This window comes from Falsiruegeria mediterranea M17 (assembly GCF_900302455.1).
GTDB lineage: Bacteria > Pseudomonadota > Alphaproteobacteria > Rhodobacterales > Rhodobacteraceae > Falsiruegeria > Falsiruegeria mediterranea.
Genome location: NZ_ONZG01000003.1, coordinates 55,724 through 166,444, shown reverse-complemented (window position 1 = coordinate 166,444; position 110,721 = coordinate 55,724). Strand labels below are relative to the sequence as shown.

Below are 110,721 nucleotides of genomic sequence, written 5' to 3'. Positions count from 1 at the left end.
CATCACCTGATCCATCGGCCAACGCCCGGTGTCCCACATCCAGGCAAAAATCTCGCCGGAAAACGCATAGGTTTGGATCGCGTTCAATCGCCATCCGACCGCTTCGGGTCCGCCGACGATCCCGCGCGACCCCAAGGAGAACGCCAGCTCGATCCCCATGATGAACAGGCACAGCGCCACCACGACGGGCGGCAGCGGGTTGACCGCCGGGGGGTTGGGATTGCTGCTCATGATCGGGTCTCCGTTACGAGGGACTGTTGACGTCCTTTGGCCCCATGGGTAAGCGACATGGGCCTATTATTCCAGACGGGAGTTGTCTGACATGTCCGAGACCCAATTCACGCCGCGTGTGTTTTCCGGCATCCAGCCTTCGGGCGGTTTGACGCTGGGGAACTACCTGGGTGCGATCAAACGCTTTGTGGACATGCAGGGTGAAGAGTTCGAAACCGTCTATTGCATGGTCGACCTGCATGCGATCACTGCCAAGTTTCTGGAGCCCGAAACGCTGCGCAAGAACACCCGCGAGCTGTGTGCAGGGTTCATCGCCTCCGGTATCGACCCGGAAAAATCGATCCTGATCAACCAGAGCCAGGTGCCCGAGCACGCGCAGCTGGGGTGGATCTTCAACTGCGTCGCCCGCATGGGCTGGATGCAGCGGATGACACAGTTCAAGGACAAGGCCGGCAAAAACGCGCAGAATCAATCGCTGGGGCTCTTTGCCTATCCGGCGCTGATGGCCGCCGACATCCTGATCTATCACGCCACCCATGTTCCGGTGGGCGAAGACCAGAAACAGCACGTTGAATTGACCCGCGACATCGCGGCCAAGTTCAACCACGACTATGGCGTCGACTTCTTCCCCATGGCCGAGCCGGTGATCGAAGGCGCAGCAACGCGCGTGATGTCCCTGCGCGATGGGTCCAAGAAGATGTCCAAATCCGATCCGTCGGACGCCAGCCGCATCAATATGACCGACGACGCAGACGCCATCGCCAAAAAGATTCGCAAGGCCAAGACCGACCCTGACGCCTTGCCGTCCGAAGCCAAGGGCCTGGAAGAGCGCCCAGAGGCGCGCAACCTGGTCAACATCTATGCCGCCCTGAGCGAGCAGTCGGTCGATCAGGTGCTGGCTGAGGTGGGTGGCAAGCAGTTTGGCGAATTCAAGCCGATGCTGGCGGAATTGGCGGTCGACAAGCTGGCCCCGATTTCCAGCGAGATGGCGCGTCTGATGAACGAACAAGACGAGATTGACCGCATTCTGACCCGTGGCGCCGAGCGCGCGCGTGAGATCACGGCCCCGATCCTGCGCCAGACCTATGACATCGTTGGCATGGTTCCACCCGTTCAGGTCTGATCCCATCGCCCGAAAACGTGCACCGGTCGACTTGCAAAAAGTCGGCCGGTTTTCTTTTGCCTGATCGTGATCACGTTTCCATTGCAAGCGCACACAGGTCTGGACTTCTGACCCATTCTCACCCAGATTTCCAATTGAGAGAGGGAGAGTACCATGGCAACCGGCACCAACATCCGCACCTATTTCGAAGGCACCTGGCATGATGGCAACGTCCCGATCATGCGCGCGGCCGATCACGGCGCCTGGCTGGGGTCGGGTGTGTTTGACGGAGCCCGGTTCTTTGACGGACTGACCCCGGATCTGGATGCACATTGCGCCCGCACCAATCGTTCAGCCCAAGCGCTGATGCTGACCCCCACTGTCACGACCGAGGAGATGGTCGAGATTGCCCACGAGGGTTTGAAGGCCTATGGCAAAGACAAGGCCGTCTACATCCGCCCGATGTATTGGGGCATCGACGGTGATCCGACAGCCATCGTTCCGCAAGAGGATTCGACCGGCTTCGCCCTGTGCCTGGAAGAGATCCCCATGGCCGCGCCAGAGGCCTCGGTTACCCTGACCACGACCCGCTTTCGTCGCCCCGTGCTGGAGGACGCCGTCGTCAACGCCAAGGCGGGCTGCCTTTATCCCAACAACGCGCGGATGCTGAAAGAGGCGCGCGCCAAAGGGTTCAACAACGCGCTTGTGGCTGACGCCATGGGCAATGTGGCTGAAACCGCCACCGCCAACATCTTTATGGTCCGCGATGGCGAGGTGTTCACGCCAATTGCCAATGGCACCTTCCTGGCCGGTATCACGCGTGCGCGTCACATCAAGAATCTGCAGGCCGATGGCGTAAAGGTTCGCGAGGCCGTTCTGTCGTTCCAGGATTTCCATGACGCGGACGAGATTTTCATGTCCGGCAACATGAACAAAGTGACCCCGGTGACGGCTCTGGACGATACGCAATTCCAGATTGGCCCTATCGCCCGCAAAGCACGTGCGCTTTATTGGGATTGGGCCGCGTCAGCCGGGTAAACCTCTGGACCGAATAAGAAACCCTGTTATTGCAAGCCCTCGTCCCGTAATGCATGATCCGGTGAAAGAGGATATTGCCCATGCGTAAGTTTCTTGTCGTCCTGGATGACAGCCGTGAATGTCTGAATGCCATGCGTTTTGCCGCCATGCGCGCCTCGCACACTGGTGGCGGCGTGGCCGTTCTGTCGATCATTCCGCCAGACGAGTTCAACCACTGGATTGGCGTCGGCGAAGTGATGCGCGAAGAGGCCCGCGAACGCATTCACGCGCATTTCGAGGTGTTCGCCAAATGGATGCGCGACAAACAGCATGTTGAGCCTGAGTTGATCATTCGCGAAGGTGAAGCGGTGAACGAGATCATCGCGCAGGTTCAGGAAGACTCAGAAATCGGCGTTCTGGTTCTGGGCGCGGGCACCGACAAAAAAGGCCCTGGCCCGCTGGTGTCGCAGCTCAGCCGGTCGTCCGGGTCACTGCCGATCCCGATCACCATCGTTCCCGGCGATCTGAGCAAGGAAAAGCTTGAAGCGATCACCTGAGGACGGGCTATGACGGCGAGCATTCAATTTTGGTTCGAATTCGCGTCGACCTATTCCTATCTCAGCGCCATGCGGATCGAAGACGCCGCCGCGCGTCATGGGGTTGCCGTCGACTGGCAGCCCTTTTTGCTTGGTCCGATCTTTGCGGCGCAGGGCTGGGACAACTCTCCCTTCAACATTTACCCCGCCAAGGGTCGCTACATGTGGCGTGATATGGAGCGCCTGTGCGACGCGCGCGATTTGCCGTTCCTGCGACCCGATCCATTTCCGCAAAACGGTCTGATGGCAGCGCGTTTGGCGTTGGTGGCAAAGCAGCAGGGTCGGATCGCTCCCTTTGTTCGTGCTGTTTACGCAGCACAGTTCGGGCGCGGCTTGGCCATTTCGGATGCCGGTGTTCTGTCTAAGTGCTGGCTTGAGGCAGGTTTGGATGCCACTCTGATGCAAGGCGCAAGCACCCCCGAAACAAAGGCTGCTTTACACGGGCAATCTGAAAACGCGCAAAAGCTGGACCTGTTTGGTGCCCCAAGTTTCATCGCGGGGGACGAGCTTTTTTGGGGCGATGACCGTTTAGAGCAGGCGATAATGCACGCCGCCTCAATTTAGAACGGTTCCAATTATTGACTTCCACCCTTTGTGCCCGCATATCAGATGCACGCATCATGGAGGCTGCTCATGTTCATTCAGACAGAATCGACACCGAACCCGGCGACGTTGAAATTCCTGCCCGGTCAGACCGTGCTCGAAGTGGGCACTGCAGACTTCCCCTCGGCCGAGGCAGCCACCAAATCCCCCCTCGCTGCGCGCATTTTTGCTGTCAGCGGTGTAACCGGCGTTTTCTTTGGCAATGATTTTGTCACCGTCACCAAGGACGACGCAGTCGAATGGGACCACATCAAACCCGCCATCCTGGGCGCGGTGATGGAGCACTATCAGTCCGGCCAGCCCGTGATGGCGGATGATGCCCAAGCGGCCTCGGGTCACGCGGAACACACCGGCGAAGACGGTGAGGTTGTCGACCAGATCAAGGAACTGTTGGACAGCCGCGTGCGTCCTGCGGTTGCGCAAGACGGTGGCGACATCACATTCCACGGATTTGACCGCGGCGTCGTTTACCTGCACATGCAAGGCGCATGCGCCGGTTGCCCCTCATCGACCCTGACGCTGAAGATGGGCATCGAGAACCTACTGCGTCACTACATCCCCGAAGTGACCGAGGTGCGCCCCGTCGCCGTCTAACCCATGTCTGACCCGGCGCAAACAACAACAAAACTGTCAGGGCGTTGCTATTGCGGCGCCCTTCGCATTCAGACCTCCGCCCCCGCACAAGTCGTCGCGTATTGCCATTGCAGCGATTGCCGCCGTGTAACCGGCGGGCCAGTTGCAGCTTTTGCTGCTTTTGCCCCAGAAGTCATCAATATCCTGCCGACCTGGCCAGATCCGGTCGAATTCACTCCGGGGGTTAAACGCTGGTTTTGTCAGACCTGTGGCTCGGCCATGGCGGCGTGGTTCGACTACCTGCCAGACCAGATGTACGTGCCCCTAGGCGTAATTGATCAGATCGACGATCTGGCGCCGGACTTGCACTGCCATGCGAACAATGCGCCAGATTGGTTGCATCTGGACGATGGTTTGCCGCGTGACAATGGCTCGGGTCGGGATTATCTGCACGCGCAATCCGCACCGGATACTGGACCGACAGAACAATGAGCACTCTCATTCTTGCATTTGATACATCAGGGCCATTTTGCGCTGCAGCCTTGCTGCGAGATGGCGATGTGCTTGTGGCTCGAAGCGAAGAAATGAAGCGCGGCCAAGCGGAACGCCTGATGCCCCTGCTGGAAGAGGTTCTGGCAAAATGCGGTGTAACCTGGCGCGATCTGGATGCCGTTGGCGTTGGCATTGGGCCGGGGAACTTCACCGGTATCCGCATCTCGGTTTCCGCCGCGCGCGGGCTGGCTTTGGGTCTGGGAATTCCCGCCGTGGGTGTCACCGGCTTCGAATCGCTTGAGCTGAGCGCACCTGACGGCACCCTGCCCGCCATCCCTGCGCCCCGCGATCATGTCTACATCCGCCGGTCTGCGAAGCCTCCCGAGCTTCTTCCGGTGAGTGACGCAACAGAAATTGCTCCGCTCTATCTGGCCGAAGATGGGACAGAAACAGTCATCGCCATCGCTAGAATTGCGGCTGAACGCTATTTGAACACGGTGACCCCACCGGCCCCATTCTATATTCGACCGGCCGACGCCGCCCCGTCGCGGGATGTGCCGCCGGTTCTGTTGGACGAATGACTCCGGCGGATATGGCGGCCACCCACAAGGCGGCGTTCACCCAGTCACGCCCCTGGAGTCAAACGGAATTTTCCGATCTTCTGTCCAACCGCTTCACCTTTGCCGTCGGGAACACACGCTGTTTTGCCCTGATCCAAGTGATCGCGGGAGAGGCCGAGTTGCTGACCATCGCAACCCATCCCGATCACCAACGGCGGGGGTTGGCCACACAGGTCATGACCACCTGGCACGATATGGCTGTCACCAAAGGCGCCGAGCGGGCCTTTCTTGACGTCGCGGCCGATAATGGCCCAGCTATTGCGCTTTACCAGAAGCGCGGATATGCGCCCCACGGCCGCAGACCCGGCTATTACAAGCGTTCCGGCCAGGAGAGTATCGACGCCATCGTGATGCAACGGCCCTTGCCCTGACGGCAATCCCCGCGATTCTTGGACCATTCGGTCAAAAAGCGGTTGATTCTTTGGGCTGGCTCCGTCCTTAATTGCCGTTATTATTGCAGTTCTGCTCGCATGCACGGGTGTCGGCATAAGCCGGATGCTCGAAACAAAAAACCAACGGGAGTACACAAATGACCCTCATGAAATCGCTGATGGGCGCCGCAGCCTCGCTGGCGCTGACCGCAGGGGCCGCATTGGCCGAGCCCGCGCTGATCTTTGATCTGGGCGGCAAGTTTGACAAATCCTTTAACGAAGCAGCCCACAATGGTGCGTCTCGTTGGGCCGAAGAAACCGGCGGCAAGTACCGCGAGATCGAGTTGCAGTCCGAAGCCCAGCGCGAGCAGGCCCTGCGCCGTTTTGCCGAAGCCGGCTCCAACCCGGTGATCACCATGGGCTTTGCCATGGCCGACCCGCTCAGCGCAGTTGCGGCTGATTACCCCGACACCAAATTCGTTGCGGTAGACGTCACTTGGCTGGATGCTCCGAACGTGCGTCAGATCGGTTTTGCCGAGCACGAGGGTTCGTACCTGGTTGGTATGATGGCCGCGATGGCGTCTAAATCCGGCACGGTCGGCTTTATCGGTGGCATGGACATCCCGCTGATCCGTCACTTCGGCTGCGGCTATGCCCAAGGCGCCAAGGCGGTGAACCCAGACGTCAACATCGTTGCCAACATGACCGGCACCACCCCGTCGGCGTGGAACGACCCGGTTAAGGGCTCGGAGCTGACAAAAGCACAAATCGCACAAGGTGCTGACGTGATCTATGCTGCTGCTGGCGGCACCGGCGTTGGTGTTCTGCAGACTGCAGCGGACGAAGGCATCCTGTCGATCGGCGTGGACAGCAACCAGAACCACCTGCACCCGGGCAAGGTCCTGACCTCGATGCTCAAGCGCGTGGACGTGGCCGTTTATGACGCGATGAAGGCAGGCGCGGACGTTGAAACCGGTGTCTTCACCATGGGCCTGGCCGAAGAAGGCGTAGGCGTTGCCATGGACGACAACAACGCGTCGCTGGTCAGCGATGACATGAAAGGCGCGGTTGAAACAGCGCGTCAGGACATCATCGACGGCAAGACCACCGTTGTCAGCTATTACGAAAACGACAGCTGCCCTGCTGTAAGCTTCTAATCGCTTATCCGCGTGGGCCGGTGTGACCGCACCGGCCCACCTTTCACCTCCCCCCGCGCAACTTTGGCGGCACATCGCCAAACCATGCGCCCCTCTTCGGCCATCGAGGTTAAATCATGACCGTCCCAGCCATCGAGCTTAAAGGGATTTCCAAATCCTTTGGCCCCGTCCAGGCAAACAAGGACATCTCTATCAGCGTCGCCCCCGGTACGATCCATGGGATCATCGGTGAAAACGGTGCGGGCAAATCCACGTTGATGAGCATCCTCTACGGATTCTACAAAGCCGACAAAGGCGAGATCTGGATCAACGGTGCAAAGACCGAGATCCCGGACAGCCAAGCCGCCATCGCAGCAGGCATCGGCATGGTGTTCCAGCACTTTAAACTGGTCGAGAACTTTACCGTTCTGGAAAACATCATCCTGGGCGCCGAAGACGGCGGACTGCTCAAGCCGTCGCTGGCCAAGGCACGGAAAACGCTCAAGGAACTGGCGACCGAATATGAGCTGAACGTTGACCCCGACGCCGTCATCGAAGAAATCGGCGTGGGCATGCAGCAGCGGGTCGAGATCCTGAAAGCGCTCTACCGCCAAGCGGATATCCTGATCTTGGATGAACCCACGGGCGTGCTGACCCCGGCCGAGGCCGATCAGCTGTTCCGCATTCTGCATCGCCTTAAGGATGAGGGCAAAACCATCATCCTGATCACGCACAAACTGCGCGAGATCATGGAAGCAACCGATACCGTCAGCGTCATGCGGCGTGGGCAAATGACGGCAACAGTCAAGACAAGTGAAACCAACCCGCAGCATCTGGCCGAGCTGATGGTAGGCCGAAAGGTTCTGCTGCAGGTGGACAAGGTGCCTGCGAAGGTTGGCGCTCCGGTTCTTGAAATCGAGAACCTGCATGTCACCGATGAAAAAGGTGTCGAACGCGTCAAGGGCATCAACCTTGAGGTCCGCGCAGGTGAGATTCTGGGCATCGCCGGTGTGGCCGGGAACGGACAGTCGGAACTGCTCGAAGTTCTGGGCGGCATGCGCCCCGGCACCGGCAGCATTCGTCTGAACGGATCGCCGCTGGCGTTGAGCGGTGCTGGATCGGACGCGCGTGCGCGTCGGGATCAGCACATCGCACACGTGCCCGAGGACCGTCAGCGCGAAGGCCTGATCATGGATTTCCACGCTTGGGAAAATGTGGCCTTTGGCTATCACCACGATCCCGCCTACCAAAGCGGCATCTTCATGAACAACGCCGCCTTGCGCGCGGATACCGAGCGCAAGATCGAAAAGTTCGACGTGCGCCCAGCCGACGGCTGGTTGGCGGCCAAGAACTTCTCGGGTGGCAACCAGCAAAAGATTGTCGTCGCGCGCGAAATCGAACGTAACCCTGACCTGCTGCTGGTTGGGCAACCAACCCGGGGCGTCGATATCGGCGCCATCGAATTCATTCACCAACAGATCGTCGCCCTGCGCGATCAAGGCAAGGCGGTGCTGCTGGTGTCGGTGGAGCTGGAAGAGATCTTCTCTCTCTCCGACCGGATCGCCGTCATGTTTGATGGCCACATCATGGGCGAGCGCCTGCCCCATGAAACGGACGAAAAAGAATTGGGCCTGCTGATGGCAGGCGTCGATGGAAAGGCCGCTTAAGATGGACAAGATGCCCAAATGGGCCGACGTGGTCCTTATCCCCGTCATCAGCCTGATCCTGGCCGCAATCCTGTCGGCCCTCGTCATCGTTGCGATCGGCGAAGACCCTGTTGAGGCGGTAAACCTGATGGTCACCGGCGCACTCGGGTCGACCTATGGCTGGGGCTATACGCTCTATTATGCCACCAACTTCATGTTCACAGGCTTGGCCGTGGCCGTGGCATTTCATGCCCGTATGTTCAACATCGGGGGCGAGGGTCAGGCAATGCTGGGCGGTCTTGGCGTGGCCATGGTCTGTCTTTACGTGCCGTGGCCACATTGGTCGCTGGCGTTGCTTGCCGCTTGTGCGGGCGCGATGATCTTTGGCGCTGCCTGGGCCGCGGTCCCGGCTTATCTGCAAGCCAAACGCGGCAGTCACATCGTAATCACCACCATCATGTTCAACTTCATCGCGGCTGCGGTGCTGAACTATATGCTGGTCAATGTGATGCGCCCACAGGGGTCGATGGACCCGGCGTCAGCGCGATTCCCCGAAGCGGTTCACCTGCCGACGCTGCACGAATTGCTCGCCCCGATTGGGATCAGCTTTTCCAAAGCTGCCCCTGCGAACGTAACGCTTTTGGTGGCGATCCTGGCCTGCTTCGTGGTGTGGGCACTGATTTGGCGCACTAGGCTGGGCTATGAAATCCGCGCTTATGGTCATTCGGAAACCGGCGCGCTTTACGCAGGCATCTCGCCGGTCAAAATCACCATGATCGCCATGCTGATTTCGGGTGCGTTGGCGGGTTTGATGGCCACCAACAACGTCATGGGCGAAGCGGAACGGCTGGTTCTGAACTCGACTGAGGGCGCCGGGTTTATCGGCATCGCCGTAGCCCTGATGGGGCGCAGCCATCCATTTGGCGTGTTCCTTGCCGCGATCCTGTTTGGCTTCCTCTATCAAGGGGGTGCAGAGTTGGCCTTGTGGACCTCGATCCCGCGCGAGCTGATCGTGGTGATTCAAGCTCTTGTGATCCTGTTTACCGGTGCGCTCGACAATATGGTGCGCATGCCGCTTGAGAAGATGTTCCTGGCCATGCGGAAAGGCAAAGCGTGATGGATTTCCTGACGATCATCCAAGTCCTCGATTCGACGGTTCGCCTGGCCACGCCCCTGTTGCTGGCCTGTCTGGCAGGACTTTACTCCGAACGCGCCGGAATTTTTGACATCGGACTAGAAGGAAAGATGCTGATGGCCGCGTTTTTCTCGGCCGCGGTCGCCGCTGTCAGCGGCTCTGTCTGGCTGGGTCTGCTGGCGGGGATCGCCTCGTCGCTGGTGCTCAGCGGGCTGCATGGTCTGGCCTCGATCACATTCCGCGGCAATCAGCTGATTTCCGGTGTGGCGATCAACTTCCTTGCGGCAGGCATGACCGTGCTGATCGCACAGGATTGGTTCAAACAGGGCGGGCGCACGCCGTCGCTTTTTGCCGGTGGCCGGTTCGAACCTATCAACTTTCCCTTTGCCGAAGCGCTCAGCGGTGTGCCGATTCTCGGTCCCATCTACTCCGAATTGCTGTCGGGGCATTCGATCCTGGTCTATCTGGCGTTCCTGGCTGTGCCTGGCACGTGGTGGGTTCTGTATCGCACCCGCTTTGGTCTGCGCCTGCGCGCTGTGGGTGAAAACCCGGCGGCCGTAGACACAGCAGGTGTTTCCGTTGTTGGCTTGCGCTATGCAGCGGTGGCGATTTGCGGCGTGCTCTGTGGCATTGCCGGGGCCTATCTGGCGACCGCGCTACAGGCTGGCTTCGTCAAGGACATGACCGCAGGTCGTGGCTTTATCGCATTGGCGGCGCTGATTTTTGCCAAGTGGCGCCCATGGCAGGCGATGTGGGCATGTCTGCTATTTGGTCTGCTCCAAGCCATCGCTCTGAGGTTCCAGAATATCGACCTGGGCGGCGTGGTGATTCCCGTGCAGGTGATGGACGCCCTGCCCTATATCCTGACCGTGGTGATCCTGGCCGGCTTTGTCGGCAAGGCCATTCCACCGCGCGCGGGCGGGGAACCCTATGTAAAGGAACGCTGATAGGTCCAGTTGGCTGCGGCAAATCAGTCCTGATTTCTGCAAAGCAGCATGGGTGGTTGATTTCGCCCTATGTCGCAGTCTAACAGTACGCATGCAGATATACCTTCCCATAGCCGAAGTGTCCGTCAACGCGTTCCTCTTGTTGGGACTTGGCGGCATGGTCGGAATCCTGTCGGGCATGTTTGGTGTCGGCGGCGGGTTCCTGATGACGCCACTGTTGTTCTTTATCGGTATTCCGCCCGCTGTTGCGGTTGCCACCGAAGCCAACCAAATCGTTGCCTCGTCTTTCTCGGGCGTACTTGCGCATTTCCGACGAAAGACCGTGGACTTGAAAATGGGAACGGTGCTTTTGGTCGGGGGCCTTACCGGGGCCGCGCTTGGTGTGGTGGTCTTCAACTACCTCAAGAGCCTCGGCCAGGTCGATCTGCTGGTCAAACTTTGCTACGTCGTCTTCCTTGGCATCATCGGCAGCCTGATGTTTGTCGAGAGCGTCAACGCAATCCGCAAGGCGCGCGGTGCTGCTGGAGGTGCTCCTGCAAAACGCCGTCAGCGCACATGGGTTCACGCGCTTCCAATGAAAATGCGCTTCCGCACTTCGGGCCTCTATATCTCGGTGATACCACCGCTGATCGTCGGTGTCTTGGTAGGTATCCTGTCAGCCATCATGGGTGTTGGCGGTGGTTTTATCATGGTGCCAGCGATGATCTATCTGCTGGGGATGCCGACCAAGGTGGTTGTTGGAACTTCGCTGTTTCAGATCATCTTTGTGACCGGGTTTACCACCATGCTGCACGCCACCACGAACTATACCGTGGACGTGGTGCTGGCGGTTCTGCTGCTGGTTGGCGGTGTGATCGGCGCACAGATCGGCACACGGATTGGGGTCAAGATGAAGGCCGAACAGCTGCGCGTACTGCTGGCCATGATGGTTCTTGTGGTTTGCGGCAAGCTGGCTCTGGATCTGCTCCTGCAACCGTCCGAGCTTTACTCGCTCGGCGCAGCCGGAGGTCACTAAGCCATGTTCCGCATCTTTCTGACTCTGCTGTTCCTGCTGCCCACCTTTGCAACCGCCGAAGAGGTCGTGCTGGGTCTGAGCAAGGACAACGTCGCCATCACCACCAGCTTTGACGGCTCGGAAATCCTGATCTTTGGCGCTGTCAAACGCGAAGCGCCCATCGATCAATCTTCGCCGCTTGAGGTGGTCATTACTGTTGCTGGCCCGTCTGAACCCGTTGTTGTCCGCCGCAAGGAAAACGTATTCGGGATCTGGGTAAACACCGATGCGGTCGAGGTTGACGCCGCCCCCAGTTTCTATGCCGTGGCAACGACCGGACCGATTGATCAGGTGCTGTCCAATACAGAAGACCTGCGCCAGAAGATCACGATCGACAACGCCATTCGCTCGGTCGGAGCGCCTGCGAACATTACCGACGCCGAAAGCTTCACTGACGCGGTCATTCGCATCAAGCAGAGCCAAGGTCTGTATCAGACACTCGAAGGTCAGGTCGCTCTGGATCAGCAGACGTTGTTCCGCACATCGATCGACATGCCTGCGGACCTCACCGAAGGCGACTATTCCACGCGCATCTTCCTGACCCGCGACGGCCAGATTGTTGGCGACTATGAGACCTCGATAGCGGTTCAGAAAGTTGGTCTGGAACGTTTCCTGTTCAACATGTCACGTGAACAACCCGTCTGGTATGGCCTGATGTCGCTGGCCATTGCCATCGCCGCGGGTTGGGGCGCATCGGCTGTGTTCCGCATCTTCCGCGCCGGGTAAATCATCACGCGGCTGATGCTCTCAGCCGCGTCCGATGTATGGCATGGTGGTCGCCATCACCGTCATGAACTGCACATTCGCTTCGAGCGGCAATTCGGCCATGTGCAGGACCGATTTTGCAGCATCCTCGACCGCCATTGATGGGTCCGGCTCATGACCAGCCGCAACGGCCGCGTCGTTCAAGCCCTGCACCATCGGTGTCCGCGCATTGCCGATGTCGATTTGACCGCAAGCAATGCCCAGATCACGCCCATCCAGCGACAGGCTGCGGGTTAAGCCGGTGATCGCGTGTTTCGTTGCAGTGTAATGCACCGAGTTTGGTCGCGGCACATGTGCCGCAATCGAGCCGTTGTTGATGATCCGGCCACCCTGCAGGGTCTGGTTTCGCATCGCCGCAAATGCCGCTCGCGCAGCCAAGAACATCCCGTTCAGATTCACGTTGACGGTCTGGTACCAATCATCCAAAGCAATCTCGTCAATCGTTCCGCCGGGCGCAAAGATACCTGCGTTGTTGAACAGCACATCCAACCGCCCCGCCTGCTGCACAAAACGGTCAAACGCCTGTTGCACGGCCTTTGGGTCGGTGACGTCGGCGATCAATGTGATCGCCTGCGGATTGCGTCCGGCAACTTCGGCCAGCGCGTCGCCCCGACGGGCCAATAATCCTACGGTCCACCCCTTGGCCAGGAATAACTCGGCCGTCGCCCGGCCAATGCCCGAGCTTGCTCCTGTGATGATGATCGAACTCATGTGGTCTCAGCCTCCAATGTCAGCGCCGCGGCCGGTTTTGCACGCAAATCATCGACCCGCAGCGGATAGGTGGGTTTGGATAGGCGATTGCGCACCACCCATATTAGCCGCTCTTGCGCCCGTGTGATCGCCACATAGGCCAACCGCTTCCACAGGGGCTGCCCGGCCTCCACACGTCCCATACGGGCCGCAACGTAGATGTCAGGGGCAAAGACCTGAACCGTATCCCATTGCGAACCCTGCGCCTTGTGAATGGTTACCGCAGCCCCGTGCAGAAATGTGGCGCCCATCCGCGCGGCAAAGGGGATGCAGGGCTCCTCTTCATCTGGTTTTTCGATCTTCACGATCGAGGCCGCGCTGACCTGCGGGTCTTCGGCGCCCATCACGTGCAGACGCGAGAACCCCGCCTTACGGCCCGGCCCCAGATAGATCACCTGCGCGCCCTTGATCAGGCCGCGCGCCTCAAGGTCCAGACGTTTCTTGCGGTGCTTCAGTGGCAACTCCAGCCCGTCACAGATAAGCGGCTCCCCCTCGATCAGCTCCTCTTCCGGTGCGCCATGCACCGCGCGGAACGCGTTGATCAGCCGAATGCGGGTGGCGTTGCGCCAGACCAGGACGGGGCTGCGCGCCATCAGGTCAACCTCGACCCGCTGACCCCAAACCACCCGTTCATCGCGCTTGGCGGTGTCTTCGATCATCCGTTCGAAGTCGTGGAATTCCAACTGCGGATCGGCCAGTGCATGGGCCAGATCAAGGATCGGATTGTCTGCCTCTTGCCGGTGAATGCGCTGCAGTTCGAGCTTGCGTGGCTGGGGCAGACCATCAAAGACCATGGCCCCCGATTGATTGACCGGCGCCAATTGCGCCGGATCGCCGAACAGCAACAAGGTCGGAAAGATCTCTTTCAGATCCTCGAACTGCCGGTCGTCCAGCATCGAGGCCTCATCCACAAAGCCGATGTCGAGCGGTTCGTCCCGCCGTTTCCAACCGGTAATGAAATCCGACCCGCGCAGGCCAGCGGCGGCCAGCGCACCGGGGATCGATTTGTTCCTTTCGTAAAAGGCAGCGGCGCGGGCCAGCGCCTCTTCTGTCAGCCCCTCGACCTCAGGCTTTTCACCGTTTCCGGCCAACCATTCCGCGATGCGCTCGTACTCGGGGTCGTAGACCGGCGTGTAAAGAATGCGGTGGATGGTTGTCGCAGGGACTCCCCGCAGGCGCAGAACACTGGCCGCCTTGTTCGTGGGGGCCAGGATCGCCAGCGTGCGCTTGTCGCGGTTCTTACGCCCTTCGTAGTCACCCGACACCACCTGAACACCGGCGCCCTCAAGTGCCTTATACAGCTCGGACAAAAGCAGCGTCTTGCCTGATCCCGCCTTGCCAATGACGGCCATGACGCCTGCCTCGCCCCCGGCCGGCGGCTTCAAAAGCGCCTCGTCTTCCAAATCAACGCCCGAACTACGCAGCAGCTCGGTCACAGTATCAAAGGCGGCAGCCTGATCTTCGGAAAATACAACGGGGGCTTGGGTCATATCGCGACCCTATAGGGACGCCTCGGACACCACCAGATGCCCGAGGTGCAGTTTGTCGAAATTTATCCGACCATCGCAAAGCGAGAGGTCTTGGCACCGCCAAATGCAGTTGTGAACCACAGCCGCGACAGTTCAGGCGAGATACCGGCCCGTTTGGCAACACGTTCGCGCGCTTCCGGCGTGAACTCCCACAAGCCAACCGAAATCTTGTCTCGGCCCTGCCCCTCTGAGCCCAGGACCTCAGGCGACGACCCGATGGCCTTGTAGATCCGCACCATACGGGCGTCAAAAACACCGGCAAAGTGGCGCACACCGAATCCCGTCATGATTTCACCACCACCCAGCATCAAGGCCGCGGCCACATTCGGGCTGGCGTAACGCGCCAGACAGAACCGGGTACACTCCCAGATCAGCGGGCTGCAAATTGGAGCTCCGCCGGTCAGGTGGCCAAACACCTCATTCACCATCACAGGCCCTGTAGTGGGTAGGAAGCGCATGGATCCGCCATGGCGGCCGTCGGCTTCTTCCCAAATGACATAGAGAGGGTTGAGATCATCGTATTGATCACGCTCTTCGCCGTTTTCGTCGACTGATACATCCCAACCAAGACGGGTTTTAAATTGGTCCGCCCGATCCCGGAACATGGATTTGGCAAGTTCGGGAAAACGATTCAATTCGTCTGCATAAATGTAACGCAACATCTGTGGTCCCCTTTTGTCCTTCGCTGGAACAAAGGGAGTACAGAGAAAGGGTTAATATCTGGTCAGGAAGCCGAACGAGGGCTTAAACCACGATTAACCCCCTGCTCATCGCCGTCGCTATCGCATGAGTTGTATTGAGCGCGCCCAACTTGAAGCGCGCACTTTCAATGTAGACGCGTAAAGTATGCTCGGAAATCGACAGGCTATGCGCCACCTGGGCCCGGTTGTATCCCATCGCAAGCAGCGTCATGGCGTCCACTTCACGCGGCGACAGGGCACGGGCTTGTTCGGGTTGCCGGTCGGATTCAAAATCCAATGCCTTGCGATTGAAGTAGTGGGCAATCAGCAGCAGGTCCCGCCCATAGGTTTCGGTGAACTCCGCCCATTCCTCGTCTCCGCAACTGTGGTTTGCCGTAAACAGCGCAAACTGACCTTTGGGCCCACGGATGGGAATGGAATACCCCTGGTTTCCCACGCCATGTTCCAGAGCGTCGGTCAACAAGGCTTTGGCTGCCTTTCCAGACCAATCTGCGCGCTTCCAGTCCACGGGGTGGAAGCGCTGGAAACATCCTAAAATAACGGGGTCAATTCGGTGATAGTTCTGCTCTAAGTACCGTTGAACCCAAGCGTCGGAATATGTGCCACAGCCATATTGATCTCCGGCGCTGTCCACCCAGTGATAGACAATGTGCCGAACACCCAAGGCATCTCTCAACGCTTCAGATATCGCCTGTAATTCTTCAAGCCCGCTGGTAGCGTCCAACGCCTCCAGCACTTGATCCAAATTGGCTGTGTTCCCCATTCGAGCGCGTGCGTGCCTCTTCCTTCTGGGACGCAATCTCAGCGGCGGCAACCAGCGTGGTATCATCCAGCTGCTCAGCCAGTTTCCCCAACCCGTTCGCGGAAGCGAAAGTCTTGAGATCCGCCAGAACGTCCAAAATCCAGTCATTGTGCGCCATCAGAGTCTCTCCGAAACAGTTAACGAAAGGTTAACACAACTATAGCATGTGCGGTTTGTGTTAGGAAATTCACTGCTTTCTACTCCCCATAAACAGCGAGGTCAGAATTCTTAACCTACTGAAACCACGAAAAGCACCTGCCAACACAACGAAACCCGCGAACCACAGTGGTGATTCGCGGGTCAGTTTGTCAGCTAGAATCTGCAGGTAGGGTTAACTTCCCGCTTCCAGAACCTCTTCCAGAGTGCGCAGACCAGTCTTGGGCGACTGAACCAAGACGGACATGTTGCCTGGCAGGTGTTCGTTGCGACGCATCTTCATGTGTGCTTCGGGCAGTTGGTCCCAGGTAAAGACTTCGGACATGCACGGGTCCAGACGACGCTCGACCATCAGCTGGTTCGCGGCAGAGGCCTGCTTGAGGTGCGCAAAGTGCGAGCCCTGAAGACGCTTCTGGTGCATCCACATGTAACGCACGTCCAAGGTCAGGTTGTAGCCGGTGGTGCCGGCGCAGATCACAACCATACCGCCCTTTTTCACGACAAAGGTCGAAACCGGGAAGGTGCTTTCGCCGGGGTGTTCGAAGACCATGTCAACGTTCACGCCCTTGCCGGTGATGTCCCAGATGGCTTTGCCGAACTTGCGGGCCTCTTTGAACCACTCGGCATATTCCGGGGTGTTCACTGTGGGCAACTGCCCCCAGCAGTTGAAGTCCTTGCGGTTCAGAACGCCCTTGGCACCCAAGCCCATGACAAAGTCACGCTTGCTTTCGTCCGAGATCACGCCGATCGCGTTGGCACCTGCGGTGTTGATCAGCTGGATCGCATAGGAGCCCAGACCGCCCGACGCGCCCCAAACCAGAACGTTCTGGCCTGGCTTCAGATCGTGCGGCTCGTGGCCGAACAGCATACGGTATGCAGTGGCCAGGGTCAGGGTGTAGCAAGCGGCCTCTTCCCAGGTCAGGTGCTTGGGACGCGGCATCAGCTGCTGAGCCTGAACGTTGGTGAACTGCGCAAATGACCCATCGGGGGTCTCATAGCCCCAGATCCGCTGGCTGTCCGAGAACATCGGGTCGCCACCGTTACAATGCTCGTCGTCGCCGTCATCCTGATTGCAGTGGATTACAACTTCGTCGCCAACTTTCCAGCGGGTCACCTTCGAACCAACGGCCCAGACGATGCCTGCAGCGTCGGAACCAGCAATGTGGTAGGGCTGCTTGTGGACGTTGAACATGCTGATCGGAATACCAAGCGACGCCCAGACACCGTTGTAGTTCACGCCAGCTGCCATCACCAGGACCAACACTTCGTGGCTGTCGAGCACAGGCACATCGACGACTTCAACCTGCATCGCCTTGTTCGGCTCGCCTTCACGTTCCTGACGGATCGCCCACGCGTACATTTTCTTGGGCACATAGCCCATGGGGGGAATTTCACCCACTTCGTAGAGGTCTTTTTCAGGCGCCTCGTACGACGCGATACCGCCGTTAGTGTCCAAAGCCATATCGGCCTCCTTTTTCCTAAATCTCGCCGCAACGCAGAATCGCGGGCTTGAAGATGGAATACAAACGGCTACGCAACATTGCAACACCATTTAGGAGTTTTTTGTAATTTTATGACCCTGCAGACGCAGCATCAGTTTCTGCGGTTGCAGCATCTCCTGCACCATCAGGCTGCAACAAGTGATCAACAGAGGCCGCATAATAGCGCAGCAGATCTGGCCTCTCTGGACCAACCGCAAAGGCATCCCCCTGCTCGACCAATATCCGGCGATCCGTAAGCTGTGTCAGCCCCTCGTCAATCAACGCCACGACGTCGGACGGATCCCACTTCGGGTTTCGCTCGACCAAAGCCTGCTCAAGGTTGGCACGTGACATCGGGCCATTTCTGTTGATCTGCCAAGACACAAAGGGAATGGGCAGAACCGGCACAGCCCGTCCGATGCGGGACATCAGTTCACGCGCAAGCGGGATTGTCAGCTCTTCGTCGGTGCTGCGTTGAAAGCCACGCAGCGACAGAGGCTCGCCATAACGCACAGCTGCATAGCCAAATCGCTTGTATCGTCCGGTGATCCGACGCCAGATCTGTTTCAACACCCAGCCCATGATGACACCAATCCGGGCGCGAAATCGCCGCTCGGCCCGGTTTGCCGCGGCTGTCAGGATCGTATCTTCGAGCACGCGGTCATAGTTCAGCGCCACCGGGACAAAAACAACATCCCGTTTCTCGGGGTCGCTGCCATCTATGATGTATTTCAACAATCCCAGTTTCGGGCGCCCAAGCGTGCCGTTCAGGCTGAGCCCGCCTTCGGGGAACATGGCCTGGGTCACGCCAGCCTCGGTCGAGTGACGCACATAGCAAGCCAAGACCTGACGATATAGATCGCTGCCCGATTTGCGACGAATGAAATAAGCTCCCATGGCCCTGATCAGCCGACTAAGCGGCCAGACCCGTGCCCATTCTCCAACCGCATAGGACAATGCAGACCGCTGCGCCGCCAGATAGGTGATCAGCACATAGTCCATGTTGCTGCGATGGTTCATCACAAAGACCACCGTCGCATTCGGGTCGATCGCCTTCACGGCTGCTTCGTTCTGATAGTCCAGTCTTACATTATAGAACGCATTGCTAAGGAACCGCGCCAGGCGAATTGCAAAGCTGAAATAGGTAAAAGCCGAAAACGAGGGGACGATCTCGCGTGCGTAGCCACGTGCCTTTTCGAAAGCCACCGCCTCGGGGATCCCCTCGGCTTCCGCATGGTCGCGCACCGCGCGCCCAACTTGCGGGTCATAGATCAAGCTCTGGATCATATCGTGACGCCGGGCAAGCTTGAACGGCTGAATCGGGCGCTCCAACCTTCTATTCAAACGCGCCACTGCGCGTTCCAACCGCCTGCGAAAGAACCACCGCACGGAAGGAAACAGAAAATGCGACGCAAAAGTAACCGCAGCGAACAGCACGATCAGGACAAAAAGCCAAAGCGGGAGTTCTACGGTCTGCGTCATGTGGGCAACCTGCCATTAATTGCGGCACGTCACAATCCATTCGCTTTGCAACGCCTCGCCGCAACGCAGCGAATTGACATGTGCTGAAAATTACGATTTAGAACTCATCAACGTAATATTATTGCCCACCCGACTCGCGAGGCCCACCATGACGCAGACGCAGAAAGATCGCCCCTGGCTCATCCGCACCTATGCCGGTCACTCCACCGCCAAAGCTTCGAATGCGCTGTATCGCAGCAATCTGGCCAAAGGTCAGACCGGTTTGTCCGTGGCCTTTGATCTGCCAACCCAGACCGGGTATGACAGCGACCACGTTTTGGCCCGTGGCGAGGTTGGCAAGGTCGGTGTGCCAGTGTCGCACCTGGGCGACATGCGCACGCTGTTTGACCAGATCCCGCTGGAACAGATGAACACCTCGATGACGATCAACGCGACCGCGCCTTGGTTGTTGTCTCTCTATATTGCCGTGGCCGAGGAACAGGGCGCGGATGTGTCCAAGCTCCAGGGCACCGTTCAAAACGACCTGATCAAAGAGTATCTGTCGCGCGGCACGTATGTCTGCCCGCCGAAACCCTCGCTCAAGATGATCGCGGATGTGGCAGAGTACTGCTACACCAACGTACCCAAATGGAACCCGATGAACGTGTGTTCCTATCACCTACAAGAAGCCGGAGCGACGCCCGAACAAGAGCTGGCCTTTGCGCTGGCCACGGCGATTGCAGTTCTGGACGAGCTGCGCCCGCGTGTTCCGGCCGAAGATTTCCCGGCCCTCTGCGGCCGTATCTCGTTCTTTGTAAACGCGGGCATCCGGTTCGTGACCGAGATGTGCAAGATGCGCGCCTTTGTGGATCTGTGGGATGAGATTCTGGTCAACCGCTATGGCGTGACCGACCCGAAATCACGTCGTTTCCGCTACGGGGTACAGGTAAACTCGCTTGGCCTGACCGAGCAGCAGCCGGAAAACAACGTCTACCGCATCCTGATCGAGATGCTGGCCGTCACCCTGTCGAAAAAGGCGCGGGCCCGTGCAGTTCAGCTGCCCGCCTGGAACGAGGCGCTTGGCTTGCCTCGTCCATGGGATCAACAGTGGTCGATGCGCATGCAGCAGATCCTGGCCTATGAAACCGACTTGCTGGAGTTTGATGACCTGTTCGACGGCAACCCAGCGGTCGACGCCAAGGTCGAAGAGTTGAAAGAGGGCGCACGGGCCGAACTGGCCAACCTCGATTCGATGGGTGGCGCTGTGGCCTCGATCGAATACATGAAATCGCGTCTGGTGGATTCCAACGCCGAGCGTCTGAACCGGATCGAGCGCAACGAGACAGTAGTCGTGGGCGTCAACAAATGGACCCAAGGCGAGCCATCGCCCCTGCAGACCGAAGACGGCGGCATCATGGTTGTCGACCCGGCTGTCGAACAAGAGCAGATCGGGCGTCTGGAAGAATGGCGCAGCGGGCGGGATGATGCTGCCGTAGCTAGTGCTCTGGCCGCCTTGCGCGAGGCCGCGAAATCCGGCGCCAACGTCATGGAGCCATCGATTGCTGCCGCCAAAGCCGGTGTCACCACCGGCGAATGGGCCGAAGAGATGCGCAAGGCCTATGGAACCTACCGTGGCCCGACCGGCGTGTCCGGGTCTGTGTCGAACAAGACCGAGGGCCTTGAAGACATTCGCTCGCGCGTGGATGCCGTCAGCGATCAACTGGGGCGTCGCCTGAAATTCCTGGTCGGCAAGCCGGGCCTCGACGGTCATTCGAACGGGGCCGAACAAATCGCCTTCCGCGCGCGTGATTGTGGCATGGACATTTCGTACGAAGGCATCCGCCTGACACCCGAAGAGATTGTCACCTCCGCAATTGATGACGAAGCGCACGTGATTGGCTTGTCGATCCTGTCCGGCAGCCATTTGCCGCTTGTCGAGGATGTTCTGGTTCGGATGAAGGCCGCAGGCTTGCAGAATGTCCCGCTGATCGTCGGCGGCATTATTCCAGATGAAGATGCGGAAAGATTGAAATCAATGGGGGTATCGAAAGTCTATACACCCAAGGATTTTGAACTCAACACAATCATGTCCGATATCGTAACCTTGGCCGACCCTACAGAAATTGCTGCGGAATAAAAAGCAGCGTTTTACGATATTGGCGCTGAAATGCGTCTCGATACTCTTTAAGGTAGCGCTTTGAGCGCTACCTTTTTGGCGTTCGTAGAAACCAGGAGTTAGGATTAATGGGAATCGACCTAAATTCAATGTCGCGAAAAGATCTGCTCGCGTTGCAGACAAATGTGGCAACTGCGCTCAAAGACGCGGAAGAAAGAGAGCGCCGTGAGGCACTTGCCGCAGCTGAAAAAGCCGTTGCCGAATTCGGATTCTCCTTGTCTGAATTGTCGCCAGACGCGAAAAAAGGCGGAAAAACCGGCAAAGCCGCCGCAAAGTACCGCAATCCGGCCAATCCAGAGCAAACATGGTCTGGCCGTGGCCGCAAGCCGCACTGGATCCACGAGGCATTGACTTCGGGTGCCGATATTTCGGACTTGGAAATCTGAAAATAGGCTTTCAATAATGACAATTCATATTGGTGCCAAATCCGGTGAAATTGCTGAAACGGTCCTTTTGCCGGGTGATCCTTATCGGGCGAAATGGGCGGCGGAAACATTTTTGTCGGATGTGAAACTGGTCAACGAAGTTCGCGGGATGTTGGGGTATACCGGAACTTGGAACGGCCAGCGGGTCACTATTCAGGGCAGCGGCATGGGCATGCCGTCCCTGTCGATCTATGTCAACGAGTTGATCAGGGATTATGGCGCCAAGACCCTGATCCGCATCGGATCCTGCGGTGGAATGCAGGAGAAGGTTGCGGTCAGGGATGTCATTCTGGCGATGACGGCCACAACGCTCAGCACGCCCTCACGCGGGATCTTCAAAGAGATGAACTTTGCACCTTGTGCGGATTGGTCCCTGCTGCGGGCTGCGGCCGATGCGGCACAGGCCAAGGGAACTGCAACGCATGTCGGGGGGATCTATTCCTCGGATGTCTTCTATGACGAACGTCCTGATCTCAATGAACAGATGGTGCGTCACGGCATCTTGGGCGTGGAGATGGAAGCGGCGGAACTTTACAATCTCGCGGCGCGCCACGGCTGTCGGGCACTGGCGGTTCTGACTGTATCGGATCATCTGCTGACAGGTGAAGCCTTGCCCAGTGATCAACGCGAACGCAGCTTTGGCGAAATGGTCGAAATTGCGCTTGAAGCGGCCTTTGCCGAAGTGCGTTAACCGTTCGCGATTTGACAAATCCCACGGTGCGACATGTGTGCAAAGACTACTGTGCGCACCACATGCAAAAGCCGATGCATTCGCCACTCAATAGGAAACGGGCGAGGGGTTAACCCCTCGCCCTTTTTTTGATTTCCTTGGCAGCTGGAGGCTACCTACTAAGGCATCTCAAACATCTACGTCCGCTTAGACCACCTGTCGCGCCAAGATCGAGACAAGACACCGACTGCGCCACGGCAAGACACAAGCGGTCCCGCAGAAAGCTGGCATTTGGTAAACTTGACACCGCAGCTCCGCGAGACTCGATCACCTGCGCCCGTGAGTACGATCGTATTGGTTGATTTTTGGGCTGCTCCATCCCGCCAACGTTCCTTGGGCTGGAGAAAAGACCTCGACCAGCAGCGGGTGGCAGGACGCCGCATCCGAAGAATGCTCGGACGAGCAATCACCACCGGGGCAGGCACTGAGATTGCCCAGCAGATCGATCTCGGCAAAGAACTCCAGGAAATCGCCGGGCCGCACGGGCGAGGCCTTCATGAAGTATTGCCCAGTGTCGCGGGTGAAGCCCGTGCACATAAAGACGTTGAGCACATCGTGCACCAACGGCTCCGCCTCGTCCAAGTTAACGCCCACGTGATCCGCAAGCGAGCGTGTCAGATTCGAGTGGCAGCAGTGGTGATACTGTGTGTCGGCCAGCAGGTTGCCCGTGTATGGATCGCAGCGGGTGCCGATCACGTCGTGAACCGAGCCACCGAAGTCATCAATCCCGTACCAGCCGAGCGTATCCGCGATGATCGTGGCCATCGGGCGCATGTGGGGAAAGTTGCTCCACATCCGCTCCCCAGTGGTGATGTGGGTGCCGTGCAGGGCGCGGGTCTTACCGGAATAGAACCGCTCGGTCACATCGTTGAGATTGTGCAGGTTCAGATCCCCTACCTGCGCCCCCTCGACCGAGGAGATACGAAAAAAATGTCCGGCCGGTACGGTGAAGCACCGCGCATCGCGAGCAGGCACCAGGACCTCATCCGTCTTGACCGCCGTGGCCCGCGCCGCGCGGTAAAGGTCCAGCGGTGGTTCAGGCAATGTCTCGTTCGGGTAACAGATGACAGGGGGTATGGCGCGGCGGGCGTCGGCGTCAGCTGGGGCGTTTGTCATGATGGCGTCTCCTCTTGCGCACAGATGGGCACGAGAGGCCAGGCAGATGCAAGATGTCAACGCGGCTGTTTTGCACCGCAATGTCGAGGTTGATCGTTGCCATCTGACACTGAAGCGCAGGCCGCACAGCGCCAGAGGCCCTCGGACCGGCTCTGCCTCCAACGGCAATTGCGGGTCAGCTTTGTGGTCTTGGCGCGCCACAGGAAGTAGGCGAGCACAAAGATGGCAAACAGGAGCAAGAGCACGGGCATAGCTCTTGCCTAGCCCATTCCGCACGGGGCTTGAACAGCCATACTGCTTGCTAAACGACATTTCCGTAGTCGTCGCTGATGGCGTTCTGCAGTGCCGCGCCGAGCCGAAGGCGAGGCGCCCGGCCCAACGGGAGGAGGTGTCCCGCAAGGGGCATCGACGACGGGCGGGAGTGCCTCCGTCGCCGATACCTTAGTCATCAGGCCGCATTGGCGTATTCGAACAATTCCGGTTCCCTTTGTTCCGGCAGCCGCTTGGGCTCGGGCACATAGTAAGTCCAAGCCTGATCAAGCAGCTTCAGTGCCTCTTGCGCTGGAATTTTGCCAGTTGTGGTTAGGGTTAACGTGTTCATGGGCATTGTCCGATCATGTTGGAGCTGCCCCTCCCTGCCGCTGAACATAGCACTGCGTCTCGCGATCTCATCAGCCAAAGTCGCAATCTGGCCATGCAGAAAACGCAAGCGCTCAGCCGATGATCATATCTCCGGCCAGTCCGAGGGCAAATCCGCAGACAGCTCCCAGGGCTGGCGACCAATCACCGGACACATGCGCTTCGGGCGCGATGTCCTGAAACAGCAGGTACAGAATGCCACCCGCGGCAAAGATCATGATGGCGCCCAGTGTCTCGGGGTCGGTCGACAGAAACTGGAATCCAAAGCCAGCGCACAATGGACCAAGGGCGGCGAGGCCAATGAAGCTCAACAGGATTTGCCACCCAGGTGCCTGCCCGCGGGACCAGATCTCGCGAAAGGCGGAAAACCCTTCGGGCAGGTTCTGCAGAAAGATCATCGCAGCCAGCAATTTCGCTGTGGCCGCCTCTGTCGTCAGAAGCGCGCCAAGGGCCATCGCCTCGGGCAGAAAATCCAGCAACATCGCCAAGAGCAGCGCACCACTGCCACCGGCACGGGCCAATATCTTGTCGACGACGTAGAAACTGACCCCGCCTGCCACTAACAATGGGATCGCTAGAGTGACTGGCAGCGCTTCGGCACCCCGAGGGACCAGCACCAATGCCACTGCCGACAAGAGCGCACCGCCGCCAAAGGCCGTCACTGTATGCACGATCCGCGACTGGATGCGCGTGTCGCGCACATGCTCATACCGGGCCAACAGCCCGCCCAGGGGCATGGCCAGACCGGCAAATGCGGCCAGAAGCAAGGCGTACGTGAGATCGCTCATCTGAAATCAGCCCTCGAAATGAAGCAGCAGGCCTTCAAGGTACACGAAGTATCTGCCGGAACGGAACTTTTTCGCGATGTCAGGCCGAGAGAGAGGTGTGCTCATCGGTCAGCACCCCGGCGCAGGCGCTCTGAGTGATCTAAAGATAAAGTAGGTCATCCGAGAACTGGATCACTTCGATGTTAACCAGCGTATCAGTTCCCCCTCTGCCCGATGACAGGTTCTCAACTAAGACTTGGCTCCCCTTCCGGCTAACATGATAGTCATCGCGCGCACCGTCAAAGATCGCATAGTCCCACCCCAAGCCACCGTCTAGATAATCGTCAGAAGCCCCGCCGATCAGTCGATCAACACCTGCACCTCCGTACAAGGTGTCTTCTCCATAAAGCCCACGCAAAAGGTTGTTGCCACCATCCCCGACGAGATCGTCATCATAGCTGCTGCCAGTTACCCGCTCGATGCTCACGTAGCTGTCTCGCGCTGCATCCCCGCGCTTACCGCGACCCTGTGAAAGGTCGACAGACACAGCCGATGAAGGGTCCGAATAGCTGATCATGTCCAGACCGGAACCACCATCATAGCGGTCACGCCCAGCGGTGCCCAAGAACCAATCGTAATCACCCAACCCGCGAAGATCGTTGTCGCCCGCATCCCCTTTCAACACGTCCGAATAGGACGATCCCGTGACGCGCTCCACGTTCTGATACCGATCACCACTCGCCAGACCCGCGCTACCGCGCCCTGTGGTCAAATCAACATTCACGCCCCTGGTCGAGGACACGTAGCTGACCATGTCGCGTCCAGATCCGCCATCATAGAAATCAAGGCCACCTGAACCGATAAACCAGTCATAGTCACCAGCACCACGCAGGCGATTATCGCCATCATCTCCCGCAATGTAATCTGCGAAAGAAGATCCCGTTACACCCTCGACGTTCAGAATTTGGTTGGTGTCCGCCCCCGAAGTCGCACGACCCTGGGCCAAATCCACTCGGACGGCCTGCTGTTGATCAATGAAGCTGACCATGTCAAAGCCCGCTCCGCCGTCAATTGTATCTGACCCGGCCCCCGGGGTAATCCAATCATTCCCGTCGAGAGCCAGGATACGGCTCAACGCGGAGCCGTCTGTTATCACATCATCGCCATCCGTAGCATTCAAGTCGGGCAACGAGACCCTGACATGCAACGCTGAATTCGACAGCGGATTGTCGCGATCAACCGATTGCCAAATGACGCTTATTCCACCATCTGGAAGCGCAACAAGAGACGGTTTGACGTCATAATCAGCTGTGCTCTCAGACAGCTGAACTTCCCCGGATACGGCCTCGATGTTCGAATTGTACTCTCTGGCGACCACGGTCGGATTGTCACTGACATTCACCCAAGCAACCACAAATCCCCCATCATTCAGTGCGATGACCTGGGGTTGGGTTTGATCTCCTTGCGTTGTCTGGTTGACGATGAACTCATTCCCAATGGGCACCCCTTGAGCAGATACATGGCGGGCAACAATTGTTTCACCGCTGCCGTCCTGTTCATCTGATTTCCAGACCACAATCAAACTGCCATCAGACAGCTGAGCTACAACAGGATCGATCTGGCTCCGGTATGAATATTGATTAAGTCGAATTTCACCGGAGAGAGGGGTCCCATCGTCATCGAGAATGCGCAGCATTACGGCATAAAAGCTTCCGTCTACTGAATGAGACCGCCAGACTGCTGCGAAACCTCCGTCTTCCAGAGGGGCAATTTCTGGAAATGACTGAAACCTATGTTCTGTCTGATTGAGTTGGAGCAATTCGCCCCGAGGCGTGCCGTCGTGGTCAAAACTGCGCGAATGAGCTGAAAATAAACTGCCATCGTATCCCAATCCGGTGGCCGCCACAGCAAAGCCACCATCAACGAGTGCGATAACCTCAGGTGCAACGATCGTCGTTTCCGAACTTGAAGGGATCAGAACCTGTCCGTCGTCGACAAGACGTCCGAACTGATCATACTTTACGCCCCGAACATCAGCACCGCCGGCGCTTTTCACATGTGTATAAACGACAAGGAAGTTCCCATCGGACAAAACCGCGACGTCAGGGCGATTGGGTGTGCTGGAACTGGATGCAACCTGAACGACCTCGCCCGCGGGGCTTCCGTCTTCATTCAAAAGGCGGAAAAATATTTCCGGAGATGAATCTTGCCATACCAGAACCTGACGACCATCGTTGAAAGCTGCAACTCTTGCATCTTCCCGTACAACATTATCAGATTTTGCAATGGAAACGGAACTCAATCTACTTAGGGTCGGCATCTATATAACTTATACTACTCAAGGGTGTGCCGACCCTAATAAATTCAAACAGCGCGGTCGACCATCATTTTCTTGATTTCCGCAATTGCCTTTGCCGGGTTCAAACCCTTGGGGCAAGTTTTTGCGCAGTTCATGATGGTATGGCAGCGATAGAGCTTGAAGGGATCTTCAAGCTCGTCCAGACGCTCTCCCGTTGCTTCGTCACGGCTGTCGATGATCCAGCGATAAGCGTGCAGCAGGGCCGCCGGGCCCAAGTAGCGATCGCCGTTCCACCAATAGGAGGGGCAAGATGTCGAGCAGCTGGCGCACATGACGCATTCATAGAGACCGTCGAGCTTTTTGCGGTCGTCGATCGACTGCTTCCACTCTTTCGCCGGGCGGTTGGTCTTGGTTTCCAACCACGGCATGATCGAGGCATGCTGCGCATAGAAATGTGTCAGATCGGGGATCAGGTCCTTGACCACTGGCATGTGCGGCAGCGGATAGATTTTCACGTCGCCCTTGATCTCGTCCATGCCATAGATACAGGCCAGCGTGTTGATGCCGTCGATGTTCATCGCACAGGACCCGCAGATGCCTTCGCGGCACGAGCGCCGGAAGGTCAGCGTCGGGTCAATCTCGTTCTTGATCTTGATCAGCGCGTCCAGAACCATGGGGCCGCATTGATCCATGTCCAAGAAGTAGGTGTCCACGCGCGGGTTCTGACCATCATCGGGGTTCCAGCGGTAGATCTGAAACTTGCGGATGTTGGTGGCGCCTTCGGGCTTGGGCCAAGTCTTGCCCGTGGTGATGCGCGAATTCTTGGGGAGGGTCAGTTGTACCATTTCTCTCTCCTTAGAATGTCCGCGCCTTGGGCGCGATTTTCTTGAGGCTGATGCCGCCTTCGGCTTCGGTCGACAGCGGATCGGTGATCACCGGGCGATAGCTGAGATCACATTTAGTGCCGGTCTCGTCGATGCGGCTGACGGTGTGCACGCGCCAGTTTTCATCGTCACGCTCGGTGTGATCCTCGTGCGCGTGGGCGCCACGGCTTTCCTTGCGGGCCTCGGCGCTGACGATGGTGGCAAGTGCTGATGGCATCAGGTTGGTCAACTCCAACGTTTCCATCAGGTCCGAATTCCAGACCAGCGACTGGTCGGTCACCTGAACGTCGCCCATCTTGCCGGCGATTTCGGTCATCGCCTCAACGCCCTCGGCCATGGTCTTGGCGGTGCGGAACACGGCCGCGTCGCGTTGCATTGTTTTCTGCATCTCCAGACGCAGGTCTGCCGTCGGGATCGCGCCTTTGGTGTAGCGCAGGCTGTCGAAGCGTTCGAAGACCTTTTCGACCTTGTCAGCCGAAGCCTGAGGCACAGCGGTGTTGGGGTTGACCACTTCGCCGGCTTTGATGGCCGAGGCGCGGCCAAAAACCACAAGGTCAATGAGCGAGTTCGAACCCAGGCGGTTGGCACCATGAACCGAGGCACAGCCCGCTTCACCCACGGCCATAAGACCGGGCACAATCGCGGTCGGATCCTCTGCTGTGGGGTTCAGAACCTCCCCCCAATAGTTGGTCGGGATGCCACCCATGTTGTAGTGAACCGTCGGCAGAACCGGGATCGGCTCCTTGGTCACGTCGACACCTGCAAAGATCTTGGCGCTTTCCGAAATACCCGGCAGGCGTTCGGCCAGAGCTTCGGCCGGCAGGTGGCTGAGGTTCAGGTGGATGTGATCCCCTTCGCCGCCCACACCGCGACCTTCGCGGATTTCCATGGTCATCGAACGGCTGACATAGTCACGCGGTGCGAGGTCTTTGTATTGGGGCGCATAACGCTCCATGAACCGCTCACCTTCGGAGTTTGTCAGGTAACCGCCCTCGCCGCGTGCGCCTTCGGTGATCAGGCAGCCCGAGCCGTAGATTCCGGTGGGGTGAAACTGAACGAACTCCAGATCCTGCATCGGCAGGCCCGCGCGCATCACCATGCCGCCGCCGTCGCCGGTGCAAGTGTGGGCCGAGGTGGCCGAGAAATAGGCTCGGCCATAGCCGCCGGTGGCCAGAACGACCATCTTGGCGTTGAAGACATGCATCGTGCCGTCATCCAGCTTCCAGCAGACGACGCCCTGACATTGGCCGTCATCGCTCATCAGCAGGTCGATGGCGAAATATTCGATGTAGAACTCGGCGTTGTTTTTCAGCGATTGACCGTAAAGCGTGTGCAGAATCGCGTGGCCGGTGCGATCGGCGGCAGCACAAGTTCGCTGTACGGCAGGGCCTTCGCCAAACTCGGTGGTGTGGCCCCCGAAAGGACGCTGATAGATCTTGCCCTCTTCGGTGCGCGAAAACGGCACGCCGTAGTGTTCCAGCTCATAGACCGCCTTGGGGGCTTCGCGCGCAAGGTATTCCATCGCGTCGGTGTCGCCCAGCCAATCCGAGCCCTTGACGGTGTCGTACATGTGCCACTGCCAGTGGTCGGGCCCCATGTTCGAAAGCGAGGCGGCGATACCGCCCTGTGCCGCAACCGTGTGCGAGCGGGTCGGGAACACCTTGGTTACGCATGCGGTGCGCAGGCCCTGTTCGGCCATGCCCAAAGTTGCACGCAGACCTGCACCACCTGCGCCTACGACCACAACGTCGTAATCGTGGGTTTCATATTCATATGCTGCTGTCATTGTTCTTGTTCCTTACCGCGCGTCTCAGAGGGCCAGCTTTACGAGAGCAAAGAGCCCCGCAACGATGAGCGTGTAGGCAAACGCCTTGGTCGCAACCAGGGTCAACTTTTCTTTGACGCCGTGGATGTAATCCTCGATCGCCTCGTTGGCCTCGCACATCAGCTGGATCAAGCCGACGATCAGCGAAAGGGCGATGATAATGGCCGGGATCGGCTGGCTGTAGTAGGCAAGCGCCTCTTCATAGGTGCCGCCCAGGCCTAGGCCGAAAGTGATCAGGAAGAGCGGCGTGATCACGACCATGATCATCGAACGCACCATCATCTGCCAATGTCCTTGGGTGCCCGAGCCACCGGCCCCCAAACCAACTGCACGTTTGCGGTCTGTCAGGTAACGCATGCCATGTCCTCCTTATACGACCAGGATGGTGATCACGGTCAGAACCGTGGCACCAATGAACATGGCGCGGCCCATGTTTTCGGATGTGTTGACGTCCAGACAGTAACCGAAGTCCCAGATCACGTGACGCAGGCGGCCCAGGGTGTGGTACCATAGCGCCCAGATCGCGCCGGTCAGGACCAACTTGCCGAACCAGCTGCGCAGCAGCCCGTCGATGACCGCAAAAGCGCTTTCGGATGTGGCAAGAGCCAGCAGCCACCACACCACCAAGGGGGCGAGCACCAGAAGAGCAAGGCCGGACATCCGCACCATGATTGATGATATGGAAGTCATCTGTGGGCGGTAGATCATAATATGTGGCGAGAGCGGGCGGTTGCCCCGATTGACATCGGCCATGGTGGCTCCTTTCCGGTTGGCTGCGCTTGGTTTTACCGTTTTTTGCCGGTCTGTCACGTAGAAGGGTCGTAAAAAGGCGCGGTTTTTTGGCGCGGCAGGGCAGAAACTCGAAAATGTGATCACAGCAAACTAGAGCGTGATCACAAAAGTGCGGAAGTTACGTGAATGTTAACGATATCGTTGGCATAGTGTTGTGATCACGAATCCCAAAATGCGACCCGAAACTGTGGAATGGCCTAATATTCTGGCCTGTGGTGACCAGCGCGGTCCCGCTTGGCACACCAGTCTTGCAACAGACGCCACTTGCCGAGCGAAGCGAGGCCCGGCCCAACGGGAGGAGATGTCCCGTCAGGGACGTCAACGAAGGGCGGGAGCGCCCCCTGCCCCATCCTGACATTAATCCAACACAGCTGTTTGTTGTGTCACCTCGCGCAACAGCTTCTTTCGGATCCGCTCGGGGTAGTCCAGAAATCCTGCGGCCGAAACAACAAAGGCGCCCTCGCCCACGATCACGTTCTCGAAAAAATACGCCGTCAGATCCGGTTCGCTTTCCTCGATTGCGATTGCGTTCACCGTGATTCCGGCCGCGCGCAGCTCGGGGTGAACGGTGGAAGGTTCCAGACCCTCGTTGGAAAACCCATCCCCCGAGAGGTCGATCAGGTGGCGTTTGCAGTCGGACACCTGGTCAAAAGTGTTCATGGTCGCCTGCAAAGCCTCGCCAATCGCAGTCGAGAAGTTACGCCAGACACGAATGTCCTGTTCGACCGACACGGCAAACGCATCAATGGCGTCGAAACTGTCGATGCGGCTCCAGGGGATGGTCACCTGCTGACGCGAGGCGCCGGTCCATTGCACCAACATCAAGCGGCTGTCGCCGCGCACCAATGCCTCGGAAATGATCGGATCGCGCAGGGCGTGGGCTAAACCCTGCATCTGAATGGCGTATTCGCGACTATCAACCGAACCGGACACATCCACGGCCAGCGCCAAGGCCAAATCGCAGGCCTGAGCCGGCAAGGTCATGGCCGAAAAGGCCAAAGCAGAGATCCCTGTTCGCCACATGAGACCACCTTACGAGAGGCAGCCGCAAAGTCACGTCACGAACACATCATTTTTTGTCAGGACGGTAGGTCAGTATTTCGTTGCGATAGGCGTCGTCCTGAATGCGAAAGAAGGTATGGCCAATTTCGTCGAACCCCTGGTGGGAATAGAAGGCGCGCGCTTGCACGTTCTCGGCATTCACCATCAGCCAGGGATTGGGCGCGCCCAAGCTGGCACAGATCCCGAGCCCGCGTCGCAAAAGGGTCCGACCAATCCCTTGCCCGTGATGGCGAGGTTGAAGATAGAGCGTGGTGATTTCCACGTCCGAGCAACCCGACACCTCGGCGGGTTTGTCCTCGCTTATGCGAATGAACCCGTTGATGCCCTGCCCACGTTCCGAAACCACGATGTGTTCTTTTGGGTCCGCGATGAGCGCGCCAAAGGTGTCGGGCGTAAGATGTTCGAATACGTAGTCGGCAAAGAACCCCGACACCCCATCGCGCAGATATGTGCCGACCCAGACCTCAACAGCAATGGCCGCGAGGCTGGACGCGTCCTCGGCCCGCGCCGGTCGCAAGGTCATTCCGGCGCCCAAGCGGTCAGGTTGTCGGCAAACTCAGTGCACATGGTGATCTCTCGGGCCTGGGGGTCGTAGTAGGCATTGGGTTCGCCACAGGGCAGGATCGAGACCGTCAGATTACCGGGCAGTTTGAAATCCTGGTTGAGCGCCTCGACCTCGGCCTCGATCACCTGTGCGGTGAAATCGCCGCCGTCCGTTTCAATTTCGATCTGGCCGAGGCGAATGGTCCGTGCAGGATGATCTGTTAGGATCTCGTCCAAAGCCGCGCCCCAGCTGTGGTTCGCCTGATCGTATTCGTCGGGGCAATACTCGGCGCGATCGACGGGTAGTCCCAGCTCGTCAGCCACGTCTGAACGCTCATCAGGGTTGGCGCCGTAGAAGATGCAAACAAGGTTGTAATACCGTTGCAGGTCGGGGCCGTGTACGTCCCAATAGGCGGGCAATTCGTTCTCAGCCTCGCGCTGTTCCACCTCTCCCAAAAAACCAAAGGCAGTGCCATAGGCAAGATCGACGGCGCTGTCCTCTTCATAAAGCGCATCGATGAGAAAGACCGAAAGCACATCAGCGGCGTCCTCTTCCTGGCCGAAGATGGGCAGCTCGAGCATGTCGATCAGGGCATGTCCCAGCTCATGATAGAAAATACCTAACAGGTTGGCCTCAACATAGGCTTGCGTGGCCTCGTCCGCATCGAATGAGAACTCGGCGGTGGCAGGTGCCGCCAAGCTGGCCATCAAGGCAGTGGCCAGGATAGGGAATTTGAAGCGTGTCATAGGGCGGACGCTATCACAGGCACATCAGAATGACAGGGTTTCCATGGGCGCCCAGTGGCTGAGCGCGGTCCAGTTATCAGGATCGAAGGCGAACCATTGCCCGCCACCGGGTTGGTCCCAGGTGCGGTCGATGGGTCTACCCGCCAGATCGCAATAGAGCAACGTTCCGACGCCGCCGTGTCCGCAAAAGATGATCCGGTCGTCCAGATGGCTGTTCACCGCGCGGCGAACCTCGTCCGCGATGCGAGATTGGGCGTCAATAGCGCGCTCCCAGCCCCGGACGGATTGATGTGGTGTCGCAAAAAAGGCGTCTGCCGTGGCCTCGAATTCCTGCGCTTCTAAGTAGCCAGTGGCAGAGCGGTCGTTTTCATGCATGCCCGGGCGAACAGAGATTGGCGTGCCGAAACGTGCAGCCAAGGGCCATGCTGTTTCCAGCGCCTTGCGTTCGGCACTGGAGATGACCCTGACTGGAAATTGAGGCTGTCGAGCCGCAACGACCGAAGTTCGTTCTGCGCCAATAGGGGACAGCCCCCAATCTGGCACAGGGATGGCCGGATCAATCATGACCTCGGGATGGGTGAGGTAGATCGCGATCCGGCCAGTATGGGTCATTGTGGCATCAGCGCCCAATAGTCGAGGTCAAGCAGGACGTCTGGCTTGTATTTGCCGTTCTCATCCTTCAACTCAAACGGCTCGCCGCCTTTGGTCGCCACCAGTCGCAGGCGGATAGCGCCGACGCCGGGCGCGGGGGTGTCGGCCTTGTCCAACACCTCGGTCCAGGCTTTGACGGTGGTGCCTGCAAAACAGGGGTTGGCGTGCGCACCGCCGTTGAGGCCCACGATCATCTGCGCGTTGGCGAGACCGTTGAACGACAGTGCGCGCGCCATCGAGATCACATGCCCGCCGTAGATCAACCGCCCATCGGGTCGGAAAGTCAGGTCGAAATGCACCTTGGCGGTGTTCTGCCACAGGCGCGTGGCGATCATGTGTTCGGCTTCTTCGATGGTGACGCCGTCAACATGGTCGATGGTTTCGCCAACTTCGTAGTCGCCCCAGCGGTGGGGTTCACCGGCCAGATCGAAGTTGTAGTTGGTGAAGTCCAGACCTGTCGGGATCACAAGCTGGTCGGCAGGGACGACCTTGTTCAAGTCCGGCACAACCGTTTCCGGCGCGGGCGCGTCGAGGTCGTTTTTGCGCACCATCACCCAGCGGACGTATTCCATCACGACCTCGTCGCGCTGGTTCAGGCCACAGGTGCGGACATAGACAACACCGGTCTTGCCGTTGGAATTCTGTTTGAGCCCGATAACCTCGGATTCCGAGCGCAGCGTATCGCCGGGATAGACCGGCAGCAGCCAACGACCCTCGGCATAACCCAGGTTGGCAACAGCGTTCAGCGAGACATCAGGCACAGTTTTGCCGAAAACGACGTGGAACGCAGCCAGATCGTCGATGGGACTGGCGGGCAGACCGCTGGCCTGGGCAAAGGCATCCGAGGAATAAAGCGCGTGGCGCGCCGGATAGAGCGCGTGATAGAGCGCGCGTTCGCCGCCCGAGACGGTGCGCGGCACCGCGTGGGTCAGGATCTGACCAACAGAATAGTCTTCAAAAAAGCGGCCGGGGTTGGTTTTTGCCATCATTGCTGTCCTAGTTTCATCTCGGGCGCATACTCGGCGTCGACCTCTTTGGTGACGGCCTGACCGCAGCGCATGACGTTGTTTGCCTGGTCAAAAGCGTAGGTGGGATCGCCGTAAAGCTCCCACCCTTTGGAAAGCGCCTCGCTGACCTTGTGGCAGAAGGCGGATGTGTCCTCCTCGGTCAGGAGGCGATAGAGTTTGGCCATGGGTTCAGCTCCTTAGCCGGGGAATGGGGAGGGGCCGAGCAGCCCGTGGATATAGCCGATGATGGCCAGCAGCACGATAGAGGCGACAAAAAACATGGCGTCCTTGGCCAGTGTGCCGGGTTCGCCGGGGGTCCAGTCGGGCTCGGATTTGTTGATCACGATGACCTCGACGACAGCCCAAGCAAGCAAGCCACCAAAGAGCACGATGGAGGCCAGATCGCCGTTGACCAGAAGATGTGCGAGCGCCCAGGCCTTGAAGCCAGCCAGCATCGGGTGGCGGACCTTGTTGAGGAGCAGACCCTTTTGGCCGGCGGGGCTCATCATCCAGATGGCGATCAGCACCAGCAGATTGTTGATGTGCACCATAAAGCTGGGCGGAGCCCAAACATAGATGAAGTCAGTGGCGCGGTAGCCAATCACCATCAGCACGATAGAGACGACCAGTGCCAGCGCCACAACACCACGGCCCGCATTGCCCATGGCCGCGCGCTGTGCGGGCATGACCCGCTTAAACAGATGTGGCGCCCACCAAAGGGCTACACCCAAAATCAACAATCCGAAACCCATTGCTCGCTCTCCCGCTAGCTGGTGCGCCCTGTCAGGATGCCAGGGCTGCGATTGCCTCTGCTTTTGCCAGAATTTCCCGGGCAGTGGCAACGTGCAGGTTTTCCACGATCTTGCCGTCGACCACGGCGACGCCCTGACCTGCGGCTTCGGTTTCCTCGAACGCGATAATCTGGCGGCGGGCCAGGTCGATTTCTGCTTCAGAGGGCGCGAAGGCTTCGTTGGTGACATCGACCTGGGCCGGGTGGATCAGGGTTTTACCGTCAAAGCCCATGTCGCGGCCCTGTTCGCATTCCGCACGCAGGCCCTCGTCGTCCTTGAACGCGTTGTAGACGCCATCGACGATGATCAGCCCTTCGGCTTTGGCTGCCAGCAGGCATAGACCCAGCGAGGTCTGCAATGGCAGGCGATCGAGGCGGAAACGGGTTTGCAGCTCTTTCGCCAGATCGTTGGTGCCCATGACAAAGCCCTGCATCCGCGGGTGGGCCGCAATCAACGGCGCGTTCAGCATGCCGCGCGGGGTTTCCATCATCGCCCAGATCGGCAGATCGCCGGTAACAGCGGCCAATGCATCCAGATCATCGGTCGAGCCGACCTTGGGCAGCAGAACCACATCGGCGTCCATGTCTGCCACGGCAGCCGCATCGTCGCGGCCCCAAGGCGTGTCGAAACCGTTGATGCGCACGATCTTGACCCGGTCGCCATAGCCGCCTGCGGCCAGAGCTGCCTTGAGCGTTTCGCGGGCATTTTCTTTTTCATCGACCGACACGGCGTCTTCGAGGTCGAAGATAATCGCGTCCACAGGCAGGGTTTTGGCCTTTTCCAAAGCGCGCTCTTTCGAGCCGGGAATGTAAAGGACCGAGCGGTAAGGGCGTTGGCGTGCGTCCATGGGGGAAACCTCATGCGAAATAATGTTGCGCGGAAAGGGGCATTTTTGGCCGGAAAGTTCAAGAGGGAATCGCCGCGATGCAGCATAATCACGCAGCGTATGCGTCCGTATACCGCGGGAACACCCGGTGCGAACGGTCCGTTAACTTGTTTTCAGCACAGTTGTCGCAGGATTTCCTGCATTGGATCGGAGACGAAACGCCACCAGATCAGAGCACCTGACGACAAGAGCGCCCCCTCCGACACTCGTCAAATCAAGGCCGCTTTGCGGCGGCACCGACGGGAGAAGGTCAACTTCGCAGCAAAGGGGAAATGCCATGATGAAGCAAATGTTCAAACTCACGATGGGATTGGGTGTGATGGTTCTGGCCGCCCAAACCGTCAGCGCCCAAGGGCAGAACTGTGCACCACGTCCGGCGGTTCTGGAACGACTGGCCGAGAAATACGGCGAAACCCGCCAAAGCATTGGATTGGCCGCGCAAGGGTCTGTGGTCGAGGTGTTCGCCTCGCACGACACCGGCAGCTGGACGATCACGGTGACTATGCCAAACGGGCTGACCTGTCTGGTCGCATCGGGGCAGTCGTTCGAAACCCTGGCCGAGGCCCTGCCCGCCAAAGGCAACGACGCCTGACACCTCTCGAGCAGGATCAGGCCAAGGGCCGCTTGCTCTCTTTCCCTCAAAGAGCAAGCGGCCTTTATTTGTCGTTTGAAGTGGTCCACCCACCTTATGGTGAGGAATCAAACCTGAGGCCGACGTTGCGGAGCACGTCGTAGAATCATGGCCTGTTTGCTCTCGGGGTCATAACCGAGTTTTTCATAGAACCCCCGCACACCAAAAGATGTGCCGGTCAACAGCATGATCTTGTAGCACCCTGCCGACCATGCCTGTTCCGCAGCATACTCCATAACCTGACGCCCGATGCCCAGCCCTTGATGCGATTTCAGGGTCACGACATTTTCGATCAGCGCGTATGGTCGCCCACCAAAGGTCATGTTCGGCAAGACATGCAGAGTGACCATTGAAACCGGCACGCCTTCAGATTCAGCCACAACAACTTGCGTCCCGGGATGGGACAGAACTTCGTTTAGTCGGTCACGGCCGATGTCTCCATCCAGCACCTCGATCGTCCCAACCAACTCTTTGTAGAGTGCATGCAATGCCTGAAAATCCGATGAGGTCGCGGCGCGTAGGATCATGTAAGGGCATCCCAGATCAGTTTGCATCCTGTAACCGTTAGCAGGACATAGGTAAGCCCAAAGAACAACCGATCCGAGATCAAATGGTGCGCTTTGACGCCCAGCCAGGCCCCCAACAGCGCAAAGGGGGCGAGCATAAGGTTGGCCAGCGTGGTTTGGAGGGTGAAGAGACCAAGCCAAGCATAGGGGATGAACTTGGCGATGTTGATGACCCAGAACAGCAGGACGGTGGTGGCCTGAAACTGTGTCTTGGTCAGGCGTTGTGACAGGAGATAGACGGCCGCCGGTGGGCCGCCCGCGTGACTGACAAAGCTGGTGAACCCCGCCACGAGCCCGGCCAAAACTCCGGATGAGGCAGCCAAGCGGCCTTGGGCCTCGGGCAACCAGCCCTGACGCCGCATCACCTGCCAGACCACAAAGGCCAGCGAGATACCCCCGATCAACAAACGCAGCACATCGTCATTTGTGACCTGAAACAGCCAGATTCCCAGCAACACCCCAGGCACGCCACCAAGGATCAGCACACGGGCGTCCGGCCAGCTCCACCGTCGCCAATAGGGACGCAGCGTGGCCACATCAATCAACATCAAAAGCGGCAGCATCAGCGCAAGCGCTTGGGTCGGTGTCAGGATAAGAGCCAGAATCGAGGACGATGCAAAGGCAACGCCCGAGCCAAAGCCGCCCTTGGAAATGCCTGCAAACACCGTTGCCGGGATCGCGACTGCGAAAAACAACAAATTGAATTCCAACATTCCTGCGGCCCCGATCACCCTTATTCCATTGAACGTTAGCGCACTCAGACCGGGTGCAACAGCCTGTATGCGATAGCATGCCGCGCCGCAGAACCCTTGCGCGATGACGCATTAGCGACTAGCAAACGCGCGATTTTCATTCGGATCGGAGAACTTTCCAATGGCCAGACCCAAAATCGCACTTATTGGTGCAGGGAACATCGGCGGCACACTTGCGCATCTCGCAGCAGTCAAGGAATTGGGCGACGTTGTCCTCTTTGACATCGCAGACGGCCTGCCCCAAGGCAAGGCGTTGGATATCGCCGAATCCGGCCCGTCGGAAGGCTTTGACGCCGCAATGTCGGGCACCAGCGACTACGCGGACATCGCAGGCGCCGACGTCTGCATCGTGACCGCCGGTGTTGCGCGCAAGCCGGGCATGAGCCGCGACGACCTGCTGGGCATCAACCTGAAGGTGATGAAGTCGGTTGGTGAAGGCATCGCCGCCCACGCCCCCGACGCTTTCGTGATCTGCATCACCAACCCGCTCGACGCGATGGTCTGGGCTTTGCGCGAATTCTCGGGCCTGCCCCACAACAAGGTCTGCGGCATGGCCGGTGTTCTGGATTCGGCGCGCTTCGCTCACTTCCTGTCGGAAGAGTTCGGCGTTTCGATGCGCGACGTGACCGCGTTTGTTCTGGGCGGCCACGGCGACACCATGGTGCCGTCGGTACGTTATTCGACCGTTGCCGGTATCCCGTTGCCCGACCTCGTCGAAATGGGCTGGACCACGCAGGACAAGCTGGACGCCATCGTGCAGCGCACCCGTGACGGCGGCGCCGAGATCGTTGGCCTGCTGAAAACCGGTTCGGCCTACTACGCGCCGGCCACTTCGGCGATCGAAATGGCCGAAGCGTATCTGAAAGATCAGAAACGCGTCCTGCCTTGCGCCGCATATTGCGACGGCGAGTTGGGTGTCAAAGGCATGTATGTTGGTGTGCCAACCGTGATCGGTGCTGGCGGCGTCGAGCGCATTGTCGACATCAAGCTGAACAAAGAAGAGCAAGCCGGTTTCGACAACTCGGTCAACGCCGTCAAAGGCCTGATCGACGCATGCAAAGGCATCGACAGCTCGCTGGCCTGATCGGCAAAGCATCGCGAAATCCAAGAGGCCGGGTGAGATTCACCCGGCCTTTCTCATGTTTCCGCCAGGCTTTTGGAGGTCTCGGGAACCGCCCCATCTGGCGTGGCCACTGCGGCGGTTCTTGCCGACCTGCGGCTCAGGCGATACCACCGTTTGCGCTGATCCGGCAGATCTTCTTGCCAGTTCCCCAAGTACCCGTCGAATGCAGACAATGACATGTCGACTTTCTCGCTTAGCCCCAGTCGTTCAATCGCGCCCAACGGGTCGATCTGTCCGCGGCAGATCAGGCCAAGCATATCAAGACGCTCGATATCATTGGGGTGCAGGGTCTTGAGCATCTGGTGCAGCGTAAACAGGGCGTCGAATTCACCTTCGTTCTCGACCACATAGTGCAGCTGTTCGCCTCGTGGCGTGCCAAACAGACCGTGTTTGCTGACCTTCTGGTTCTGGTTGAAATACAGACGCCGCAGCTTCATGACCCAATGCAACCCTGTCAGACCGTCGTAGTGAAAAACACTTACGCCGACCCCGTCGATGGCTGTCGCACGCCGCTCCATGCTGCTTGATGAACGCGGCGAATGGATACCGGGCAACAACCCCACTCCGGTGCGCATAATGGATTTTCCAGACCCGTGTGCGGGCAATCCGCGGCTCAGGTAAGGTGTGACATCTTCCTTAAAAATCAGTTCCTGCTTGATCCAGCCACGGGGCAAGGGACGGCGCATGACGCCATCAAACAAGTGCCGCTGAGCAACCGTGCTATCGAAGACGCGTTCGACGTTGGGCACGGCGACATAATCCACCCCGTCGGGTACGGCGCCAAGGTATCGAGCCAAATCAACGTCGCTGTGCAGAAACTCGTCGGCGTCCACATGTGCCAACCAGTCGACCTCGGCCCGCCCATAAGCGTTGAATGCGTTTTGGATCTGGCGTTTTTCAGTACTCACCGGTCGGTCGGTGCCAACGGCCTTTAGCCAATAGGCTGCATCACAAACGATGATCTCGCATTTGCGAACGTCGGCCAGGATGTCGCACAGCTCAGGGTTCGGCTGATCCAGAAAAAGATAAACCCGGTGTGCGCCCATCTCGAGGTGGTGCGCGACAAAGGCCACCATCAACGGCGTCGGTTCGGCGCACGTGCAGACCACACCCCAGCTTGCCTTGTCTTTTGGGGGGGATTTGAAAAACACCCGAAAACTCCGCGCACGTGACTGAAAATCCTTAATCGAAGGTTAACTATGGCTCGATTCAGGATCAAGCGCTCGGCAATGGGGCTCTGGTGCTTCAGTGGCGCTGTGACCTTATCGGCACTGTCGAAACCGAATGTTAACTGGTCGGATTCGAACCCTGACACGGAAAGACACAGCGATTCGCAGTGTTGTGATCACACTCATCTGGGGTGTGATCACAAATGCTGAAAATCTTCATCAATTTCCTGTGCCTTGTCAAAAAACCCTTTAACCAAAGGGCATACACACGCCTATATCGTGTCAATCGTAGTCAGACGGGACAGTTTCAAATGAACATCCACGAATACCAGGCCAAGGCCCTTCTTCGCACGTATGGGGCCCCTGTATCGGACGGCCGCGTCGTGCTGAAGGCCGAAGACGCCAAAACCGCAGCAGGCGAGCTGGACGGACCGCTTTGGGTCGTCAAGGCACAGATCCACGCAGGTGGCCGCGGCAAGGGTTCTTTCAAAGAGGCCGACGCCGGTGAAAAAGGCGGCGTGCGCCTGACCAAATCTGTCGAAGAAGCCGCCGAAGAAGCCAAAAAGATGCTGGGCCGCACCCTGGTAACGCATCAGACCGGCCCGGTGGGCAAGCAGGTCAACCGCATCTACATCGAAGCCGGCTCCGGCATCGAGACCGAGCTGTACCTGGCTCTGCTGGTGGATCGCCAGACCTCGCGCATCTCGTTTGTCTGCTCGACCGAGGGTGGCATGGACATCGAAGAGGTGGCCGCAGCAACCCCTGAAAAGATCCTGTCGTTCAGCGTTGATCCCGCGACCGGTTTCCAAGCTTACCACGGCCGCCGCATTGCCTTCTCGCTGGGTCTGACCGGCGCGCAGGTCAAGCAGTGCGTCAAGCTGATGGGTCAGCTGTACCAAGCCTTCGTCGAGAAGGACATGGAGATGCTGGAAATCAACCCGCTGATCGTGACCGACAATGGCGATTTGAAAGTGCTGGACGCCAAGGTCAGCTTTGACGGCAACGCCATGTATCGTCATTCGGACATCGCCGAACTGCGCGACGTGACCGAAGAAGACAGCAAAGAGCTGGAAGCGTCGAAATACGACCTGAACTACATCGCCTTGGACGGTGAAATTGGCTGCATGGTGAACGGCGCAGGTCTGGCGATGGCCACCATGGACATCATCAAACTCTACGGTGCCGAGCCTGCCAACTTCCTCGACGTGGGCGGCGGTGCAACCAAAGAGAAAGTGACCGAAGCGTTCAAGATCATCACCTCGGACCCGAACGTCAAAGGCATCCTGGTGAACATCTTTGGCGGCATCATGCGCTGTGATGTGATTGCCGAGGGCGTTGTCGCCGCGGTGAAAGAGGTCGGCCTGCAGGTTCCGCTGGTTGTGCGCCTTGAAGGCACCAACGTGGAAGCCGGCAAAGAGATCATCAACACCTCTGGCCTGGACGTGATCGCAGCCGACAACCTGTCGGACGGCGCCGAAAAGATCGTGAAAGCTGTCAAAGGCTAATCCTTGGGGTGGGTGCCAGCCCACCTTTCCCCAAAGCAAGTATTCTAAGGAGAACGCCAAATGGCAGTCCTCATCGACGAAAACACCAAAGTCATCTGTCAGGGCCTGACCGGCTCGCAGGGGACATTCCACTCTGAACAGGCCATCGCTTATGGCACCAAGATGGTTGGCGGCGTGACGCCCGGCAAAGGCGGCTCCGAGCACCTTGGCCTGCCCGTCTTCAACTCGGTACACGAAGCCAAACACGTGACCGAAGCGAACGCCTCGGTGATCTATGTTCCGCCCCCCTTCGCAGCGGACTCGATCCTCGAAGCGATTGATGCCGAGATGGAGCTGATCGTCTGCATCACCGAAGGCATCCCGGTTCTGGACATGATGAAGGTGCAGCGCGCCCTCGAAGGGTCCGCAAGCCGTCTGATCGGCCCGAACTGCCCCGGTGTCATCACGCCGGATGCCTGCAAAATCGGCATCATGCCCGGCCACATCCACAAGCGTGGCTCGGTCGGCGTTGTGTCGCGTTCGGGTACCCTGACGTATGAAGCAGTGAAACAGACCTCGGACATCGGCCTGGGCCAGTCCACGGCCGTTGGCATCGGCGGCGACCCTATCAAGGGCACCGAGCACATCGACGTGCTGGACATGTTCCTGGACGATGACGAAACCCAGTCGATAATCATGATCGGTGAGATCGGTGGTTCCGCGGAAGAAGAAGCCGCCGAATTCCTGGCCGGCGAGCGCAAGAAAGGCCGCTGGAAGCCGACCGCTGGTTTTATCGCGGGCCGCACGGCCCCTCCGGGCCGCCGCATGGGTCACGCCGGTGCGATCGTTGCCGGTGGCAAAGGTGGTGCCGAAGACAAGATCGAAGCCATGAAATCGGCTGGCATCGTGGTCGCCGACAGCCCTGCCGGTCTGGGCGAGGCTGTGCTGAAGGCCATCGGCTAAGCAAGTTATCGGCTCCGGCGCTTACGCCGGGGCCGAATTTTCCAAAGGGCGAGGCACATGACGTTCAACCAAGCTGTCAAAACGTGTTTCTCAAATTTCCTCACGTTCTCGGGGCGCGCGTCGCGGCCTGAGTATTGGTTTTTCTTCCTCTTCATCGTGATCTGGAACGTGATCGCTGGGATCATCGACTGGCAGATGTTCACTCAGGTCGTCGAAACCGAAGTGGATGGCGTCAAGACCGTCACCGCCACCTCGAGCCAGCCGGTGCAAAGCCTGGTTGGTCTTATCGTTTTCTTGCCCCACCTCGCCGTCGCCTGGCGGCGGATGCATGACACTGGTCGCAGCGGGATTTACGCCCTGCTCCCGATCCTGCTGATTGTGGGCGCCTTTGCCGTGCTGTTCTTTGGCATTGGCATTGCGTCGAGTTTTGCCGCAGGCGGCTCTCTCGACATTCTCTTTACCCGCGCCACGCTGTTGGTGCTGGTTCCGACGATGCTTGTGCTCATCGTCTCTCCGCTGCTGGTTCTGTGGTGGCTCACCCGCCCCAGCCAGCCCGGCACAAACCAATACGGTCCCAACCCAACAGAGGTACAATCATGACCGAACATACACCCAATGACGTGTTCCACGCCTCAAGCTTTATGCAGGGGCACAATGCCGAGTATCTGGAGCAGCTGTATGCTCAATACGCAAATGACCCGAACGCGGTGGATGCCGCCTGGGCCGAGTTCTTTCGTCAGATGGGTGACACGGAACTGGACGTAAAGGCCGAGGCCGCTGGCCCGTCCTGGGCGCGTCCCGATTGGCCGCCGATGCCGGATGGTGATCTGATGGGTGCGCTGACTGGGGAATGGCCTGCTGGCGAGACGCAGGCCGCTGGCAAGAAGATCAAAGACAAGGCCGAAAAAGCGGGCGTCGAGGTGAGCGACGACCAGATCAAGCGCGCCGTGCTGGATTCGATCCGCGCCCTGATGATCATCCGTGCCTATCGTATCCGGGGCCATCTGGTGGCCGATCTGGACCCGCTTGGCATGCGTGCGGGAACGCCGCACCCCGAGTTGGACCCCAAGACATACGGTTTCACCGACGCCGACATGGATCGCCCGATCTTTATCGACAATGTGTTGGGGCTTCAGGTCGCCTCGATGCGGCAGATCGTCGAGATTGTGAAACGGACATACTGCGGCACCTTTGCGCTGCAATACATGCACATCTCGAACCCCGAAGAGGCCGCCTGGCTGAAAGAGCGGATCGAGGGGTTTGGCAAGGAAATCTCGTTCACGCGCGAAGGGCGCAAGGCGATCCTGAACAAGATGGTCGAGGCCGAAGGGTTCGAGAAGTTCCTGCATGTGAAATACATGGGCACCAAGCGGTTTGGCCTGGACGGTGGCGAAAGCCTGATCCCGGCGATGGAGCAGATCATCAAGCGCGGCGGTGCTTTGGGCCTGCAAGACATCGTGGTCGGCATGCCGCACCGTGGTCGCCTGAACATTCTGGCCAACGTGATGGCCAAGCCCTATCGCGCCATCTTCAACGAATTCCAGGGCGGCAGCTTCAAGCCAGAGGATGTGGATGGGTCGGGCGATGTGAAATATCACCTAGGCGCCTCGTCGGATCGCGAATTTGACGGCAACTCGGTGCACCTGTCACTGACCGCCAACCCCTCGCACCTCGAGGCGGTGAACCCGGTGGTTCTTGGCAAGGTGCGTGCCAAGCAGGATCAGTTGAACGACACCGACCGCACCAAGGTCATGGCAATCCTGCTGCATGGCGATGCGGCCTTTGCCGGTCAGGGTGTTGTGGCCGAAGGGTTCGGCCTTTCGGGTCTGCGCGGTCACAAGACCGGCGGCACAATGCACATCGTGGTCAACAACCAGATCGGGTTTACCACGGCACCGCACTTTAGCCGCTCGTCCCCTTATCCCACGGACATCGCCCTGATGGTCGAGGCGCCGATTTTCCACGTGAACGGCGACGATCCCGAGGCGGTTGTGCATGCGGCCAAGGTGGCGACAGAATTCCGCCAGAAGTTCCACAAGGACGTGGTCATCGATATCTTCTGCTACCGCCGGTTTGGTCACAACGAGGGCGACGAGCCCATGTTCACCAACCCGATCATGTACAAGAAGATCAAGACGCATAAGACCACGCTGTCTCTGTACACCGAACGTCTGGTCAAGGACGGGCTGATCCCCGAGGGTGAGATCGAGGACATGAAGGCGGCGTTCCAGGCGCATCTGAACGATGAGTTCGAGGCCGGGAAGGACTATAAGCCCAACAAGGCCGACTGGCTGGACGGGCGCTGGTCGCACCTGGACAAGAACAAGGACGAATATGTTCGTGGCGAAACTTCGATTTCCCCCGAAACACTGGCCGAGGTCGGAGCATCGCTGAGCAGCGTTCCTGATGGGTTCCCAATGCACAAGACCGTAGGCCGCCTGCTGGATGCCAAAAAGAAGATGTTCGACACGGGTGAAGGCTTCGACTGGGCAACCGGTGAGGCGCTGGCCTTTGGCTCGCTTTTGACCGAAGGCTACCCCGTACGCCTGTCGGGACAGGATGCGACGCGCGGCACCTTCTCGCAGCGCCATTCGGGCATCGTGAACCAGGAAACAGAAGAGCGCTATTACCCGCTCAACAACATCCGCGCCGGTCAGTCGCAATACGAAGTCATCGACTCGATGCTGTCGGAATATGCGGTGCTGGGTTTCGAGTATGGCTTTTCGCTGGCCGAACCCAACGCGCTGACCCTGTGGGAGGCGCAGTTTGGTGACTTTGCCAACGGCGCGCAGATCATGTTCGACCAGTTCATCAGCTCGGGCGAGAGCAAATGGCTGCGGATGTCCGGTCTGGTCACCCTGCTGCCGCATGGGTTCGAAGGCCAAGGCCCCGAGCACTCGTCTGCGCGTCTGGAACGCTTCTTGCAGATGTGCGGTCAGGACAACTGGATCGTGGCAAACTGTACGACGCCTGCGAACTACTTCCACATCCTGCGCCGTCAGCTGCACCGCACCTTCCGCAAGCCGTTGATCCTAGTGACGCCCAAATCGCTGCTGCGCCACAAGCTGGCGATCAGCACGGCCGAGGATTTCACTACCGGATCTAGCTTTCACCGGGTGCTGTGGGATGACGCACAAAAGGGCAATTCGGACACCAAACTGGTATCGGATGACAAGATCAAGCGGGTCGTCATGTGCTCGGGCAAGGTCTACTATGACCTGCTCGAAGAGCGCGACGCCCGTGGCATCGATGACGTCTATCTGCTGCGGATCGAGCAGTATTATCCGTTCCCGGCGCATTCGCTGATCAACGAACTGGAGCGCTTCAAGGGTGCCGAGGTGATCTGGTGCCAGGAAGAGCCCAAGAACCAGGGCGCCTGGTCGTTCATCGAGCCCAACATCGAATGGGTGCTGACCCGGATCAAAGCCAAGTACACACGGCCGCGTTATGTCGGCCGCGCCACATCGGCCTCGCCTGCGACAGGCCTGGCCAGCCAACACAAAGCCCAACAAGAAGCGCTCGTTAACGAAGCGCTGAGCATCGAAGGAAACTAAAGCATGACAACCGAAGTTCGTGTCCCCACGCTTGGCGAATCCGTGACCGAGGCCACCGTGGCCACCTGGTTCAAGAAACCCGGCGACGCCGTTGCAGTGGACGAGATGCTTTGTGAGCTGGAAACCGACAAGGTTACCGTAGAGGTGCCTGCACCCGCCGCTGGTGTGATGGGTGAGATCGTGGCTGCCGAAGGCGACACCGTTGGCGTCAACGCGCTCTTGGCCACCATTACCGCTGGCGAAGGCGTTGCCCCGGCCCCGGCAGCTGCTCCAGCCGAAGCGCCTGCTGCATCTGGCGGCGATAGCGTCGATGTCATGGTGCCCACGCTGGGGGAGTCCGTGACCGAAGCAACCGTGTCGACATGGTTCAAGGCCGTGGGGGATACTGTCGCACAGGACGAAATGCTGTGTGAGCTGGAGACCGATAAGGTGTCCGTCGAAGTGCCCGCGCCTGCAGCAGGAGTTTTGGCCGAAATCACCGCACCCGAAGGTTCCACCGTGGACGCATCCGCCAAACTGGGAGTGATTTCTTCGTCGGGCGCGGTTTCTGCGGCTCCGTCTGCACCGGCTGCAGCTCCGGCCGCGGCATCGGGCAAAGATGTGGCCAATGCACCGTCGGCTGAAAAGGCGATGGCCGAAGCAGGCATCAGCGCCGCTGCCGTGACCGGCACTGGCCGCGATGGTCGCATCATGAAGGACGACGTGGCGCGTGCCGTTGCGGCGGGGGCCACAGCCCCAGCGCCTGCGGCGGCTGTGCCCGCCCCCGCTGCCCAAGCACCCCGCGCTCCGGTATCAGCAGATGATGCCGCACGCGAGGAGCGGGTCAAAATGACCCGCCTGCGTCAGACCATTGCCAAGCGCCTGAAGGACAGCCAAAACACCGCCGCCATGCTGACCACCTATAACGAGGTGGACATGACCGAGGTGATGGCCCTGCGCAACCAGTACAAAGGTGAATTTGAAAAGAAGCACGGCGTGCGTCTGGGCTTTATGTCGTTCTTCACCAAGGCCTGCTGTCACGCCCTGAAAGAAGTGCCCGAGGTCAACGCCGAGATCGACGGCACCGACATCGTCTACAAGAACTTTGTCCACATGGGCGTGGCCGCCGGCACCCCGACCGGCCTGGTGGTTCCGGTCATTCGCGACGCAGACGCGATGTCCTTTGCAGCTATCGAAAAAGCGATCGCTGAAAAGGGTAAACGCGCCCGTGACGGCAAGCTGTCGATGGCAGAAATGCAGGGCGGAACCTTCACCATCTCGAACGGCGGCGTCTATGGCTCGCTGATGTCCTCACCGATCCTGAACCCGCCGCAGTCCGGCATCCTGGGCATGCACAAGATCCAAGACCGTCCGATGGCGATCAATGGTGAAGTGGTGATCCGCCCGATGATGTATCTGGCGCTCAGCTATGACCACCGCATCGTCGACGGCAAAGGCGCCGTGACCTTTTTGGTGCGCGTCAAAGAAGCGCTGGAAGATCCGCGTCGTTTGTTGATGGATCTGTAATCATTGAAACTTGAAAGGTTAGAGGTAGATCCATTCTGCCTCTAACCAGATCAAAAATTGGGAAGCGCATTGAAGACGAGTGATCTGGCTGCGGTGTTGGAACGCCGGTACAAAAAAGCCGCCGACAAAGAAACAGCGGTTTCGATTCACCTGTTTGGGATCGAATTTGCGAGTGAGCTTGCAAACCACCGCATCGAAGACATCTGCAAGTCAGCGGAAATTCCTGAAAGCTACGCTACTGAAATCCGCAAAGGGATGAATTTGGCAAAGTATGTCACGTTGAAGGACCAATGACCCCCGAACTCCTCACTCTCACTCTCGCTGCCCTGCTTTGGGGCGTGCAATTCTTTCTCTACCTTGCCTCTGGTCACGGCTCGGTCGATCTGAATGCTGCCATGGGGCCGCGGGATGTGCCGTTTGACCGGCCCACGATCTGCGCGCGGATGCATCGGGCTCTGAGCAACCATACCGAGGGGCTGGTGCTCTATGCCATCGCCGCTGGGGTGATCACTCTCACTGACCAATCCACCGCCGTCACCGCCACCTGTGCCTGGGTCTATCTGGCCGCGCGGGTGCTTTATGTCCCGGCCTATGCCTTTGGTTGGACCCCGGGCCGCACCTTGATCTGGATGGCAGGGTTCTTTGCCACCATGGCCATGCTTGTGGCGGCCATGATATGACCTTTCATCTTTTCCCAAATACTCCGGGAGAGGCCCAACGGGCCGGGCGCAGCGCCCACTCTTGCCCCTCGGCGCTTTTCGGTTTCTTGAGCCGGATCAAAGCGCCCTCATGTCGTTTCGCTAAACCCTGTCGAAACGGATGAAAGGGACAACAACGATGGCAACACATGTACTCTGGCAAGCTGACGTGGCTGACTTCGACGCCTGGCTGACCGTATTCCGGCAGGACAAACCCAACCGAAAAGCTGCAGGCATCACCGATCTGAACGTTTGGAGCGACCCGGATCAGAAAAACCACGCCGTGGCGCTGTTTGCGATCACGGACCTGGACAAAGCCCGTGCGTTTTTCGGCTCGGAAGAGCTGGCGATGCATCTTGAACGTGACGGGGTCACTCATATCTCGATCAAACTGTTGACCCCGGTCTGATCACCCATCCACTATCCCTGAACCCGCGCCTGACAAGGCACATCCGGGGCCAAAAAAGGAAAACAGCCCATGTCCCAATATGACGTCATCATCATCGGCGCAGGCCCCGGCGGCTACGTCAGCGCCATCCGCTGTGCTCAGCTGGGCCTGAAAACCGCTGTGGTCGAAGGGCGCGAGACCCTAGGCGGCACTTGTCTGAACGTGGGCTGCATCCCGTCCAAGGCGCTGCTGCACGCGACCCATATGCTGCATGAGGCCGAGCACAACTTTGCGGACATGGGCCTGAAGGGTAAGACCCCGTCGGTCGATTGGCCACAGATGAAAAGCTACAAATCGGACGTGGTTGGCCAGAACACCGGCGGCATCGAGTTTCTGTTCAAGAAGAACAAGATCGACTGGATCAAGGGCTGGGCGTCGATCCCGGCGGCAGGCAAGGTGCAGGTTGGCGACGACATGCACGAGGCCAAGAACATTGTGATCGCCTCGGGCTCGGTGCCCTCGTCCCTGCCGGGGGTTGAGATTGACGAAAAGATCGTCGTGACCTCGACCGGGGCGCTGGAGCTGCCGAAAGTGCCGAAAAAGATGGTCGTGATCGGTGCTGGCGTGATCGGGCTGGAGCTGGGTTCGGTCTATGCGCGCCTGGGGTCCGAGGTGACCGTGGTGGAATACATGGACGCGGTCTGCCCCGGTATGGACAAGGATGTGCAGCGCACGTTCAAGCGGATCCTGGAAAAGCAGGGCCTCAAGTTCATCATGGGCGCCGCTGTTCAGGGGGTCGAGACCACCAAATCCAAAGCCAAGGTCAAGTACCAGCCCAAGAAGGGTGGCGACGAAGAGGTGATCGACGCCGATGTGGTTCTGGTCGCCACCGGCCGCAAACCCTATGCCGAGGGGCTGGGTCTGGATGCGCTTGGCGTCAAGATGACCGAGCGTGGGCAGATCGCGACAGACGCCCAGTGGCGCACCAACGTGCCGGGCGTCTATGCCATCGGCGACGTGATCGAAGGCCCAATGCTGGCGCATAAGGCCGAGGACGAGGGCATGGCCGTCGCCGAGGTGATTGCGGGCAAACATGGCCACGTGAACTATGGCGTGATCCCCGGTGTCGTTTACACCACACCTGAGGTGGCCACCGTCGGCGCGACCGAGGATGCGCTGAAAGCTGAAGGTCGCAAGGTGAAGGTCGGCAAGTTTAACTTCATGGGCAACGCGCGTGCCAAAGCCGTGCATCAGGGCGAAGGCTTTGCCAAGATCATCGTGGACGCGGAAACTGATCGCGTGCTGGGCGCCGCCATCATCGGCCCTGCAGCGGGCGACATGATCCATGAGATCTGTGTTGCGATGGAATTTGGTGCATCCGCCGAGGATATCGCACTGACCTGCCACGCACACCCGACCTACTCCGAGGCCGTGCGCGAAGCGGCCCTCGCTTGTGGCGACGGTCCTATCCACGCCTGATTTATTTGGCCCCGGCGGTTTCAGGCTGCCGGGGTCAGCCACGCGTTCAGATAGACCTCGAGCCTGTCTGAAAAGTTCTGTGCGCTGTGCAGGGCGCAGTATTTCAATGACATGGATTGAATCGCAAAGGCCTGCACGCCTTCGGCCAGCAGCTCGGGCGTGATGTCCGTGCGGGTATCGACGTTTTCCATCCAAGCCTCGACCATGCGGAAATATCTCTCAAAGCAGTATGCAATTGGGCCAATCTCGGCGACGGCAGCGGCGCCGGAATAGCGGATGATCAGATCGAAAACATAGCGTTCTGACGTCATGAACTGATGTACAGGCTCTAGCGCATCGATCAAGTCGGGCACGGTCTTTGGCGTGCCGTGGTCTTCGGCCCGGCTCAAACAGGCGTTCAGTTTTTCACCGATCAGGATTTCCATCAGCGCGTCCTTGTCGCGGAAATGCGCAAAGAACGTACCCTTGGCGACACCGGCGGCCTGAACAACCTCCTCGACCCTCAGGGCCTCATATCCACCCTTGGCGATCACCTCTTCAGAGGCGGCGATCAGCTTGGCGCGGGTTTTCAGTGTTCGTTTTTGAATTGTCTTCTGCATAAGGCTGAATCGCACATTTTTTGACCGCGGTCAAATTTTTTATTGACCGCGGTCATTTTCTGGTTCAATTTATTGACCATGGTCATTTTTGGAGATTCCCGATGCAACCCAAGAAAATTCTCGTCCTTGACGGACACCCCGCCGAAAGCAGCCTGTCGCGTACCTTTGCGCAAACCTATGGCGACGCCGCCCGCGACAAGGGGCACGACGTTCGTTTTGTTCATCTGAGCGATTTGGACTTTGATCACGACTTTGGTCAGGGCAATTATCACGACTTCAAGCCGCTGGAGCCTGTGCTGGAACAGGTGCTGCAAGATATCGAGTGGAGCGATCATCTGGTCCTGACCACACCCATGTGGTGGGGCGGTTTGCCGGCCAAGCTGAAAGGTCTGATTGATCGGATGTTCATTCCGGGCCGCACCTTTGACACCCGAAAGACCACGCTGGCCGGGTTGCCTGCCCCGATGCTGACCGGGCGCACGGCGCGGGTTATCCTGACGTCGGATACGCCAGGCTGGTTCATGCGGTTGGTCTATCGTCAGGCGCTCATCCGACAGATGCGCGGGCAGATCCTGGGCTTTGTCGGTTTCAAGCCAACCCGGTTCACCTATTTTGCAGGCGCAAGCGCGCCGAAACCCGGTCGCGTGGACCGCTGGATATCGCAGGTGTCAAAGATCGGTGCGGCAGCGGTTTGACCGCTGCCTCTACCACATCGTCGCCGCAGCGCGCGCGCCCCATTCGGCGTCATAACGCTCGCCGCCTTCTTCGCCATTGCTGACCTCGGCCAGGATCTGGCCGACGGTCGGCAATCCGGCGCTTTGATCGCCATCGGCCCAGGTGCCTGCCCGCATCAGGGCGCGGGCACACTGCGTGTAGATTTCGGCGATTTCGATCACGATGACGGTGGCGGGGTGTTTACCCCTTTGTTCGAACCGGTGACGCAGCCCCTCGTCCGCAGTCAGTCGCGCTTTTCCGTTCACGCGAACCACATTGTTCGATCCGGGGACGACAAACATCAGCGCGACACGCGGATCGCGCACGATGTTGCGTAGGCTGTCGAGGCGGTTGTTGCCACGCCAGTCAGGCATGGCCAGCGTGCCCGGGTCCAGTTCCAGCACCGCCGGGCCATCATCCCCGCGCGGGCTGCCATCGGTACCTTCGGGTCCAACGGTGCTGAGCACGCAAAGTTTCGAAGTCATGATCCACTTGCGATAAAGTGGGGTCATCCGCCGGGCCACCTTGCGCGTCGCGGCGGCCCCCGGCGTGCCATAATGCGCCTCTAACTCGTTTATGTCGTCAATGTACTGCATCGGGATCAAACCCCACTTCGCGCATCAATTCATTCGATCTGGTCTCGATCGACGTTTCCAGGTGTTTCATGAAGGTATTCTTCGCCACACCCGGTTCGATCGGATCAAGAAATTCAACGATTGCCAGCCCTGGCTTGCGCAGGATACCGGTGCGGGGCCAAAAGACACCCACATTGGCGGCCACGGGAACACAAGGATCGCCTAGACCCTCATAAAGGACGGCAGTGCCAACTTTATACGGTTTCTGCGCGCCTGGGGCGACGCGGGTGCCCTGCGGGTAGATCACCAACTGTCCGGGCTCTTCGAACTCGGCCGCAACATCCTTGACCATCTTGGAAATCGCCGCGCCCTTTTTACCGCGATTGACCGGGATACAACCCAGGCGTTTGGCATATAGGCCGATAACCGGCGTCCACAGCAGCTCGCGCTTCATGATGAACTTGCCATGGGGGATGGCGTTGAAAATCAGCAAGATGTCAAAAAACGACTGATGCTTGGCCGCGATCAAGACCTGCTCGGTGGGCGGGGTGCCGCGCACCTCGGATCGGATGCCTACCATCCAGCGCGCCATCCAGATCGTGGTTCGGGCATAGGTCTTGCACGCGTTGAGCGCACCGCGCTTTGTGACGATGGCATAGGGCAGAAACAAAATGCCCAGGATCACCATCCACGCGTAGATCACGATCATAAAGATCAGCGAACGCAGCCATTGAAACGCTGTGGCCATCAAGTCAGCTCCTTGAGAGTTCTATGGGCCGCGGCCCAGGTGGCGGCAAAGGCAACAGCCGCACCCATGATTGGTACGGCCAGCGGCAAGAGCCAGCCCACACCGCGAAAACCAAGGCCGGTCAGGAACCCGCCCTCTTGCGAGGCCTCGGGCAAGAGCAACACGCCACCCATCCCGAGCACGACGCCAACACTGGACCCGATCAAGGCGCGCAGCGTGAAGCGGCGCACAAAGGCGCTTGCGATAAACCGGTCTCGGGCCCCAACAAGGCGCAGCACCTCGATCACCTGGGCATTGGCGGCCAAAGCTGCATTGGCGGCCAGCGTGATCATCGCCGCCGTGGCACCACCGATCAACAAGATCGACACCAAAGCCAAACGGCGCAGCGATGTTGCCGCTGCCACCAGTGGATCGCGCCAACGCGTGTGATCGTCCAGGACTGCGCCGGGGACCTCGGCGCTCAGACGCAGGCGTAGGCCCGCTTGGTCGTAGCCCTCGTCGGTTTCCCTCACCTCGATCAGCTGCGGCACCGGCAGTGTGTCGATGGGCAGGTTCGGCCCGAACCAGGGCGACAACAGTGCAGTTTGTTCTTCGGCGGTCAGGGCACGCGCCTCGGCCACGCCGGGGGTTTGGCGCAAGATCTCGAGCGCCATCATCGTTTGATCGGCCATCTGGTCGGCGGGGGCGTTGATCCGCAGTGTCGCCGAGCGCGCAAGCTCATCCGCCCATCTGTCGGCCAAGCGACCCGAGGCCAGCGACAAGGCCAGCGCAAAGACCGCCAAGAACGCCATCGCACCCGACACGAACAGGGTCAGCCGGGCGGTAAAGCCAGTGGGGGGAACGACGCGGTCGGCCTGTTTGTCGCCCATCAACAGGCTGCGGATGGTCCCGGCGCTCATAGGTCTGCTCCTGCCAATTGCAGGCGGCGGTTCGAGATCCGCAACACCCGGGCCTGCACCTGGCTTTTGGCGGCGCGGATCAGGCCCAGATCATGGCTGGCGATCAGCACCGTCTTGCCCATGCGGTTCAACTCGACCAGCAGCTGCAGCAGCCGCTGCGACATCTCCCAATCGACATTGCCCGTGGGCTCGTCTGCGATCACCACGTCCGGCGACATGATCACAGCACGCGCCAGCGCGGCGCGTTGGCGCTCCCCACCCGACAGCTCAGGCGGCAGCGCATCGGCACGAGGGGCCAGCCCCACCCATTTCATCAATTCCCGCAGGTTTTCTTCTTCACCGTTCAGGTCCTTGCCTGACACCAGAAGCGGCAGCGCGATGTTTTCGCTCAGCGGCAGGTGATCCAGAAAGCGGCAATCCTGATGCACAACGCCGATCCGGCGGCGCATGAGGGCCATCTGATCCCGGTCCAGCTTGCGCATGTCCTCATCAAAGACACGCACTTGACCCGCAGTGGGTTGCAGCGCGCCATAACACAGCTTGAGAAGGGTGGTTTTTCCCGCCCCTGATGGGCCGGTCAGGAAATGGAACGACCCCGGTGCCAATTGAACCGAGACATCGCCCAGCAACTCGCCGCCGCCATAGCTGTAGCCGACATTATCCAGCTCGATCAAATCTGCCCCCTGACGCTTATGTGCGTTCTTGTGCCCCAGCCGCCGAGCAGTTTCAATGCCCCCAACCGAGTCCGCAAGGTGACACTTGGTTTCATCTGATCAGAACGCCCTTTCCGAAAACAGCTTAACGGCATATGATCGCTCCAAAAATAACGACTGACCAGTCATGGTCCGGGAGGCAGCATGCGTCTTACATGTCCGAACTGCGGTGCCCAATACGAGGTGCCCGCCGAGGTGATCCCTGCGGAAGGGCGTGATGTGCAGTGTTCGAACTGTGGTGACACCTGGTTTCAGGCGCACCCTGACGCAGAAGCTGTGCACGAGGCCGAACCCGAACAGCAGATCCCCGACCCCGAGCCTGATGACCTGCGCGCGGCACTGACCGGGCAGGAACGCCCCGAACCAGAGCCCGAGTTGCAGTCTGAACCAGAACCGGAACCGGAGTACACCCAAGAGGTCTATGACGACGAACAGGATGACGCCTTCGATGACGACATACCTGCGCCCGAGATGGATGAACCGCAAGGGCGCGGTGTCGATCCAGCGGTTGCCAGCATCCTGAAGGAAGAGGCCGCGCGCGAAGCGGAACTTCGCGCGGGGGACGTCGATGGCTTGGAAAGCCAGCCCGATCTGGGCCTGGATGACCTACCCGGAGATGAATCCACGCGTCGTGCCAAAGAGGCTCGGGACCGTATGGCCGTTATGAAGGGCGAGGATCCGACCAAGACCGACACCCCGACGGAAGGGTCTTCACGCCGAGGGTTGCTGCCGGACATCGAAGAGATCAATTCGACCCTGCGTAGTGGCGGAGATCCTACAGACAGCACCGCAACTGCTGTGGCACCGGGACCCGCCAAACGAAAGCGCAAAGGCGGTTTTATGCGCGGGTTGGCCGTTGCGATTCTGTTCGGAGCCTTGTTGGCGTTGATCTATGTGAACGCGCCGCAGATCGCCCAAAGCGTTCCTCAGGCAGATCCGATGCTCAGCGCCTATGTCGCTCTGGTGGATCAGGCACGGGTGTGGCTGGACGCGCAAGTGGCGGGTTTCGCGGCCCAGCAGTAAATTCCGTTCAAAACCGCTCGAGCAGACGTTTGAGGTATTCCAGTTCAGCTTCGGGCCGTTCTCCTTCGCCCGCGCGGCGGCGGATTTCGTCCAACAGCTCGCGCGCGCGGCGATAGACGTCGTCGCCTTGCAACAGGTTTTCGTCGCTGGAAATCGAGCCATTCGACCCCTGCTGACGACCCAGCGGATCACGGTTCTGGGCGCGCATATCGCCCTCTTCACTTCCCTGGCCCGGTTGCGACTGATTCTGCTGCGCCATGGCCTCCCCCAGCGAACGCATGCCTTCGCGCAGGGCTTCCATCGCTTCAGATTGTTGATCGATGGCCTCGGCCATATCGTTCTGGCGCAGCGCGTCTTCGGCGTTTTCCATTGCCTCGCCCGCACGGCCCAGTGACTCGCGCGCGGCGTCGCCTTCGGGTGTCCCTGCTCCTGGCAGATTGTCCTGCTGGCGTTGCAATTCGTTGCGCAGCGCTTGCTGACGATCAGCCAGTGTACCCTGGTCCCCGGCACCAGGTTGTCCCTGTTGTGCTTGCCGGTCGCCACTGCCCTGGCCCTGACCTTGCTGGCCTTCGTGGCTTTGCCCGCGACCTTGCCCGCCATTACGGCCTTCGTTCTGTTGGCTTTGACCGGACTGACCGCCTTGATTGAACTGCTCCTGCAAGTCGCGGAAGGCCTGATCGCTGAGGCCCTGCTGATTGCGCAGGGTTTCAGCCAAGCCTTCCATTGCCTGCTGGCCCTCGGACTGACCCTGACCCTGTTGGCCCTGGGCCATCTGCATGTTTTCCATCATCTCCTGGAACTCACGCAGGGCTTGTTCGGCTTCAGCCATACGGCCCTGTTCCATCAGCTCCTGGATCCGGTCCATCATGCGCTGCAGGTCGTCCTGATTCATCGTCATCTGGTTTTCGGACTGCTGCTGACCTTGCTGATTTTGCTGCCCTTCGTTTTGAGCCTGGCGCTGAAGCTGCCGCAGGTAATCCTCGGTCGCCTCGCGCAGCTCTTGCATCAATTCGGCAATTTCCTGATCCGAGGCACCGTTCTTCATCGCTTCGGCAAGCCGCTCACGGGCCTCGCGCAGACGCTCCAGCGCATCTCCCAAGGTGCCGTCCTCGATCATCACGGCCACGTCCCACAGGGATTGCGCGATCTCATCGCGCTGCTCAGAGCGCAGGCCAAATTCGGTGAATGTCTCGAGCCGCCGTAAGGTGAACCTCAGGCGAAGGTAAACCGTTTCCGAACGGAACACATCTTGGGGCCGGTGCGAAATGGCGCGTATAAGCTGCGAGACACGTTTGGCGTTGTCGCGCGTCCAGAGCAGATCGCGACGCTGTTCGATAATCGCCGCCGCCAGCGGATCAAAGAAACGCCGTCCAGGCAGCGACGCACCATAGGGCATCGCTTCGCCCGTGTTGCCCTTGGCATCATCGGCCATCAGCGTAATCTTCACCGGCAGGTTGGCCCAGGGATGGGTCGAGAAGTCTTCGATGAAGTCCTCGGTAAACATGCGTCTGTCGCCCGCAATGGGCATAGGCAGGTCTACAATCAACGCCTCACGCGGTTCAGGGTCGGCGGACAAGCCATAGCGGCGATCAACACCTGCAAGATCCAGCTCTATGCGCGCCGTGCCCGAGGTCACGCCGTAGTCGTCGCTCGCCGTAAACGGCAGGCTCATCTGGCCACCTGCTTCGGCCTCGATCACGCCCGCAACCGAGATTTGCGGGGCCTCATCACGGACCATGTCGACCGTCCAAGTATTGCCGCCAGGGCCATCAATCTGCACAGCGCCGGATTGGATAACGATCAGGTCGTGGGATGTTGCTTGGGTTTCGGCCGGGGTTTCGTCCTCGACCGGTGCGCCGGTCACCGTTTCGGTCAACCCAAGCGCGCCAACCTCACCATAAAAGCGCAGGGTGATCCTGCTGCCCTCTGGGACTTGCAGTGTCTCTTGGTTCAGATCATTGAGGTAAAGCGACGGCAGACCGGTATAGCGCGGCGGTTCGACCCACCCCTCCCACGAGGGGCCATTGACCAAGGCGTCGCCACCCGGAGTCAGTTCGGTCACGGATTTCACATGCCAGATCGAGCCAAAGAGCGCCCCCACCGTCACCAACAACAAAGCAGCATAGCGCAGCGCAAAGGGATCGCGGTCGGCCAACCTCAGGTTCGGTTTCACAGGCTCGGCCTGTGCCGCACGGTCGGACATGCGTTTCTGGTGCGCCTGCCACAACGCGACCGAGGCAGGGTCAGAGGCCCCGATTGTCTGCGCATCGGTCAGCGCCTGAATGGGCCGCCCTGGCAGCGAGGCGTCGAGCCGTGCCAGCGCGTCCTGTCGCGATGGCCAATGGAACCGGCGTGCGCCCCAGATCAAGGCAATCAGGGCCGCGATCAAAGTGACCGAGGCCGCCGTCCAGACACCTTCGATCGGGACCATGTCGTGCAGCCCCAACAAGAGGGCCGCCAGCGCAGTCATGACGATGGAAAAGAGCGGCCAGAAGGCGCGCAAAACCTGCTCGGCAACCATGCCCACATGCGTTGCCAGCAGGGACAAACGCGGGATGGGCAGACGCACGGGCGGTTTGGCGGTCAACAGATCACTCCTAACGGCCCGCGCAGGTTTGCGTCAGAGCCACTCGGGTATGGTATCGCGGTTTATGATTTCGTCAAAGGTTGGACGTGGGCGAATAACCGCGAATTGATCACCATTCACCAAAACTTCGGGGATCAGGGGGCGGGTGTTGTATTCGCTGGACATGACCGCACCATAAGCTCCGGCACTGCGAAACGCGATCAGGTCACCCGATTTGAGGGGCGGCATGTTGCGTTGCTTGGCAAAGGTGTCGCCAGATTCGCAGACGGGACCCACGATGTCATAGGGCTGCATCTCGGTCCCCGGTGCGGGTTCGTTCACGGCGACGATGTCGTGATGCGCCTCATACATCGCAGGGCGGATCAGGTCGTTCATCGCCGCGTCCACAATCAGAAAGTCACGCCCTTCGCCCGACTTCACATAGATTACGTCCGATACCAACAAACCCGCGTTGCCCGCGATCAGGCGACCCGGCTCGATCTCGATCTCGCAGCCCAGATGGCCCAGGGTGTCCTTGATCAATTTGCCGTATTCCACTGGCAGCGGCGGCGCCTCGTTCGAGCGGGTATAGGGGATACCCAAGCCGCCCCCCAGATCGAGCCGACGGATGTTGTGCCCCTCGCTGCGCAGTTGTTCGGTCAGTTCGGCCACTTTCTCGTACGCCAGGCGAAAGGGTTCCAACTCGGTCAATTGCGAGCCGATGTGGACGTCGATGCCAATGACCTCAAGCCCCGGCAGCGCGGCGGCATGGGCATAAACCTCGGACGCGCGCGAAATCGGGATACCAAACTTGTTCTCGGACTTTCCGGTCGCGATCTTGGCATGGGTCTTGGCGTCAACATCCGGGTTCACGCGGATGGTGATCGGGGCCACCAACCCCAGATCGAGGGCGACAGCGTTGATCACGTCCATCTCTGGCTCGGATTCGACGTTGAACTGCCGGATGCCATCGGTCAGCGCAGTGCGGATTTCGCGAGCCGTCTTGCCAACGCCCGAAAAGACGATCTTGTCACCCGGCACACCAGCGGCGCGGGCGCGACGGTATTCACCTTCAGACACAACATCCATGCCAGCCCCGGCCTGTGCCAGCGTGCGCAGGATCGCCTGATTGCTGGCTGCTTTCATCGCGTAGCATACAAGGTGATCGGTGCCTTCCAGCGCATCATCAAACAGCTGGAAATGGCGCAGCAGCGTGGCCGTCGAATAGACATAAAACGGCGTTCCGACCGCAGCGGCGATTTCGGAAACCGGAACATCCTCGGCGTAAAGCGCGCCGTCGCGGTAAAGAAAGTGATCCATGGGTTCGCGATTAGACCGAAACGGGCCAACGGATCAATTGCAAACCTGAAGATTGCCGCCCCACAAAGAGGGTAATGCGCGAAAATCAGTCAGGTATACCTGCATCCCTAAAAAGGGCTTCGGTCCGTTGGCGAAGTTCTTCAGCCTCAATAAGTTGTAGAAAATTCCACTTGGCCTGCCCGAAATCCGGAAACCGAGCAGTCAATTCCTGGACGGCCTGACGCGCAGCATCCGCCTGTCCCGTTGCATGGTATGCAGCCGCAGCCCAACAGTAAGCTGGAGGGCCTACAGGCCCACCACGGTTTACATTTCTTTCATATGCAGCAAGTGCCGCCTGATAGTTACCCGCCATAAAGTTCGCATGCGATATGACGTTCAGATATGGGCCGCTAACGAAGTTTGGACTTAGCCGAAAAGCAGTTTCTGCTGCCTTGATCGCAACATCAAACTTTCCGCGCATCGCATTCAGGACCGCGAAAATAACGTTTGCATCCGCATCGTTAGGCAACAATTCGACTCCGCGTTTTGCTGCTGCCTCTGCTTCGTCAAACCGGCGCTGCGCCAACAAAGAAACACCAAGCACAGTATACGACCACCCAAATCCCTCATCGACTGCAATCGCCTTGTAAGCCAGCGCCTCGGCCCGCGTGCCAAGCACATCCGGGTCCGAATGCCCCCATAAGGCACCAAACCCGATAATCCACGACAAGCCCGCGTAACCGCCAGCAAACGCGGGAGCCATCTCAACCACCTGCTCGAACAGAGCACCTGCAGCTTTTAACCGGCTTGGTATCGGAGGATAGGGCGTGGATTTTGCGCGCACAAACACTTCGTAGGCGTCGATGTTCGTGGTGTGGACCTTGTTCAATCGCTCGGTTTCGACTTGTGTGAGGTTGACGGAAAGCGCCGATACAACTTCTCGACACACCTGATCCTGAAGCTCGAACACCGCCTCGAGGCCGCCATCGTATCTGTCCGCCCAGATGTGCCCGCCTGTTTTGGCATCAATCAGCTGCACGTTGATACGGACCCGATCGCCCAGTCTGCGCACGCTGCCTTCGACCACATTGGCCACTCCCAGAGTCCGCCCAACGGTGGGGATGTCGACCGATTTCCCTTTGAAAACAAATGTGGAATTTCGCGCGACAACGAACAACCCTGAAATCTTGGACAAGTCAGTGATGAGGTCTTCGGTCAAACCATCGGCAAAATACTCCTGCTCCTTGTCGCTGGACATGTTGTCGAACGGAAGTACAGCCACAGACGGCAATTCAGGCAACTGCAGGTCTGGTTCAGGGGCCAGCGATGACGGGATCGGACCATCCCTCCAGTACCAAATGCGAACCGGTCGAGGTATGTTTTTGAGGTCATGTGCCCCACCATCAGCCCAGTCCAAATCCAATTTGTCCCGGATATGGCCGTGAGCCTCATCTGATATTCCGATCCCCCCTGGCGCCACCAGCGGTTCGATCCGGGCAGCAATGTTAACTCCCCCACCGAAAATATCTCCCTCTTGGATCACAATATCACCGACGTGAACTCCAATGCGCAACTCGATGCTCAGGCCACCCAGAGACCTGAAGTCATGGGTCTTCAAGCGTTCTTGCAATGCAACTGAAGCCTCAATGCTTTCGAGAACCGATGAGAACTCTAACAAAAAGCCGTCGCCCATTGTCTTGACGATCCGACCGTCGTGTTGGGCCACCACTGGTTCAACAAGTTGAGATTTCAGCTCATGCACCGCTTCGATGGTACCGGCTTCGTTTTCGGCCATAAGACGCGAGTATCCAACAATGTCAGCAGCAACGACTGAGGCGAGTTTTCTTTGGACACGATCGGACATTCATGGAATGCTAGTTCCTGCATCCCATGAAATCTAATAAATTCGGCACTAAGCCTGCTTCACAGCAGGAACCCTTAGAAACCCAAGTACAAATTGAACGGACCGCGGTGCAGACCGACACTGCCGCCCACATAGCTGCTGCCGCCTCCGACGCCCGCATGGGCATTGAGGGACGGCTGCACGGGTTCGCCGTCCGCACCGCATCCTGCCAGCACTACAAGACAGATAAGGGCGAGTGAGGTGCGGATCAGGGTCATGACAGGGTCGCTTTCCAACGTTCGATTTGGGCGCGCACTTGTCTCGGCGCGGTGCCACCATACGACATGCGCGAGTTTACCGAATTGTCGACGCCAAGAACACCAAATACGTCTTCGGTGATGTCAGCATGCACGGATTGCATATCTTCCAGCGTCAGATCCGGCAGATCACAGCCCTTGCTCTCGGCCATGGCCACCAGCGATCCGGTGACATGGTGCGCATCGCGAAATGGCAAACCCAGAACACGGACCAACCAGTCGGCCAGGTCGGTCGCCGTCGAAAAGCCCGAGCCTGCAGCGGCGGCCAGGCTTTCGCGGTTGGCGGTCATGTCCTTGACCATGCCTTCCATCGCGGCCAGTGCCAGCATCCAGTTGTCGGCAGCGTCAAAGACCTGCTCCTTGTCTTCCTGCATGTCCTTGGAATAGGCCAGCGGCAGGCCCTTCATCACCATCATCAGCGCGGTGTTGGCACCATAGATGCGGCCCACTTTGGCGCGGATCAGTTCCGCCGCATCGGGGTTCTTCTTCTGCGGCATGATCGACGAACCGGTCGAGAAGCGGTCTGACAGGGTCACGAAACGGAACTGGGCAGAGGACCAGATCACCAACTCTTCGGCGAAACGGCTGAGGTGAACGGCACAGATCGACGCGGTCGAGAGGAATTCGAGCGCGAAATCACGGTCACTAACGGCATCCAATGAGTTGGAGGAGGGGCGATCAAAACCCAAGGCTTCGGCGGTCATGTGCCGATCGATGGGAAAAGATGTCCCTGCAAGCGCTGCTGCGCCCAAGGGCGATTCGTTCATCCGGGCGCGCGCATCGCGGACTCGGGACAGATCACGGCCAAACATCTCGACATAGGCCATCATGTGGTGGCCCCATGTGACAGGCTGCGCGGTTTGCAGGTGGGTGAAGCCCGGCATCACCCAATCGGCACCGGCCTCGGCCTGCGCCAAAAGCGCACGGATAAGGGCCAGCAGGCCACTTTCCGCCGCGTCCAGTTGATCGCGGACCCAGAGTTTGAAATCGGTCGCAACCTGGTCATTTCGGCTTCGGCCCGTGTGCAAACGTCCTGCAGGCTCGCCAATCACCTCTTTCAGGCGCGCCTCGACGTTCATGTGGATGTCTTCGAGCGCCGTTGAGAATGCAAACGTCCCGCCCTCGATCTCTGACAATACGGTGAGGAGGCCTTCACGAATGGCCTCGGCATCACTATCCGTAATAACGCCTGTTGCGGCCAACATCGCCGCATGGGCCCGCGAGCCAGCAATGTCTTGGGCTGCCATCCGCTGATCGTACCCGATCGAGGCGTTGATCGCCTCCATGATCGCGTCCGGTCCGGCGGCAAAGCGGCCGCCCCACATCTGGTTCGAGGTCTTGTCGGTCATCTGGAAACCCTTCGGAGGGGATATGAAGAAACTGTTGCTGGCCCTCGTCTATACCGCCCTTGCCGTGGGCGCAAATCCATCCAGCGTCATCGCCGCCGATCTGGATCGGCCTGCGCTGGAAGCCATGCGCGAAGGGAGCATGAAAAAGCTGGTGATCCTGCCCAATCCCCTGCCCGTTTCGGACAAAGCCTTTGACCTTGAAGACGACGGCGGCCAAAGGACACTGGCCGACTACAAGGGCAAATATGTGCTGGTGAACTTCTGGGCCACCTGGTGCGCGCCCTGCCGCAAGGAGATGCCGCAATTCTCGGAACTGCAGGCCGAGTTCGGTGGCGACGACTTTGAAGTTTTGACCATTGCCACGGGGCGCAATTCTCCGGCCGGGATTCAGAAATTCTTTGACGACATCGAGATCACCAACCTGCCACGTCACCAGGATCTGGGGATGACACTGTCGCGCGAGATGCGGGTGCTGGGTTTGCCCGTAACCGTCATTTTGAATCCCGAAGGGCAGGAAATCGCCCGTATGCTGGGCGATGCCGAATGGAACTCGGACAGCGCCAAAGCGATCATCACTGCTCTACTGAACTAAACGGCAAAACTGTTAGAAGAACGCAGACTTTCCGATTAATCTGTTTTCGGCGCCCACTCCATTTCGGGCTCCGAAAACATTTTGAGAGGATAGCTTTATGCGCCGTTTTTCTATCGTGACACTGGCCACAATTGCACTTGCCTTGCCAACCCTGGCAGCCGCGGAATTCATGCAGGTAAAGAAAGAGAAGCAGTTCAGATCTCAGATCGTGGATCGCAAACTTACGGATGCGAACGGGAACTGGACCATCATCAAATCGGACGGCACCCAATCCGGAAGCTTCAACGGCCAAACATATGTCGGTGCTTGGAAGTGGAACGGCCGTTACTGGTGCCGAAATGGCAAGCTTGGCGGTCAGGAGCTGGGCACCAATTGCCAGCTTGTTGAGATCGACGGCACGTCCACACGGTTCACCCGCGACAAGGGCAAAGGTAAGTCTGGCGGGACGTATACCATCAACTGAGCATTTGCGCGCCTTCTTGTGATATACTGCGCCATGACCTTTGCCTTGCAAGGGTCATGGGACGCAGACAACACAAAGGAGAGAGCCATGAAACCCGTGGTACTTCTGATTGGTCGGCTGCCTCAGGTGATTGGCAACGTCGCCCAACAACTGCAACATCTGCCCATCGAATGGCTGGGGGCTCATGATCAGGCCGAAGTCATTCACCAGCTTGATGCCGAACCTCGGATCACCTGCGTCGTGATGGGCGCGGGATTGGACGATTCCGTTCGCGGCGCGCTGATCGGTGTGATCGCCAACCGACGGCCGGACGTGTCCATTCACCTCAAGGATCGAAGATCCGGCCCCGCAGGGTTGGTGCCTTTTGTCGAACGTGTGGTACAGCCCATGGTTCTGGAGCAGCTGCAACCCGGCTGACGCCACGCCACCTTTGACAGCGCCCTCCAGCTTGCGCACATTTTGGTGCAGGAGGACCCATGCCACTTGATATTCTTCTGATCCTTGTGGTCGTCGGTATCGCATCCATTGCAGTCATGCTGCATCTGAGCGGCAGGTCCAAACGTGCGTATCTGACGCCAGACAGCGTGCGGGTGGCTTGGGTCAGGCATTTCCCCGACGATCAGGTGACGGGCGTGATCGCAGCCAAAGACGGGCATGCGGCGCTGGTGTCGACTGCGGCCGGGATGGGCCTCATCTGGTCCTTTGGGGCAGACACTGTGGCGCGCCATCTGTCCCAGGTCGAACTGGATGACACCGCCCGCGGCCTGTGTTTCAAGTTCCATGATTTCACGGCCCCCAGCGTCCGTGTTGCATTGGCCCCCGAAGAACGCCAACTTTGGCGCAACACGATACAGGCGACATGACAGACACCCTTTCTTTTCCGGACCCCACCCAACTGGCGGTACCTTTCTTTGTCGCAGCCATTCTGGCCGAGTTCATCTGGATCGCGGTCAAGGGCAAAGGAGGCAGGTACGAGACACGCGATGCCGTAACCTCGCTGATCATGGGCGCGGGCAGCGTAGCGTCTGGTCTGCTTTTGGGGTTCATCGCGTATGGATTCTTCATGGTCTTGTGGACCATAACGCCATTGGACCTGGGTACGTCAGTGGGCGTCTTCATCTTGTGCTTTGTGCTGGATGATCTGCGGTATTATTGGGTGCATCGTTTCGGACATCGCATCCGCTGGGTCTGGGCCAGCCATGTGAACCACCATTCCAGCCAGCATTACAATCTGACCACGGCGCTGCGGCAAACCTGGACCGGGACGTTCACCTTTATGATGATCGTAAGGGCGCCCCTGATCCTATTGGGATTCCACCCGGCAATTGTGCTGTTCTGCGGCGGCCTGAACCTGATTTATCAGTTTTGGATTCACACCGAGGCCATCGGCAAGATGCCTCGCTGGTTCGAAGCAATCATGAACACGCCCAGCCATCACCGCGTCCATCACGGCCGCAATCCACGCTATCTGGACTGCAACTATGCCGGGGTCTTCATCATCTGGGACAAGATGTTCGGCACATTTGTGCCGGAACAGGACAGCGAAAAGGTGGACTATGGCCTGGTGCACAACCTTGGCAGCTTCAACCCGCTGAGGGTCGCCTTTCATGAATGGATCGGCATTTTCCAAGATGTGATCCAACCCGGCCTGACACTGCGTCAGCGCTTGAACTATGCCTTTGGCCCTCCAGGCTACAGCCACGATGGCAGCCGCGACACCTCGGAAACCATCAAGGCCAAGCATCTGAAGCGCAAACCCCAGGACCGCGGGTCGCCCGGGTTCACGCAATAGTGGCGGCTTGGTGTCAAACGGTGCGGTATCAAAAGCCGCTACCTTTAAATGCAAATTGAATGGAACTGTTGCAGCCCTGGCCGTCCGCCTGGACGTCAAAACTCGCGCATCTTTCAGAGAATTTTCAAAGCCTTGAATTTTGGCGGAAATTACGACGAGACCTGCCGGGGCATTTTGGATTTTGGCGACAGACCGTCGAGTGGGCCCGAGCACTGACAAGTTTCCTCAAATTGCCCATTTAACCGATGCTTCACGAATTTGGCGAAGTCTTGTCCCGTTCATCCGCACCCGGCGACAAGGGGACAAAAATGCTGCAACGCCGAAAGATGATGGCCGGTGCCCAAGCGCACGTCGACAACCCTCTGGATGCTGCTGTCCGGAAACGGGACCGCTCGGCGGTTCAGATGGCAACCGAGGCCGTCAAACACAATCAGTGCATGCTGGCGTTTCAGCCTGTGATGCAAGCACAATCACCGCATCAGCGCGCCTTTTACGAGGGTTTCATACGAGTTCTGGACGAAACAGGACGCGTGATTCCCGCGCGTGATTTCATGCCAGCGGTCGAAAACACCGAGATCGGGCGCGAGTTGGATTGCAACGCGCTGCAGATCGGCTTGCGAACCTTGGTTCGAAATCCGACGATCCGATTGTCGATAAACATGTCGGCCCGCTCGATCGGGTTCAAGAAATGGACGCAGATCCTGCATCGGTTCCTGAAAAAGGATCCGGCTCTGGGTGAAAGGCTTATCCTGGAAATCAATGAAACCTCGGTCATGACAGTCCCGGAATTGGTGATTGATTTCATGGATCAGTTGCAAGAACACGGCATCGCCTTTGCGTTGGATGACTTTGGCGCCGGAAACATCGCGATGCGGTTGTTTCGCGAATTCTTCTTTGATGCTGCAAAGATCGACGGTCAGTTCATTCGTGGCATCGACAAGAACCCCGACAATCAGGCCGTGGTGCGCGCCCTGATCGCCATTGCGCGCGAGTTCGACATGTTCACCATCGCCGAATCGGTCGAAACGGTTGAAGAGGCCGAATTCCTGGTCGAGCACGGTGTCGACTGTTTGCAGGGCTTTCTGTTCGGTGCTCCAACTGTGAAACCGGACTGGGCTCAACCAGAACAAGAAAAATCAACGGCCTGAGTTCAAAAATTGCGCTAACATCCTCTCACGCGACACATGAGACAAGCTGTCTGTTGCTGCAACTGCAGCATTCCGTTATGTCACCCATGCGAGAGCGAGAGATGCGCGGTGCTTCTATGGGGTCGACTCTGATGGCCTGAGCCGTCACATTTCTCGAGAGATATGACGGCAAAGGATTGGATCACATGACCAACGTAGTAATCGCTTCGGCAGCACGGACCGGTGTTGGCAGCTTTGGCGGTTCGTTCGCGAACACACCCGCACACGACTTGGGTGCCGCAGTTCTGGAGGCCGTCGTCGAGCGTGCCGGTATCGAAAAAGGCGAGGTCAGCGAGACCATCCTGGGTCAGGTTCTGACCGCAGCCCAAGGTCAAAACCCGGCTCGTCAGGCACACATCAACGCAGGTTTACCACAGGAAAGCGCGGCATGGGGTATCAACCAGGTGTGTGGTTCGGGCCTGCGCGCCGTTGCCCTGGGTGCTCAGCACATCCAATTGGGTGATGCGGACATCGTCGCCGCCGGTGGTCAGGAAAACATGACCCTGTCGCCCCACGCAGCTACTCTGCGCGCCGGCCACAAAATGGGTGACATGAAATACATCGACACCATGATCCGCGACGGTCTTTGGGATGCCTTCAACGGTTATCACATGGGTCAAACCGCTGAAAATGTTGCCGAGAAATGGCAGATCTCCCGCGAGATGCAGGACGAATTTGCCGTCGCCTCGCAGAACAAGGCCGAAGCTGCGCAGAAGGCTGGCAAGTTTGCTGACGAAATCGCCCCCTTCACCATCAAGACCCGCAAGGGCGACATCGTGATGGACAAGGACGAATACATCCGTCACGGCGCCACGATGGAAGCCATGCAGAAACTGCGTCCTGCGTTTACCAAGGACGGTTCGGTCACTGCCGCCAACGCGTCTGGCCTGAACGACGGTGCTGCCGCAACCCTGTTGATGTCCGCTGACAACGCTGAAAAGCGCGGGATCGAGCCGCTGGCCCGCATCGTGTCCTACGCCACTGCCGGTCTGGACCCGCAGATCATGGGTGTTGGCCCGATCTATGCGTCGCGCAAGGCACTGGAAAAAGCAGGCTGGAAGCCCGAAGATCTGGACCTGGTTGAAGCCAACGAAGCCTTTGCCGCACAGGCCTGCGCCGTGAACAAGGACATGGGCTGGGATCCGGCAATCGTGAACGTAAACGGCGGCGCCATTGCTATCGGTCACCCGATCGGCGCCTCGGGCTGTCGCGTTCTGAACACGCTTCTGTTCGAAATGAAGCGCCGCGATGCCAAGAAAGGTCTCGCCACCCTGTGTATCGGTGGCGGCATGGGCGTCGCCCTGTGTGTGGAGCGCGACTAAGCGCTGGCGCATCTATCATAAGAAGGGCGCCCATTGCGGCGCCCTTTTCTTTTAACATCAAACCTTTACCTTGGATGCGACAAAATTCTCCACTCGTCATGAGAATTTCATCACGAAAGAATATTGCGCATCCTGAGCGTAATGGGTAACAGCATTACAACGCCAAATTCAATTGGAGGATTCCTCAATGGCAAGAACAGCACTCGTCACCGGTGGCTCGCGCGGCATCGGCGCAGCCATTTCCAAGCGCCTGAAGGCCGATGGTTACAACGTCGCCGCGACCTATGCCGGTAACGACGAAGCCGCCGCTCAGTTCACCGAAGAAACCGGCATCGCCACCTACAAGTGGAACGTTGCCAGCTACGAGGAATCGGCCGCAGGTATCGCCAAGGTCGAAGCCGAAGTGGGCCCGATCGACATCGTGGTCGCCAATGCCGGCATCACCCGCGATGCACCGTTCCACAAGATGACCCCTGAACAGTGGCATCAGGTGATCGACACCAACCTGACCGGCGTGTTCAACACCGTGCACCCAATCTGGCCCGGCATGCGCGAGCGCAAGTTCGGTCGTATTGTCGTCATCAGCTCGATCAACGGTCAGAAAGGCCAGTTCGCTCAGGTGAACTATGCCGCGACCAAAGCGGGCGATCTGGGCATCGTGAAGTCGCTGGCCCAAGAAGGCGCGCGCGCAGGCATCACTGCCAACGCCATTTGCCCCGGCTACATCGGCACCGACATGGTTATGGCCGTTCCGGAAAAGGTCCGCGAATCGATCATCGCACAGATCCCGGCGGGTCGCCTGGGTGAGCCGGACGAGATCGCACGCTGCGTGTCGTTCCTGGTTGCGGACGACGCGGGCTTCGTCAACGGCTCGACCATTTCGGCCAACGGCGCGCAGTTCTTCGTCTAAGCTTTAGCGACGGACAAAAAGCAAGGGCCGGTCCATCAGGACCGGCCCTTTTCATATCCCGTAAGAACGCGCGCGCTGCGCTCAGCGGGAACCGAACAGCCAGTTAAATACCGACTTGATGGCCTTGGACCGCTCTGCGTGTGCACGCTGGAATGCACGTTGGGCGGCGGGGTTTGTTGTCATCTCGATCATCTCTTTGCCCTTTCTCAGATCAGTTTGTCTTGACTTGCACCCAATATGTGCCACCGAATGAAAAGGCACAAACGAGACTTTTTCTGACTTCAGTTAAGAATATTTGACCTGACTATGAGCGACCGCCTCCCCCCTTTGACCGCTTTGCGCGCTTTTGACGCCGCCGCCCGTCACATGTCTTTTGCCCACGCTGCAAAAGAGCTGAATGTCACGCCCGCCGCGCTGTCTTTTCAAATCAAGTCGCTGGAGGAACATCTGGGGCATCCTCTGTTCAAGCGCCTCAACCGCGCGGTCGAGCTGACCGAGGCCGGGCGGGCTCTGGCACCGGGTGCGGCAGATGGCTTTCAAACCCTGACCGACGCCTGGCGCGCCGCGCGCAGATTGCAGGATAACACGTCACTAACTGTCACTGCGGGGCCGGCGCTGACGGCAAAGTGGCTTGCCCCCCGGCTTTATGATTTTGCGCGGCAGCATCCTGATATCGACCTCAGCTTTTCCGCCACTCTGCGCATGGTCGATCTGCGCCGCGACGACGTGGATGTGGCGATCCGGTTTGGATACGGACCTGACGAGGGGTTGTATTCGGTCCAGGTGCGCAAAGAGTGGCTGACCCCGGTGATGTCGCCCGAAATGGCCGAGCAGTTTCCAACCCCGGAAAGCCTGACAAAAGCCCCGTTGATCTTTGACGATTCCATCGCTTTTCTGCGCCCACCCTGTGACTGGGCAACCTGGTTTCGTGCGGTCAGCGTGCAGCACAACCCCGAACACGGCACGCATTTTTCCAACGCCGATCATGCCGTGGATGCCGCCGTAGCAGGGGTTGGTGCAGTTCTTGGGCGGCGAGCTATGATTATCAAAGACCTGCAAGAGGGGCGATTGGTGGCGCCATTCAAAACCGCCATCGAAAGCACGGGCCGCTTTCGGTTCCTCTGCCTACCCGGCATCGAGGAAAGGCCACAGGTTAAAGCATTCCGCGATTGGTTCGTGTCCGAGATTGACAAGACAGCGCATATCTCCGACGAATTCGACATTATTCCGGTCGAGGACGTTCCCCCAGCATGAGCAAATCCCAAGCCACCGCCATCGGCTTTGTCGCCGTCCTTCTGTGGGCGTTGCTGGCGCTGTTGACGGTCGGGTCCGCGCCAACGCCGCCTCTGCTGCTGAACGCCATCTGTTTCACCATCGGCGGGACATTAGGGTTGATCTGGACGGCCACCAGCGGCGGGCTGGGTCAACTGCGCACCGTTCCGACCAAGGTGTATGTTTTTGGCACCATCGGTCTCTTTGGCTATCACGCACTCTATTTCTCGGCACTCCGCCTGGCCCCTGCGGCCGAAGCGGGGTTGATTGCCTATCTATGGCCCCTGCTGATCGTATTGTTCTCGGGCCTATTGCCGGGCGAGCAATTGAAGCCGGGCCATCTGATCGGGGCCTGTTTCGGCTTTTCCGGCGCGGCGCTGATCATCTTGGGCGGCGGCAGTGGTGGGTTTCAGACTGAATATCTCGCCGGGTATCTGCTGGCCCTGCTTTGCGCACTGACGTGGTCAGGATACTCGGTGCTGTCGCGACGAATGGGAGAAGTCCCAACAAGCTCAGTCGCCGTGTTCTGCGTGGCTACGGCCATCGCGTCCTGGGGGCTGCATTTCGCAGTCGAAGAAACCGTCTGGCCGCAAGGCACGTGGGGCTGGGCCTCGACGCTGGGCTTGGGCCTCGGCCCCGTCGGGCTGGCATTCTATGTCTGGGATATCGGGGTGAAACGCGGGGACATTCAGATGCTCGGCACCAGCTCCTACGCGGCGCCCCTGTTGTCGACCCTGGTTTTGGTGGTGGCCGGGATCGCCGCACCTACTTGGGCTTTGGCGATCGCGGCCTTGTTGATCACGGGCGGCGCAGTGATCGCGGCCCGCAGCAGCATGTCAGGTTAGACTGACAACCGTTCGATTTCTTCTTTCAGCTTTAATTTTTGTTTCTTCAGATTTGCCAGATGCAGCCCGTCAATGCCGGGTGACCGCTGTGCCTCTTCCACTTCAAGACTGAGATGCTCGTGCTTCTTTTTCAGCTCCGTCAGGTGCGAGCTCAGGCTCATGGCAATCCTCCTTCTCAATTGTATGCCGGACAAGTTGAGCACAAGAAAATCACTCTGTCACGCTGCAGGTGCATGAAACTGTCATCAATCTGACGTATGGGCTGATAACCGCTTACCTAGCGTCAGGCCATTTGAGAGCTGCCCCATCCCGCAAAACCGACCGGATTTCCGCGACATAGCTTTCTACGTCAGCCGTGTGGCGGTCGCCTTGGTGAAGAATCTGTGGCGCATGCAAGCGAAACGGGGATTTTCCCTCTTTCCGCGCACGGAGAATCACAAGATCGGGTGCACGGCCCGGTCGAGCGGTCAGAGGCAGCACCTCGAGCGCGCCCAAACGCCCCTCACACGCAGTGATCAACTCGGGCAGACGGTCGGTGCGCTGGATGATGTGCAGATACCCCTTGGGGAGCAAGCGACGCGCGGCAACCTCGACCCACGTGGCAAGCGGCGTGTCCCCTCCCAGGGCGACACTGCGCCCCATATCGCGCGCCTGACTATGGGCGCCGCTGCGATAATATGGGGGATTGGCGATGACATGATGGAACCGCTGCTGGCGCAATGCATTGGGGAGCGTGCTCAAGTCCGCACAAGTGACGTCGAGCGGCAGCTCGTTCAGGGCTGCATTCCGACGCGCCAAATCGGCGTAGTCAGGCTGCAACTCCACCCCGTGCCCCTGCATCCCCGCGACCCGTGTCAGCAGCGACAAAATGGCCGCACCGGCTCCGCATCCCAGCTCCAGCACCGATTGACCCGCACGCGCAGGCACAACCGAGGCGAGCAGAACCGGATCAACACCCGCACGATACCCATCGCGGGGTTGAAACAGGGTCAAACGCCCACCCAAAAAGGCGTTCTGTGTCAGCTGATCGTCGGAAAACACGGACTTATTTGCCCAAGGGAATTTCGTTGTCGCGCATCACCCGCACCGCCGCGTCATAGTCTTCTTCGCGCACCATCATGCGGCGGGGGAAGATTCCGATGCCTCCTTCGAGGATGCTCATATTTACGTCCATCTGAAAGCAGTCTATATCCTCGCCCTCAAGAAGGGCGGAGGCAAAGGCCATGATGGTCGGATCGGTACTGCGCAATAGTTCCTTCATGACGTCGGATGTAAGGGCAAGGTGGGGCATATGTCGAGCCTTGTAGCAGGAGTGTGATGAATATCAGCACCGTCTCGAAACCTCATGAGCAACTGGCCGCGACGCTGGCCGGTGAAATGGCTGCGGTCAACGAGTTGATCCAGACCCGGATGGCGTCGGAACACGCCCCCCGCATCCCCGAAGTGACCGCGCATCTGGTCAGCGCCGGTGGCAAACGCCTGCGTCCGATGCTGACGCTCGCAGCGGCGCGTCTTTGCGGATACCAGGGCGAGCATCATCTGCGCCTGGCGGCAACGGTGGAGTTCATCCACACCGCCACCCTGCTTCACGACGACGTGGTAGACGAAAGCGCGCAACGTCGGGGCCGCCCCACCGCCAACTTGCTGTGGGACAACAAAAGCTCTGTTCTGGTGGGCGATTATCTGTTTTCGCGCAGCTTCCAGCTGATGGTCGAAACCGGCTCGTTGCAGGTTCTGGACATCCTTGCCAACGCATCGGCCACAATTGCAGAAGGTGAAGTGCTGCAGATGACCGCCGCGACCGATCTGAAGACGGATGAGAGCATCTATTTGCAGGTTGTGCGCGGCAAAACCGCAGCTCTGTTTTCGGCCGCAACTCAGGTGGGCGGCGTGATTGCGGATGCCAGCGATGAACAGGTGCAGGCGCTCTACGACTATGGCGACGCACTTGGCATCGCGTTTCAGATCGCGGATGACCTGCTGGATTATCAGGGCGACAGCAAGGCCACCGGCAAGAACGTCGGCGACGATTTCCGCGAGCGCAAGCTGACGCTGCCAGTGATCAAGGCCGTGGCTCAGGCCACTGCTGATGAACGGGCCTTCTGGGAACGCACCATCGAAAAGGGTCGCCAGGAAGAGGGCGACCTGGAACACGCGATGGCGCTGATGGCCAAATATGGCACGTTGGACGCCACCCGCGATGACGCCAACGGCTGGGCGGCCAAGGCCAAGGCAGCGTTGGATGCACTGCCCGACCATGAAATCCGCACCATGCTGCGCGATCTGGCCGACTACGTGGTGTCGCGCCTCAACTGAGTTGGGTCGCGACGCACCACCAATCAGGGTGCTCGGCGCCGATGACATAGGCCGCGAAATGCGCGGCCTTCATTGTGGGATAGAGCGCAACGCAGGTTGACCCCGACCCTGACATCCGCGCCATCAGAATATTGCGCGTGTTGCGCAGGTCCGACAGGACGCGCTCGATCTCGGGCGCGACAGTCATCGCGGGTGGCTCCAGGTCGTTACGTTGGTCCAACAGCCAATCAGCGCAGTCTTCGACCGCCGCAAACTCGGGCACGTGATCCGGCATTGGCGCATTGTCGCGGCTCTCAAGGCCCGAGAACACTGCACCCGTGGGCACGGCGACGCCCGGATTGACCAACAGCGCTGGAAGCGTTGGCAAATTTAGCGGTGCGATCCGCTCGCCAATGCCCTGCATCCGCGCGGCACGTGCATACATGCAAACGGGAACATCGGCACCCAATGAGAGCGGCAAGCCATCAGGGATGCCCCCCCCCTGATCCGTAAGAATGCGCAGTGCCATAGCCGCGTCCGAGGAACCACCGCCAATGCCTGCGCCATGCGGCAGAGCTTTGTGCAAATCCACTTGGCCGGTCCATCCGGCACCCTCTAGCGCGCGCCACACAAGATTGCGGTCATCCGTTGGAACCCCGCCTGAGAACGGGCCATCCACGGCCAAAGACAACGCCTCGCCCGGTGTCAATCGCAAGCGATCACCGAAATCAGCGAAGACAACGATAGAATCCAGCAGGTGATAGCCATCATCCCGACGGCCAGTCACGTGAAGGGATAGATTGACCTTGGCTGGCGCCAGCGCCTCAGCCGTCATTGGCCACCTGAAGGGGCGCAGCGCCCTCTTCGGCCAGAACCTCGTCCAAGCCCACTTCCAGCTTGCGGCGGATGCGTTCCGGGTCGGCCTCGCTGTCGGTGTCCTCGGGGTCAATGAATGACAGGGCGCGGCTCCACTGGAACTCGGCCTCGCGGGTGCGGCCGACGGCCCAATAGACATCGCCCAGATGGTCGTTGACCACCGGATCGATCGGCATCAGCTCGACCGCGCGCTCCATGTGGCCCACTGCTTCGTCATACCGACCCAGTCGGAACAAGACCCAGCCAAGGCTGTCGACGATATAGCCACTGTCAGGGCGCGCCGCGACAGCGCGTTCGATCATCGACAACGCCTCGTCCAGCTTTTCCTGCTTCTCGACCAGCGAATAGCCCAAGTAGTTGAGCACCTGCGGCTGATCCGGTTCCAGTTCCAGCGCGGTGCGGAAATCTGCTTCGGCCTGGGGCCATTGCTTCAGACGCTCATGGCTGATCCCACGGGCGTAAAGGATAAACCAGCGGTTGGCGGCTTCTTCATCCGTGAACTCAAGCGCCTTGTCATAGGCCGCGACCGCTTGGGTGTATTCCTCTTGCTGACGCAGCAGATCACCCAGGGCCGAATGCACCGCTTGAAGCTCGGGGTATTCACGGGTCAGCTGCTCCAGCACCTCGATCGCGGCATCCGGTTTCGCTGCGCGGCGCAAAGCTTCTGCCCGACCAAGCTCGGCGGCAAAATGGTCGGGGTTGTCCGCGGGGATGCTCTTGTAGGTATCGACCGACAAGTCGTACTGGCCGAGATTTTCAAGCAAACTGGCGCTCAGCAACAGGGCGTCATTGTGATCGGGGCGCAGATAACCCGCCATCCGGGAATAGATCAGCGCATAGTCGTCAGAGGCCTCACCACTCAGCGCGGCTCCGATGGTAAAGAACACCTCAGCCATCCCGTCGCGCACGCCGCGCACCTGGCTGAACGGCAGGGTCTCGCCTTGGGCCAACTTGTCGGCGACGTCGGTCAGGCCGGGGTCGAACCGACCTGCAAAGACATCGGCCATCACCTCAAGCGCGTCGTCATTGCGGCCCAGCTGCGACAGAATCTCGACATTGGCCAGCACCGCGCGGCGTGTCATCGTTGCTTGCTGCCCGTCTTCGCCCGAGAAGATCGCATCGGCGCCTTCGAAATCACCGACCGAAGCCAAGGCCATCGCCTTGTGATACAGTGCAAAGCCGCGCAAACCCGCCTCGTCCCCCAGCTTGTCGAACTGGGCCAGCGCCTTGCCGACCGAGCCCGCACCCATATGGGCCCACCCAATCAGCAGGCCATCCACCAACAGGCTGACCGCCTGTTCGCCTTCAGTGCGGCTCAACAACTCGTCATAGGCTTCGGTCGTGATCAGGTTCGCGACAACGGCCATGGAGGCCATCTGACTGCCCAACCCCAAAGCCTCAAGCGTTTGTGCCACCGGCAAGGCACGTTCCACCTGCCCCAAGGCCAATTGCGACAGGATCACATTCTCCATCAGGCCAGGATTCTTGGGGTCCTTCATCAAGGCTTGGGTGTAATACCGCGCCGAGGCCTCAAAATCGCTGTCATAGATAGCCTGCCGCCCCGCCAGATACGATCCGGCCCCGGTGTCCGCCTGGACGACGGTCGGGAGTGTCAGCGATATGGCCAAAGCGACGGCTGCCGCGGTACGAACGAGGGGAAACACCAAATGCCTGCCTTTTTCTCATGAGCTCGGGCTAAAGCTAGGCCGTCCCGCGGTCCGAGGCAATGCTGCTCGGCTTCACATGGTAGACAGCGACAGGTTTTTGCCCATTCACCAGGCCCACATCGCCTGCGATCCGCTTAAGTCGCCGCCAATCAGCGGTACCGCGCCGAGCGACGAGCCAGGCGCCCGGCCCAACCAGAGAAGGTGTCCCAATAGGGGCACCGACGATGGGCGGGAGCACTCCCGATACCGTGACCCACCCAAACACGCGTTCAGCGCGCCAACCAGGCCGAATGGCTCTGCACGCCAAACTCCGGGTCGGGCGTGTCCGGCAGCACGGCCAGCATCTCGATCGAATGGCCATCGGGATCCTTGAAGTAGAGCGACAGGGCAGGCATCCATCCTATCACCACCGGCTCGGTCACAGGTTCGCCGTGAAACCCCAACGGTTGAATGCCTTGGGCCATGAGCGTCTCGCAACCAGAGATCACCGCGCCCAAGTCGCACCGAAAGGCAAAGTGCAGCGTCATGTTCAACGGCCCTGAACCTGACTGCCACAGCCCCAACATCCCCTTTTCCTTCTTCCCAACCCAAAAGAACGCAACCTTCCTGTCCGGCAGCACCTCGGCCAACTCCAACCCGAGTTTGTCGCGATAGAAAGCAACCGACCGCTCAAGATCTCGCACCGGAAGATGCGTTTCATATATCCCGAGAATATTCGCGCTCACGGCCGCCCCCCGCTTTTTTTGATCAAGATGCAGGCCTTACCTTGCGACCTCAAGCACACTTGAGATCAAGACAAAAAAAACGCCGGGCGCTTTGGGGCACCCGGCGTCTGCATTGCTGTATCTGGACCAGATCACATATTGGGATAGTTGGGGCCGTCGCCGCCCTGCGGAGTGACCCAAGTGATGTTCTGGCTGGGGTCCTTGATGTCGCAGGTCTTGCAGTGGACGCAGTTCTGGAAGTTCACCACAAAGTCCGGCTTGCCGTCCTTTTCGACCACTTCGTAGACACCTGCCGGGCAGTAACGCTGCGCCGGTTCGTCGAACTGGGGCAGGTTCACATTGACGGGGATGTTCGGGTCGGCCAGGCGCAAGTGGCAGGGCTGGCTTTCCTCGTGGTTGGTGGCCGCAAACGACACATTGGTCAGGCGGTCGAACGACAGGACGCCGTCGGGTTTCGGGTAGTCGATCGGCTGGTAGTCCGCTGCCTTGCCGGTCGAATCCGCGTCGTTTTTGCCGTGGCTGACAGTACCAAACAGCGAGAAGCCGAAGGTGTTGGTCCACATGTCCAGACCACCCAGCATCAGCGATGCGGTCAGGCCCCACTTGGACCAGATCGGCTTGACGTTGCGGACCTTTTTCAGATCGCTGCCGATGGGGCCGGTGCGCACTTCGACTTCGTAATCGGACAGCTCATCGCCCGAACGCTCGGCCTTGATCGCGTCATGGGCGGCTTCGGCCGCGGCCTTACCGGACAGCATTGCGTTGTGGTTGCCCTTGATGCGCGGCACGTTGACCATGCCGACCGAGCAGCCCAGCAGCGCCACACCAGGTGCCACCATCTTGGGCATCGACTGATAGCCGCCCTCGGTGATCGCACGCGCGCCATAAGCCACGCGCTTGCCGCCTTTGAGCAGGTCCGCGACGACGGGGTGGTGCTTGAAGCGCTGGAATTCCATGTAGGGGAACAAGTGCGGGTTCTTGTAGTTCAGGTGCACCACGAAACCGACGTAAACCTGATTGTTGTCCAGGTGGTAGATGAACGAACCGCCGCCCGCGTTCGAGCCCAAAGGCCAGCCCATCGTGTGGGTGACAGTGCCTTCCTTGTGCTTGGCCGGGTCGACTTCCCAGATCTCTTTCATGCCAACGCCAAATTTCTGCGGCTCTTTCCCGGCCTGCAGGTCGTATTTGGCGATGACTTCTTTGGCGAGCGAGCCACGGACACCTTCGGACAGGAAGACGTATTTGCCGTGCAGCTCCATCCCCGGTTCGGTGTTGGGGCCGTAAGACCCGTCCTGTTCCAGACCAAAGACACCGGCGACGACGCCTTTGACTTCGCCGTTGTCACCATAAACCAGCTCTGAACACGCCATGCCGGGGAAGATTTCGACACCCAGCTCTTCGGCTTGCTCGGCCATCCAGCGGCAGACGTTGCCCATCGATACGATGTAATTGCCGTGGTTGTTCATCAGCGGCGGCATGGGGAAATTCGGGATGCGGATCTGACCCGCCTCGCCCAGCATGTAGAAGTTGTCTTCTTTGACCGGAACGGTCAGGGGCGCGCCCTTTTCTTTCCAGTCCGGGATCAGCGCATCTAGGCCGCAGGGGTCCAGAACCGCGCCTGACAGGATGTGCGCGCCAACTTCCGAGCCTTTTTCCAGAACGACGACGTTCAGGTCTGCATCCAGCTGTTTCAGACGAATGGCCGCCGACAGACCCGCAGGGCCTGCACCGACGATCACTACGTCGTATTCCATCGCTTCGCGTTCAATCTCGGCCATTTGGTGGCGCTCCTTGGCTATCTTTTCGCTAGTGGCCCCGTTGGGCGCAATTTTGTTTCGTGGGTGATTACCCTTTGGGGGCCCCCAAGGTCAAATAAAACTGAGCGTCACATGCTGCATCGCGGCAATCAGGTCTCGGGTGTGTCGCCCATGAGATACCTTGGGCCGCTTCCGCGCTTTTTTGCCCGATCTTCTGGGTTGTACAGCCTGCAATTGGGCAGGCTGAGGCAGCCGCACCCAATACATCCGTCCAAATTGTCACGCAATCGCAGCAAAGTGTTGATTCGCTCGTCCAGATGTTTGCGCAGCCCTTTGCTGATCCGGTTCCAATCCGCCTTTGTTGGTGTCCGGTTGCCGGGCAGTCCGCTCAGCACCTCACGGATCTCAGGCAGGGACAGGCCAAATTGCTGCGCAATCATCACAAAACTCAGTCGCCGGATATCTGCACGCTGATAGCGTCGTTGCCCACCCGGGTTACGCCAGGGCGCGATTAGACCCTGATCCTCGTAGTACCGAATGGCAGAAACAGCCAATCCAGTTCGTTCGGCCAAAGCACCGATTGGAAGTCCGTCAGAAGGGGGCATAGTACCTCACAAAAAATAGCTTGACCTAAAGTTAGGTTTAGAAATTAGGCTACCTCAAGATCAACAAAGCTGCAAAGGAATTGAGCCAGATGACAGCCACTTTGGAACACACAAACTTCACCGTCGCCGACCCTCGCGCCACTGCCGCCTGGATGCACAAGGTTTTTGGGTGGAAAACCCGTTGGGAAGGTGACTCGCTGGCGGGTGGATACACTGTGCATGTCGGATCGGATGACAGTTATCTCGCCCTCTATGCACCAAAGGCCCCGCAAACCTCGCAAGAAAGCAGCTATGACATGATTGGCGGGCTCAACCACGTGGGGGTGCTGGTGAATGACATCAAGACGACCGAGGCATTGGTACGCGACGCTGGGTTTGAGCCGCACAATCATGCCGACTATGAGCCAGGACAAAGGTTCTACTTTGACGACGACAACGGCATCGAGTTCGAAGTCGTGTCCTACAAATAGGCCTTCGCCTGCGTGGCGACACGCTTGCCTCTTGCAATCTGCCCCGGGTTTAGGTCAGGTATCCTTCAACCCAAACAGTCGCCCCGGCGCTTTTTACGCGGCGGGGCGACAGATATTTTAAGTGGACCGGTTGCAGATGGAAAAGATCCCAATGACCCCGTCGGGGTTTGCAGCACTCGAAACCGAGTTGAAGCACCTGAAATCCGTTGAACGCCCCGCCATCATCGAGGCCATCGCCTCGGCGCGCGAATTGGGCGACCTGAAGGAAAACGCCGAATACCATTCGGCCCGCGAAAAGCAGGGCTTCATCGAAGGGCGCATCAAAGAGCTAGAAGGCGTTTTGTCCCTGGCCGAGGTCATCGACCCCGCCAAACTGAAGGGCACCATCAAGTTCGGCGCCAAGGTCACGCTGGTCGACGAAGACACCGACGAGGAAAAGACCTGGATGATCGTTGGCGAACATGAAGCCAACATCGAAAAGGGCCTGTTGAACATAAAATCGCCTATCGCCCGTGCTTTGATCGGCAAAGACGAAGGCGACAGCGTTGAGGTTCGCACCCCAGGTGGTGTACGATCCTACGAGGTTCTGAATATCGAGTTTTCCTAACGGATTGACGCCCATGTCCGGCCCCTCGCCCGACCCAAATTCTGCACAGCCCACGCCGCTTGGGATTTATGACAAGCCCAAGCAATCGGCCATCACGGGAATTGAACTGGCAGCCATTGCATTGAGTGTGCTGTGGCTGGGCGGTGCGATTGCGTTCTTTACGTTTGGACCGCCGATCGGCGAGCAATTGGGCGAGATCGGCTATCTGGTGGCAATGTTGGCCGTGTTCATGCCGGTGGCGATGATTTGGGTTGCAGCCACCGCGGCGCGGTCCAGCCGTGTGATGCGCGAAGAAAGCCAACGCTTGCAAACTGCCATTGATGCGATTCGACACGCTTATGTGACACAGCAGCAGCGTGCGTCGGTTGGACAAGAACCGTCCGTGGCCAAAAAGCTGGATGAGATTGCCGAAACGGCGCGCAAGACGGAAACCACATTGGCGACCTTCTCGACAAAGCGCCGTGATGGCGTGCGCCCTGCGCAAGCGGAATCCGCTGCTGCGGTTGATGATGCCGCAAATCAAGGTTCGCTTGAACTGGGAACTCCGGCCGAAGCCCTGTCGCCGCCCCTGCCGCAGGATGACTTCATTCGTGCTCTCAACTTCCCCGAAACCGCAGAAGACACTGAAGGGTTCGCAGCGCTCCGACGCGCACTCAAGGACCGCAAGGCTGCGCAGTTGATCCAGGCCGCGCAAGACGTGCTGACGTTGTTGTCACAAGACGGTATCTACATGGACGACCTGCGCCCCGACATGGCCCGCCCCGAGGTGTGGCGTCAGTTTGCACATGGTGCCCGTGGACGAGCTGTCGCCGCTTTGGGGGGCGTGCGGGATAGATCTTCGCTCGCTTTGACGGCGGGAAGAATGAAGCAAGATCCGATCTTTCGGGATGCGGCGCATCATTTCCTGCGTAAGTTCGATCAAATGTTTACGGATTTCGAGGCCGTCGCAGAGGATGCTGAGATTTCAGCACTCAGCGAAACCCGCACCGCGCGCGCCTTCATGCTTTTGGGCAGGGTGGCCGGTACATTTGACTAACACGTGAGCGTTTTTGCGGACGGCCCCCAGCCGTGTTTTGCAAGCCGCTATTGCCCATGCAGAATTTCGTGCCCCCGGCAAACACCTGAGAACGTCGAAAAACCTGAAAAGCCCGTCGGTTGCCACTTCTTGGAAGAAACGTAACCCGCTAGCTCATGGATCAAAGGCCATAGCTAGTGAATGGAATGAAACGCACGGGATCTCCTGGTTGGATTTGCCGCGCGCCGTCTTCGATCTCGATCAGTCCTTCGGCCCAACTGAGGCCGCTGATCCGCCCTGATCCTTCTGATTTGAAGGCCTCCACCTTGCCATCCCGGATACGGCCGCGCAGGTATTCACGCCTCCCCGGCTTTTTGCGCTTTTCGAACGCGGCAGGAAGCAAAAAGCCTTGCGGTTCGTTCCAGCCTGCCCCCGCCAACAGCGCCACTGCAGGCCGTGCAAACACCAGCGTACAGACCATGGCCGCGACCGGATTGCCCGGCAAGCCAAAGACGGGCCGACCTTGCCACATCCCCAATGCCAAAGGACGCCCAGGTTTCACCGCAATCCGCCATTCCTGCATCGCACCCGCTTCGGTCAACAGGGCTGATACGTGATCCTCATCGCCCGCGGACGCTCCGCCGCTGGTCAGGATGACGTCTGCCTGCGCCGCGGCGCTGTCGAGCGCCGCGCGCAGCGCAGCCCTGTCGTCTGCGACCCGGCCCATGTCGATTGTCTCTGCTCCAAATCGCCGAACCATCGACAGCAACATGGGACGGTTGGCATCAAATATCTGCCCCTCGCCCGCAGGCTGCCCGGGGTCCACCAGCTCATCCCCGGTCGAAATCACTGCAACCCGCAGCGGCTTGCGTACGTGGACTCGGGCCACGCCGGTCGCAGATAGCAGAGCCAGATCAGCAGGTGTAAGCACCCGTCCGGCAGTCAGCGCGACATCCCCTGCCACCACATCCTCGCCCGCCTTGCGGGCGTTGGCGCCTTGCTTGAGCGGGCCGCGAAAGGCGATTTGGCCGTCATTTGCGTTTACGTCTTCTTCCAGGATCACCGTGTCTACCCCCTTGGGAAGAGCCGCGCCTGTCAGCACCCGCAGCGCCGTTCCCGCAGGCACGGCACCGGCATAAGGCACACCCGCCGCCGCGCGTCCCTGCATCAGCGGCAGGACATGAGCACCTTCGGGCACAGCCCCAGCAAAACCATAGCCATCTACCGCAGAGTTTGCCTGTGGCGGGTTGGACCGCAGTGCGACCACATTCTGCGCCAAGATACGGCCCAAGGCATCGCCAATTGCCACGTCTTCAGCAGCTGTCACCGGGGTCAGACGATCCCGCAACAACGCCAAAGCCTCGTCCACCGGCGTCCAGTTCACGCCAGCAGGCAAGGCAAAACAATCATTCCGCAGGGGCGGTGGGCTCAGGTCAGTCATTTTTGCAGCGCCAGTTCAATCAAACGGTCCGTATAGCCAGTTCCAAAGATCCAAGCCTCTTCCTTGGCCACATCCGGAACCTGCGTCATCAATGTGTCGAACTCTTTGATCTCAAGCAAGGAGATCGCCCGGCTGAGCAATCGAACCTGCACCCGGTCGCGGATTTCCTGCGTCGATGCACCCTGCATCTCCTGTTTGACGGCTGGTTCGATCAGACCTGGCCAAACCTCGGCCAGCACCACCCCGGCGTCATGGCAGCCCTCAAACGGCCAGACGGCCACATCACCGCGCCTGCGCAGTCGAGCCAAGACCGGCAAACCCATCAGAATCTGACTGCCCACCGTGGGATTGTAGAACAGTTGAAAACAGCTCGATGCCGCCTTGGCCTCCAGGTCGGCCGCGCGGCGCTCGGCCACCTGATCGAAGGGAATGCCCTTTTTGACATATGGGATATCCGGCCAGCGATCCTTGTGCGGTTTACCCCAGAACGGCCCCGGCCCATCGAACAGGTGGTTGATCTGCTGAGCCACATCAAAGCGATTGTTGTTGCCCCTGTCGTCATCATCTATCCGCGTCTCAAGCCAATCCCACAGCGCAAAGGGATCATTCGATCCGGTAACACGGCGCGCGAACCCTTTTGGATAGCCAAAGGGGAAATCAAAACCCGCAAACACGCGTCGCCCTGCGGCTGTTTCCGCGTCAAAGAACTCGGCCAGCCACGCCTCGGCCTCTCGCCGGTTGCGGCAGTATACCGGTTCGTCCGACGTCCCTGCCCGCGCGATGCCGATCCAGATCGCGTCTTTCGTGGGCTTTACCGGGCGACGTTGCCCTGCTGACCAATCCACCATCAGAACCGTATCAAACGGCCTCACAAATCAACCTCTTGCGCGATGAAATCTGCAATCGCGGCGGTGTCATCCAGATCAAACACCGGCCGCTCCAAATCCAGAGCCGTGTCACTGGCCACCGCTCGGATCTTGGGATCGTTCGGCGCGATCAACTCGTTGCCCGACGCCTTGCGAAAGGTCTCGATCTTGGGATGAGCTTCACGCTTGTACCCCTCGATCAGCACCAGATCGACCGGGTGGAGCCGACCCAGCAATTCAGCAAGGGGCGGTTCGGACGCACCGCGCAGCTCTTGCATGATAGCTACACGGTTTCTTGAGGCCAAAACCACCTCTTGCGCACCTGCTTGCCGGTGGCGGTGACTGTCGGTGCCGGGGTGGTCCACATCCGCGCTGTGGTGCGAGTGCTTGATCGTCGAGACGCTCAACCCGCGCGCGGTGAACTCGCTCACCAGCCGCTCCATCAACCCGGTCTTACCCGAGTTCTTCCACCCCGTGACGCCATAAATCTTCATAGCATCGTCTCGGCCTGCGCGAGGTCTTCGGGTGTGTTGATGTTGAAGAATGCGTTGTCGTCAAAGGGGGCCGAGGCCGCGCCGTGCTTGTCGGTCCACAGCACCACCTTGCGCAGCCCATCCTGAAGTGCCGCGCGCAAGTCGGCCCGCAAGTTGACGGGCCAAAGGCCAAAGGTCGGGTGCCGATTCATCCGCCCCTCTTCATGGGTCGCCGCCAGAGCAATCGGCGTACTGGCGCGCTCAGCGGCACGGGTCAGACGCTCAGTCAGATCTTCGGGAAAAAACGGCGTGTCTGCGGCAGCTGTTACGATGTGAGTGAAACCCTGATCCGCAGCATATTCCATCCCCGCCAGAACACCGGCCAACGGTCCCGGATAGTCGGCCAGGCTGTCAGGCACCACGGGCAGACCATATTCAACAAACCGCTGCGGATCGCCATTGGCATTCAGCACCAACCTGTCCACCTGCGGCCCTAGCCGGTCAATAACGCGATCCAGCAGGCTGCGCCCACCCAGGACCAAAGCGCCCTTGTCGCCACCGCCCATCCGGCGGGCCTGGCCCCCGGCCAGGATCACTCCGAGAGGTTGTTGCATTCACTTATTCTCCGGCACTTTTTCTACGGTGTTTCTTGTCCTCGACCGGCACGCTGGCTGGATCGACGTCGCGCACCACGCGATCTTCACCCGACAGACACACGAACCGCTGTCCGCGCATCCGGCCGATCAGGGTCAGGCCGACCTCGCGCGCGATCTCAACGCCCCAGGCGGTGAAGCCGGACCGCGAGGCCAGCACCGGGATACCCATCATCGCGGTCTTGATCACCATCTCGGAGGTCAGCCGTCCAGTGGTATAAAGGATCTTGTCTGACGCCCCCTCACCCGTGGACAGCATCCAACCCGCGATCTTGTCGACGGCGTTGTGGCGGCCAACGTCTTCCATATAAACCAAGGGTTTGTTTTCGTGACACAGCACGGTGCCATGGATCGCTCCTGCCTCCAGGTAAAGTGACGGGGTGCGGTTGATCTTGGCAGACAGGCCATAGAGCCACGAAGTGCGGACCTGCACCGCGGGCAGGCGCACGTCCTCGAGCCCCTCCATCATATCGCCGAACACAGTCCCAACAGCGCAACCACTGGTGCGGGTCTTCTTCTTGAGCTTTTCCTCATAGGATGTCTCTCGCTCGGTGCGTATCACAACGGTTTCGAGGTCGTCATCATAGTCGGTGCTGGTGATCACATCATCAGGCAGCAACATGCCCTGATTGCGAAGAAACCCAAGTGCCAGGTACTCGGGATAATCCCCGATCGTCATCGCGGTCACGATTTCCTGACTGTTGAGGAAGATCGTCAGGGGGCGTTCTTCGACCACGGAAATCTGTGTGGCCTGCCCGTTCTGGTCGAACCCTTCGACCGCGCGGGTCAACCGCGCCGCGCCCGGATCGGGGGCAATGATATAGTCCGACAGATCGTCCGAGATAGCCAATTGCAACCCTTCCCCAAGCCCGTTACCTGTTTCGAGCTTAACTTAGGATTTCCTCATGGCATTCACCACATCGAATTCCTTTTACTGGAAAGGCTTTCGCGACGGTTCGCCCTTTGTGCTGGTCGCGATCCCCTTTGGCACCCTGTTTGGCGTTCTGGCGACCGAGGCCGGATTGGACATCGTGCAAACCATGACCTTTACGGCCACGGTCTTTGCTGGGGCGGCACAGTTCACCGCACTTCAGTTGTTGCAGGAAGAGACGCCGACCCTGATCGTCCTGGCCTCGGCCCTCGCAGTGAACCTGCGGGTGGCGATGTATTCGGCGGCGCTGACACCGTATCTGGGCGGGGCGCCGCTATGGCAGCGCGCGGTAGCAGCCTATTTCGTGGTGGATCAATCCTATGCCTGTTCGACGGTTCAGTTCGAGAAAGAACCGGACATGACGGTGCCGCAAAGGATGGCTTATTTCTTTGGCTCGATCTCTCCCATCGCGCCGCTTTGGTATCTGTGCACCTATCTGGGCGCGGTGCTGGGGACGCAGATCCCCGACAGTTGGGCGTTGGATTTTGCGCTGCCGATCACGTTTCTGGCGATGCTGGGGCCGATGCTGCGCACCCTGCCCCATGTGATCGCGGCACTGGTCGCGATTGTTGTGGCGCTGTTGACCACGGCGGTGCCCTATAACTTGGGGCTGTTGATTGCCGGATGCATCGGCATGATGGCGGGCGCACAGGCCGAGGTCATGCTGGAACGCAGAAAGGTGCAGGCATGAGCAGCATCGACCCCACCACAATGTGGATCGTGATCGTCGGCATGGCGGTCGGCAGCTTTGTCCTGCGCTTTGTCTTTATCGGCTTTGTCGGCGATAGAGCAATGCCACCCTGGCTTCTGCGTCATCTGCGCTATACTGCCGTCGCCATTCTGCCTGCGCTGATCGCACCGCTGGTGGTGTGGCCCGCCGCAACCGGAGGCCAACCAGACCTGCCCCGAACCAGTGCCGCCACTGTGGCTTTGGTGGTGGGCCTGCTCACCAAGAACGTGATCGCCGCGATCTTTTCCGGTGCGGCAACGCTGTATGGATTGCTATACCTGATTGGCTAGGCCGGACTCGGGGCCACTCCCGCCCGTCGTTGATGCCCCTGCGGGACATCGCCTCCCGTTGGGCCGAGCCTCGCTGCGCTCGGCTGTTGGCGCTAGTGGCGAACCTGTCACCCCAAGCGAGGCCGCGCCGGGCTTTGCCCGGCGCCCGGCCCAAAGCCGTTAGCGGTGCTGACGCAGTCAGAATCGCTCGGGTGCGGGAGCGCTACGAATCCCGTAGCTACATGAGCACACAGCAGGTTACGAAAAAGGTGAACGGATCAACCACCTGCCGCCGCTTGGGCGTTCAGCTTGGCGTTGTTCTCGGCCAGGCCCTTCTGCAGATCGGCATCGTCGTCCTCATAGTACCGCTCAGTCTTCACGCCCGGCATCTGCTCGAATTGGTCTGACAGGTCGGTTGGCTGGAACCCCGACTTGATGCCTGCGAACCCCGGTACCTGTTGCAGCAATTGCGAAGTCGCGCTGGCGCAAAAAGCGCCTGGAACCGGGCCCATCTGCTTGGCCAGTTGATACGCCATTTCGGCCTGTTGAGGCGTAACCTCGATCTCTTGCACCACAACGTGGTGGGTCGAGCGCGCGTGTGAGGCGCGATAAGCCTGCTCCACCGCTGGGGTGATGCCATAAAGAACATCATTTCGCTCTGGCACAATATCGGCCTGGAACGAGCCCGCGGGATCGAAAATGATCCGCTCCCGCGCGTTGATCATAAGCGAGGTATGTCCACCGCTGCCGGTGCGGTTGTTGATCATGGTGTAAAGCGTCAGCGTCGCCGGGCCAGGGTCGCGATATGACACCGCAGCAATCTGCGTATCAGTGGCCTGCGGGCCGCGCGTCGAGGCGCAGCCAGCCAACCCAAGCGCAAGCGCGCCGACCAGAAGGAAACGAAACACGCTTTACTCCGCGATCAGATCAGGACGCGAATACAGCGAGAAACAGAAGGATACCGAAGATGACAACACAGGACCAAGTGCAGAACTTGATGAACGCGTTGTACATTGCGGTTTGATCGGTGATGTCCATTTCGCCGTGCTTGTGATCAGCCATGGGTCTTTTCCTATTCGTCTCAATTTTCCGTTGGATACTGGATTTGAAAGCCCCTGTCACCACGTCATTCGCGCGCAGGGCCAATCGCATCCAGAACCGTGCATTGAGAGTACCCGAACCCCCATCGCCAAGGCAGGCCTGAACACGGCCCGCCCCCGAACCGCACGGCCAGATACATTGCCTCGGCGATGGTTTCATAAGCCGCCTCGACAGTCTCAGGCTGCACGTCATAATGCTCAGCCACCTCGTCGACCCGCAGCGAGCCGGTACGTTTTACGCAGCTTTCCAAGGCCTTGTCCGCCGTCAGACGGGCGTCATAACTGTCTTCCGCAGTCTCCGCTGCGCCCGCATTGTGATAAGCACGATCATGAATGACGCAGCAGTTTTCCCAAGGTGGGATCTGATCATGGGCATCCGCAAAATCGGGGAAGTTACGCGCCACCACGCGCCAACTGGACGACAGGCCACCCGAGCAGCCGTCGGTTTCAAACGCGACCAACTCCGAGTCCGCGCGAATCGACATCAGGGCACGGTGCGCAGGCATTTCAAAGGCGCGCGTCACATTGCTCTCTTCTGCTGTGACGGGCAAAGGCAAAGCCATAAACCCGGCAATCAAAAGTCTACGGGCTGGTGTCACGGTAATCTCCGCTTGTCAGGTCCAGCCCGAGCTCCTCGGTCATCCACAACAGCATACGTTCGGTCGGGGTCAGGCCCGCGCGGAACTCCAATACCTGATGGGCCAGCGCGGGTTCATCCGTGATCAACCCGTCCACACCCAGGGAAATCATCTTGGACATCTGCAAGGGATCATTCACGGTCCAGACATACAAATCCTTGCCCGCTGCATTGGTGGCGTTAACCATGGACACATTGGCCATCCCCGCATTCACGGCCAGGAAGTCGCCCTCAAGCGCGGTCAGATCGCCCACACCAGTGGCCGCCAGAACCCCCGTCCGCCATTCAGGTCGCAGTTCGCGCATCTTGAGCACGGCCGGATACTTCAGCGACATGACCGCGATTTGATCCTGCATCCCCAGCTCTTCTACGATCGCTATCACACGGTTTTCCAAATCCACATCGTGACCGTAATACTTCAACTCGATCAGCACCTTGGATTTGCCCCGCGCGGCTTGCAGGACGTCGTGCAGCGAGGGTGTGCGCTCGCTGGAAAACGCCGGGTCGAACCAGCTGCCGATGTCGATCTCGGCCAGGTCCGCCATCGTCGCGTCCCAGATCGTCAGGCTGACGCCTGCCAGTTTCATGAAATCGCTGTCGTGCATGACAACCACTTCGCCGTCTGCTGTTTCCTGCACGTCGATCTCGACCCAATCGGCCTCGTCCCCGATGGCCTTGACGACCGAGGCCATGGTGTTTTCCGGACGCGATCCAGCGGCGCCACGATGGGCGATGATCTCGACCTCATCGTCGGCTTCGACGGATTTGAGCAGCCCGTTGCCCATCCAAATGCCACCGACCATCGCAACGATCCCGACCCCAACGGTCAATGCCAGCCGCACCCGCAGGCTCCCGCCATCTGTGGTTTCCGGAGCTTGCAATCGCTGCCCTTCAAAGAACCCGTCAAGGAGAACAGCCAGAGCCCCAAGGGCCACGGCAGACAGGACGATCAGAGCTAGCCCCCAAAGCAGCACAATTGCCATCGACAAGGTCAGCGCCGTTTTCAAATGCCCCTCAGTTATTGGAATCAGGTTGATCGCCAGCCCCGCAACAAATGCGATCACCAGTGAGATCGCCAATCGCACGGCGACCCAAATCACCAACTCGATCTTGAGCCGCGTTTGCTTGCCCTGCATCCGAATGCGGCTTTCGTCAAAAGCATCGCGGGGGCGGATACCTTCGAACAGGACCAGATGCAGCGCAAGCGCCCAGCTCGACAGGCGCAGCAACAGGACGAACGCTAACGCCAACAGGATCACGGCAACAATGCCCGCCGCTGCCAGGAATGAGGGCGGCTTGTAGGTCAGGTAGTAGTTGATGTCATAGTCCCCGGTGGCCCACAGCATGATCACGCCAGCGACCAGTGCGAAAGGCGCAACCAGCAGCAGCACGCGCAGCACAAACAGCAGGCCAAAAACCAACAGCTCTTTCACGTGGCTGACGACAAACCCAAACGCCGCCCAGGATGTGCGCCAGCGGTCGGTCCCATCATAACGCAGGCTGGTGCTCATCACCGCAAAGCTTAGCACCTCGACCGTCAGCAGAATGCTCAGAACGACCAGCGTCGCAAGGAACCCGACGGGGGTCAGGATGAAATAGGCGATGTCCTGATCGGTCAACGCCGGCTGATCCGAGAGCGAGACTGCCAAGTTGATGGTCGCCGCCATGCCGGGCGCGATCAACGCATAGGCCAGCAGGCGCAGCGCCATGTAAAGTGGTACAAACACCCGGCGTCTGGCCCAGGCCTGTGCATAAGCCTCTGTTACCGTGGAATAACGCGACACGAAAATCTCCCCTTCAATGCAGGCATTGAACGATGGGAAGCCGACCAAAGCAAGGGAAAGACTGCAGAAACCTCCGCCATCTGAAATGCGCCCCGTCTCGCGGTGTTGTCGAGGCGAACCCATCTCTTTGCGGTGCCGCGCCGCGCGTCAGCGCGGCGCCCGGCCCAACGGGAGGAGGGCATCTTTGATGCCTGATCGACGGTCGGGAGCGCCCCTGAACTGAGACGCACCAACCCAGCGAACCCTGTGTCAGCCCTCGTCCGAGGCTTCCAGGTCGGCTGCCAAGCGAAAGCCGATGCGCGTGGCGGGCGTGTCTTCCTTTGGTTTGGGCAGGGCCCGCAGCATCACATTCAACTGGCTCACGTGTTGCACCAACTGTGTGCGGACACCGTTTGAATCGCTGCCATAGAAGGTGATGATATCCGGATCGAAATATCCCATTCCCTCGATCCGCAGCACCCCAGCGTCACCGCCGGTGAATCCCATGGCGACCTCATGCTCACCGTCCAGCTGCTCTTCAAAGCTGCGTATGTAAAGGATCAGCCGCTCATAGGCCCAGCGCGACGGGCTTTTGGCCTCCGCAGGTTTTTGCAACTGAGCAGGCACCGGGCCCAGCTTGGGTTGACGTTCAGGGTCTGCATGGACCTCGTGATGGCGCGGCAGAGCCGCTGCTTCTGCCGCTTCTGCCGCCGTTTCGATCTTGTCGTCCATGCTATTGTCCCTGAATTTAGTCTTTGCGCTGATACAGCCAGGCCCCATCCTCACGACGGGTCCGGATCACCGCTCCGATATGGTAGAGGTGGTTCACATGCGCAACGGCCTCGACCAGGGCCAGGCCATATTCACCCTCTCCAATGGTGCGCTTGAACAAGGGCGCAAAACATTCGGACGCGGTTTTTGGTGTGTCCAGATGGTTCAGCAGGCGTTTCAACGCGCCATGGTGATTGTCGATCAACTGGCGCATCCGCATCGGCAGTCCAGTAAAGGGTAGCTTGTGGCCGCCCAGCGCCAGATGATCCTCTCGCGCCAATGGGGCAAGCCGCTCGCAGGCCTCAAGCCATTCGGCCAACGGATCAGCCAGCGGTTCAGTTGCATAAACACCGATGTTGGGACTGATCGAAGACAGGATCTGGTCGCCGGTGATCACCAGATTGTCGTCCCGGCTCCAGAATGTGGCATGTTCAGGCGCGTGGCCGTTGCCCATATGCACGTCCCAATCGCGCCCGCCCATGCGGAACACGTCACCCTGCTTGATCCGCCGGAACCCCAGTGGCATCGGGTAGACCATATCCGAGAAATTGAACGGACGATCCGCTATCCGCTTGGCCAGGATTTCGGCATCCATGCCCGCCGAACGGTAATAATCCAGCGTCTCTTCCGGCCAGTTTTCCTGAACGTCCAGCGTCAGCATGCGCGAAAACAGCCACGCCGTGCGCGTTGTGACCAGTTCGGCCCCATGCTCGGCCTGAAACCAGCCCGCCAGCCCCATGTGATCGGGGTGGTGGTGGGTCACCACCACGCGTGACACAGGCTTGCCGCCCAGCGGTCCAGCCATCAACTGTTCCCAGATGGCGCGCGATTTCTTGGACGCGAACCCGGTGTCGATCACGGTCCAGCTGTCACCCTCGTCCAAAGCATAGACATTGACATGGTCCAGCTTCATCGGCAGCGGCAACCGCATCCACAGCACGCCCTCGGCCACTTCGATGGCCTCACCCGGTGCCGGTGGTGTGTCCCAAGGGTATCGCATCGCCAGCGTCTGCGCCCCGTCCATCAGGCGACCAGCTCGTCGATGGTCAAACCATAAACATCGGCCGAGCCGTTCTGCGCCTGCGCCAGCAGACCAGTGTGTTCCGGCAACAGGGCGTTGATATAGAAACGCGCCAGCTTTTCACGCGGGCCACCCGGATCGGCCAAAGCGGCCACCAGATGATAGTGGCCACCCAGAACACGCGCAAAGGCTTGCAGATAGGGAACTGCGCCAGCGAAACGATCGTTCAAATCACCTTGCGCCACCAGCCATTCAGTTGCCTCGCGCAGGGTTTCCGTGGCTTCCCATACCGGACCGGCGAGTTCCGGCACCGTGGCACGGGCGCGCTCGGCGTGATCTTCGATCTCGTCCAGCAGCTTGGCCGCAGCCTCTCCCCCGTCCATCATCTTGCGTGCCACAAGATCCATGGCTTGGATGCCATTGGTGCCCTCATAAATCGCGGTCACGCGCACGTCGCGATAGAACTGCGCCGCGCCGGTTTCTTCGATAAAGCCCATGCCGCCGTGCACCTGCACACCTGTCTCGGCCACGCGCATTCCCGTCTCTGTGCCAAAGGCCTTGGCAATCGGGGTCAGGAACGCCGCACGCGCCGCCCACTCCGCATCATCTGTGGCGGTTTGCATGTCGATGGCTGCCGCGCAGTTCAGCAGGATTGCCCGCGAGGCAAAGACGTCAGCTTTCATGCTCATCAGCATCCGGCGCACGTCGGCGTGGTCCACGATCGTCCCGCTCGGTGTCTTGCCCTGCTTGCGCTCCAGCGCATAGGCTAGCGCGTGCTGATAGGCGCCTTCGGCAACACCAACACCCTGGCCGCCAACACCCAGGCGCGCATTGTTCATCATGGTGAACATGGCGGCCATGCCGCCGTGCTCCTTGCCCACAAGCCAACCCTTGGCGCCATCAAACTGCATAACGCAGGTTGGCGAGCCATGCAGACCCATCTTGTGCTCCAGGCTCACCACCTTGAGGCTGTTGGCGACGCCCGCCTCGCCATTGTCGTCGGGTAGGTGCTTGGGCACAATGAACAGGCTGATGCCCTTGGTGCCAGGCACCCCATCCGGCAGGCGCGCCAGAACCAGGTGGCAGACGTTGCTGGCAAAGTCATTATCACCCCAAGAGATATATATTTTCTGCCCGGTCACCGCATAGCTGCCATCGCCATTGTCCACGGCTTTGGAGCTGAGTGCACCCACGTCCGACCCGGCCTGAGGTTCGGTCAGGTTCATTGTGCCCGACCATTCACCCGACATCAGCTTGGGCAGAAACAGCTCCTTGATGGCATCGCTGGCATGATGTTCCATCGCTTCGATCTGCCCCTGGCTCATCAGCGGCGCAAGTTGCAGCGACAGGCACGCAGCGCTCATCATTTCGTTCACAGCAGTGGTCACGGTCATCGGCAGGCCCATGCCGCCATACTCGGGATCACCACTCATCCCGATCCAGCCCCCTTCTGAAATGGCTTTCCAGCCATCTGAATACCCTGGCGACGTGCGAACAACACCGTTCTCCAGGCGCGCAGGCTCCAAGTCGCCGGGACGCTGTAAGGGCGACATCACCTCTTCGCACATCTTGCCAGCCTCGGTCAGGATCGCATCGACAACATCGTCCGAAGCTTCCGAGAATGTCTCGGTCTCCGCAATCTGATCAAAGCCTGCTACATGGCGGAGCAAGAACTGGTAGTCGGTGACTGGTGCGCGATAGGGCATTGGTTCCCTCGGATGTTTGGGCGGTGCATGGCCTTGGCATCCAAGGCAGGCATCGGTAAAGACAGGGTTTGGACGATTACCTATCCAGCGCCCCCTTGCAAGCAACCAAAACGCCGCGTCACCGACCATGAATCGTAAGGACACATCATATTTGACGGCCTGCCCCGCCGACATTGTCGCGGCGGCCGATCTGCTGCGCGCGGGCCAGCTCGTCGCATTCCCAACCGAAACGGTCTACGGCCTTGGCGGGGATGCCCGCAACAATGATGCCGTCGCGGGGATCTATACGGCCAAAGGACGGCCCAGCTTCAACCCATTGATTGCCCATGTCCCAAATACCGAGGCCGCCAAGCGCCATGTCGTCTGGACGGATGAGGCCGACCGCCTGGCGCAAGCCTTTTGGCCCGGACCGCTGACGCTGGTTCTGCCGCTCAAGCCGGATCACGGGATCTCTCCCCTGGTCACCGCTGGTCTTGATACACTGGCGGTGCGCGTTCCTGCTCATGACACGGCTCGCGCATTGCTGGCCGAATTCGACGGGCCAGTCGCGGCGCCTTCGGCCAATCCATCGGGCCGGATCAGCCCGACAACTGCGGCGCATGTGCGCGCCGGTTTGGACGGGCGCATTGCGGCGGTTCTGGATGACGGCCCTTGCGGCGTTGGGTTGGAATCCACCATTGTCGGACTGGCCGGCACGCCCACGCTGCTCCGCCCCGGAGGGCTGTCTGCCGAAATGATCGAGGCGTGCCTGGGCCAACCCATCGACATCTACAAGCAGGGCGACGCCCTGTCCGCCCCCGGTCAGCTGCAATCGCATTACGCGCCGGAATCAAGTGTTCGGTTGAACGTCGAGGCCCCTGTTGGCGACGAAGTTGTGCTCGGTTTCGGCAATGTACCCTGCGATCTGAACCTGTCCGCAGCAGGTGACCTTACCGAAGCTGCAGCCAATCTGTTCTCGGCCCTGCACCAGCTGGACAGCACGGGGCGCCCAATTGCCGTCTCTCCAATACCTGAAAAAGGATTGGGATTGGCGATCAACGACCGCTTGCGCCGCGCAGCTGCCCCACGGGGGGCATGATCAGGCGTGACCGGCGCTGGCCGATAGGGTCAGTGGATCAATGCCAAGGGACTTCAGCGCCCCTTCCCACTTGTTGCTGTCATCCAGATCGAACACCAGCTCCAACTCGGCGTCCGCGGTCAGCCAGCCGTTTGCCGCGATCTCATCTTCCAACTGACCGGGTCCCCAACCAGAATACCCCAACATCAGCAACCCACGCGTGGGCCCGTCGCCGTTGGCAATATCTTCGAGCACATCCAGGGTTGCAGACATGCTGAAACCGCCTCCGATCTCGAGGGAATGAAGGTTTGCCTCGTAATCCGACGAGTGCAGGACAAAGCCGCGACCGGTTTCCACGGGACCGCCAAATCGCACAGGACGCTCGCCGATACGGCGTGAGGGGCATTTGATGTCCAATTGCTCCAACAGCGCCGAGAGGGGCAGATCAGCGGGCTTGTTCACGATCAGCCCCATGGCACCGTCGTCGCCATGGCTGCAAACATAAACCACTGAATGGGCAAAGCGGGGATCGCCCATGCCGGGCATGGCTATCAACAGCTTGCCGGTCAGATTCATCTTGGTGTTCTCTTGCTCCATGTACCCCAAGAATGGACACGCCCCGGCGACGGTGCAAGGGCCGAGGTCACAAACAAGGGAAATATTCCCGGACTGACCCGAACGTGACTTGGATTTCATCGCCGAAACGCGCATCTAAGGGTCATGCTTAGATCTATTGCCTTGGCCGTTTGCCTAACCGTTCCCTCTGTTACCGCCGCGCAAGTGGGTGGGCTGGATGACATCGTTCAGCTTGAAATTCTGGACGGAGGCCAGACCGACCACGGCACCTATATCGGTGCGGTCAAGGTGACGCTGGCCGACGGGTGGAAGACCTATTGGCGCGCGCCAGGCGATGCGGGCATTCCACCGCAGTTCGATTGGCGCGGGTCGCGCAACGTTGGCGAGGTTTCGTTCACATGGCCCTCGCCCAAGGTTTTTGACCAGAACGGCCTGCGCACCATCGGGTATGAAAACCAGTTGATCCTGCCGGTCGAGATCACGCCAAAGCGCGCAGGCAAACCGGTTCAATTGAAAGGGCGGATGTCATTTGGCGTGTGCAGTGATGTCTGCGTTCCTGCCCAGCTGAAATTCGACCACGATCTGGACGCATCTGCCGGTCGCAACCCCACAATTGCCGCTGCGCTTGCCGCGCGTCCCTATTCGGCGCGCGAGGCCGGGGTGAAATCCGCCACATGTCGTCTGTCGCCCACCAAGGACGGAATGCAGATCGAGGCCAGGGTGCGCCTGCCTGCTACCGGTGGGACCGAGATGATGATCATCGAACCGGGCGATCCGTCGCTTTGGGCGTCCGAGCCGCAAACCCGACGCGAGGGCAATGTGTTGACCTCTACCGCCGAGCTGATCAGCGACAGCGGAACCGCCTTTGCGATTGACCGTTCCGCAATCCGCCTAACGGTTCTGGGCGGGGCGCATAGTGTCGATATCAAAGGCTGCACACCGGGCTGATCCATGAGTTCACCTATCCCCAAACTCGGCGCGTTGGCCGTCGTTATCCGTGACGGCCACGTGCTGCTGGCGCAACGCAAGAAACAGCCCGACGCGGGGCTTTGGGGCTTTCCCGGTGGTCATGTGGAATGGGGCGAAACAGCGTTGACCGCGGCCAGCCGCGAGTTGCGAGAAGAAACCGGCGTTGTCGCCGAACCCTTGGAATACCTGACAAACTACGACCTGATCCGGCGGGACGATGCGGGCCAGACCGTCACGCATTACCTGCTGGTTGGCGTGTTGTGTTCCTACATCGAAGGCACCCCGCGCGTCGTTGACGAAATCGCGGACGTTCGATGGGTGCCTTTTGACGTGGTTCAGGCCAGAGCGCTGCCGATGAGCGCGCGGGTCACTGATCTTTTGGACCTGGCCCTTACGCGCGCGACGTAGTGCGGCGCGCAAAAACCGCGAACCCAAGGATCATCGCCACCACCAAGATGACCAAGGCCCCCAAGAAGAACAGAGCAATCCCCGCCTGCAAGACAGGCAACCCGCTCAACGCCGGCGCAATGGCGCTGAGTTGCGTGGGCAGCGCACCGTTGACCAGCGGCCAAACCATCGTTGTACCCAGCCACGCCAGCATTGCCGCCCACGTCAGGTAGACCACGCCCCGCACACGGCGATCCGGCCCACGCATCGCGCGGCGCATGGCGGTCAAAGGGCGTGACACATCATTCTGGATCGCGACCAGCGCAGGCACGACCAACAGAACCAAAAACATGCCGAACCCCAGACCATAGACCAGGGTGATCACGGTGGGTTTGAGGAACTGCGCCTGCTGCGATTGCTCGTACATCAGAGGCGCCAACCCCAGAACCGTCGTCAGCGTCGTCAGCATCACCGGGCGCAACCGGTCAGCGGCACCGTCGATGATCGACGGGACAAGCCCGCGTTCCTTGGCGTATTCGTCGATGGTTGTGACCAGGACAATCGAGTCGTTGATGATGATCCCTGTCATGCCCAACAAACCCACAACCGTGAACATGCTCAGCGGAACCTCCCACAGGTAGTGACCCCAGATGGTGCCCACCAACCCAAAGGGAATGATTGCCATGACCACCAAGGGCCGCGTCCAGCTGGCAAAGACCCAGGCCAGCACCAGATAGATGCCCGTCAGACACAGGATCAGGCCGGTGCGCGCATCATTGAGGAATTCGTCCTCTTGCTCGCTCAGGCCCGACATGCGCCATTCGACCTGATGTTCGCTGGCGATCTTGGGCAGGATCTCTTCGCTCAAGGCGCGGTTGATCTCTTCTGCGCGGGAGGGATCGTCCTCAGAAATGTCGCCCGTCACCGACACCAGCCGAACGCCATTTTCGCGGCGTACGGTGGAAAAACCGGTGCGCTGATCGACGCTCACAATATCCGCGAGTGGCACATAGACACCCTGCGGGGTACGCATCAGCGTGCGCTCCAGGAAATCGGCAGTCAGCTCGCCTTCGGGCAATTCAACCCGGATTTCAGCGCTGCGGGGGCCATCGGGATATGTCGCGGCCTCGATCCCGTTCAGGCGTGACCTGAGCGCACGGCCAAGCGTTTCGATGGTAAAGCCCAAGGCCTGTCCCTGCGCGGTCAGGTCCAGCACGACCTCTTCCTTGTCATAGGCCAGATTGTCCTCGACCGCCGACACCTCGGGGTAGCGCAGCAATGCAGTTTGAAGATCCTCGGAGGCCTGTTTCAACGTCGTGACTTCGGCTCCATAGAATTGCACATCCAGCGCGTCACCGCCGGGACCTGAACGCCAACCACGGAAACTGACGGTTTCGACCAAGGGATGTCTGGTCACAAAGTCCTGCAACTCGCCCACAAAGGCAAAGCTGGAATAGGGGCGCAGGTCGGCGTCGATCAACTCGATCGAGATACCGCCCAGCAAATCCTTGTCCTTGGTGTCGACACCCGAAAGTCCCCGCCCCGCATTGCCGCCGATTTCGGCCAGGACATAGTCCAGCGGATTGCGGCCATAGCGTTCTTCGTACTGCTTGCCCAACTCTTCGGTCGCACGTTGCATTTCGCGCATCATCTCGAGCGTGTCCGCGCGTGTGGCCCCTTCGACCATGGCAAAGTTGCCAGTGACCGAGCCACGTTCAGGTGCGTTGAAGAATCGCCATTTGACGTCGCCCTGAATGAACAATGCGACTTGGCTGGCCAGAATGACCACTGCACCCGCAAGCACCACATACCGCGCCCAAACAACCCAGCCCATCAGCGGGCGGAATACATGGTCTCGCACCCATCGGAACCCACGGTTCACCACCCGATTGGGCAGGTCGTACCAATGCTCTTTGGCGGAATGCGCAATCGCGTGGCTCATGTGGTTGGGCAGGATCAGGAAACATTCAACAAGCGAGGCCGCAAGGACAGCAATCACCGTGAACGGGATATCCCGGATCAATTCGCCAAAGCGCCCGCCCACAGCTGTCAGCCCAAAGAAGGCGATGATCGTGGTCAGCGTCGCGGCAAATACTGGCATCGCCATTCGCCGCGCCGCCCGTTCCGACGCGACAACGGGATGTTCGCCCAGCCGTCGGGCGCGGAAATCGGCGTGTTCCCCCACAACAATGGCGTCATCCACCACGATGCCCAAAGTGATGATCAGGCCAAACAGCGAGACCATGTTGATGGTCAGTCCGCCTATGTACATCAAAGCGATCGCAGCAAACATCGCCGCCGGAATGCCGGCTGCCACCCAGAACGCAATCCGCGCGTTGAGGAAGAGGAAAAGCAGCAAGACCACAAGACCCAGACCCATCAAGCCGTTGTCGACCAGAATGTTCAGTCGCCCGGTGATGGCCGCGGCCCGGGTGCGGATCAATTCGATGGTGACGCCCTGCGGCAGGCTGAGTTGCATTTCGTCGACCACATCCTCGACGACGCCCTGGATGCGGATTGCATCACCGCCATCGGAACGGTCGATGCGGATCGACATGGCCGGGTGCTCATCCACGAAGTAGCTGCGGATACGGTTCACACCTTCGACACGGATCGTGGCAACATCTCCGATGGTCAATTTCGAGCCGTCGGGGTTGGAGCGCAATACGATCCCTTCGATATCCTCGGGTGTGCGTTTCGCCACACCCGTGCGCACCCGAGCATTAGCCCCCGCGACATCGCCTGCTGGGTCGGCATCCACCTCGGACGAGATCGCCGATGCGATATCAGTCATGCTCACATCGTTGGAAATCAGCTGAGCCGAGGGCACCTCGACTATCGTACGGGGGGCTGCGACCCCCCGGATCGTGGTGCGGGTGACGCCGACCTCGAACAGGCGCACAACAAACTCGTCGGTGAACAGACCCAATTGGCTCGGATCAATTGGCCCCGTGATGACCACATCCGTAACCCGATCGCGCCAGGCGCCCCGGCGCACAGTCGGGTCTTCGGCATCGTCTGGCAAAGTTGTAATGGCATCGACGGCCGATTGCACATCATCCTGGGCGCGCGGCATGTCCCAACCGGGTTCGAACTCCAACCTTATCGAGGCACGTCCTTCGCGCGAAGTAGACGTTGTACTTTCGACGCCATCAACAGCCAACAATGTCGGCTCAAGCACCTGAACGATGGCGCTGTCGACATCTTCGGGGCCTGCGCCCTCCCATGTGACGTCGACGTTGACATTCTCAACGATGACATCCGGGAAAAACTGCGCCCGCATGTTGGGGATGGCCGCAGCCCCCAGCACCAAGAGCACGACCAACAACAGGTTGGCCGCCGTGCGATGGCGGGTGAAATAGCTAAACAGTCCGCTGGCAACTTCGGGGATTTCGCGGGCCATGACGGGTTATCCCCCCATCCGGGCTTCGATCCGTTGCACCAGGGCGGCTGGTACCTTGACCTCGGCCAGCCGTGCCAAGACGCGTTCCTTCATCTCATCTGGCATGCGCTGATTGCCTTCGACAAAGGCCACCAGCTTGGCGCGCCGCTCGTCAGTCAACTCCACCATGGGGTCCACCGGGGCTGCTTCAGCCTCTTCGCGCAGCGGACGAACCCGGATACCGGCCCCCAAAAGCGGGGTGCGTCCGACGACAACTTCGCGCCCTTCCAGCCCTTCACCCCGCAAGAGCACGTGATCGCCCTGACGCCGTACCAGTTGCACCTTGAGCGTTTCCAGACGGTCATCAGCACCGACAACCAGAACTGTGCGATCGGCCGCATAGGACGACGCAGGGAGGCGCGCGACCCCGTCCAACGGGGGTTCTTCGACCGACACGGTGACAAAATCACCGGGTTTGAACCCAAGTGCGGCCTCGAGCCGGGCAAAGATCAAACGCCCTGACTGCCCTTCGCCCGCTGCCGCGCTGTCACGGCTGATCGTTCCCCGCGCAAGCAAGTTCGACCCGGCGGCATCCAGAGAGGCAATCACGGTGGCGTTGATCAATCGACCATCGTCATTCAGCAGCCGCGCGTATTGCGCCGTAGACACGCGAAACGCCACTTCGAGCGCCATCGGGTCCACAAGTTCGGCCAGCTTTTCGTTTGCCGACACCAAGCGCCCCTCGACCAGATGCACCTCGGATAGCGTCCCATCGAACCTGGCCTTGATCGTGGTGTCGGTCAGATCACGCTGCGCGGCATCCAATGCAATCTGCGCGCGCGCCAGACGGGTCACGGTCTGATCCACGCGCGCCTCGGCCTGTGCCTCGGAGATGCGTCGCGCAAGAACCGCCTGACGGGCGGATGCAGCCGCAAGTTCGGCCGTCTCAACAGCCGCTGCTGTCCCCACGCCGCGTTCGGCCAGGTCCTGCTGGCGTTTCAAAGCACGATCCCGCAGTTCTGATTGGTCGATCGCCGCCTGCAATTCGTTGCGCGCCAGATCCAGCGTCCGTTCCGCATCGCGTTCTTCGGCCTGTGCGTCCAGCAAATCCGATTCCGCACGATCCAAGGCCGATTGCGCATCCGCCGGATCGATCCGGATCAGAACCTCGCCCGCGTGTACAACTCCGCCCTCTTCGACGTTCTCGGCAAGTTCGACCACACGACCAGCCGCCGCGGCGCGCAGCTCCAATGTTCGGCGGCTTTGCACCTGACCAAAGGCCTCAAGTTCGGGCACCACAGTGCCAAACTCGGCCCGTTGAACATTGACGGCAAACACACGTTCACGCGCTTGGGGCGGTTTTTTTTCGTTTTCTAGACGGCTTTGCACCGCCCCCATCACCAACTGCCCCGCATAAAGCAGCAGCGCCAGCGTCATGGACGCCAGAAACACCCCAACCAGGCTTTGTCGCAGAAAACGCATCTAGTTTACCCTGTCTCGGTCGCTTGTTGCTGCCATGCCTATAACCTAGCAACGCCAAAGACATTGCCAAGCCACAAGGCAGTTATCCGGAGTTAAACGCCGGGTCAGTCTACTTCCGTCGCTGATGTTCGTCCAATCGCGGAAAAATTTCGACAAAGTTGCAAGGGCGGTGACGGTAATCCAGTTGTTTGACCAGAATCTCGTCCCAGGCGTCCTTGCAGGCGCCAGGACTGCCAGGCAGAGCAAACAGATAGGTGCCGCCCGCAACCCCGCCGGTGGCGCGCGATTGCACCGCCGACGTTCCAATCTTTTGCATCGACACGATGGTGAACACGGTCCCAAACGCGTCGATTTCCTTTTCGTAGACGTCGCGATGCGCTTCGACAGTGACATCGCGCCCGGTCAGGCCGGTGCCGCCGGTGGAAATCACAACGTCAACTTCAGGGTTCGCCACCCAGGCGCGAAGTTGATCGGCGATCTCGGCGCGCTCATCTGGCATGATCTTGCGATCAGCCAGCACATGGCCCGCGTCAGCAATGCGATCAACCAGCACCTGGCCCGAGCGGTCCTCTGCCAGTGAACGGCTGTCAGAGACCGTGAGCACCGCAATCCGGGTGGCAATGAAATCTTTGGTTTCGTCGATGCACGACATGGGGGGCCTTTCGGTGATCGGGGGCTCAGCTGCCCATCAGCTTTGCCTTGAGTTCCAACAGATCCGCCCAGGCGAGACGCTTCGCTTGCGGCTGGCGCAGCAGGTAAGCGGGGTGGAACATGGGCATCACCGGCAGGGTCAGCGCCGCGTCCCACTTGCCGCGCAGCCGGGTGATTCCGCGTTTGCCCAGCACCGCCTGGCAGCTGATGTTGCCCATCAGGACCAGCACGTCGGGCTTCACCAGCTCCACATGACGCTCGAGAAACGGTTTCAGCATGCCGATCTCATCCGGGCGCGGATCGCGGTTTTGGGGCGGTCGCCAGGGCAGCACATTGGTGATGTAGACCGAATTTTCGCGGCTGAGGTCGATGGCGTCCAGCATCCGGTCCAACAATTGTCCGGCCCGTCCGACAAATGGGCGCCCTTCACGGTCTTCATCCCGCCCTGGTGCCTCGCCGATGATCATCACGCGCGCCTCTGGGTTGCCGTCGGCAAAGACCAGATTGCGCGCGCCCTTCTTGAGCTCGCAATGTTCAAACGCCCCCATCGCGGCTTGCAGCTGCTCCAGCGACGTCGCGGCCTTGGCTACTTGGCGGGCTATGTCAGCCGGATCGACTTCCTTGTGTTTGACAGGCGCGACCTGCTCGGCCTTGGCTTTCTTGGGCTTGGCCGTCTTGTCCGGCAAGGCATATCGGTCCACCGGGGTGTCCCCGATGGTTTCAGACACGCCAAGCTCGATCTGCCATTCCAGCAGCGCCCGTGCGGTGTGATAATCCAAAGCCGATTCCATGGCGCACAGTCTAGTCGTAACAATGGCGAGGGAAAGCGGATAACCACTTGTCACCGCATCGCCCGTGTTGGACCATCCCCGCCATGTTGCGTTTGCTGTTTCTTTGTCTGGCTCTGGTCCTTGGTTCTGCGGCCCAAGCTCAGTTGAGCAACCCCTTGGGGGGCACCAGATCGGAATGCCCGATCGGCACGCAGCAATGCGGCTTTCGCAACTGCTGCCGCGCAGGCACCACCTGCAGCTGGGACGGTCATTGCGTCCCGCTTGGTGGCACCTATTGCGGCGGCGGACGGTCCTGTCCACGTGGGCAGCTTTGCATCGACGGCGGGCTACGCTGCTCGGCGCATGGATCCAGCCAATGCAACAACGGCAAGGTCTGCCCGCCCGGCACCACCTGCACCGCAAACGGTGACTGCCGCAGAACCACCGATCAGGAACGCCTGGAGGTTCCGGGTGCAGATCCGACCACGGGCTGCTTACCGGGTGGCGGGTGCTCGGAGCCGGGTTGGTATCAATGCAAGGAAACAGACTCGGAATGCCGCCCCGGCTTCAAATGCTCCAAGGGGCGCGGCTGCGTTCCAATCAAGGCAGTCGACTGTGGTTACGGCAAGTGGTGCAAGCCCGGCGAGCAGTGTCTGCCCGAAGGCGGATGTGCGTCCCAATAGCGCCCGCTTGCATATTGCCCCGGGCACTCGACCTTCTTATAAGCGCTCAAAATGTCAGATCGGAGTCCGGCCCATGAGTTTTGCGCACCGTCACCTTCTTGGCATCGAACAACTTTCCCAGAGTGATATCACGGCGATCCTGGACCTGGCCGAGACCTATGTGGATCTGAACCGGCAATCCAGCAAACACGCCGATGTGCTCGCCGGGCTGACGCAGATCAACATGTTCTTTGAAAACTCGACCCGCACACAGGCGAGTTTCGAGATTGCCGGCAAACGCCTGGGTGCGGATGTGATGAACATGGCGATGCAGGCCTCTTCGATCAAAAAGGGCGAGACACTGATCGACACCGCCATGACGCTGAACGCGATGCACCCCGATCTGCTGGTGGTGCGTCACCCGCATTCCGGCGCGGTCGATCTGCTGGCGCAAAAGGTGAACTGCGCCGTGTTGAACGCGGGCGATGGCAAACACGAGCACCCCACCCAGGCGCTGCTCGACGCACTGACCATCCGCCGGGCCAAGGGGCGTCTGCACCGGCTGAACATCGCGATCTGTGGCGACGTTGCGCATTCGCGCGTGGCCCGGTCGAACCTGATCCTGCTGGGCAAGATGGAAAACCGCATCCGCCTGATCGGCCCACCGACGCTGGTGCCAGGACAATTCGCCGAGTTTGGCGCCGAGATCTATGATGACATGCGCGAGGGTCTAAGGGACGTCGACGTGGTCATGATGCTGCGGCTACAGCGCGAGCGGATGGATGGCGGCTTTATCCCGTCCGAACGCGAATATTACCACCGCTACGGATTGGACGCTGAAAAGCTCAGCCTCGCCAAGCCCGACGCCATCGTCATGCACCCCGGCCCGATGAACCGCGGTGTTGAGATCGACGGCACCCTGGCGGACGACATCAACCGCTCGGTCATTCAAGAGCAGGTCGAGATGGGCGTCGCCGTGCGCATGGCCGCAATGGAGCTGCTGGCCCGCAACCTGACCGCCGCCGCATGAGCAATCCGCTGCATATCCGCAAAGGCGAACAGCGCGTTCTGCGCCTGTTTTCTTTGGACATGCGTCCCGAAGAGGCGCGGTTTCTGCAAGAGCCCGGAGCCGTGGCGCAGGTCCTGGGGCTTGCCGCGTTGGATGACGAACAGGTCGAGGTGTTTCCGGTCTCCGACCTCGAAGAGGTGGGGCTTTACGGCTATCTGTCCGAGGGGTGCAGTGTCGATCCCGCACAGCTCGACAAACCCGTTCTGGATGCGGCTCAAGGCTGGGTTCTGTTGCTGCGGAGCAAGGCGTTTGAAGGCAAAGAGGTCACGCTGAGCCCGGATGAAGGTATCTCGCTGATCGGCATCTATACCGAGGACGGCACCGATTGGTCTGCTGCACCGATTCAGACGGAAAGCGCCGCGCCCTATTCTGCTGCCCCGCCCGCCAGCGACGCCGAGGCGCGCCGTACCCGTCAGATCGTTCTGACATTTGTCGTGGGCTTCTCACTGGTGATCACGGTGGTTCTGCTCAAGGTGCTGCGATGACCGAGTTTCCCGCAGACCGCAGCGCCTATATCCGCAGTCACACCTGGATGGCCGCTGCCGCCATGGGCGGCGCGATGCTGATGCTTTGGCTGATCGGCAACCCTTACGTCTGGACCGGCGCGCCTGCGGGGCTAGCCGCCATTGTCTTGCGTGGCTGGTACTTGGCGTCCGAAGAACTGGGCTATGTCTGGGCCATTGAGGGCGACGATCTGGTCGGCCCGGGTCCGCGTCGCGTGGCCCTGAGCAACATCGAAAAGGTCAACACGATGGGCAGCTATGTGCAGATCGTGACCAAGACGGGCGACAAGCACCTGATCAAATACCAAGCCGATCCCGCAACCACCAAGGCTGCCATCGAAAGGGCCATTCCATGAGCGACACTCTCTTTACCAACGCGCGCCTGATCGACCCCGAAGCAGGCACGGATACCCTAGGTTGGCTGCACGTGAGCGACGGGAGAATTGAGGCAACCGGTGAAGGGACGCCAGAGCCATCGGATGTCGAAACTGTGGATTGCGGCGGCAAATGCCTGGCCCCCGGCATCATCGACATCGGCGTCAAGGTCTGTGAGCCGGGTGAGCGGCATAAGGAAAGCTATAAATCCGCAGGTCGCGCAGCCGCAGCAGGTGGTGTGACCACCATGGTCACACGCCCCGACACAACGCCCGCCATCGACACGCCCGAGTCTTTGGAATTCGTCACCCGCCGCGCCCAGGCTGACACGCCGGTGAACGTGCTGCCCATGGCCGCACTTACCAAGGGGCGCGACGGGCGCGAGATGACCGAAATCGGGTTCCTGCAAGACGCGGGCGCCGTAGCCTTCACCGATTGCGATCACGTGATCAGCGACACCAAGGTTTTTGCCCGCGCGCTGACCTATGCTCGCTCCTGCGGCGCTCTGGTCATGGCACATCCGCAAGAGCCGATCCTGAGCAACGGAGCGGCAGCGACCAGCGGTAAGTTTGCCGCGCTCTATGGCCTGCCCGCCGTGTCCCCCATGGCCGAGCGCATGGGTCTGGACCGCGACATCGCCGTGTTGGAAATGACCGGCGCCAAATATCACGCTGATCAGATCACCACCGCCCGCGCCCTGCCCGCACTGGAACGTGCCAAGGCCAACGGTTTGGACATCACCGCAGGCACCTCGGTCCACCATCTGACGCTGAACGAACTGGACGTGGCGGACTATCGCACCTTCTTCAAGGTCAAGCCGCCACTGCGGTCCGAGGACGACCGGCTGGCGGTGATCGAGGCCGTACACACCGGATTGATCGACATCATCAGCTCGATGCACACGCCACAGGACGAAGAAAGCAAACGCCTTCCGTTTGAAGAGGCCGCCGCCGGTGCCGTTGCTCTGGAAACCTTCCTGCCTGCCGCCCTGCGCCTGGTGCACGCCGAATATTTGGACCTGCCGACCCTATTCCGGGCGATGTCCCTGAATCCGGCCAAACGGTTGGGGCTGGACGCAGGCCGGCTTAGCGTGGGCGCGCCTGCCGATCTGGTCGTCTTTGACCCGGATGTGCCCTTTGTTCTGGACCGCACGACACTGTTGTCGAAATCGCAGAACACACCGTTTGACGGCCAGCGGATGCAAGGTAGGGTGCTGGCGACCTTTGTTGGTGGTCACGAAGTTTTCCGGAGGAACTGATGCCCCCAATTGATACCCCGCTGTTCGGCCTGCTTTTGTGGGCCGCGATCGGTTACGGCCTGGGGTCGATCCCCTTTGGCATGATCTGGGCGCGTGTGATGGGCCTTGGCAACCTGCGCGACATCGGCTCGGGCAACATCGGTGCCACCAACGTTCTGCGCACCGGAAACAAGACGGCGGCAGCGTTGACGTTGCTGTTTGACGGCGGCAAAGGCGTGGTGGCCGTGCTTCTGGCCCGTGCCATGGCTGGCGAGGACGCGGTGCAGGTCGCAGCGCTCGCGGCCTTTGTCGGACACTGCTATCCGGTCTGGTTGGCATTCAAAGGCGGCAAGGGGGTTGCGACGTTTTTGGGACTGTGGCTGGCATTGGCTTGGCCGGTCGGCATTGCGTGCTGTCTGACCTGGCTGGCGGCTGCCGCCATCACTCGAACCTCATCCATGGCGGCCCTTGTTGCAGCGGCCAGCTCCACGGTTTGGGCCATCCTGCTTGGCCACGGCACGGCATTGTTGCTGGGCGTTCTGCTGACGTTGCTGGTGTATTGGCGCCATCGCGCAAACATTGCCCGGATCAAGGCCGGGACCGAACCCCGGATCGGGCAAAAGAGCTGAGCAATCTGACCGAAGCGCTGCGCCGCCTTGCGGACTGGCCCGAGGGTACGGTTCACGGCACCTCAGGCGGGCGCCGCTATGTGGTGTCCAAAACCTGCTTCGCCGAAGGGCGGTCGGTCAAACTGGTCGCGACCGAGCTGGGTGGGCCGGATTACATCAGCCTAAACGTCTACGACCTGCGACGCGGACCATTGCTGAAACCCTGCGAAATGCCCGAGCAGAAAGTTGTCGCTTTCCTTGCCGATTTATGTGCGTAAAAGTGAATTTACCGATCTGTAAACATATATTTTCGCACAGTCAGTTTTCACTCCTGCACAATCAAATTGAGTTGCTTTGAACGTGATCAAAGCTTGGCCCATGTCGGTGTCGTGACGGAATTACACGTCATCCAACATCGAAATATCAGCACCTTGTCCGCCTTTGGTGAAAAGGTCTGAACCTGTGAGGAAAGACTCATGAACAAAGTAAAATCCCTGATCGGCGGCATCGCCCTGTCCGTAACTCTGGCTGGCGCAACTCTGGCCGCTGGCGTAGACGTCAACGCAAGCAACACTGGCCTGGCTCTGCAAGGTTTCGACCCGGTTGCCTATTTCACCGTGGGTGAACCGACCAAAGGCGACTATCGCCTGACCTCGGTCTACAATGAGGCAACCTACTGGTTCTCTTCCGAGGAAAACAAAGCCGCGTTCGAAGCAAACCCCGAAGCATATGCACCGGCATACGGTGGGTTCTGTGCGTTCGGTACCGCAATGGGCTTCAAGTTTGACGGCGACCCGAACTACTGGAAGATCGTTGATGACAAGCTGTACCTGAACCTGTCGGCTCAGATCCAGGAACGCTGGAACGAAGACGTTCCGGGCTTCATCGTGTCGGCCGACACAAACTGGACTGATATCGAAGACAAGACCCCCGAAGAGCTGCAAGCGCAGTAATAAGGGATGTCCCGACAAACCGGCAGCGCGATGCGTTGCCGGTTTTTTCTTGCTTGAGTCACGATCGTCAGTTATTTCTGTCATTACAGAAATTTAATGCGAGTCGCACGATGAACCTGACCCCGGCCATGCAGAACTTTATCCTTCACTGGGGTGAAATGGGCTCGCGGTGGGGCGTGAATCGTTCGGTCGCGCAGATCCACGCGCTGCTGCACATCGCGCCCGAACCAATGACTGCCGAAGAGATTTGCGAGACGCTCGATCTGGCGCGCTCTAACGTGTCGAACGGGTTGAAAGAGTTGCAGGCCTGGAAGCTGGTGAAATCCAGCCGACAACTGGGCGACCGGCGCGATCATTTCACATCGGTGCGCGACATGTTCGATCTGGTCGACACTGTAATCCAAGGCCGCCGAGAGCGTGAATTTGCCCCCACTTTGGCCGCTTTGAAGCAGGTCGAGAAAGAAGCCGCAGAGGACGGAACGCCTGAGTTTGTCAAATCCCGCATGGCTGAGACCTTGAGTGTGATGCAGATGTTTGACGATTGGTACACGGACTTTTCGCGTCTTCCTCGCAGCGTGCACCTGGCAGTATTGAAGCTCGGCTCGAAATTGACCCGCTTCTTGCCAAAGGGGTAGCTCCAAAAAAATTTACCTGGTAACTTCTCAAATGACAGAAATAACGAAAATTAACGAACTGAACTCGAACATCGGGCTCGCATTGGTTGCAGCACCATTTGTCACGTGGCTGATCCTGGTGGTTATGTTGTGCATCAACTTGTGTCTTGCAGCAGTTGTCGAATGGGCGATCACCGCTCCGGACTTCTTGGTTGGTACCACAGAATTCTTTGGTTCAGCTGCGTTCTTGGCATTCTTTGCAATCCCGTTTGGCATCATTCAGTTCGTCCTGATCGGCGGTTGGGTCTTGCGGCGTTACCTGGTTCGCCGACCTGCCAATCCGATTGTGGTTGCCGTTTTGGCCCTGGCTACCAACACGATCTTGTCTGGGGTTTTGGTCCTGCTCTCCGCAGCTTTCGGTTTGAACGGCCTGAACAGCGTCATGAACCTCTTTCTGCTCATGGGCAGCATCTTTGCGCCTGCCTGGGGCTGTGTCGCGGGTTTTCTGATCCATCGCCGTCAAAACCAGAGGAGCGGATGCCATGTGTGATGCTCATGCCAAGGAAACCCCACCGAAGGGCGTGAATTGGCGCGACCTGACCCCGGTGGGTCGCAGCCAAACTCTGATAGAACTGTCACTTCCCCTGCCTTGGCTTGCGCTGTCCTGGTGGCTTTATGCCTCGGCATTCTGGCCATTGGGGGCGATTGGCAGCTTCATGTATTTCCTCTGCGCCCTGCGTCTGAACCACGAGGCGATCCATAGTAATTTGGGCCTGCCACGTAGGTGGGACATCGTGATCCTTCACGCCCTGAGCGGGGCCATGTGCGGTTGCAACTGCTCGGTCGCGTGGAGCCATTTGCAGCACCACCGCCATGCCATGGGCCCCAAGGACCACGAGGGGAAATGTGGCGAGATGGGCGCGCTCGAGGTGTTGCTCTATGGCCCGCGTTTTCCGATTGAGCTGATCCGCGCAGCCTGGACCAATGGCGGGCCAAAGTGGCGGTGGCGCCTGATGACGGACGGGGTCGTCGTTGTCTTGGTTGTTCTGGCGAGTCTTGCTTCGGGTTTGACCTTTCTGCTGTTGCACCTGGCCGCAATGGCGATGGCGCAATGCCTGACCGCGTTCTTTGCGGTCTGGATCACCCATCAAGGCACCGCGCACACCTGGTTGGCAGGGCGCAGCCAGCGCGGCCCGATG

122 protein-coding genes (2 of these 122 only partly in view) are annotated in these 110,721 nt (G+C 59.5%); 60 read left to right on the top strand and 62 right to left on the bottom strand.

Annotation, left to right across the window (positions count from 1 at the left end):
• Positions 1-231, bottom strand: partial view of a rhomboid family intramembrane serine protease gene (locus TRM7615_RS06910; protein WP_108786173.1) — the 5' end (the start) only. Its footprint begins 456 nt before the window's first position; only the first 231 of its 687 coding nucleotides appear in the window; it begins with the start codon at positions 229-231; the stop codon falls past the left edge of the window.
• A gap of 91 nt (positions 232-322) precedes the next feature.
• Between TRM7615_RS06910 and trpS the strand changes: the two genes are divergently transcribed.
• The 14 genes from trpS (at position 323) to TRM7615_RS06840 (ending at position 12,249) form a co-directional block, all read left to right on the top strand.
• Positions 323-1,354, top strand: coding sequence for a tryptophan--tRNA ligase (trpS, locus tag TRM7615_RS06905; protein WP_108786172.1), 1,032 nt, complete (start codon positions 323-325; stop codon positions 1,352-1,354).
• Positions 1,355-1,507: 153 nt separating this feature from the next.
• Positions 1,508-2,371, top strand: coding sequence for a branched-chain amino acid aminotransferase (locus tag TRM7615_RS06900; RefSeq protein ID WP_108786171.1), 864 nt, complete (start codon positions 1,508-1,510; stop codon positions 2,369-2,371).
• 80 nt (positions 2,372-2,451) lie between these two features.
• A complete protein-coding gene (locus TRM7615_RS06895) occupies positions 2,452-2,907 on the top strand; it encodes a universal stress protein (RefSeq protein ID WP_085797441.1) in 456 nt (151 codons plus the stop codon).
• Positions 2,908-2,916: 9 nt separating this feature from the next.
• Positions 2,917-3,510 (top strand): 2-hydroxychromene-2-carboxylate isomerase, encoded by a 594-nt coding sequence (locus TRM7615_RS06890; RefSeq protein WP_108786170.1) that lies wholly within the window; start codon positions 2,917-2,919, stop codon positions 3,508-3,510.
• Positions 3,511-3,579: 69 nt separating this feature from the next.
• Positions 3,580-4,143 carry a NifU family protein gene (locus tag TRM7615_RS06885; RefSeq protein WP_108786169.1) on the top strand — a complete coding sequence of 188 codons (564 nt, stop codon included), beginning with the start codon at positions 3,580-3,582 and terminating at the stop codon, positions 4,141-4,143.
• A 3-nt stretch (positions 4,144-4,146) separates the two neighbouring features.
• Positions 4,147-4,614, top strand: coding sequence for a GFA family protein (locus tag TRM7615_RS06880; protein ID WP_108786168.1), 468 nt, complete (start codon positions 4,147-4,149; stop codon positions 4,612-4,614).
• On the top strand, positions 4,611-5,195 hold the full coding sequence (tsaB, locus tag TRM7615_RS06875) for a tRNA (adenosine(37)-N6)-threonylcarbamoyltransferase complex dimerization subunit type 1 TsaB (protein WP_108786167.1): 585 nt from the start codon (positions 4,611-4,613) through the stop codon (positions 5,193-5,195). Before TRM7615_RS06880 ends, tsaB begins: the two co-directional genes overlap by 4 nt.
• A complete protein-coding gene (locus TRM7615_RS06870; protein ID WP_108786166.1) occupies positions 5,192-5,605 on the top strand; it encodes a GNAT family N-acetyltransferase in 414 nt (137 codons plus the stop codon). Before tsaB ends, TRM7615_RS06870 begins: the two co-directional genes overlap by 4 nt.
• Positions 5,606-5,763: 158 nt before the next feature.
• A complete protein-coding gene (locus TRM7615_RS06865; RefSeq protein WP_108786165.1) occupies positions 5,764-6,762 on the top strand; it encodes a BMP family lipoprotein in 999 nt (332 codons plus the stop codon).
• A gap of 116 nt (positions 6,763-6,878) precedes the next feature.
• Positions 6,879-8,408, top strand: coding sequence for an ABC transporter ATP-binding protein (locus TRM7615_RS06860; RefSeq protein WP_108786164.1), 1,530 nt, complete (start codon positions 6,879-6,881; stop codon positions 8,406-8,408).
• Between the two features lies 1 nt (position 8,409).
• A complete protein-coding gene (locus TRM7615_RS06855) occupies positions 8,410-9,504 on the top strand; it encodes an ABC transporter permease (protein WP_108786163.1) in 1,095 nt (364 codons plus the stop codon).
• On the top strand, positions 9,504-10,469 hold the full coding sequence (locus TRM7615_RS06850) for an ABC transporter permease (RefSeq protein ID WP_108786162.1): 966 nt from the start codon (positions 9,504-9,506) through the stop codon (positions 10,467-10,469). Before TRM7615_RS06855 ends, TRM7615_RS06850 begins: the two co-directional genes overlap by 1 nt.
• Positions 10,470-10,560: 91 nt before the next feature.
• The gene (locus tag TRM7615_RS06845) at positions 10,561-11,484 is read left to right on the top strand and encodes a sulfite exporter TauE/SafE family protein (RefSeq protein ID WP_108786161.1); all 924 of its coding nucleotides are present in this window, start codon (positions 10,561-10,563) and stop codon (positions 11,482-11,484) included.
• 3 nt (positions 11,485-11,487) lie between these two features.
• A complete protein-coding gene (locus tag TRM7615_RS06840; protein ID WP_108786160.1) occupies positions 11,488-12,249 on the top strand; it encodes a TIGR02186 family protein in 762 nt (253 codons plus the stop codon).
• A 21-nt stretch (positions 12,250-12,270) separates the two neighbouring features.
• Here TRM7615_RS06840 and TRM7615_RS06835 read toward each other — a convergent pair whose 3' ends face one another.
• The 7 genes from TRM7615_RS06835 to TRM7615_RS06805 all read right to left on the bottom strand — a co-directional run bounded on the left by TRM7615_RS06835 (position 12,271) and on the right by TRM7615_RS06805 (position 19,189).
• Entirely contained in the window at positions 12,271-12,999 is a 729-nt protein-coding gene (locus TRM7615_RS06835) for an SDR family oxidoreductase (RefSeq protein WP_108786159.1), read from the bottom strand.
• Positions 12,996-14,528, bottom strand: coding sequence for an ATP-dependent DNA helicase (locus tag TRM7615_RS06830; RefSeq protein ID WP_108786158.1), 1,533 nt, complete (start codon positions 14,526-14,528; stop codon positions 12,996-12,998). The genes TRM7615_RS06835 and TRM7615_RS06830 overlap by 4 nt, the downstream gene beginning before the upstream one ends.
• A gap of 62 nt (positions 14,529-14,590) precedes the next feature.
• The gene (locus TRM7615_RS06825) at positions 14,591-15,229 is read right to left on the bottom strand and encodes an acyl-homoserine-lactone synthase (RefSeq protein ID WP_108786157.1); all 639 of its coding nucleotides are present in this window, start codon (positions 15,227-15,229) and stop codon (positions 14,591-14,593) included.
• Between the two features lie 82 nt (positions 15,230-15,311).
• Positions 15,312-16,031, bottom strand: a complete 720-nt coding sequence (locus TRM7615_RS06820; RefSeq protein ID WP_108786156.1) for a helix-turn-helix transcriptional regulator — start codon at positions 16,029-16,031, stop codon at positions 15,312-15,314.
• Positions 15,970-16,188, bottom strand: a complete 219-nt coding sequence (locus TRM7615_RS06815) for a hypothetical protein (RefSeq protein WP_108786155.1) — start codon at positions 16,186-16,188, stop codon at positions 15,970-15,972. Before TRM7615_RS06815 ends, TRM7615_RS06820 begins: the two co-directional genes overlap by 62 nt.
• 213 nt (positions 16,189-16,401) lie before the next feature.
• On the bottom strand, positions 16,402-17,688 hold the full coding sequence (ccrA, locus tag TRM7615_RS06810; protein ID WP_108786154.1) for a crotonyl-CoA carboxylase/reductase: 1,287 nt from the start codon (positions 17,686-17,688) through the stop codon (positions 16,402-16,404).
• Positions 17,689-17,797: 109 nt separating this feature from the next.
• Positions 17,798-19,189 carry a 1-acyl-sn-glycerol-3-phosphate acyltransferase gene (locus TRM7615_RS06805; protein WP_108786153.1) on the bottom strand — a complete coding sequence of 464 codons (1,392 nt, stop codon included), beginning with the start codon at positions 19,187-19,189 and terminating at the stop codon, positions 17,798-17,800.
• 148 nt (positions 19,190-19,337) lie between these two features.
• Here TRM7615_RS06805 and TRM7615_RS06800 point away from each other — a divergent pair, with 148 nt between their 5' ends.
• The 3 genes from TRM7615_RS06800 (at position 19,338) to deoD (ending at position 22,460) form a co-directional block, all read left to right on the top strand.
• The gene (locus TRM7615_RS06800; protein WP_235824037.1) at positions 19,338-21,305 is read left to right on the top strand and encodes an ethylmalonyl-CoA mutase; all 1,968 of its coding nucleotides are present in this window, start codon (positions 19,338-19,340) and stop codon (positions 21,303-21,305) included.
• A 107-nt stretch (positions 21,306-21,412) separates the two neighbouring features.
• Entirely contained in the window at positions 21,413-21,730 is a 318-nt protein-coding gene (locus TRM7615_RS06795; RefSeq protein ID WP_108786152.1) for an H-NS histone family protein, read from the top strand.
• 16 nt (positions 21,731-21,746) lie between these two features.
• Complete coding sequence (deoD, locus tag TRM7615_RS06790; RefSeq protein WP_108786151.1) at positions 21,747-22,460, top strand: purine-nucleoside phosphorylase; 714 nt, start codon at positions 21,747-21,749, stop codon at positions 22,458-22,460.
• Positions 22,461-22,766: 306 nt separating this feature from the next.
• Here the strand turns inward: deoD and TRM7615_RS06785 are convergent, their stop codons facing one another.
• The 16 genes from TRM7615_RS06785 to TRM7615_RS06705 form a co-directional block, all read right to left on the bottom strand.
• Entirely contained in the window at positions 22,767-23,615 is an 849-nt protein-coding gene (locus TRM7615_RS06785; protein WP_108786150.1) for an urea carboxylase-associated family protein, read from the bottom strand.
• A 448-nt stretch (positions 23,616-24,063) separates the two neighbouring features.
• A complete protein-coding gene (locus TRM7615_RS25515; RefSeq protein WP_165821384.1) occupies positions 24,064-24,216 on the bottom strand; it encodes a hypothetical protein in 153 nt (50 codons plus the stop codon).
• A 112-nt stretch (positions 24,217-24,328) separates the two neighbouring features.
• Entirely contained in the window at positions 24,329-25,042 is a 714-nt protein-coding gene (locus TRM7615_RS06770) for a ZIP family metal transporter (protein ID WP_108786147.1), read from the bottom strand.
• A 139-nt stretch (positions 25,043-25,181) separates the two neighbouring features.
• Positions 25,182-26,597 carry a calcium-binding protein gene (locus TRM7615_RS06765; RefSeq protein ID WP_165821383.1) on the bottom strand — a complete coding sequence of 472 codons (1,416 nt, stop codon included), beginning with the start codon at positions 26,595-26,597 and terminating at the stop codon, positions 25,182-25,184.
• Positions 26,598-27,385: 788 nt separating this feature from the next.
• Positions 27,386-28,165 carry a succinate dehydrogenase iron-sulfur subunit gene (locus TRM7615_RS06760; protein ID WP_085797420.1) on the bottom strand — a complete coding sequence of 260 codons (780 nt, stop codon included), beginning with the start codon at positions 28,163-28,165 and terminating at the stop codon, positions 27,386-27,388.
• A 10-nt stretch (positions 28,166-28,175) separates the two neighbouring features.
• Positions 28,176-29,990: a succinate dehydrogenase flavoprotein subunit gene (gene sdhA, locus TRM7615_RS06755; protein WP_108786145.1), complete on the bottom strand. Its 1,815-nt coding sequence runs from the start codon at positions 29,988-29,990 to the stop codon at positions 28,176-28,178.
• A gap of 24 nt (positions 29,991-30,014) precedes the next feature.
• Positions 30,015-30,386 carry a succinate dehydrogenase, hydrophobic membrane anchor protein gene (locus TRM7615_RS06750; RefSeq protein WP_108786144.1) on the bottom strand — a complete coding sequence of 124 codons (372 nt, stop codon included), beginning with the start codon at positions 30,384-30,386 and terminating at the stop codon, positions 30,015-30,017.
• 12 nt (positions 30,387-30,398) lie between these two features.
• Entirely contained in the window at positions 30,399-30,782 is a 384-nt protein-coding gene (sdhC, locus tag TRM7615_RS06745) for a succinate dehydrogenase, cytochrome b556 subunit (protein ID WP_085797417.1), read from the bottom strand.
• Positions 30,783-31,178: 396 nt separating this feature from the next.
• Positions 31,179-31,844, bottom strand: coding sequence for a DUF1194 domain-containing protein (locus TRM7615_RS06740; RefSeq protein ID WP_108786143.1), 666 nt, complete (start codon positions 31,842-31,844; stop codon positions 31,179-31,181).
• Between the two features lie 46 nt (positions 31,845-31,890).
• Positions 31,891-32,406, bottom strand: coding sequence for a GNAT family N-acetyltransferase (locus TRM7615_RS06735; protein ID WP_108786142.1), 516 nt, complete (start codon positions 32,404-32,406; stop codon positions 31,891-31,893).
• On the bottom strand, positions 32,403-33,173 hold the full coding sequence (locus tag TRM7615_RS06730; RefSeq protein WP_108786141.1) for a DUF4344 domain-containing metallopeptidase: 771 nt from the start codon (positions 33,171-33,173) through the stop codon (positions 32,403-32,405). The genes TRM7615_RS06735 and TRM7615_RS06730 overlap by 4 nt, the downstream gene beginning before the upstream one ends.
• Positions 33,174-33,197: 24 nt before the next feature.
• Positions 33,198-33,785, bottom strand: a complete 588-nt coding sequence (locus TRM7615_RS06725) for a histidine phosphatase family protein (RefSeq protein WP_108786140.1) — start codon at positions 33,783-33,785, stop codon at positions 33,198-33,200.
• On the bottom strand, positions 33,782-34,810 hold the full coding sequence (locus TRM7615_RS06720) for a MaoC family dehydratase (RefSeq protein ID WP_108786478.1): 1,029 nt from the start codon (positions 34,808-34,810) through the stop codon (positions 33,782-33,784). Before TRM7615_RS06720 ends, TRM7615_RS06725 begins: the two co-directional genes overlap by 4 nt.
• Positions 34,810-35,016: a DUF1737 domain-containing protein gene (locus tag TRM7615_RS06715; protein ID WP_108786139.1), complete on the bottom strand. Its 207-nt coding sequence runs from the start codon at positions 35,014-35,016 to the stop codon at positions 34,810-34,812. The genes TRM7615_RS06720 and TRM7615_RS06715 overlap by 1 nt, the downstream gene beginning before the upstream one ends.
• A 12-nt stretch (positions 35,017-35,028) precedes the next feature.
• Entirely contained in the window at positions 35,029-35,583 is a 555-nt protein-coding gene (locus tag TRM7615_RS06710; RefSeq protein ID WP_108786138.1) for an NnrU family protein, read from the bottom strand.
• Between the two features lie 31 nt (positions 35,584-35,614).
• Positions 35,615-36,469: an HpcH/HpaI aldolase/citrate lyase family protein gene (locus TRM7615_RS06705; protein WP_108786137.1), complete on the bottom strand. Its 855-nt coding sequence runs from the start codon at positions 36,467-36,469 to the stop codon at positions 35,615-35,617.
• A gap of 316 nt (positions 36,470-36,785) precedes the next feature.
• Here TRM7615_RS06705 and TRM7615_RS06700 point away from each other — a divergent pair, with 316 nt between their 5' ends.
• Positions 36,786-37,100: a hypothetical protein gene (locus TRM7615_RS06700; protein ID WP_108786136.1), complete on the top strand. Its 315-nt coding sequence runs from the start codon at positions 36,786-36,788 to the stop codon at positions 37,098-37,100.
• A 107-nt stretch (positions 37,101-37,207) separates the two neighbouring features.
• Here TRM7615_RS06700 and TRM7615_RS06695 read toward each other — a convergent pair whose 3' ends face one another.
• Positions 37,208-37,666, bottom strand: a complete 459-nt coding sequence (locus TRM7615_RS06695) for a GNAT family N-acetyltransferase (RefSeq protein WP_165821382.1) — start codon at positions 37,664-37,666, stop codon at positions 37,208-37,210.
• Positions 37,663-38,418 (bottom strand): sulfite exporter TauE/SafE family protein, encoded by a 756-nt coding sequence (locus TRM7615_RS06690; RefSeq protein ID WP_108786134.1) that lies wholly within the window; start codon positions 38,416-38,418, stop codon positions 37,663-37,665. The genes TRM7615_RS06695 and TRM7615_RS06690 overlap by 4 nt, the downstream gene beginning before the upstream one ends.
• Positions 38,419-38,578: 160 nt before the next feature.
• On the opposite strand from TRM7615_RS06690, the gene mdh reads away from it, so the two are divergent.
• Complete coding sequence (gene mdh / locus TRM7615_RS06685; protein ID WP_108786133.1) at positions 38,579-39,541, top strand: malate dehydrogenase; 963 nt, start codon at positions 38,579-38,581, stop codon at positions 39,539-39,541.
• Positions 39,542-39,594: 53 nt separating this feature from the next.
• On the opposite strand, the gene TRM7615_RS06680 is transcribed toward mdh, so the two are convergent.
• Positions 39,595-40,731, bottom strand: coding sequence for a glycosyltransferase family 2 protein (locus TRM7615_RS06680; protein WP_108786132.1), 1,137 nt, complete (start codon positions 40,729-40,731; stop codon positions 39,595-39,597).
• Positions 40,732-41,060: 329 nt separating this feature from the next.
• Here TRM7615_RS06680 and sucC point away from each other — a divergent pair, with 329 nt between their 5' ends.
• From sucC to lpdA, 9 genes are all read left to right on the top strand, one after another.
• Positions 41,061-42,254: an ADP-forming succinate--CoA ligase subunit beta gene (gene sucC, locus TRM7615_RS06675; RefSeq protein ID WP_108786131.1), complete on the top strand. Its 1,194-nt coding sequence runs from the start codon at positions 41,061-41,063 to the stop codon at positions 42,252-42,254.
• Positions 42,255-42,314: 60 nt separating this feature from the next.
• A complete protein-coding gene (gene sucD / locus TRM7615_RS06670) occupies positions 42,315-43,196 on the top strand; it encodes a succinate--CoA ligase subunit alpha (protein ID WP_108786130.1) in 882 nt (293 codons plus the stop codon).
• A 57-nt stretch (positions 43,197-43,253) separates the two neighbouring features.
• Entirely contained in the window at positions 43,254-43,796 is a 543-nt protein-coding gene (locus TRM7615_RS06665; RefSeq protein WP_108786129.1) for a DUF805 domain-containing protein, read from the top strand.
• Positions 43,793-46,750 carry a 2-oxoglutarate dehydrogenase E1 component gene (locus TRM7615_RS06660; RefSeq protein WP_108786128.1) on the top strand — a complete coding sequence of 986 codons (2,958 nt, stop codon included), beginning with the start codon at positions 43,793-43,795 and terminating at the stop codon, positions 46,748-46,750. The genes TRM7615_RS06665 and TRM7615_RS06660 overlap by 4 nt, the downstream gene beginning before the upstream one ends.
• A 3-nt stretch (positions 46,751-46,753) precedes the next feature.
• Entirely contained in the window at positions 46,754-48,256 is a 1,503-nt protein-coding gene (gene odhB, locus TRM7615_RS06655) for a 2-oxoglutarate dehydrogenase complex dihydrolipoyllysine-residue succinyltransferase (protein ID WP_108786127.1), read from the top strand.
• A gap of 69 nt (positions 48,257-48,325) precedes the next feature.
• A complete protein-coding gene (locus TRM7615_RS06650) occupies positions 48,326-48,550 on the top strand; it encodes an HTH-like domain-containing protein (RefSeq protein ID WP_108786126.1) in 225 nt (74 codons plus the stop codon).
• On the top strand, positions 48,547-48,936 hold the full coding sequence (locus TRM7615_RS06645; RefSeq protein ID WP_108786125.1) for an MAPEG family protein: 390 nt from the start codon (positions 48,547-48,549) through the stop codon (positions 48,934-48,936). The genes TRM7615_RS06650 and TRM7615_RS06645 overlap by 4 nt, the downstream gene beginning before the upstream one ends.
• Positions 48,937-49,093: 157 nt before the next feature.
• The gene (locus TRM7615_RS06640) at positions 49,094-49,363 is read left to right on the top strand and encodes a hypothetical protein (RefSeq protein ID WP_108786124.1); all 270 of its coding nucleotides are present in this window, start codon (positions 49,094-49,096) and stop codon (positions 49,361-49,363) included.
• A 69-nt stretch (positions 49,364-49,432) separates the two neighbouring features.
• Positions 49,433-50,821, top strand: coding sequence for a dihydrolipoyl dehydrogenase (gene lpdA / locus TRM7615_RS06635; RefSeq protein ID WP_108786123.1), 1,389 nt, complete (start codon positions 49,433-49,435; stop codon positions 50,819-50,821).
• A 20-nt stretch (positions 50,822-50,841) separates the two neighbouring features.
• Here the strand turns inward: lpdA and TRM7615_RS06630 are convergent, their stop codons facing one another.
• Positions 50,842-51,420, bottom strand: a complete 579-nt coding sequence (locus TRM7615_RS06630) for a TetR/AcrR family transcriptional regulator (protein ID WP_108786122.1) — start codon at positions 51,418-51,420, stop codon at positions 50,842-50,844.
• Between the two features lie 101 nt (positions 51,421-51,521).
• Here TRM7615_RS06630 and TRM7615_RS06625 point away from each other — a divergent pair, with 101 nt between their 5' ends.
• Positions 51,522-52,115 (top strand): NAD(P)H-dependent oxidoreductase, encoded by a 594-nt coding sequence (locus TRM7615_RS06625; RefSeq protein WP_108786477.1) that lies wholly within the window; start codon positions 51,522-51,524, stop codon positions 52,113-52,115.
• A gap of 9 nt (positions 52,116-52,124) precedes the next feature.
• On the opposite strand, the gene TRM7615_RS06620 is transcribed toward TRM7615_RS06625, so the two are convergent.
• Genes TRM7615_RS06620 through TRM7615_RS06605 form a run of 4 tightly spaced genes read right to left on the bottom strand, consistent with a single transcriptional unit; the run spans position 52,125 to position 55,030 of the window.
• A complete protein-coding gene (locus TRM7615_RS06620; protein ID WP_108786121.1) occupies positions 52,125-52,730 on the bottom strand; it encodes a pyridoxamine 5'-phosphate oxidase family protein in 606 nt (201 codons plus the stop codon).
• Positions 52,717-53,457, bottom strand: coding sequence for a lysophospholipid acyltransferase family protein (locus TRM7615_RS06615; RefSeq protein WP_108786120.1), 741 nt, complete (start codon positions 53,455-53,457; stop codon positions 52,717-52,719). The genes TRM7615_RS06620 and TRM7615_RS06615 overlap by 14 nt, the downstream gene beginning before the upstream one ends.
• On the bottom strand, positions 53,457-54,356 hold the full coding sequence (locus TRM7615_RS06610; RefSeq protein ID WP_108786119.1) for a cell division protein FtsX: 900 nt from the start codon (positions 54,354-54,356) through the stop codon (positions 53,457-53,459). Before TRM7615_RS06610 ends, TRM7615_RS06615 begins: the two co-directional genes overlap by 1 nt.
• Entirely contained in the window at positions 54,353-55,030 is a 678-nt protein-coding gene (locus TRM7615_RS06605) for a cell division ATP-binding protein FtsE (protein ID WP_108786118.1), read from the bottom strand. The genes TRM7615_RS06610 and TRM7615_RS06605 overlap by 4 nt, the downstream gene beginning before the upstream one ends.
• A gap of 183 nt (positions 55,031-55,213) precedes the next feature.
• On the opposite strand from TRM7615_RS06605, the gene TRM7615_RS06600 reads away from it, so the two are divergent.
• A complete protein-coding gene (locus tag TRM7615_RS06600; protein WP_108786117.1) occupies positions 55,214-56,092 on the top strand; it encodes a zinc-ribbon domain-containing protein in 879 nt (292 codons plus the stop codon).
• A gap of 7 nt (positions 56,093-56,099) precedes the next feature.
• Here TRM7615_RS06600 and TRM7615_RS06595 read toward each other — a convergent pair whose 3' ends face one another.
• From TRM7615_RS06595 to argH, 5 genes are all read right to left on the bottom strand, one after another.
• Complete coding sequence (locus tag TRM7615_RS06595; RefSeq protein ID WP_108786476.1) at positions 56,100-58,613, bottom strand: TIGR02302 family protein; 2,514 nt, start codon at positions 58,611-58,613, stop codon at positions 56,100-56,102.
• 99 nt (positions 58,614-58,712) lie between these two features.
• Complete coding sequence (gene lysA / locus TRM7615_RS06590; protein WP_108786116.1) at positions 58,713-59,978, bottom strand: diaminopimelate decarboxylase; 1,266 nt, start codon at positions 59,976-59,978, stop codon at positions 58,713-58,715.
• Positions 59,979-60,063: 85 nt separating this feature from the next.
• Positions 60,064-61,821, bottom strand: a complete 1,758-nt coding sequence (locus TRM7615_RS06585) for an adenylate/guanylate cyclase domain-containing protein (RefSeq protein WP_108786115.1) — start codon at positions 61,819-61,821, stop codon at positions 60,064-60,066.
• 74 nt (positions 61,822-61,895) lie between these two features.
• Positions 61,896-62,078 carry a hypothetical protein gene (locus TRM7615_RS06580; RefSeq protein WP_108786114.1) on the bottom strand — a complete coding sequence of 61 codons (183 nt, stop codon included), beginning with the start codon at positions 62,076-62,078 and terminating at the stop codon, positions 61,896-61,898.
• Entirely contained in the window at positions 62,075-63,466 is a 1,392-nt protein-coding gene (gene argH / locus TRM7615_RS06575; protein WP_108786113.1) for an argininosuccinate lyase, read from the bottom strand. Before argH ends, TRM7615_RS06580 begins: the two co-directional genes overlap by 4 nt.
• A 22-nt stretch (positions 63,467-63,488) precedes the next feature.
• On the opposite strand from argH, the gene TRM7615_RS06570 reads away from it, so the two are divergent.
• The 10 genes from TRM7615_RS06570 (at position 63,489) to yddG (ending at position 71,849) form a co-directional block, all read left to right on the top strand.
• The gene (locus TRM7615_RS06570) at positions 63,489-64,058 is read left to right on the top strand and encodes a TlpA disulfide reductase family protein (RefSeq protein WP_108786112.1); all 570 of its coding nucleotides are present in this window, start codon (positions 63,489-63,491) and stop codon (positions 64,056-64,058) included.
• Between the two features lie 97 nt (positions 64,059-64,155).
• Positions 64,156-64,521 carry a dihydrodipicolinate reductase gene (locus TRM7615_RS06565; protein WP_108786111.1) on the top strand — a complete coding sequence of 122 codons (366 nt, stop codon included), beginning with the start codon at positions 64,156-64,158 and terminating at the stop codon, positions 64,519-64,521.
• Positions 64,522-64,608: 87 nt separating this feature from the next.
• Positions 64,609-64,938, top strand: coding sequence for a hypothetical protein (locus TRM7615_RS06560; RefSeq protein ID WP_108786475.1), 330 nt, complete (start codon positions 64,609-64,611; stop codon positions 64,936-64,938).
• Between the two features lie 59 nt (positions 64,939-64,997).
• Positions 64,998-65,384 carry a hypothetical protein gene (locus tag TRM7615_RS06555; protein ID WP_108786110.1) on the top strand — a complete coding sequence of 129 codons (387 nt, stop codon included), beginning with the start codon at positions 64,998-65,000 and terminating at the stop codon, positions 65,382-65,384.
• Complete coding sequence (locus TRM7615_RS06550; RefSeq protein ID WP_108786109.1) at positions 65,381-66,313, top strand: sterol desaturase family protein; 933 nt, start codon at positions 65,381-65,383, stop codon at positions 66,311-66,313. The genes TRM7615_RS06555 and TRM7615_RS06550 overlap by 4 nt, the downstream gene beginning before the upstream one ends.
• A gap of 308 nt (positions 66,314-66,621) precedes the next feature.
• Positions 66,622-67,461 carry an EAL domain-containing protein gene (locus tag TRM7615_RS06545; RefSeq protein ID WP_108786474.1) on the top strand — a complete coding sequence of 280 codons (840 nt, stop codon included), beginning with the start codon at positions 66,622-66,624 and terminating at the stop codon, positions 67,459-67,461.
• 185 nt (positions 67,462-67,646) lie between these two features.
• On the top strand, positions 67,647-68,822 hold the full coding sequence (locus TRM7615_RS06540; RefSeq protein WP_108786108.1) for an acetyl-CoA C-acetyltransferase: 1,176 nt from the start codon (positions 67,647-67,649) through the stop codon (positions 68,820-68,822).
• Positions 68,823-69,009: 187 nt separating this feature from the next.
• Complete coding sequence (gene phbB, locus TRM7615_RS06535) at positions 69,010-69,732, top strand: acetoacetyl-CoA reductase (protein ID WP_108786107.1); 723 nt, start codon at positions 69,010-69,012, stop codon at positions 69,730-69,732.
• Positions 69,733-70,038: 306 nt separating this feature from the next.
• Positions 70,039-70,986: a transcriptional regulator GcvA gene (locus TRM7615_RS06530; protein WP_108786106.1), complete on the top strand. Its 948-nt coding sequence runs from the start codon at positions 70,039-70,041 to the stop codon at positions 70,984-70,986.
• Positions 70,983-71,849: an aromatic amino acid exporter YddG gene (gene yddG, locus TRM7615_RS06525; RefSeq protein WP_108786105.1), complete on the top strand. Its 867-nt coding sequence runs from the start codon at positions 70,983-70,985 to the stop codon at positions 71,847-71,849. The genes TRM7615_RS06530 and yddG overlap by 4 nt, the downstream gene beginning before the upstream one ends.
• Here yddG and TRM7615_RS06520 read toward each other — a convergent pair.
• The 3 genes from TRM7615_RS06520 to TRM7615_RS06510 all read right to left on the bottom strand — a co-directional run bounded on the left by TRM7615_RS06520 (position 71,846) and on the right by TRM7615_RS06510 (position 73,110).
• Entirely contained in the window at positions 71,846-72,010 is a 165-nt protein-coding gene (locus TRM7615_RS06520; protein ID WP_085797374.1) for a YdcH family protein, read from the bottom strand. The genes yddG and TRM7615_RS06520 overlap by 4 nt on opposite strands.
• 112 nt (positions 72,011-72,122) lie before the next feature.
• Positions 72,123-72,890: a tRNA1(Val) (adenine(37)-N6)-methyltransferase gene (locus TRM7615_RS06515; RefSeq protein ID WP_108786104.1), complete on the bottom strand. Its 768-nt coding sequence runs from the start codon at positions 72,888-72,890 to the stop codon at positions 72,123-72,125.
• Between the two features lie 4 nt (positions 72,891-72,894).
• Complete coding sequence (locus TRM7615_RS06510; protein WP_108786103.1) at positions 72,895-73,110, bottom strand: putative signal transducing protein; 216 nt, start codon at positions 73,108-73,110, stop codon at positions 72,895-72,897.
• A gap of 56 nt (positions 73,111-73,166) precedes the next feature.
• On the opposite strand from TRM7615_RS06510, the gene TRM7615_RS06505 reads away from it, so the two are divergent.
• On the top strand, positions 73,167-74,165 hold the full coding sequence (locus tag TRM7615_RS06505; protein WP_108786102.1) for a polyprenyl synthetase family protein: 999 nt from the start codon (positions 73,167-73,169) through the stop codon (positions 74,163-74,165).
• On the opposite strand, the gene TRM7615_RS06500 is transcribed toward TRM7615_RS06505, so the two are convergent.
• From TRM7615_RS06500 to soxR, 5 genes are all read right to left on the bottom strand, one after another.
• Positions 74,158-74,979 (bottom strand): 4-(cytidine 5'-diphospho)-2-C-methyl-D-erythritol kinase, encoded by an 822-nt coding sequence (locus TRM7615_RS06500; RefSeq protein ID WP_108786101.1) that lies wholly within the window; start codon positions 74,977-74,979, stop codon positions 74,158-74,160. The two genes, TRM7615_RS06505 and TRM7615_RS06500, sit on opposite strands and share 8 nt — an antisense overlap.
• On the bottom strand, positions 74,969-76,684 hold the full coding sequence (locus TRM7615_RS06495; protein ID WP_370739781.1) for a tetratricopeptide repeat protein: 1,716 nt from the start codon (positions 76,682-76,684) through the stop codon (positions 74,969-74,971). Before TRM7615_RS06495 ends, TRM7615_RS06500 begins: the two co-directional genes overlap by 11 nt.
• Before the next feature lie 272 nt (positions 76,685-76,956).
• Positions 76,957-77,412 carry a VOC family protein gene (locus TRM7615_RS06490; RefSeq protein WP_235824036.1) on the bottom strand — a complete coding sequence of 152 codons (456 nt, stop codon included), beginning with the start codon at positions 77,410-77,412 and terminating at the stop codon, positions 76,957-76,959.
• 131 nt (positions 77,413-77,543) lie between these two features.
• Positions 77,544-79,190: an electron transfer flavoprotein-ubiquinone oxidoreductase gene (locus tag TRM7615_RS06485; RefSeq protein ID WP_108786098.1), complete on the bottom strand. Its 1,647-nt coding sequence runs from the start codon at positions 79,188-79,190 to the stop codon at positions 77,544-77,546.
• 128 nt (positions 79,191-79,318) lie between these two features.
• Positions 79,319-79,774, bottom strand: a complete 456-nt coding sequence (soxR, locus tag TRM7615_RS06480) for a redox-sensitive transcriptional activator SoxR (RefSeq protein WP_108786097.1) — start codon at positions 79,772-79,774, stop codon at positions 79,319-79,321.
• Between the two features lie 89 nt (positions 79,775-79,863).
• Between soxR and TRM7615_RS06475 the strand changes: the two genes are divergently transcribed.
• The 3 genes from TRM7615_RS06475 (at position 79,864) to TRM7615_RS06465 (ending at position 81,887) form a co-directional block, all read left to right on the top strand.
• Positions 79,864-80,244, top strand: coding sequence for a VOC family protein (locus TRM7615_RS06475; RefSeq protein WP_108786096.1), 381 nt, complete (start codon positions 79,864-79,866; stop codon positions 80,242-80,244).
• Between the two features lie 136 nt (positions 80,245-80,380).
• The gene (greA, locus tag TRM7615_RS06470; RefSeq protein WP_108786095.1) at positions 80,381-80,851 is read left to right on the top strand and encodes a transcription elongation factor GreA; all 471 of its coding nucleotides are present in this window, start codon (positions 80,381-80,383) and stop codon (positions 80,849-80,851) included.
• Between the two features lie 13 nt (positions 80,852-80,864).
• Complete coding sequence (locus TRM7615_RS06465) at positions 80,865-81,887, top strand: hypothetical protein (RefSeq protein WP_108786094.1); 1,023 nt, start codon at positions 80,865-80,867, stop codon at positions 81,885-81,887.
• Positions 81,888-82,047: 160 nt separating this feature from the next.
• Here the strand turns inward: TRM7615_RS06465 and TRM7615_RS06460 are convergent, their stop codons facing one another.
• From TRM7615_RS06460 to TRM7615_RS06440, 5 genes are read right to left on the bottom strand one after another with little or no spacing between them, the layout of a single operon-like run.
• Entirely contained in the window at positions 82,048-83,307 is a 1,260-nt protein-coding gene (locus TRM7615_RS06460; RefSeq protein WP_108786093.1) for a molybdopterin-binding protein, read from the bottom strand.
• Positions 83,304-84,179: a hypothetical protein gene (locus tag TRM7615_RS06455; protein ID WP_108786092.1), complete on the bottom strand. Its 876-nt coding sequence runs from the start codon at positions 84,177-84,179 to the stop codon at positions 83,304-83,306. Before TRM7615_RS06455 ends, TRM7615_RS06460 begins: the two co-directional genes overlap by 4 nt.
• A complete protein-coding gene (gene mobB, locus TRM7615_RS06450; RefSeq protein WP_108786091.1) occupies positions 84,176-84,667 on the bottom strand; it encodes a molybdopterin-guanine dinucleotide biosynthesis protein B in 492 nt (163 codons plus the stop codon). The genes TRM7615_RS06455 and mobB overlap by 4 nt, the downstream gene beginning before the upstream one ends.
• Positions 84,664-85,260, bottom strand: a complete 597-nt coding sequence (mobA, locus tag TRM7615_RS06445) for a molybdenum cofactor guanylyltransferase MobA (RefSeq protein WP_108786090.1) — start codon at positions 85,258-85,260, stop codon at positions 84,664-84,666. Before mobA ends, mobB begins: the two co-directional genes overlap by 4 nt.
• A gap of 4 nt (positions 85,261-85,264) precedes the next feature.
• Positions 85,265-86,155 carry a formate dehydrogenase accessory sulfurtransferase FdhD gene (locus TRM7615_RS06440; RefSeq protein ID WP_108786089.1) on the bottom strand — a complete coding sequence of 297 codons (891 nt, stop codon included), beginning with the start codon at positions 86,153-86,155 and terminating at the stop codon, positions 85,265-85,267.
• 49 nt (positions 86,156-86,204) lie between these two features.
• Between TRM7615_RS06440 and TRM7615_RS06435 the strand changes: the two genes are divergently transcribed.
• On the top strand, positions 86,205-86,921 hold the full coding sequence (locus TRM7615_RS06435; protein WP_108786088.1) for an AzlC family ABC transporter permease: 717 nt from the start codon (positions 86,205-86,207) through the stop codon (positions 86,919-86,921).
• Entirely contained in the window at positions 86,918-87,250 is a 333-nt protein-coding gene (locus TRM7615_RS06430) for an AzlD domain-containing protein (RefSeq protein ID WP_108786087.1), read from the top strand. The genes TRM7615_RS06435 and TRM7615_RS06430 overlap by 4 nt, the downstream gene beginning before the upstream one ends.
• A gap of 257 nt (positions 87,251-87,507) precedes the next feature.
• On the opposite strand, the gene TRM7615_RS06425 is transcribed toward TRM7615_RS06430, so the two are convergent.
• The 7 genes from TRM7615_RS06425 to TRM7615_RS06395 all read right to left on the bottom strand — a co-directional run bounded on the left by TRM7615_RS06425 (position 87,508) and on the right by TRM7615_RS06395 (position 94,227).
• Positions 87,508-88,137 (bottom strand): hypothetical protein, encoded by a 630-nt coding sequence (locus TRM7615_RS06425; RefSeq protein ID WP_108786086.1) that lies wholly within the window; start codon positions 88,135-88,137, stop codon positions 87,508-87,510.
• Between the two features lie 19 nt (positions 88,138-88,156).
• Entirely contained in the window at positions 88,157-88,291 is a 135-nt protein-coding gene (locus tag TRM7615_RS06420; protein WP_085797357.1) for an aa3-type cytochrome c oxidase subunit IV, read from the bottom strand.
• Positions 88,292-88,355: 64 nt separating this feature from the next.
• Positions 88,356-88,928, bottom strand: coding sequence for a hypothetical protein (locus TRM7615_RS06415; RefSeq protein ID WP_235824035.1), 573 nt, complete (start codon positions 88,926-88,928; stop codon positions 88,356-88,358).
• Positions 88,912-90,750 carry a glycerophosphodiester phosphodiesterase gene (locus TRM7615_RS06410; RefSeq protein ID WP_108786472.1) on the bottom strand — a complete coding sequence of 613 codons (1,839 nt, stop codon included), beginning with the start codon at positions 90,748-90,750 and terminating at the stop codon, positions 88,912-88,914. The genes TRM7615_RS06415 and TRM7615_RS06410 overlap by 17 nt, the downstream gene beginning before the upstream one ends.
• 249 nt (positions 90,751-90,999) lie before the next feature.
• Positions 91,000-91,461, bottom strand: coding sequence for a DUF6173 family protein (locus TRM7615_RS06405; protein ID WP_108786085.1), 462 nt, complete (start codon positions 91,459-91,461; stop codon positions 91,000-91,002).
• A 16-nt stretch (positions 91,462-91,477) separates the two neighbouring features.
• A complete protein-coding gene (locus TRM7615_RS06400; RefSeq protein WP_108786084.1) occupies positions 91,478-92,524 on the bottom strand; it encodes an MBL fold metallo-hydrolase in 1,047 nt (348 codons plus the stop codon).
• The gene (locus TRM7615_RS06395; protein ID WP_108786083.1) at positions 92,524-94,227 is read right to left on the bottom strand and encodes an acyl-CoA dehydrogenase; all 1,704 of its coding nucleotides are present in this window, start codon (positions 94,225-94,227) and stop codon (positions 92,524-92,526) included. Before TRM7615_RS06395 ends, TRM7615_RS06400 begins: the two co-directional genes overlap by 1 nt.
• Before the next feature lie 127 nt (positions 94,228-94,354).
• On the opposite strand from TRM7615_RS06395, the gene TRM7615_RS06390 reads away from it, so the two are divergent.
• Positions 94,355-95,305 carry an L-threonylcarbamoyladenylate synthase gene (locus TRM7615_RS06390; RefSeq protein WP_108786082.1) on the top strand — a complete coding sequence of 317 codons (951 nt, stop codon included), beginning with the start codon at positions 94,355-94,357 and terminating at the stop codon, positions 95,303-95,305.
• On the opposite strand, the gene TRM7615_RS06385 is transcribed toward TRM7615_RS06390, so the two are convergent.
• On the bottom strand, positions 95,306-95,881 hold the full coding sequence (locus TRM7615_RS06385) for a YqgE/AlgH family protein (protein WP_268877549.1): 576 nt from the start codon (positions 95,879-95,881) through the stop codon (positions 95,306-95,308).
• A 123-nt stretch (positions 95,882-96,004) separates the two neighbouring features.
• Between TRM7615_RS06385 and TRM7615_RS06380 the strand changes: the two genes are divergently transcribed.
• Both TRM7615_RS06380 and TRM7615_RS06375 read left to right on the top strand, forming a co-directional pair.
• Positions 96,005-96,808 (top strand): protein-disulfide reductase DsbD domain-containing protein, encoded by an 804-nt coding sequence (locus tag TRM7615_RS06380; protein ID WP_108786081.1) that lies wholly within the window; start codon positions 96,005-96,007, stop codon positions 96,806-96,808.
• A gap of 3 nt (positions 96,809-96,811) precedes the next feature.
• Positions 96,812-97,237 carry an NUDIX hydrolase gene (locus tag TRM7615_RS06375; RefSeq protein WP_108786080.1) on the top strand — a complete coding sequence of 142 codons (426 nt, stop codon included), beginning with the start codon at positions 96,812-96,814 and terminating at the stop codon, positions 97,235-97,237.
• On the opposite strand, the gene TRM7615_RS06370 is transcribed toward TRM7615_RS06375, so the two are convergent.
• From TRM7615_RS06370 to TRM7615_RS06355, 4 genes are all read right to left on the bottom strand, one after another.
• Positions 97,221-100,619 carry an efflux RND transporter permease subunit gene (locus TRM7615_RS06370; RefSeq protein ID WP_108786079.1) on the bottom strand — a complete coding sequence of 1,133 codons (3,399 nt, stop codon included), beginning with the start codon at positions 100,617-100,619 and terminating at the stop codon, positions 97,221-97,223. The two genes, TRM7615_RS06375 and TRM7615_RS06370, sit on opposite strands and share 17 nt — an antisense overlap.
• A 6-nt stretch (positions 100,620-100,625) precedes the next feature.
• Positions 100,626-102,080, bottom strand: a complete 1,455-nt coding sequence (locus tag TRM7615_RS06365) for an efflux RND transporter periplasmic adaptor subunit (RefSeq protein WP_108786078.1) — start codon at positions 102,078-102,080, stop codon at positions 100,626-100,628.
• A 109-nt stretch (positions 102,081-102,189) separates the two neighbouring features.
• Entirely contained in the window at positions 102,190-102,732 is a 543-nt protein-coding gene (gene moaB, locus TRM7615_RS06360) for a molybdenum cofactor biosynthesis protein B (RefSeq protein ID WP_108786077.1), read from the bottom strand.
• Positions 102,733-102,757: 25 nt separating this feature from the next.
• Positions 102,758-103,522: a uracil-DNA glycosylase gene (locus TRM7615_RS06355; RefSeq protein WP_108786076.1), complete on the bottom strand. Its 765-nt coding sequence runs from the start codon at positions 103,520-103,522 to the stop codon at positions 102,758-102,760.
• An 83-nt stretch (positions 103,523-103,605) separates the two neighbouring features.
• Here TRM7615_RS06355 and TRM7615_RS06350 point away from each other — a divergent pair, with 83 nt between their 5' ends.
• The 11 genes from TRM7615_RS06350 to TRM7615_RS06300 form a co-directional block, all read left to right on the top strand.
• On the top strand, positions 103,606-104,184 hold the full coding sequence (locus TRM7615_RS06350) for a scavenger receptor class F, member 2 (RefSeq protein ID WP_235824034.1): 579 nt from the start codon (positions 103,606-103,608) through the stop codon (positions 104,182-104,184).
• A 73-nt stretch (positions 104,185-104,257) separates the two neighbouring features.
• Complete coding sequence (locus TRM7615_RS06345) at positions 104,258-105,193, top strand: aspartate carbamoyltransferase catalytic subunit (protein WP_108786075.1); 936 nt, start codon at positions 104,258-104,260, stop codon at positions 105,191-105,193.
• Positions 105,190-105,717 (top strand): hypothetical protein, encoded by a 528-nt coding sequence (locus TRM7615_RS06340; RefSeq protein WP_108786074.1) that lies wholly within the window; start codon positions 105,190-105,192, stop codon positions 105,715-105,717. Before TRM7615_RS06345 ends, TRM7615_RS06340 begins: the two co-directional genes overlap by 4 nt.
• A complete protein-coding gene (locus tag TRM7615_RS06335) occupies positions 105,714-106,091 on the top strand; it encodes a hypothetical protein (RefSeq protein ID WP_108786073.1) in 378 nt (125 codons plus the stop codon). Before TRM7615_RS06340 ends, TRM7615_RS06335 begins: the two co-directional genes overlap by 4 nt.
• A complete protein-coding gene (gene pyrC / locus TRM7615_RS06330; protein ID WP_108786072.1) occupies positions 106,088-107,368 on the top strand; it encodes a dihydroorotase in 1,281 nt (426 codons plus the stop codon). The genes TRM7615_RS06335 and pyrC overlap by 4 nt, the downstream gene beginning before the upstream one ends.
• Complete coding sequence (plsY, locus tag TRM7615_RS06325) at positions 107,368-107,976, top strand: glycerol-3-phosphate 1-O-acyltransferase PlsY (RefSeq protein ID WP_108786071.1); 609 nt, start codon at positions 107,368-107,370, stop codon at positions 107,974-107,976. The genes pyrC and plsY overlap by 1 nt, the downstream gene beginning before the upstream one ends.
• The gene (locus tag TRM7615_RS06320; RefSeq protein WP_306417717.1) at positions 107,907-108,233 is read left to right on the top strand and encodes a hypothetical protein; all 327 of its coding nucleotides are present in this window, start codon (positions 107,907-107,909) and stop codon (positions 108,231-108,233) included. The genes plsY and TRM7615_RS06320 overlap by 70 nt, the downstream gene beginning before the upstream one ends.
• Before the next feature lie 198 nt (positions 108,234-108,431).
• Positions 108,432-108,908, top strand: a complete 477-nt coding sequence (locus TRM7615_RS06315) for a YHS domain-containing (seleno)protein (RefSeq protein ID WP_108786070.1) — start codon at positions 108,432-108,434, stop codon at positions 108,906-108,908.
• A gap of 110 nt (positions 108,909-109,018) precedes the next feature.
• A complete protein-coding gene (locus TRM7615_RS06310) occupies positions 109,019-109,543 on the top strand; it encodes a GbsR/MarR family transcriptional regulator (protein WP_235824033.1) in 525 nt (174 codons plus the stop codon).
• Positions 109,544-109,574: 31 nt separating this feature from the next.
• Positions 109,575-110,072: a hypothetical protein gene (locus tag TRM7615_RS06305; RefSeq protein WP_108786069.1), complete on the top strand. Its 498-nt coding sequence runs from the start codon at positions 109,575-109,577 to the stop codon at positions 110,070-110,072.
• Positions 110,065-110,721 carry the 5' portion of a fatty acid desaturase gene (locus TRM7615_RS06300; RefSeq protein ID WP_108786068.1) on the top strand. It continues 210 nt past the right edge of the window, so only the first 657 of its 867 coding nucleotides appear in the window; it begins with the start codon at positions 110,065-110,067; the stop codon falls past the right edge of the window. Before TRM7615_RS06305 ends, TRM7615_RS06300 begins: the two co-directional genes overlap by 8 nt.

Excerpts from the sequence above, each read along its gene's own strand:
- trpS (WP_108786172.1), top strand. The coding sequence starts at position 323 with ATGTCCGAGACCCAATTCACGCCGCGTGTGTTTTCCGGCATCCAGCCT.
- TRM7615_RS06900 (WP_108786171.1), top strand. The coding sequence starts at position 1,508 with ATGGCAACCGGCACCAACATCCGCACCTATTTCGAAGGCACCTGGCAT.
- TRM7615_RS06895 (WP_085797441.1), top strand. The coding sequence starts at position 2,452 with ATGCGTAAGTTTCTTGTCGTCCTGGATGACAGCCGTGAATGTCTGAAT.
- TRM7615_RS06890 (WP_108786170.1), top strand. The coding sequence starts at position 2,917 with ATGACGGCGAGCATTCAATTTTGGTTCGAATTCGCGTCGACCTATTCC.
- TRM7615_RS06885 (WP_108786169.1), top strand. The coding sequence starts at position 3,580 with ATGTTCATTCAGACAGAATCGACACCGAACCCGGCGACGTTGAAATTC.
- TRM7615_RS06880 (WP_108786168.1), top strand. The coding sequence starts at position 4,147 with ATGTCTGACCCGGCGCAAACAACAACAAAACTGTCAGGGCGTTGCTAT.
- tsaB (WP_108786167.1), top strand. The coding sequence starts at position 4,611 with ATGAGCACTCTCATTCTTGCATTTGATACATCAGGGCCATTTTGCGCT.
- TRM7615_RS06870 (WP_108786166.1), top strand. The coding sequence starts at position 5,192 with ATGACTCCGGCGGATATGGCGGCCACCCACAAGGCGGCGTTCACCCAG.
- TRM7615_RS06865 (WP_108786165.1), top strand. The coding sequence starts at position 5,764 with ATGACCCTCATGAAATCGCTGATGGGCGCCGCAGCCTCGCTGGCGCTG.
- TRM7615_RS06860 (WP_108786164.1), top strand. The coding sequence starts at position 6,879 with ATGACCGTCCCAGCCATCGAGCTTAAAGGGATTTCCAAATCCTTTGGC.
- TRM7615_RS06855 (WP_108786163.1), top strand. The coding sequence starts at position 8,410 with ATGGACAAGATGCCCAAATGGGCCGACGTGGTCCTTATCCCCGTCATC.
- TRM7615_RS06850 (WP_108786162.1), top strand. The coding sequence starts at position 9,504 with ATGGATTTCCTGACGATCATCCAAGTCCTCGATTCGACGGTTCGCCTG.
- TRM7615_RS06845 (WP_108786161.1), top strand. The coding sequence starts at position 10,561 with ATGCAGATATACCTTCCCATAGCCGAAGTGTCCGTCAACGCGTTCCTC.
- TRM7615_RS06840 (WP_108786160.1), top strand. The coding sequence starts at position 11,488 with ATGTTCCGCATCTTTCTGACTCTGCTGTTCCTGCTGCCCACCTTTGCA.
- TRM7615_RS06835 (WP_108786159.1), bottom strand. The coding sequence starts at position 12,999 with ATGAGTTCGATCATCATCACAGGAGCAAGCTCGGGCATTGGCCGGGCG.
- TRM7615_RS06830 (WP_108786158.1), bottom strand. The coding sequence starts at position 14,528 with ATGACCCAAGCCCCCGTTGTATTTTCCGAAGATCAGGCTGCCGCCTTT.
- TRM7615_RS06825 (WP_108786157.1), bottom strand. The coding sequence starts at position 15,229 with ATGTTGCGTTACATTTATGCAGACGAATTGAATCGTTTTCCCGAACTT.
- TRM7615_RS06820 (WP_108786156.1), bottom strand. The coding sequence starts at position 16,031 with ATGGGGAACACAGCCAATTTGGATCAAGTGCTGGAGGCGTTGGACGCT.
- TRM7615_RS06815 (WP_108786155.1), bottom strand. The coding sequence starts at position 16,188 with ATGGCGCACAATGACTGGATTTTGGACGTTCTGGCGGATCTCAAGACT.
- ccrA (WP_108786154.1), bottom strand. The coding sequence starts at position 17,688 with ATGGCTTTGGACACTAACGGCGGTATCGCGTCGTACGAGGCGCCTGAA.
- TRM7615_RS06805 (WP_108786153.1), bottom strand. The coding sequence starts at position 19,189 with ATGACGCAGACCGTAGAACTCCCGCTTTGGCTTTTTGTCCTGATCGTG.
- TRM7615_RS06800 (WP_235824037.1), top strand. The coding sequence starts at position 19,338 with ATGACGCAGACGCAGAAAGATCGCCCCTGGCTCATCCGCACCTATGCC.
- TRM7615_RS06795 (WP_108786152.1), top strand. The coding sequence starts at position 21,413 with ATGGGAATCGACCTAAATTCAATGTCGCGAAAAGATCTGCTCGCGTTG.
- deoD (WP_108786151.1), top strand. The coding sequence starts at position 21,747 with ATGACAATTCATATTGGTGCCAAATCCGGTGAAATTGCTGAAACGGTC.
- TRM7615_RS06785 (WP_108786150.1), bottom strand. The coding sequence starts at position 23,615 with ATGACAAACGCCCCAGCTGACGCCGACGCCCGCCGCGCCATACCCCCT.
- TRM7615_RS25515 (WP_165821384.1), bottom strand. The coding sequence starts at position 24,216 with ATGAACACGTTAACCCTAACCACAACTGGCAAAATTCCAGCGCAAGAG.
- TRM7615_RS06770 (WP_108786147.1), bottom strand. The coding sequence starts at position 25,042 with ATGAGCGATCTCACGTACGCCTTGCTTCTGGCCGCATTTGCCGGTCTG.
- TRM7615_RS06760 (WP_085797420.1), bottom strand. The coding sequence starts at position 28,165 with ATGGTACAACTGACCCTCCCCAAGAATTCGCGCATCACCACGGGCAAG.
- sdhA (WP_108786145.1), bottom strand. The coding sequence starts at position 29,990 with ATGACAGCAGCATATGAATATGAAACCCACGATTACGACGTTGTGGTC.
- TRM7615_RS06750 (WP_108786144.1), bottom strand. The coding sequence starts at position 30,386 with ATGCGTTACCTGACAGACCGCAAACGTGCAGTTGGTTTGGGGGCCGGT.
- sdhC (WP_085797417.1), bottom strand. The coding sequence starts at position 30,782 with ATGGCCGATGTCAATCGGGGCAACCGCCCGCTCTCGCCACATATTATG.
- TRM7615_RS06740 (WP_108786143.1), bottom strand. The coding sequence starts at position 31,844 with ATGTGGCGAACAGGGATCTCTGCTTTGGCCTTTTCGGCCATGACCTTG.
- TRM7615_RS06735 (WP_108786142.1), bottom strand. The coding sequence starts at position 32,406 with ATGACCTTGCGACCGGCGCGGGCCGAGGACGCGTCCAGCCTCGCGGCC.
- TRM7615_RS06730 (WP_108786141.1), bottom strand. The coding sequence starts at position 33,173 with ATGACACGCTTCAAATTCCCTATCCTGGCCACTGCCTTGATGGCCAGC.
- TRM7615_RS06725 (WP_108786140.1), bottom strand. The coding sequence starts at position 33,785 with ATGACCCATACTGGCCGGATCGCGATCTACCTCACCCATCCCGAGGTC.
- TRM7615_RS06720 (WP_108786478.1), bottom strand. The coding sequence starts at position 34,810 with ATGGCAAAAACCAACCCCGGCCGCTTTTTTGAAGACTATTCTGTTGGT.
- TRM7615_RS06715 (WP_108786139.1), bottom strand. The coding sequence starts at position 35,016 with ATGGCCAAACTCTATCGCCTCCTGACCGAGGAGGACACATCCGCCTTC.
- TRM7615_RS06710 (WP_108786138.1), bottom strand. The coding sequence starts at position 35,583 with ATGGGTTTCGGATTGTTGATTTTGGGTGTAGCCCTTTGGTGGGCGCCA.
- TRM7615_RS06705 (WP_108786137.1), bottom strand. The coding sequence starts at position 36,469 with ATGGACGCACGCCAACGCCCTTACCGCTCGGTCCTTTACATTCCCGGC.
- TRM7615_RS06700 (WP_108786136.1), top strand. The coding sequence starts at position 36,786 with ATGATGAAGCAAATGTTCAAACTCACGATGGGATTGGGTGTGATGGTT.
- TRM7615_RS06695 (WP_165821382.1), bottom strand. The coding sequence starts at position 37,666 with ATGATCCTACGCGCCGCGACCTCATCGGATTTTCAGGCATTGCATGCA.
- TRM7615_RS06690 (WP_108786134.1), bottom strand. The coding sequence starts at position 38,418 with ATGTTGGAATTCAATTTGTTGTTTTTCGCAGTCGCGATCCCGGCAACG.
- mdh (WP_108786133.1), top strand. The coding sequence starts at position 38,579 with ATGGCCAGACCCAAAATCGCACTTATTGGTGCAGGGAACATCGGCGGC.
- sucC (WP_108786131.1), top strand. The coding sequence starts at position 41,061 with ATGAACATCCACGAATACCAGGCCAAGGCCCTTCTTCGCACGTATGGG.
- sucD (WP_108786130.1), top strand. The coding sequence starts at position 42,315 with ATGGCAGTCCTCATCGACGAAAACACCAAAGTCATCTGTCAGGGCCTG.
- TRM7615_RS06665 (WP_108786129.1), top strand. The coding sequence starts at position 43,254 with ATGACGTTCAACCAAGCTGTCAAAACGTGTTTCTCAAATTTCCTCACG.
- TRM7615_RS06660 (WP_108786128.1), top strand. The coding sequence starts at position 43,793 with ATGACCGAACATACACCCAATGACGTGTTCCACGCCTCAAGCTTTATG.
- odhB (WP_108786127.1), top strand. The coding sequence starts at position 46,754 with ATGACAACCGAAGTTCGTGTCCCCACGCTTGGCGAATCCGTGACCGAG.
- TRM7615_RS06645 (WP_108786125.1), top strand. The coding sequence starts at position 48,547 with ATGACCCCCGAACTCCTCACTCTCACTCTCGCTGCCCTGCTTTGGGGC.
- TRM7615_RS06640 (WP_108786124.1), top strand. The coding sequence starts at position 49,094 with ATGGCAACACATGTACTCTGGCAAGCTGACGTGGCTGACTTCGACGCC.
- lpdA (WP_108786123.1), top strand. The coding sequence starts at position 49,433 with ATGTCCCAATATGACGTCATCATCATCGGCGCAGGCCCCGGCGGCTAC.
- TRM7615_RS06630 (WP_108786122.1), bottom strand. The coding sequence starts at position 51,420 with ATGCAGAAGACAATTCAAAAACGAACACTGAAAACCCGCGCCAAGCTG.
- TRM7615_RS06625 (WP_108786477.1), top strand. The coding sequence starts at position 51,522 with ATGCAACCCAAGAAAATTCTCGTCCTTGACGGACACCCCGCCGAAAGC.
- TRM7615_RS06620 (WP_108786121.1), bottom strand. The coding sequence starts at position 52,730 with ATGCAGTACATTGACGACATAAACGAGTTAGAGGCGCATTATGGCACG.
- TRM7615_RS06615 (WP_108786120.1), bottom strand. The coding sequence starts at position 53,457 with ATGGCCACAGCGTTTCAATGGCTGCGTTCGCTGATCTTTATGATCGTG.
- TRM7615_RS06610 (WP_108786119.1), bottom strand. The coding sequence starts at position 54,356 with ATGAGCGCCGGGACCATCCGCAGCCTGTTGATGGGCGACAAACAGGCC.
- TRM7615_RS06600 (WP_108786117.1), top strand. The coding sequence starts at position 55,214 with ATGCGTCTTACATGTCCGAACTGCGGTGCCCAATACGAGGTGCCCGCC.
- TRM7615_RS06595 (WP_108786476.1), bottom strand. The coding sequence starts at position 58,613 with ATGGTTGCCGAGCAGGTTTTGCGCGCCTTCTGGCCGCTCTTTTCCATC.
- lysA (WP_108786116.1), bottom strand. The coding sequence starts at position 59,978 with ATGGATCACTTTCTTTACCGCGACGGCGCGCTTTACGCCGAGGATGTT.
- TRM7615_RS06585 (WP_108786115.1), bottom strand. The coding sequence starts at position 61,821 with ATGTCCGATCGTGTCCAAAGAAAACTCGCCTCAGTCGTTGCTGCTGAC.
- TRM7615_RS06580 (WP_108786114.1), bottom strand. The coding sequence starts at position 62,078 with ATGACCCTGATCCGCACCTCACTCGCCCTTATCTGTCTTGTAGTGCTG.
- argH (WP_108786113.1), bottom strand. The coding sequence starts at position 63,466 with ATGACCGACAAGACCTCGAACCAGATGTGGGGCGGCCGCTTTGCCGCC.
- TRM7615_RS06570 (WP_108786112.1), top strand. The coding sequence starts at position 63,489 with ATGAAGAAACTGTTGCTGGCCCTCGTCTATACCGCCCTTGCCGTGGGC.
- TRM7615_RS06565 (WP_108786111.1), top strand. The coding sequence starts at position 64,156 with ATGCGCCGTTTTTCTATCGTGACACTGGCCACAATTGCACTTGCCTTG.
- TRM7615_RS06560 (WP_108786475.1), top strand. The coding sequence starts at position 64,609 with ATGAAACCCGTGGTACTTCTGATTGGTCGGCTGCCTCAGGTGATTGGC.
- TRM7615_RS06555 (WP_108786110.1), top strand. The coding sequence starts at position 64,998 with ATGCCACTTGATATTCTTCTGATCCTTGTGGTCGTCGGTATCGCATCC.
- TRM7615_RS06550 (WP_108786109.1), top strand. The coding sequence starts at position 65,381 with ATGACAGACACCCTTTCTTTTCCGGACCCCACCCAACTGGCGGTACCT.
- TRM7615_RS06545 (WP_108786474.1), top strand. The coding sequence starts at position 66,622 with ATGCTGCAACGCCGAAAGATGATGGCCGGTGCCCAAGCGCACGTCGAC.
- TRM7615_RS06540 (WP_108786108.1), top strand. The coding sequence starts at position 67,647 with ATGACCAACGTAGTAATCGCTTCGGCAGCACGGACCGGTGTTGGCAGC.
- phbB (WP_108786107.1), top strand. The coding sequence starts at position 69,010 with ATGGCAAGAACAGCACTCGTCACCGGTGGCTCGCGCGGCATCGGCGCA.
- TRM7615_RS06530 (WP_108786106.1), top strand. The coding sequence starts at position 70,039 with ATGAGCGACCGCCTCCCCCCTTTGACCGCTTTGCGCGCTTTTGACGCC.
- yddG (WP_108786105.1), top strand. The coding sequence starts at position 70,983 with ATGAGCAAATCCCAAGCCACCGCCATCGGCTTTGTCGCCGTCCTTCTG.
- TRM7615_RS06520 (WP_085797374.1), bottom strand. The coding sequence starts at position 72,010 with ATGAGCCTGAGCTCGCACCTGACGGAGCTGAAAAAGAAGCACGAGCAT.
- TRM7615_RS06510 (WP_108786103.1), bottom strand. The coding sequence starts at position 73,110 with ATGAAGGAACTATTGCGCAGTACCGATCCGACCATCATGGCCTTTGCC.
- TRM7615_RS06505 (WP_108786102.1), top strand. The coding sequence starts at position 73,167 with ATGAATATCAGCACCGTCTCGAAACCTCATGAGCAACTGGCCGCGACG.
- TRM7615_RS06500 (WP_108786101.1), bottom strand. The coding sequence starts at position 74,979 with ATGACGGCTGAGGCGCTGGCGCCAGCCAAGGTCAATCTATCCCTTCAC.
- TRM7615_RS06485 (WP_108786098.1), bottom strand. The coding sequence starts at position 79,190 with ATGGCCGAGATTGAACGCGAAGCGATGGAATACGACGTAGTGATCGTC.
- soxR (WP_108786097.1), bottom strand. The coding sequence starts at position 79,774 with ATGCCCCCTTCTGACGGACTTCCAATCGGTGCTTTGGCCGAACGAACT.
- TRM7615_RS06475 (WP_108786096.1), top strand. The coding sequence starts at position 79,864 with ATGACAGCCACTTTGGAACACACAAACTTCACCGTCGCCGACCCTCGC.
- greA (WP_108786095.1), top strand. The coding sequence starts at position 80,381 with ATGGAAAAGATCCCAATGACCCCGTCGGGGTTTGCAGCACTCGAAACC.
- TRM7615_RS06465 (WP_108786094.1), top strand. The coding sequence starts at position 80,865 with ATGTCCGGCCCCTCGCCCGACCCAAATTCTGCACAGCCCACGCCGCTT.
- TRM7615_RS06460 (WP_108786093.1), bottom strand. The coding sequence starts at position 83,307 with ATGACTGACCTGAGCCCACCGCCCCTGCGGAATGATTGTTTTGCCTTG.
- mobB (WP_108786091.1), bottom strand. The coding sequence starts at position 84,667 with ATGAAGATTTATGGCGTCACGGGGTGGAAGAACTCGGGTAAGACCGGG.
- mobA (WP_108786090.1), bottom strand. The coding sequence starts at position 85,260 with ATGCAACAACCTCTCGGAGTGATCCTGGCCGGGGGCCAGGCCCGCCGG.
- TRM7615_RS06435 (WP_108786088.1), top strand. The coding sequence starts at position 86,205 with ATGGCATTCACCACATCGAATTCCTTTTACTGGAAAGGCTTTCGCGAC.
- TRM7615_RS06430 (WP_108786087.1), top strand. The coding sequence starts at position 86,918 with ATGAGCAGCATCGACCCCACCACAATGTGGATCGTGATCGTCGGCATG.
- TRM7615_RS06420 (WP_085797357.1), bottom strand. The coding sequence starts at position 88,291 with ATGGCTGATCACAAGCACGGCGAAATGGACATCACCGATCAAACCGCA.
- TRM7615_RS06405 (WP_108786085.1), bottom strand. The coding sequence starts at position 91,461 with ATGGACGACAAGATCGAAACGGCGGCAGAAGCGGCAGAAGCAGCGGCT.
- TRM7615_RS06400 (WP_108786084.1), bottom strand. The coding sequence starts at position 92,524 with ATGGACGGGGCGCAGACGCTGGCGATGCGATACCCTTGGGACACACCA.
- TRM7615_RS06395 (WP_108786083.1), bottom strand. The coding sequence starts at position 94,227 with ATGCCCTATCGCGCACCAGTCACCGACTACCAGTTCTTGCTCCGCCAT.
- TRM7615_RS06390 (WP_108786082.1), top strand. The coding sequence starts at position 94,355 with ATGAATCGTAAGGACACATCATATTTGACGGCCTGCCCCGCCGACATT.
- TRM7615_RS06385 (WP_268877549.1), bottom strand. The coding sequence starts at position 95,881 with ATGGAGCAAGAGAACACCAAGATGAATCTGACCGGCAAGCTGTTGATA.
- TRM7615_RS06380 (WP_108786081.1), top strand. The coding sequence starts at position 96,005 with ATGCTTAGATCTATTGCCTTGGCCGTTTGCCTAACCGTTCCCTCTGTT.
- TRM7615_RS06375 (WP_108786080.1), top strand. The coding sequence starts at position 96,812 with ATGAGTTCACCTATCCCCAAACTCGGCGCGTTGGCCGTCGTTATCCGT.
- TRM7615_RS06370 (WP_108786079.1), bottom strand. The coding sequence starts at position 100,619 with ATGGCCCGCGAAATCCCCGAAGTTGCCAGCGGACTGTTTAGCTATTTC.
- TRM7615_RS06365 (WP_108786078.1), bottom strand. The coding sequence starts at position 102,080 with ATGCGTTTTCTGCGACAAAGCCTGGTTGGGGTGTTTCTGGCGTCCATG.
- moaB (WP_108786077.1), bottom strand. The coding sequence starts at position 102,732 with ATGTCGTGCATCGACGAAACCAAAGATTTCATTGCCACCCGGATTGCG.
- TRM7615_RS06355 (WP_108786076.1), bottom strand. The coding sequence starts at position 103,522 with ATGGAATCGGCTTTGGATTATCACACCGCACGGGCGCTGCTGGAATGG.
- TRM7615_RS06350 (WP_235824034.1), top strand. The coding sequence starts at position 103,606 with ATGTTGCGTTTGCTGTTTCTTTGTCTGGCTCTGGTCCTTGGTTCTGCG.
- TRM7615_RS06345 (WP_108786075.1), top strand. The coding sequence starts at position 104,258 with ATGAGTTTTGCGCACCGTCACCTTCTTGGCATCGAACAACTTTCCCAG.
- TRM7615_RS06340 (WP_108786074.1), top strand. The coding sequence starts at position 105,190 with ATGAGCAATCCGCTGCATATCCGCAAAGGCGAACAGCGCGTTCTGCGC.
- TRM7615_RS06335 (WP_108786073.1), top strand. The coding sequence starts at position 105,714 with ATGACCGAGTTTCCCGCAGACCGCAGCGCCTATATCCGCAGTCACACC.
- pyrC (WP_108786072.1), top strand. The coding sequence starts at position 106,088 with ATGAGCGACACTCTCTTTACCAACGCGCGCCTGATCGACCCCGAAGCA.
- plsY (WP_108786071.1), top strand. The coding sequence starts at position 107,368 with ATGCCCCCAATTGATACCCCGCTGTTCGGCCTGCTTTTGTGGGCCGCG.
- TRM7615_RS06315 (WP_108786070.1), top strand. The coding sequence starts at position 108,432 with ATGAACAAAGTAAAATCCCTGATCGGCGGCATCGCCCTGTCCGTAACT.
- TRM7615_RS06310 (WP_235824033.1), top strand. The coding sequence starts at position 109,019 with ATGAACCTGACCCCGGCCATGCAGAACTTTATCCTTCACTGGGGTGAA.
- TRM7615_RS06305 (WP_108786069.1), top strand. The coding sequence starts at position 109,575 with ATGACAGAAATAACGAAAATTAACGAACTGAACTCGAACATCGGGCTC.